This is a genomic window from Stenotrophomonas sp. 220_Sma, assembly GCF_056487375.1.
On record NZ_CM151348.1, the window covers coordinates 169416 to 278892 of the forward strand.

A 109477-nucleotide genomic window follows, 5' to 3' on the forward strand; every position below is an offset into this window, starting at 1 on the left:
GCCGGCGGGGCCGGCGCCGACGATCACCACGTCGAACTCCATTACTTCACGCGGGGGCAGGGCGTTGGCTTCAGCGCTCATCGATTGCATGACTCGTGGGTAGGGCCGGCATCGGGGCCACCGGCGGTGCCTGGGAATCGCGCGTGCAGCCACGAGCGAAACGGTTGTTTGAATGTGTCAGGGTACCGGGCCGCGCGTGATCGAGCTAGATCGCCGATGTTCACATCATGATTGCTGCGGTGCAGCGTAATGCGCGTGGCCAGGTAGGTGCCAACCTTGGTTGGCACATTGTTTCACCGCCCGGACCCGCTTCCGTGTGGACCAAGGTCCACACCTACCAGACGCGATGCTTGCGGATGACCGACAATGGCCCGGTCCTGACTGCGCGTGAGTGCCATGGCTTTGCATCCGTACGATCTGTTCGATGTCCGTTCCCTGCTCAACGAGGAAGAGCGCGCGGTGCAGGAGAGCGTCGCCCGTTTCACCAACGAGCGCGTGCTGCCGATCATCGGCGATGCCTTCGACCAGGCCCGCTTCCCCGATGAACTGGTGCCGGAGATCGCGTCACTGGGCCTGCTCGGTGCGACCCTGCCGACCGAGTACGGCGGTGGTGGCCTCGGCGCGGTCAGCTACGGCCTGATCTGCCAGGAGCTGGAGCGCGGCGATTCGGGCCTGCGCAGCTTCGTCTCGGTGCAGAGCTCGCTGTGCATGTACCCGATCTATGCCTACGGCAGCGAGGAGCAGCGCCAGCAGTGGCTGCCGGCGATGGCGCGCGGTGAGCTGATCGGCTGCTTCGGCCTGACCGAGGCACACGGCGGTTCCGATCCGGCCAGCATGAAGACCCGCGCGGTGCGCGACGGCAGCGACTGGCGCATCAGCGGCAGCAAGATGTGGATCACCAGCGGCCCGGTGGCCGATCTGGCCATCGTCTGGGCGCAGACCGAAGACGGCATCCAGGGCTTCGTGCTGGAAAAGGGCATGGCCGGCTTCACCACGCAGGAGATCAAGCACAAGATGAGCCTGCGCGCGTCGCTGACCGGCGCGTTGTTCTTCGACGACGTGCGCGTGCCCGACAGCCACCGCCTGCCGAACGTGAAGGGCCTGAAGGGCCCGCTGGGTTGCCTGACCCAGGCCCGCTACGGCATCAGCTGGGGCCCGATCGGCGCTGCCATTGCCTGCCTGGATGAAGCGCTGGGCTATGCCAAGGAACGCGTGCTGTTCGGTCGCCCGCTGGCGGCCACGCAGAGCGCGCAGATCAAGCTGGCCGAAATGGCCCGCCGCATCACCACCGCGCAGCTGCTGGCGCTGCAGCTGGGCCGCCTGAAGGAAGCTGGCCAGCTGCAGCCGCAGCAGGTCAGCCTGGCCAAGTGGAACAACTGCCGCATGGCCATCGACATCGCCCGCGAGTGTCGAGACCTGCTGGGCGGGGCCGGTATCACCACCGAGCATGTGGCGATCCGGCACGCGCTGAACCTGGAATCGGTGATCACCTATGAAGGCACCGAGACCGTGCACCAGCTGGTGATCGGCCGCGAACTGACCGGCATCAACGCGTTCTAGGCGGTGCGGGGAACACCATCCACGCATGGCGTGGATCTACTGCACATGGCACCTGCCACTACGACCTGGGATGTGCTTTGGTAGGTGCCAACCTTGGTTGGCACATTCCTTCAGCGCGCGATCGGGCATCGGTGCGGACCAAGGTCCGCACCCACCAGAAGCGATCCACAGCCATGAGAGGTTCTCGGTGCCTGCCTGGACCTGCCTTTGGTAGGTGCCAACCTTGGTTGGCACATTCCTTCAGCGCGCGACCGGGCATCGGTGCGGACCAAGGTCCGCACCCACCAGAAGCGATCCAAAGCCATCAGAGGTTCTCGGTGCCTGCCTGGACCTGCCTTTGGTAGGTGCCAACCTTGGTTGGCACATTCCTTCAGCGCGCGACCAGGCATCGGTGCGGACCAAGGTCCGCACCCACCAGAAGCGATCCACAGCCATGAGAGGTTCTCGGTGCCTGCCTGGACCTGCCTTTGGTAGGTGCCAACCTTGGTTGGCACATTCCTTCAGCGCGCGACCGGGCATCGGTGCGGACCAAGGTCCGCACCCACCAGAAGCGGCTCCCCACCCACCTGAGGCGGTTTACGCGCCGCCCGCAAACCCGTGCTGCCGCCACGCTTCGTACATCACCACCGCAACGGTGTTGGAAAGATTGAGGCTGCGGTTGTCCGGCCGCATCGGCAGGCGCAGGCGGCGGCCATCGGGCAAGGCATCGAGCACGTCCTGCGGCAGGCCGCGGCTTTCCGGGCCGAACAGGAACGCATCACCATCTTCAAAGGCCACGCTGTCGTAGCGCACGCTGGCACGCGTACTCAGGGCAAACAAGCGCTTCGGTGCGATCCGCGCCAGCGCGGTGTCCAGGTCGGGGTGCACCTGCAGGCGCGAGTATTCGTGGTAGTCCAGGCCGGCGCGCTTGAGCTGCTTGTCTTCCAGTGCGAAGCCGAGCGGCTCGACCAGGTGCAGCTGCGCGCCGGTGTTGGCGCAGAGCCGGATCACATTGCCCGTGTTGGGCGGGATTTCCGGTTGGAACAGGATCACGTGGAACTGGGGCGCGGCATTCATCGGCGCAGTGTACCTGCGACGACCGCCGCCTTTACGGCGCACGCCCTGCGCTGGGCAGGGCGGCACCGCTTACGGGCGCAGCAGGACCTGGGCGGTTTCGGTGGCCAGGGCCTGCAGGTCGGCGGCGCTCGGGCGCACCTGCAGGGCCGGCAGGTTGACGATGACCGAGTTGGCGACGTTGGTGGCGGCAGCAGCCAGGGTGGCGGCGTAGCGCTGGGCTTCCATTTCGGCGGCCAGGGCGACGCGCTGTTCCAGGCTCGGGCGCACTTCCACCGAGGCCAGGGTGGTGATCGGCATCGCGGCAGCAACCGGGGCGGCAACGTAGCCGTTGCGCTCGGCCAGCTGGTCGGCGCTCGGGCGCACTTCCACGGTGGCCAGGGTCGGGATGCCGCTGGCCTGTTCCCAGGCCTGCTGGGCCAGCTGGTCGGCGGCCGGGCGGACCTGCACGGTGGCCAGGGTCTGGATGGATTCGGAGGCCTGCACCGACGAAACAACCGCGGTGCCGGCGATCAGGGCGATGGCGATGGCAATGGTCTTGGCGTTCATGACGGGGCCTGTTTAGTGTTGGTGATCAGTGGTGTGGTAGTAAGGTAGTACACCGATTCTGGGCTTGCAAGGAAAATTTTCGGTTTCCTGCATTTGTTCAGTCTTCAGTCAGCTTTCATCTGAAGCCCTTCCTGGCGCAGGAAGTACCAAGCAATCCCCGTGCCAACTTTTAGTTGTTGATTTACAAGAGTTTTTGATTGGTCGAGAAGTGTCCGGTAGGCGGACACCTGTCCATTCGATGTGCTGCGGACACTGTCCGGACGGTCCTGGCGGGCGCTTGTGACCGGTCAGGCAGCGCAGATCGGCGCTGCGGATGGGGCACAGGGGCAAACACCCCCAGTGACTGCTGGCCGATTCCTGCCGCTGCGTGCGCAGGCTAGGATCGGGGTTCACCTATGTGACCAAGGATCCGGATATGTCTCTCGCCCTTCGCCCGCGCGCTGCACTGCTGGCCGTCGCCCTCAGCACCGCCCTGGGCACGCTTGTGCCTTCCCATGCGCTGGCGGCCAAGCCGGCCGCACCGGCCAAGGTCGATATCCCGTATGAGCAGTTCACCCTGCCCAACGGCCTGCGCGTGATCGTGCATACCGATCGCAAGGCGCCGATCGTCGCCGTCAACGTCTGGTACCACGTGGGCAGCAAGGACGAACCGGCCGGCCGTACCGGCTTCGCGCACCTGTTCGAACACCTGATGTTCCAGGGCAGCGAAAACCACGACGGCGAATTCTTCGAACCGTTCAAGCAGGTCGGTGCCACCAACCAGAACGGCACCACCAATACCGACCGCACCAACTACTTCGAGAACGTGCCCACCACCGCGCTGGACATGGCGCTGTGGATGGAGTCGGACCGCATGGGCCATCTGGTCGGTGCGATCGACCAGGCGGCGCTGGACGAGCAGCGTGGCGTGGTGCAGAACGAGAAGCGCCAGGGCGAGAACCAGCCCTACGGTCAGGCCTGGGACCAGCTCAACAAGGCGCTGTACCCGGTAGGCCACCCGTATCATCACGGCGTGATCGGTTCGATGAACGATCTGAACGCGGCGTCGCTGGATGACGTGAAGACCTGGTTCCGCACCTGGTACGGCCCGAACAACGCGGTGCTGGTGCTGGCCGGCGACATCGACCTGGCCACTGCCAAGGAAAAGGTCGGCAAGTACTTCGGCAGCATCCCGGCCGGCCCGACCATGGCGCAGCCGGCAGTGAACGTGGCCAAGCGCAACGCCGACACGCGCGAGACGATGACCGACAAGGTGCCGCAGGCGCGCATCTACCGCGCCTGGAACGTGCCGCAGGTCGGCACCACCGATGTCGATCAGCTGCAGCTGTTCGCGCAGGTTCTGGGCGGTGCCAAGTCCTCGCGCCTGAGCCAGCGCCTGCAGCACCAGGACAAGCTGGTGGACAGCATCGCCTCGGGCCTTTCGACCTCGCAGCTGGGTTCGAACTTCGTGATCATGGCGACGGTCAAGCAGGGCCAGGACCCGGCCAAGGTCGAGAAGATCATCGACGAGGAACTGGACCGCCTGATCAAGCAGGGTCCCACCGCGGCCGAGCTGGAGCGCGCCAAGACCGGTGCCCGCGCCGGCTTCATCCGCGGCATCGAGCGCATCGGCGGCTTCGGTGGCAAGGCCGACGCACTGGCCGAGTGCGCGGTGTTCACCGGCGACCCGGGCTGCTTCCGCACCTCGCTGGCCAACATCGAGAAGGCCAGTGCTGCTGATCTGAGCCGGCTGGGCGCGCAGTGGCTGGACAAGGGCAGCCACACCCTGGTGATCGCACCGGGTGAGCGTGTGGCGCTGAAGGAAGACCCGAGCCAGGCGCCGAAGCCGTTCAACGTTCCTGCGGTGGACCCCAAGTACAGCACCCTGCCGGAGCAGGTCGACCGCAAGGCCGGCGTGCCGCAGACCCGCGAGTTCCCCCAGTTGAAGTTCCCGGCGCTGCAGCGCGCCACGCTGAAGAACGGCACCCAGGTGATCCTGGCCGAACGCCACGAGATTCCGGTGGTGCAGTTCAGCTACCAGTTCCCGGGCGGCTTCAGCGCCGACCAGGGCCGCAAGCCGGGCACCGCCAACTTCACCATGAGCCTGATGACCGAAGGCGCCGGCAAGCTCGGCTCGCTGGCCTTCGCCGATGCTGCCGATGCGCTGGGCGCCAGCCTGGATGCCTCGGCCGGCCTGGACTCGATGAGCGTGGACCTGTCGGCACTGAAGGAAAACCTGGCACCGTCGCTGGCGCTGTACCGCGACCTGCTGCGCGAGCCGCGCTTCGAGCAGGGTGAGATCGACCGGGTCAAGGCGACCTGGATCGCCGGCATCCAGCAGGAGAAGGTCAACCCGGGTGCGGTGGCGATGCGCGTGCTGCCGCCACTGCTGTATGGCAAGGGCCACCCGTATGCCATTCCGTTCACCGGCAGTGGCGATGAGGCGGCGATCAGCGGCCTGACCCGCGAAGATCTGGTTGATTTCCACCACGACTGGCTGCGCCCGCAGAACGGCACCCTGATCGTGGTCGGTGATACCACGCTGGCGGAAATCGTGCCGCTGCTGGACAAGCAGCTGGGCGACTGGAAGGCTGCCGGCGATGCTCCGCAGGTGAAGGCGGCGACCGACGTCGGATTGCCGAAGGGCCCGCGTGTGTTCCTGATCGACCAGCCGGGCGCGGTGCAGGCCAACCTGTTCGCCGGCCAGGTGGTCGCGCCGTCCAGCGCCACCAGCTCGACCCGCTTCGATATCGCCAACGGCGTGATCGGTGGCGACTTCACCTCGCGCCTGAACATGAACCTGCGTGAGGACAAGCGCTGGTCGTACGGTGCGCGCAGCAGCGCGATCAATTCGGTGGGCCAGCGCCCGTGGATGGCCAGCGCGCCGGTGCAGATCGACAAGACCGGCCCGGCGATGGCGGAAATGCGCAAGGAAATCGCCGCGTTCGCCGACGGCAGCAAGCCGGCCACCGCCGCCGAGGTCAACCGCATCCGCAACATCCAGACCCTGAGCCTGCCCGGTGCCTACGAGACCGCCAGCGCGGTGGCGTCCACCATCGGTTCGATCGTGCAGTTCAAGCGCCCGGATGACTACGTGCTGCGCCGCAAGGCCGAGATCGAGGCGATGACCCCGGCACAGGTGCAGCAGGCCGCCGCCGAGATCAAGCCGCAGGCGCTGACCTGGGTGGTGGTGGGTGACCTCAAGCAGACCGAAGCGGCCGTGCGCGCGCTGAACCTGGGCGAGGTGACGGTGATCGATGCCGAAGGCAATCCGGTCAAGAAGTAAGGCACTACCCGGCCCGCCATGGGGCGGGCCGGCTCCTCCGGTAGTGCCGGCCGCTGGCCGGCAACCTTGCCGTGGTAGTGCCGGCCGCTGGCCGGCAACTCCGTGACCCGAAGGCGGGGTCAGGCTCCCCTGCGGGGGATCTGACCCCACCCACCCACCGGCTACCCCCGATTCAGGCTGTTCAGGCAGAATCCCCCCATACCCTTCCAGGATCTGCCCATGCGCGTTCTGCTGCTTTCCTCCCTGCTGCTCACCGTCACCGCCTGTACCTGGGTGCCGATCGAACCGGCCGGCAAGGCGACCCGCGTGCTGCCGGCAGGCCCGGTTCCCGCTGGCTGCATCGCCAAGGGCGAGGTGGTGGTCACCGTGAAGAGCAAGGTCGGCTTCTACAACCGCAACCCGCTACGTGTGCAGGAAGAGCTGGAAACCCTGGCCCGCAACGAGGCCCCGAGCGCCGGTGCCAATGCCGTGCAGGCCGCCGCCGCTCCGGCCGATGGCAGTCAGCGCTTCGCCGCTTTCCAGTGCCCGCCGCGCTGAACGCTTCACCATACGGCCAAGCCTGAATTCGTAAAGATGCGGTGAAGGCCCCGGGGGTTATAGAATAGCGCCCCCTTTTGCCTGAGCCTTGGCGCTAACCTCGATGCTCTTCAAGAATGTCTCGATCGCCGGCCTGGCACACGTTGATGCGCCGCATACGCTGACGACCAAGGAAATCAACGAGCGGCTGCAGCCGACGTTGGATCGCCTCGGTATCCGCACCGACGTGCTCGGCGATATCGCCGGCATCCATGCCCGCCGCCTGTGGGACAACGGCGTGCTGGCGTCCGATGCCGCCACCATGGCCGGCCGCAAGGCGCTGGAAGACGCAGGCATCGATGCGACGCAGGTCGGCCTGCTGGTCAACACCTCGGTCAGCCGTGACTACCTGGAGCCGTCCACGGCTTCGATCGTGTCGGGCAACCTCGGCGTCAGCGACGAGTGCATGACCTTCGACGTCGCCAATGCCTGCCTGGCCTTCATCAACGGCATGGACATCGCGGCGCGCATGATCGAGCGCGGCGACATCGACTACGCGCTGGTGGTGGATGGCGAGACCGCCAACCTGGTGTACGAGAAGACCCTGGAGCGGATGACCGCTCCGGACGTCACCGCCGACGACTTCCGCAACGAGCTGGCCGCCCTGACCACGGGTTCGGGCGCCGCCGCGATGGTGATGGCGCGCTCGGAACTGGTGCCGGATGCGCCGCGCTACAAGGGTGGCGTGACCCGCTCGGCCACCGAGTGGAACCAGCTGTGCCTGGGCAACCTGGACCGCATGGTCACCGATACCCGACTGCTGCTGATCGAAGGCATCAAGCTGGCGCAGAAGACCTTCACCGCCGCCAAGATCGCCTTGGGCTGGGCCGTGGAAGAGCTGGACCAGTTCGTCATCCACCAGGTCAGCCAGCCGCACACCGCTGCGTTCATCAAGAACTTCGGCATCGACCCGAAGAAGGTCATGACCATCTTCGGCGAGCACGGCAACATCGGCCCGGCCTCGGTGCCGATCGTGCTGAGCAAGCTCAAGCAGCTGGGCAAGCTGAAGAAGGGCGATCGCATCGCGCTTCTGGGCATTGGCTCGGGCCTGAACTGTTCGATGGCTGAAGTGGTCTGGTAAAAAAGTCACCGCTGACCTGCTGCACGATGGGCAGCGATGATTTTTCCAAGTGTCCAGGGGCCGGTTCTACCGGCCCTTTCTACAGGTGCGATTCGATGTCCCAGCTTCCCGGTTACCCCGCCCACCCGCAGCGCTTCGAGGTCCGCCCCGGCCTGTCGATGAACTATCTCGACGAAGGCCCGCGCGATGGCGAGGTGGTGGTGATGGTGCACGGCAACCCGTCGTGGAGCTATTACTGGCGCACGCTGGTGGCCGGCCTGTCGGACACGTACCGCTGCATCGTGCCGGACCACATCGGCATGGGCCTGTCGGACAAGCCCGATGACAGCCGCTACGAGTACACCCTGCAGTCGCGCGTGGACGATCTCGACGCGCTGCTGAAGCACCTGGGCATCACCGGTCCGGTGACCCTGGCCGTGCACGACTGGGGCGGCATGATCGGCTTCGGCTGGGCGCTGTCGCACCACGACCAGGTGAAGCGCCTGGTGGTGCTCAACACCGCCGCGTTCCCGATGCCGGCGGCGAAGACGATGCCGTGGCAGATCGCGCTGGGCCGGCACTGGAAGATCGGCGAGTGGATCATCCGCACCTTCAACGCGTTCTCGTCCGGTGCCTCGTGGCTGGGTGTGGAGCGGAAGATGCCGGCCGATGTGCGCCGCGCCTACGTGTCGCCGTACAACAACTACGCCAACCGCATCAGCACCATCCGTTTCATGCAGGACATCCCGCTGTCGCCGGCCGACAAGGCCTGGTCGCTGCTGGAGCGTGCCGGCAAAGCGCTGCCGTCGTTCGCGGACCGCCCGGCCTTCCTCGGCTGGGGCCTGCGCGACTTCGTGTTCGACCACCACTTCCTGAAGGGCTTCCAGGCCGCGCTGCCGCAGGCCCAGGTGCATGCCTTCGAGGATGCCGGGCATTACGTGCTGGAAGACAAGCACGAAGTGCTGGTGCCGGAAATCCGCGCGTTCCTGGACAATAACCCGATCTGAAGTGTGCCGACCAACGGTCGGCACCCACCGGAAGAGGAAATGGGTAGGTGCCGACCGTTGGTCGGCACACCCGAAGGGTTCATGAGGTTGCCGGCCAGCGGCCGGCACTACCACTACGCCGCGATCGGCGCCTGCGGTGACGGGCTGTTGCCGTTGTCGTCCGGGTGGTCGTCGTCGTTGCCCGCTTCGTCGCGCCAGCGCCAGTCGGCCAGGGTCAACGGATCCAGGCCATAGGCAATGCGCGCCTTGTCGCACTGCGGGCTGGCCTTGCCGTACTCCCACGATGCATCCACCTCACGGCACACGCTGGGCCGGTTGGGGTGGATGGTGCAGCGTGAATACACGCCGATCTGCGCATCCAGCGCCACGCAGCGCACCGGCTTGGAGTGGGTGCCGCGCATGCACAGGCGATGCGGGTCCAGCACCTCGGTCAGCTGGTGCGGTACGCCGCCGGGGGTGACCTCGTCTGATTCCATCCAGTGGAAGGCCACGCGGTATTGGGTGCAGCAGGCGCCGCAGGTCATGCAGGGATGTTGCATGGGCAAGCCGCCTCGGGCGGCAGTCGGAATCAGGAACGAGGGTGCGGATTTTCCACGAAGTTGGCCGCCGCGCAAGAAATTCCGTAAGCGGCGACAATGAACGGATGAACCGACCCTGCAATATTGCCGCCCGTTTGCCTGAACTGGCGCGTGAACGGCCCGACCAGATCGCCATCCGCTGCCCGGGCCGCCGGGGCGCTGGCAACGGCATGGCCGCCTACGACGTCACCCTGGACTACCGCCAGCTGGACGCCCGCAGTGATGCCATGGCCGCCGGCCTGGCCGGCTATGGGATCGGTCGCGGGGTGCGCACGGTGGTGATGGTGCGGCCGTCGCCGGAGTTCTTCCTGCTGATGTTCGCCCTGTTCAAGCTGGGCGCGGTGCCGGTGCTGGTCGATCCGGGCATCGACAAGCGCGCGCTGAAACAGTGCCTGGACGAGGCGCAGCCGCAGGCCTTCATCGGCATTCCGCTGGCGCACGTGGCACGGCTGGTGCTGCGCTGGGCGCCGTCGGCGACCCGCCTGGTCACCGTTGGCCGCCGACTCGGCTGGGGTGGTGCCAGCCTGGCCGCGCTGGAGCGCGCCGGCGCCAAGGCGGGGCCGATGCTGGCCGACACCGATGGCGAGGACATGGCCGCGATCCTGTTCACCAGCGGCTCCACCGGCGTGCCCAAGGGCGTGGTCTACCGCCACCGCCACTTCGTCGGCCAGATCCAGCTGCTGGGCAGCGCGTTCGGCATGGAAGCGGGCGGCGTGGACCTGCCGACCTTCCCGCCGTTTGCCTTGTTCGACCCGGCGCTGGGCCTGACCTCGGTGATCCCGGACATGGACCCGACGCGGCCGGCACAGGCCGACCCGGCACGCCTGCATGACGCCATCCAGCGCTTCGGCGTGACCCAGCTGTTTGGCTCGCCTGCGCTGATGCGGGTGCTGGCCCGTCACGGCCGGCCGTTGCCGACGGTGACCCGGGTGACCTCGGCCGGTGCGCCGGTGCCGCCGGATGTGGTCGCCACCATCCGCAGCCTGTTGCCGGCCGATGCGCAGTTCTGGACCCCGTACGGCGCCACCGAGTGCCTGCCGGTGGCGGTGGTGGAAGGCCGCGAGCTGGAGCGCACCCGTGCCGCCACCGAGGCCGGTGCCGGTACCTGCGTGGGCAGCGTGGTTGAACCGAATGAGGTGCGCATCATCGCCATCGATGACGCACCGTTGGCCGACTGGTCGCAGGCGCGCGTGCTGGCCACCGGCGAGGTGGGCGAGATCACCGTGGCCGGACCGACCGCTACCGACAGTTACTTCAACCGCCCGCAGGCCACCGCGGCGGCGAAGATCCGCGAGACGCTGGCCGATGGCAGCACGCGCGTGGTGCATCGCATGGGTGACGTGGGCTACTTCGATGCGCAGGGCCGCCTGTGGTTCTGCGGCCGCAAGACCCATCGCGTGGAAACCGCACAGGGGCCGCTGTACACCGAACAGGTGGAGCCGGTGTTCAACACCGTGCCGGGTGTGGCGCGCACGGCACTGGTTGGCGTTGGCCCGGCGGGTGCGCAGGTGCCGGTGCTGTGCGTGGAACTGCAGCGTGGCCAGAGCGACAGCCCGGCCTTGCGCGAGGCGCTGCGCGCCCAGGCCACCCTGCGATTGCCCGAGGCGAACCTGCAGCACGTACTGATGCACCCCGCGTTCCCCGTCGATATCCGTCACAACGCCAAGATCGGCCGCGAGAAGCTCGCCGTCTGGGCCAGCGCCGAACTGGAGAAGCGCGCATGAAGATCCTGGTCACCGGTGGTGGTGGTTTCCTTGGCCAGGCGCTGTGCCGTGGGCTGGTCGAACGTGGCCACCAGGTGCTGGCGTTCAACCGCAGCCACTACCCGGAACTGCAGGCCATGGGCGTGGGCCAGATCCGTGGCGATCTGGCCGATGCGCAGGCCGTGCTGCATGCAGTGGCCGGCGTCGATGCGGTGTTCCATAACGGCGCCAAGGCCGGCGCCTGGGGCAGCTATGACAGCTACCACCAGGCCAACGTGGTCGGCACCGACAACGTGATCGCCGCCTGCCGCGTGCACGGCATCAGCCGGCTGGTCTACACCTCCACGCCCAGCGTGACCCACCGCGCGACCCACCCGGTGGAAGGCCTGGGGGCTGATGAGGTGCCGTACGGCGAGGATTTCCAGGCGCCGTATGCGGCCACCAAGGCAATCGCCGAACAGCGCGTGCTGGCCGCCAACGATGCCTCGCTGGCGACGGTGGCACTGCGCCCGCGCCTGATCTGGGGCCCGGGCGATCAGCAACTGGTGCCACGCCTGGCAGAACGTGCGCGGCAGGGCCGCCTGCGTCTGGTGGGCGATGGCAACAACAAGGTGGATACCACTTACATCGACAACGCCGCGCTCGCGCATTTCCTCGCCTTCGAAGCGTTGGCACCGGGTGCCGCGTGTGCGGGCAAGGCCTACTTCATTTCCAACGGCGAACCGCTGCCCATGCGCGAGCTGGTCAACAAGCTGCTGTCCGCGGTGGGGGCACCAACGGTGGACAAGGCGATCAGCTTCAAGACCGCCTATCGCATCGGTGCGGTCTGCGAGCGGCTGTGGCCGCTGCTGAGCCTGCGTGGCGAGCCGCCGCTGACCCGCTTCCTGGCCGAGCAGCTGTGCACGCCGCACTGGTACAGCATGGAGCCGGCGCGCCGCGACTTCGGCTACGTGCCGCAGGTCAGCATCGAGGAAGGGCTGCGCAGGCTGAAGGCTTCATCTGCCGCATAGATAGCCATCACTGGTTGCACACCGCCAGATCGGGAGGATGGACCCACGCCATCCAACGGCCCGGACATCTGCGAGGAGCACCATGCTGCATTACGCCGTTATTTTCTTCGTCATCGCCATCATTGCCGCCGTGCTCGGCTTCTCCGGCATCGCCGGTGCCGCCAGCAACATCGCCTGGATCCTGTTCGTTGTGTTCCTGGTGCTGGCGGTGATCTCGATGTTCCGCAAGCGCGGCTAGACGACCGCAGGGTAGTGCCGGCCGTTGGTCGGCACGCCCCTTTGTAGAGTCGAGCCATGCTCGACTGCTTTTAATGAGTCGAGCATGGCTCGACTCTACAGAGGGCCATCGAGCATGGCTCGACGCTACAGGGACAGCGAGCGCTCCTGCACGGCGCTGTGCAATCCACGATCGGCTGCATGGCGTTCCTGCGCCAGCTCGATCAGGCGCGTGATCAGCGTGGTGTAGTCCACACCGCTGGCGCCCCACAGCTTCGGGTACATGCTGATGCGGGTGAAGCCCGGCAGCGTGTTGACCTCGTTGATGACGATCTCGCCGTCTGCGGTGAGGAACACATCCACGCGCGCCATGCCCGCACACTCCAGCGCCTGGTAGGCCCGCAGCGCGATCTGCTGGATACGCGCCTGGGTTGCAGCATCGATATCCGCCGGCACGACCACCTCGGCGCCATCCTCGTTGATGTACTTGGTGTCGTAGGCGTAGAACTCGTCGTGCACCACCACCTCGCCGCACAGGCTGGCCTGCGGCAGTTCGTTGCCCAGCACCGCGCACTCGATCTCACGGCCGGCCACCGCCGATTCCACCAGCACCTTGTGGTCGTAGCGCAGCGCCAATGCCAGCGCCTCGGCGAAGCCCGCCGCATCCTTGACCTTGCTCACACCCACCGACGAACCCTGGTTGGCCGGCTTCACGAACAACGGCAGGCCGAGCTGCGCGATCACCGCATCGACATCGACGTCAGCGGCCTGGTGACGCCGGATGCACAGCCACGGCGCCACCTGCAGGCCAGCGTCGCGCAACAGGCGCTTGGTCACGTCCTTGTCCATCGCCACCGCCGAGCCCAGCACCGGCGAACCGACGAAGGGCAGGTTGGCCATGCGCAGCAGCCCCTGCAGCGCACCGTCCTCGCCCAGCGGCCCGTGCACGATCGGCAGCACCACATCGATCTGTCCCAGCGCGCTGGCCGCATCGGACGGCTGCAGCTGTGCCTGTTCCACACCCGGGCGCACCGCCAGCGACGTACCGGACCGATGCAGCGCGATGCGCGACGGATCATCGGCATTGATCAGGAAGGTATCCGGCTGGCTCAGATGCCACTGGCCCTGCTTGTCGATACCGACCAGCACCGGCTCGAAGCGCTCGCGATCAAGCGCATCGAGGATGTTCTTCGCCGACTGCAGCGAAACTTCGTGCTCGGAGGACTTGCCCCCGAAGATGATGCCGACCCGGGTCCGTGCCATGGTGTTGCGATGTCCTGTGCGTTGCGTGGCCGTACAGCATGAACCTTCCATTGCCGCTCAGGTGAGGCACAGATGAACCGCCTGGCGGCCGGCTCGAGTAGCGGCCAACCCTGGTTGGCACCCAGGAAATCCAGCGCCGACCAAGGTCGGCATCTACCAGAGCACGTTCCGGCAGATCGCAGGAACCTGTCGAAGGCGGGGTGGGGCCGGTTGCGGGGGCGTGAGCCGCATGGGCCCGAGGCATGCCTCGGGCGGGTTGGGCAGGACGCCCAACCCCGGTCTTGCCGTGTGCGCAGGACAGCGCACACGAGCATGCGGCGACCGAGCTTACAGGGACGTACTTGCAGCGGCCCCCGCAACCGGACCCACCCCGCCTCCCCACAGGAAGCCAGCCTTTGATGTTGCTCTGGCAGTGGCCTCTGCGGGTGCCGGGCGGCAGCCCGGCCCAAGCCCCCCACCCACGCAGGTAGAATGCGCACATGGCTCTCTCCCTGCTCAAGTCCCTCAAGCCGGTCGCTGGCCGCGCCCTGCAGATCGCCCTGAACCGCGCGCTGGCGCTGGATCCGGATACCCGCCATGCACTGGCCAGCCTCGATGGCCGGCACATCGACCTGACCCTGGAAGCGCCGTCGCTGGCGATGCGCATCAGTGTCGACGGTGACCAGCTGCGGGTCGGCCCGGTGGATGCGCAGGAAGCCGACCTGGCCGTGCGCAGCAGCCTGGCTGGGGTGCTGGCGCAGCTGCCGCTGCTGGCCAACGCTCGGCGCGGCGACAACAACGGCAAGGGCCGCGTACGCGTGGCCGGCGACGCCGAACTGGCGCGCCGCCTGCAGCAGCTGGCCAAGGGCTTCGACCCGGACTGGCAGCAGCCGTTCGTCAGCGTGTTCGGCGACGTGCTGGGCGTACAGGTGGCCAACACCCTGCGCAGCGCCCTGCAGCACGCGCGCCAGGGCGCGATCGACCTCGCCCACAGCGCCGCCGAATTCATCACCGAGGAATCGCGCGACGTGGTGCCGCGCGCCGAACTGGATGCCTTCCACGATGACGTGGACGTGCTGCGCGATGACGTCGAGCGTCTCGGCGCGCGCGTGCAGCGCCTGCGGGGTGCCGCATGAAGGCCGTGCTGCGGGCAAGCCGCATCGGCCGGGTGATCCTGCGTTACCGCCTTGACGACCTGCTGCAGGGCACGCCGGCCGAGCGCTGGCTGCGGCTGGCCAAACCGTTCGTGCCGCGTGCTTCGGCCGACATCGCCGCACAGTCGCGCGGTGCGCGCCTGCGCCTGGCGCTGCAGGATCTCGGCCCGATCTTCGTCAAGTTCGGCCAGATCCTGTCCACCCGCCGCGACCTGGTGCCGCCGGACGTGGCCAACGAACTGACCCTGCTGCAGGACCGGGTCAAGCCGTTCGATGGTGATACCGCGCGCCGCATCGTCGAGGAAGCGCTCGGCCTGCCGGTCAGCGAGGCGTTCGCCAGCTTCGATACCGAACCGCTGGCCTCGGCCTCGATCGCGCAGGTGCATGCGGCCACGCTGGCCGATGGCCGCCAGGTGGTGGTCAAGGTGCTGCGCCCGGGCATCGAGAAGCAGATCGACGCCGACATCGCGTTGCTCAACTCGCTGGCCGCCCTGGTCGAGCGCACCCACCCGCGTGCCGACAAGATCCGCCCGCGCGAAGTGGTGGCCGAAGTCGAGAACACCCTGGCCGCCGAGCTGGACCTGCAGCGCGAAGGCGCCAATGCCAGCGTGCTGCGCCGCTTCTGGGAAAACAGCGACGACCTGTACGTGCCGGAAGTGATCTGGAGCCACACCGCCGAGCGCGCGCTGACCCTGGAGCGCGTGTGGGGCATCCCGTCCGACGACATCGCCGCGCTGGACAAGGCCGGCATCGACCGCAAGGCGCTGGCCGCCAAGGGTGTGCGGGTGTTCTACACCCAGGTGTTCCGCGACAACTTCTTCCACGCCGATGCGCACGCCGGCAACATCTGGGTCGACACCGATCCGTCGCGCCGTGCCAATCCGCGTTTCATCGCGCTGGATTTCGGCATCATGGGCCAGCTCTCGCAGGAAGATCAGTACTACCTGGCCGAGAACTTCATGGCCATCTTCAACCGCGATTACCGCCGCATCGCCGAACTGCACGTGCAGGCGCGCTGGATGCCGGACAACGTGCGCATCGATGACCTCGAGGCCGCCGTGCGTTCGGTGTGCGAGCCGTACTTCACCCGGCCGCTGTCGCAGATCTCGCTGGCCGAAGTGCTGATGAAGCTGTTCCGCGTGGCCCAGCGTTACCAGCTGACCTTGCAGCCGCAGCTGATCCTGCTGCAGAAGACCCTGCTGAACATCGAAGGCGTCGGCCGCCAGCTCGACCCGCAGATCGACATCTGGGCGGTGGCCAAGCCGGTGCTGGCGAAGATCCTGCGCGAGCGTTACAGCCCGCGCCGGGTGGTACGCGAGATCGGCAAGCGCCTGCCGGAAATCATGACCCATGCGCCGGACATGCCGCGCCTGGTGCACGCCTGGCTGACCCAGCAGGTGGAAGGCCGACACGAACTGTCGATGCGTTCGCGCGACCTGGCCGCACTGGATGCCAGCGTGCAGCGCCTGCAGAAGCATGCGGTCGGCGCGATCACCGGTGTCGGCCTGCTGGCCATCGCTGCGCTGATGTATGTGCTGCAGCCGCCGGGCTGGTACTGGGGCGACGTGCCGGCGTGGAGCTGGCTGTCCGGTGCGCTCGGCGCAGTGGCGCTGCTGCGCGCGTGGTGGAAGTAGGCCCCATGCTGCAGGCACTCAAGGACGAACTGATCCGCTTCGGCGCCGACAACGACGCACGCGAAAGCGAGCGCGGCCGACGCATGCTCAACATCACGCCCGACACCGGTGAATTCCTGTCGGTGCTGGTGCGCTTCGGCAACGCTCGCCGGGTGCTGGAAATCGGTACGTCCAACGGCTATTCCACGCTGTGGCTGGCCGAGGCAACCGCCGCCATCGACGGCCACGTGACCACGCTGGAATACGCCGAGGGCAAGGTGGCGATGGCGCGTGATACCTTCGCGCGCAGTGGTCTGGCCGATCGCATCACGCTGGTCCACGACGATGCCGGGCTCTGGCTGGCGCAGGCCGCCGATGCCTGCATCGACCTGCTGTTCCTCGATTCGGACCGCGGGCAGTACGCCGGCTGGTGGCCGCAGCTGCGTCGCGTGCTGCGCCCGGGTGGCCTGCTGGTGGTGGACAACGCCACCTCGCATGCGGAAGAGATGCAACCGCTGCGCGTGCTGCTGGACGCTGATCCGGACTTCAGCACCAGCCTGGTACCGGTGGGCAACGGCGAGCTGTTGGCCGTGCGCAGCGCCTGACCGCTCTACAGGTAGGTGCCAACCTTGGTTGGCACGCGGTTGCCGGCCGCTGGCCGGCAACCGCAGCCATCCGATTGCCCGGAGGCAGCCGGCCAGCGGCCGGCTCTACCCCATTCAGTGCCCAGCCCCGATAATCCTGCCGTGAGCACCGAACCCGATACCCTCGCCGCGGTCGAGACCGACACCGCGCCCCTGCAGCTGCTGCACCTGGATGAGCGCCTGGCCGTGGTCAACAAGCCTGCCGGGCTGATGGTCCACGACAGCAAGCTGGCCCGTGGCGAAGACGACTTCCTGGCCGACCGCCTGCGCGAGCAGCTGGGCCGCCCGATCTTCCTCGTGCATCGCCTGGACCGGGCCACCAGTGGCTGCCTGCTGCTGGCCTTCGACCGCGATACCGCCAGTGCGCTGGGCAAGGCCCTGATGGGCGGCGAAGTGCTGAAGGACTACCTGACGGTCTGCCGGGGCTGGCCGGCCGAGCTCACCTGGCAGGTCGATCATGATCTGGACGGCGGCCCGGGCAAGCCGGTGAAAAAGCCGGCGATCACCGACTTCCAGCGCCTGGCCACCGGCGAGCTGTCGGTGCCGGTCGGTGAATTCACCAGCTCGCGCTACGCACTGCTGCGCTGCCAGCCGCAGACCGGACGCTTCCGGCAGATCCGCCGGCACCTCAAGCACCTCTCGCATCACATGATCGGCGACACCAGCCACGGCGATGGCCGCCACAACCGCATCTTCCGCATGCAGGGCGTGCACCGCATGCTGCTGCACGCCGAGCGCCTGCGCTTCCCGCATCCGGACGGTGGCACGGTGGACGTGCGTGCGCCGTTGGACGGCGGGTTCCAGAAGGCGCTGGACCTGTTTGGTTGGCAGGTGGATACCGATTGATGGTAGTGCCGGCCGCTGGCCGGCATCTGCGCGATTCCAGATGTAATGGGGAGCCGGCCAGCGGCCGGCACTACCTCATTTCTTTTCCGGCTCGTTGACGATCGCTTCCAGATCCTTCTGCAGGTCCGCGAACAGCGGCTGCATGCGCGCCTGGATTGCCACCATCACGTTCTGCATCAGCGCCGGGGTCTTGTCCAGCAGGCTCTGGCCGGCCGCGCTCTCGTAGAACTCGGCCATCGCCAGCACGTCTTCCTTGCTGAAGGTCTTTTTGTACAGGTCCACGTACATCGGCCGCAGCTGCTGCCAGGACAGGGCCTGGCGCAGGGTCTGGCTGGTCCGCGCCTGGATCCGCTTCAGCTGTTCCTGCTGCTGGGCATTGAGCTGGCGCTGTGCGGCTACCTGCTGGAACTGCTGCTGCTGCATCGCCTCGATCTGCGGCAGCATGGTGTCGATCATGCTCTGCGCGCGTGACGCCGACAGCAGGCGGTTGATGTCGCCATCGGTCGGCGGCGCGGCCAGGGCCGGAACGCTGGCCACGGCCAGCGCCAGCAGCAGGGCGGCGCGGCGCAGCAGGGACGGCAGGGCGGGTGCGGTGCGGGTCATGCGGGCTTCCTGCAGTACATGGGACGGCCAGCATACCCGCAGCCAAGGCGAAGGCGGCGTGTTCGGTACCTGATCGGCGGCATACGGGGCGCGATGCCGCACTCCGGTGCGTGGCTGCCGCTACAATGCGCGGATGGGCAGTGGACCGGTCACCATCAGCGCGCAGCTTGAAATCCCCGACGGCGAGATCGTCGAGCGGTTCGTGCGTGCCAGTGGCGCCGGTGGCCAGAACGTCAACAAGGTCTCCACCGCGGTGGAACTACGTTTCGATGTGGCCAACTCGCCCTCGTTGCCCGAACCGTTGCGCGCGCGCCTGCTGGCGCGGCGTGACCGGCGCATGACCGGCGAAGGCGTGCTGGTCATCGACGCGCAACGTTTCCGGACCCAGGATCGCAATCGCGAGGATGCGCGCGATCGGCTGGCGGCCTTCATCCAGGCCGGGCTGAGCGTGCCCAAGCCGCGCAAGGCCACCAAGCCGACCCTCGGGTCGAAACTGCGTCGTCTGGACGCCAAACGCGGGCGCGCGCAGATCAAGCGCGGGCGCTCATCACGTGACTGGGAGTGATTGCTTGAACAACCCGACTTCGTTGCTGCCGGCCGTGCCGCCGCAGATGCCGCAGGTCAAACCCAACGCCTTCCTGCGCTGGCTGGCGCGCTGCACCCTGCGCATGGGCGGCTGGAAGGTGACCGGTACCCTGCCTGACATCCCCAGGCTGGTCTTCATCATCGCCCCGCATTCGTCCAACTGGGATGGCCTGTGGGGCATGGCCGCGAAGATCGCGCTGGGCATGAAGGTGAAGGTGCTGGGCAAGGCATCGCTGTTCTGGTGGCCGCTCGGCCCGCTGCTGCACAAGCTGGGCGTGATCCCGCTGGACCGCAGCTCGCCGCAGGGCACCGTCGGCCAGGCCGTGGACCTGCTGCGCAACAACGAGAAGATGTGGTTCGCCATCACGCCCGAGGGCACCCGCAAGGCCGTGAAGGACTGGAAGGCCGGCTTCCTGAAGATCGCGCGGATGGCCGACGTGCCGATCCTGGCCGCGTATTTCCACTACCCGGAGAAGACCATCGGCATCGGCCCGCTGTTCACGCCGACCGGCGATGACGCCGCCGACATGGCCGCCATCCGCGAGTTCTACCGGCCCTGGATCGGCAAGACCCGCGGTACGGTCTGAGCCGGCCGCAGGCCGCCGCATAGACGCCACGTCCGGCACATGCCGGGCGAGCGCGACAGGAGTAGGGTGGAGGGCTGGTATCCCGTACCGTCTGCCCAAGGAGTGTTTTACATGTCGCGTACCGTAGTCCTGGCCGCCGCCATCAGCCTGGCGCTGGCGGCCTGTTCCGGCAAGGAGTCCACCCCCGTGTCCGATGCCCAGAAAGCCCCGGCCCAGCAGCCGGCCGAAGCCTCCACCAATCCGCTGCTGAGCGCCAGCACGCTGCCGTTCCAGGCGCCGCAGTTCGACAAGATCAAGGACAGCGACTACCTGCCGGCCTTCGAAGAAGGCATGCGCCAGCACCTGGCCGACGTGCGCAAGATCGCTGACAGCAGCGAGCCGGCCACCTTCGACAACACCATCGTGGCGATGGAGCGCAGCGGCGAGACGCTGAATCGCGTGTCGCGCATCTTCTTCGGCCTGGTCCAGGCCGATACCAACGATGCGCGCCAGAAGATCCAGGAAGAAGTGGCGCCGAAGCTCGCCGCGCACCAGGACGAGATCAACCTCGATCCGAAGCTGTTCGCGCGCGTGAAGTCGCTGTACGACCAGCGTGACACGCTGGAGCTGGACCCGGTGCAGAAGCGCCTGGTCGAGCACTACTACGACGGCCTGGTGCGCGCCGGCGCGCAGCTGTCCGATGCCGACAAGGCGAGCCTGCGCAAGCTCAACGTGGAAGAGACCACCCTTTCCACCCAGTTCCATACCCGCCTGGTGGCCGCCACCGCCGCTGCGGCCGTCGTTGTCGACGACAAGGCCAAGCTGGCCGGCCTGGACGAGGACGCGATCAACAACGCCGCCAACGCCGCCAAGGACCGCAAGCTGGATGGCAAGTTCCTGCTGCCGCTGCAGAACACCACCCAGCAGCCGGTGCTCGGCTCGCTGAGCGACCGCGACCAGCGTGCCGCCGTGCTGAAGGCTTCGGAAACCCGCGCCGAGCGTGGCGATGCCAACGACACCCGGCAGACCGTGCAGCGCCTGGCCCAGCTGCGTGCGCAGAAGGCCAAGCTGCTCGGCTTTGACACCTTCGCCGACTACCAGCTGGGCGACCAGATGGCCAAGACCCCGGCCGCCGCGCTCAAGCTGCTGACCGACACCGTGCCGGCCGCCACCGCCAAGGCGCGCGCCGAGGCCGGCGAGATCCAGAAGGTGATCGACGCGCAGAAGGGTGGTTTCCAGGTCGCTGCCTCGGACTGGGACTTCTACGCCGAGCAGGTGCGCAAGGCCAAGTACGATCTGGACGAGTCGCAGATCAAGCCGTACTTCGAACTGGACAACGTGCTGCAGAACGGCGTCTTCTACGCCGCCACCCAGCTGTACGGCATCACCTTCAAGCCGCGTACCGACATTCCGACCTACAACCCGGACATGAAGGTGTATGAAGTGTTCGACAAGGACGGCACCTCGCTGGCCCTGTTCTACACCGACTACTTCAAGCGTGACAGCAAGTCCGGCGGTGCCTGGATGGACGTGTTCGTCGAACAGGACGGCCTGACCGGTGCCAAGCCGGTGGTCTACAACGTCTGCAACTTCACCAAGCCGGCCGCCGGCCAGCCTGCGCTGATCAGCTTCGACGACGTCACCACCATGTTCCATGAGTTCGGCCATGCGCTGCACGGCATGTTCTCGAACGTGAAGTACCCGTCGATCGCGGGCACCGCCACCTCGCGCGACTTCGTCGAGTTCCCGTCGCAGTTCAACGAGCACTGGGCACTGGATCCGAAGGTGTTCGCCAACTACGCCAAGCACTACAAGACCGGCGAGGCGATGCCGCAGGAACTGGTCGACAAGATCCTCAAGGCACGCAGCTTCAACCAGGGTTATGCGACCACCGAGTACCTGTCGGCCGCGCTGCTGGACCTGGCCTGGCATACGCAGAAGGCCGATGCGCCGCTGCAGGATGTCGGCGCCTTTGAAGCCAGCGCGCTGAAGAAGTTCAAGGTCGACCTGCCGCAGGTGCCGCCGCGCTACCGCACCACCTACTTCGATCACATCTGGGGTGGCGGTTACTCGGCCGGTTACTACGCCTACTTCTGGGCCGAAGTGCTGGACCATGACGCCTACCAGTGGTTCACCGAACACGGTGGCCTGACTGCGGCCAACGGCCAGGAGTTCCGCGACAAGATCCTCTCGCGCGGCAACAGCGTGGAGCTGTCGACCCTGTACCGCGATTTCCGCGGCAAGGACCCGTCGGTGGAACCGCTGCTGAAGTTCCGCGGGCTGAAATAAGAAAGCTAAAACGGCGGGGGCAACCCCGCCGTTTTTCTTTGTGTAGCGTCGAGCTTGCTCGACGGTCTTTCCACGAAAAGCCAGTCGAGCAAGCTCGACTCTACACAAGCGGCTTACGTCCCCACGTGCACCCGGTTCGCCTGCTCGGCCAACCCCAGGTGATCCAGCGCGATATCCAGCGCCAGCACATAACTCTGCGCGCCATACCCAGCAGCGATGCCCAGCCGCTGACCGACACCCGCCGGCAGGCACGGCTCGGCCACCGCGCCGTCGTCATGCACTTCCACGTAGGCGTTGTGCAGGTACGGCAGCAGCCGCTGCAGGCGCAGGCTGTTGGCACACGCACCCGGATCCAGCAGGGTCACCTCACCGCGACTGTGATCGGCCACGCGCAGCGCGTCCAGTAGTTCCTGTTCCGAACCGCAGGCACGGATCGCCACACTGGTACCGGCGTCGATCGCGCGGTGCACCAGCGATTTCAGTACCGGCGCCGGCAGCGGCATCGCCGTGCGGATCAATGCACCGGCCGCTTCCGGGCCGCGGATGATGAAGATCGACATGGCTCAGCCCTCCTGTGCCAGGCGGCGGCCGACGATGGCCAGCGACAGCGGATAGCCGGCCTGCTGGCTGCGCTGGTCGACCACTACCGCGGCAGGACCATGCTGCAGGCGCAGGCGCGCATCCAGGCCGGGTTCGCTGGGTGACTGCAGTTCGATGTACTGCGCCGGCAGCCGTTCCAGCGCCGCCTGCAGCGCGCCACCTTCGGCCTGCCATTGCGCCTCGTCGGCGGCGCCGACATCCAGCAGTACCCAGTCGGCCGAGCGCGCCTGCGGCTGGTACAGGCACTGGCGTACCTCGGACAGGCTGGCGCAGTCGCTGCACAGCACGCGATGGCCGGCCAGCTGCGCCGGCAGCTGCGGGCGCGGCGCCGACGAAGACGCGTGGCGGATCACCAGGAGGGTCATACAACACCTTGCGGAATGCGCCCTGTGGCGCGGTGGGCACACGATGCGCGTGGTGGCCGTAAAGGTGCGATGCCCGCGGCCGGGCCGGGGCGTAAAACCTGCGTAACCCGTTTTGTAGAGCCGAGCCCATGCTCGGCTGCCGTTACGTAGAGTCGAGCTTGCTCGACTGCTCTGCGCCTCAGTCGAGCAAGCTCGACGCTACAAGAGCAAGCCGAGCATGGGCTCGGCTCTACAGGTTCCAGGCGCGGGAACCTCCTGCGCCCGCATGTGGTCTGATACCGCTACCAACCACCCGGAGCCTGTCATGGATGCTGTTGCCCGCCCCCCGTTTTCCGAACGCGCGCTGGCCTGGCTGAAGAAGGAAGCATTGCCGCTGCTGGTGATGCTCGGCCTGCTCGCCGCCGCCCGCGATACCCTCGCCAACCACTACGTGGTGCCCAGCGGCTCGATGCAGCCGACCCTGCAGCCCGGCGATCGGGTGGTGGTGGACATGCGCGCCTATGGCCTGCGCCTGCCGTTCACCGGCAAGGAACTGATGTCGACCGGCGTTCCGCAGCGCGGTGAAGTGGCGGTATTCGACTCGCCGGCCGACGGCACCCGCCTGATCAAGCGCGTGGCTGCAGTGGCCGGTGATCATGTGCAGCTGCGCGAAGGCCATCTGAGCATCAACGGCCAGCCGCTGCAGATCGCCGACCTGCAGGACGTGGAAGCCTTCGGCGACCGCCATGCCAGCCTCGACCTGGACATGGGCGGCGGCCCGGACATCGCTGACCTGGTGGTGCCGGACGGCAAGGTGCTGGTGCTGGGTGACCACCGTTGCAACAGCTTCGATGGCCGCTTCTTCGGCTTCGTCGACGCCGACAAGGTCTATGGGCGCGCCGTGGCGGTGTACTACCGCCGGGGTGCCGGCTTCGAATGGCAGCGCCTGTAAGCTGAATTGATACTTCTGATGTATCAATCATGACCTATCAGGTTATGGATCGACTGGATCGACGGGCCTAGCCTTAAGCCCGTTCCCTCCCACGCCCGGCCGCCCCCACCGGCCCATCGATCCCATGACTGGCGAAACCGCGGCGGCCCTCGAACGCCGCCCCCCCACTGTCGATCCCATCGCCGAGACCCGCATCCAGCAGGGCACGCCGGCCTTCCGCCGCACCGCGCTGGCGCTGTTCCTGGCCGGCTTCTCCACCTTCGGCCTGCTGTACACCGTGCAGCCGCTGCTGCCGGAGTTCAGCCGTCACTTCGGCGTGTCCGCCGCCGGCAGCGCGATGTCGCTGTCGTTGACCACCGGCACGCTGGCGGTGGCGATGCTGCTGGCCGGCCTGATCTCCGACGCGGTTGGCCGTCGCCCGATGATGATCGCCGCGCTGCTGGCCTCGGCCACGCTGTCGCTATGCACGGCGCTGGTGGATGACTGGACCACGCTGCTGGTGCTGCGCACGCTGCTCGGCCTGGCGCTGAGCGGCGTGCCTGCGGTGGCGATGACCTACCTTGTCGAGGAAATGGACAGCCGCGCGCTGGGCCTGGCGATGGGCCTGTACATCGGCGGCAACGCCATCGGTGGCATGAGCGGGCGCCTGCTGGCCGGCATCATCGCCGACCACTGGGGCTGGCGCTGGGGCATCGGCGTCGTCTCGATCATCGCCATCGCCAGTACCGTGCTGTTGTGGCTGCAGCTGCCGCCGTCGCGCCACTTCCACCCGCGCCGCGATGGCCTGCGCCAATTGCCGTCGCGCTGGCGCACGCTGTTCGCCGACCCGGGCCTGCCGTGGCTGTTCGCCACCTCGTTCGTGCTGATGGGTGTGTTCGTCACCCTCTACAACTACCTCGGGTATCACCTGCTGGCGCCGCCGTACCACCTCAGCCAGACCGTGGTCGGACTGATCTTCAGCGTGTACCTGGTGGGTACCTTCAGTTCGGCGTGGATGGGCCAGCAGGCGACGCGTTACGGGCGCGGGCGCATCCTGTCGATCTCGTTCGCACTGATTGGTGCCGGCATCGTGCTGTTGGCGATGCCGTGGCTGAGCACGATGGCACTCGGTATCGCGCTGGTGACGTTCGGCTTCTTCGGCGGTCACTCGGTGGCCAGCAGCTGGGTCGGTAGCCGCGCCGGTGCGATGCGCGCCGAAGCGTCGGCGCTGTACCTGTTCGCCTACTACCTGGGTTCGAGCGTGCTCGGTGGTGTGGGCGGCCTGGCCTATGCAGCGTGGGACTGGCTGGGTGTGTGCCTGTTCGCCGCCGTGCTGACCCTGATCGGCGGTGGCATCGTCTGGGCGCTGCAGCAGCGCGCCCCTCAGCCGGTGACGGCGTGAACCTGCTCTGGTAGATGCCGACCTTGGTCGGCGCCGTGGCCGTGGGCCAACCAAGGTTGGCCGCTACCGGGTGGGTTGCACCTCACCCTTCGGCGAACGCTTCACGCAGCAGCCCGGCGAAATTGCGGATCAACGGCGTCACACCCTCGCGGCGCCAGGCCAGCTGCACTTCCGAATGCGCCCCGGCATCGGCCAGCGCCACGAAGCGCGCGCCTTCCACCCGGATGTGATCACAGGACGACGGCAGGATCGCCGCACCCAGGCCAGCAGCGGCCAGACTGATCAGCGTCGATGCCTCACCGGCTTCCTGCACGATGCGCGGAGTGAACCCGGCAGCCGCACACAGCGCGATCATGTGGTCGTGGATGCCGGCACCGGCACTGCGGCGGAACGCTACGAACGGCTCCTGCGCGAAGTCGCGCAGCGACAACGTGCCCTGCTTCGACAGTCTGCGCAGGGCAGGATGGTCGGCATGCACGATCAACGCCAGCGGATCGACGAACAGGCTGTGCGCCACCAGTTCCGGGTCTGGGCGCTGCAGCAGCGCGCCCAGCAGCCGGTGACGGCGTGAACCTGCTCTGGTAGATGCCGACCTTGGTCGGCGCCGTGGCCGTGGGCCAACCAAGGTTGGCCGCTACCGGGTGGGTTGCACCTCACCCTTCCGCGAACGCCTCACGCAACAGCCCGGCGAAGTTGCGGATAAGCGGCGTCACACCCTCGCGGCGCCAGGCCAGCTGCACTTCCGAATGCGCCCCGGCATCGGCCAGCGCCACGAAGCGCGCGCCTTCCACCCGGATGTGGTCGCACGACGACGGCAGGATCGCTGCGCCCAGGCCTGCGGCGGCCAGACTGATCAGCGTCGATGCCTCGCCCGCCTCCTGCGCGATGCGCGGGGTGAATCCCGCCGCCGCACACAGCGCGATCATGTGGTCGTGGATACCCGCACCGGCACTGCGGCGGAACGCCACGAACGGCTCCTGCGCGAAGTCGCGCAGCGACAACGTGCCCTGCTTCGACAGTCTGCGCAGGGCAGGATGGTCGGCATGCACGATCAACGCCAGCGGATCGACGAACAGGCTGTGCGCCACCAGCTCCGGCGGCAACGCGCGCTTGCGGATGATGCCCACGTCCAGGCTGCCATCGAGCAGTGCATCGATCTGCTGTAGGGTGTTCATCTCGCTCAGCTGCAGCCGCACCTGCGGATAGCGTTGGCGGTACTGCAGGATTGAACGCGGAATCTGCGGTGACAGCGGCGTGGCGCGGGTCAATCCGATGCGCAGCTCACCCTGCTCACCGCGCTGCGCGCGCTGCACCTCGTCCACCGCAGTCTCCACCTGCTGCACGATGGCGCGTGCACGTTCCTGCAGCAGCTCGCCCGCAGGCGTCAGCTGCACACGGCGATGGCTGCGCACGAACAGGCGCGCCCCGATCAGGTCTTCCAGCTGGCGGATCTGCTGGCTGAGCGGCGGCTGCGACATGCCCAGCCGCTCCGCCGCCTGTCCGAAGTGCAGCGTATCGGCGACGGCAAGGAAGTAACGCAGATGGCGGAGTTCGATGGACATGGCGCCAGTTTATTCATCGTCAGCCGGAAATGGGGTCAGAGCCCGTTGCACAGCAACGGGATCCGACCCCGACAGATCGCGGGAATCTGTCAGAGGCGGGGCGGTGTGGGTGGGCAGGACCGTTGGCGCCATGGATGGCGCCATCGAGCCCCCATGGACGGGTTTACGGCGTGTCCTGCCCACCCACGCCGCCCCGCCATCCCACGGATAGCCCGCTGTTGCCGTTGCTTCGGCTTCGGCAGGTGCAGGGCGCAGCCCTGCCGAACACCCCTCACCGCTCGGAATGCCCGCTCTGGTCGTAATCGCGCGGGCTGAACAACTCCGGCTGGATCAGCTCGATGAACGCCCGCGCCTGCGCCGACAACGCCTTGCCACGCCGCACGATCACCCCGTAACTGCGTTCCGGGAACCAGCGCTTCATCGACCGCGCCGCCAGCCGCTCGCGGTCGGCCTCGTTCAGGCACAGCGCCGGCACGATGGAAATGCCCATGCCCATCGCCACGTACTGCTTGATCACCTCCCAGCCACCCACTTCCAATGCCACGGTGTAGGCGATGCGGTGGCGCTGGAATACCTGGTCGACCAGGCGGTAGGTGATCTGCCGCTTCGGTGGCAGCACCAGCGGAAAACGCGCGATGTCGGCCAGTTCCAGCTCGCCACCGCTGGCCAGCGGATGGTCGTGCGGCGCGATCAGCACCTGCTCGAAACGGTAGGCCGGTGCGTAGCTGAGATCGGCCGGCACATCAGTCATCGAGCCGATCGCCAGGTCGGCGGCATCCTCGCGCAGCAGGTCGGTGCCATCGGCACTGATCGCGTTGTGCAGGGTCAGGCGCACGTCGGGATGGTGCAGGCGGAAGCGTTCGACGATCTTCGGCAGCAAGTACAGGATGGTCGAGCTGTTGGCGGCGATGTTCAGCTCGCCCGCGTCCAGGCCGCGCACCTTGTCGCGGAAGCGCGCCTCCAGCCCGTCCAGGTTCTCCACCAGCGGCTGTGCCATTTCGTACAGCAGCTGGCCCTCGCGGCTGGGCACCAGGCGGCGCCCGCTGCGCTCGAACAACGGCACCCCCAGTTCACGCTCCAGCGCCTGCAGCTGCAGGCTGATGGCCGGCTGGCTGACGAAAAGCGCCTCAGCCGCCCGTGAGACCGAGCCCAGGCGCACGGTCTGGCAGAACGCGCGCAGCGGCTTCAACCGGTCGGATTTGTAAGAAAAACGCGGACTTGGCGGGGGGCGTGTGCTCATCGTGTCACAAGTATTAGCACAACTTATGTAGAGCATTGCAAAAACTGTTTTGCCAAATACTCGGCGCCGACGGCACCGTGGAGGCGTTCCCCCACCGCTGGAGTCGCCCCATGTCCGCCGTCGCTTCCGCTGTTCCCACCCCCGCCAGCAAGGCCACCCCCGGCATCGCCCTGGCGACCCGCGTGGCCGGCCAGGACACCCTGCTGCCGGCGCCGCTGCTGGCCCTGCTGGTGTCGCTGCACCGCGCGGTGGAGCCGGGCCGGCAGGCACGGCTGCAGGCCCGTCGGGAGCGTCAGGCGTACTTCGACCAGGGCGGCCTGCCGGACTTCCGCGAAGACACCACCGCGATCCGCAGCGGCGACTGGCGTGTTGCCCCGCTGCCGGCGGCGCTGCAGGACCGCCGCGTCGAGATCACCGGCCCGACCGACCCGAAGATGGTCATCAACGCGCTGAACTCCGGCGCCAAGGTGTTCATGGCCGACTTTGAGGATTCGACCTCGCCGACCTGGCGCAACCTGCTGGCCGGCCAGCAGTCGCTGGCTGCCGCGGTGCGTGGCGATCTCGAATACACCGCACCCAATGGAAAGCACTACGCCCTGCGCCCATACGACGAACAGGCGGTGCTGATCGTGCGCCCGCGCGGCTGGCACCTGGACGAGAAGCACGTGCGCATCGATGGCCAGTTCATCGCCGGCGGCCTGTTCGATGCGGCGGTGTTCGCCTTCCACAACGCCCGCACCCTGCAGGCGAAGGACCGCGGCCCGTACTTCTACCTGCCCAAGCTGCAGAGCATGGAAGAGGCGGCGCTGTGGGAGACCGCGCTGTCGCACGTCGAAGGCATGCTCGGCCTGCCGCACGGCCAGATCAAGGTGACCGTGCTGATCGAAACGCTGCCGGCGGTGTTCGAGATGGACGAGATCCTGCACGCGCTGCGTGACCGCATCGTCGGCCTGAACTGCGGGCGCTGGGATTACATCTTTTCGTACCTGAAGACCTTCCGCCGCCATGCCGACCGCGTGCTGCCCGAACGCGGCCAGGTGACCATGACCCAGCCGTTCCTGAAGGCGTATTCGGAGCTGCTGATCCAGACCTGCCATCGCCGTGGTGCGCATGCGATGGGCGGCATGGCCGCGCAGATTCCGATCAACAACGATGCCGCTGCCAACGAGCAGGCGATGGCCCGTGTGCGCGCCGACAAGCTGCGCGAGGTCTCTGCCGGCCACGACGGTACCTGGGTGGCACACCCGGCGCTGATTCCGGTGGCGATGGCGATCTTCGACGAACACATGCCAGGTGCAAACCAGCACAGCGTGCTGCGCCAGGATGTGCGTGTTGGCCGCGACGAACTGATCGCGCGGCCGCCGGGCACCATCACCCGTGCCGGCTTTGAGGGCAACGTGGAAGTCTGCGTGCGCTACCTGGCGGCGTGGCTGGATGGCAACGGCTGCGTGCCGATCCACCACCTGATGGAGGACGCGGCCACCGCCGAGATCAGCCGCAGCCAGCTGTGGCAGTGGCTGCACACGCCGGGCCAGCAGCTGGACGATGGCACTGCGATCGACCTGGCGCTGCTGGATTCCACCCTGTCGCAGCTGCCGGCACGGCTGGGCGATACCGCCGCGCTGCCCGGTGGCGCACGCATCGGCGAGGCCATCGCCCTGCTCGGCGAACTGAGCCGCAGCGACGAACTGACCGATTTCCTGACCCTGCCGGCCTACGCGCGCATCGACTGACCGCCGCCCGCGTTTCCCGCCGTTTCCCTCCCCGCTGCACGCACGAACCGAACTGGAGAAAGACATGAGCAAGCTGCCCACTGCCGAACAGATCCAGCACGACTGGGATACCAACCCGCGTTGGGAAGGCATCCAGCGCAATTACAGCGCCGCCGACGTGGTGCGCCTGCGCGGCACCGTCCACATCGAGCATTCGCTGGCCCGCCTGGGTGCAGAGAAGCTATGGGCATCGCTGCATGAGCGCGAGTTCGTCAACGCGCTGGGTGCGCTGACCGGCAACCAGGCCATGCAGCAGGTCAAGGCCGGGCTGAAGGCGATCTACCTGTCTGGCTGGCAGGTGGCGGCCGACGCCAACCTGGCCGGGCAGATGTACCCGGACCAGTCGCTGTACCCGGCCGATTCGGTGCCGGCGGTGGTCAAGCGCATCAACAACACGCTGCTGCGCGCCGACCAGCTGCACCACGCCGAAGGCAAGGACGACATCGACTTCCTGCAGCCGATCGTGGCCGATGCGGAAGCCGGTTTCGGCGGCGTGCTCAATGCGTTCGAACTGATGAAGGCGATGATCGAGGCCGGTGCCGCTGGCGTGCATTTCGAAGACCAGCTGGCCTCGGTGAAGAAATGTGGCCACATGGGCGGCAAGGTGCTGGTGCCGACCCGCGAGGCGATCGAGAAGCTCAACGCTGCGCGCCTGGCCGCCGACGTGCTGGGCGTGCCGACCCTGCTGGTGGCACGTACCGATGCCGAAGCCGCGGATCTGCTGACCAGCGACATCGATGGCAACGACAAGCCGTTCGCCACCGGCGAGCGCACCGTGGAAGGCTTCTACAAGACCCGCAACGGCCTGGACCAGGCGATCAGCCGTGGCCTGGCCTATGCGCCCTACGCCGACCTGGTGTGGTGCGAGACCGGCAAGCCGGACCTGGAGTTCGCACGCAAGTTCGCCGAGGCGATCCATGCCAAGTTCCCCGGCAAGCTGCTGGCCTACAACTGCTCGCCCAGCTTCAACTGGAAGAAGAACCTGGACGACGCCACCATTGCCAAGTTCCAGCGCGAGCTGGGCAGCTACGGCTACAAGTTCCAGTTCATCACCCTGGCCGGCTTCCATGCATTGAACTACGGCATGTTCAATCTGGCCCACGGCTATGCACGTCGACAGATGAGCGCGTTCGTGGAACTGCAGGAAGCCGAGTTTGAAGCGGCCGAGCGCGGCTTCACTGCGGTCAAGCATCAGCGTGAGGTTGGCACCGGCTACTTCGATGCGGTGACCCAGGCGATCCAGCAGGGCCAGTCGTCGACCACCGCATTGACCGGTTCGACCGAGGAAGAGCAGTTCCACGGCGGGCGCAGCGAACGCGCGGCGTGATGCGGTAGTGCCGGCCGCTGGCCGGCAACCACGTGATCCTCCGGGCACCACAGGGAAGCCGGCCAGCGGCCGGCGCTACCGAAGCTTCGGAATCCGATCAGGGTGGCCAGGGAAGGGCCAGACAACGCCGGCCGGTCGGGGGACCTGCCGGCGTTGTTGTATCGATGCAAGGGAGCAGCGCGCAGCCAGCGTCAATCAGGCGCACCCCCGCGTGCCGGCAACTTGGCCGAAAGCCTGTGAAACCCGGCATCGGATTGATCCAGCAGGGGTTTTGCCCGGACACCCGTGACCAGAACGGGCCACCACCGATCTTCACATCAATCAAGATCGGCAGACGGGTCAAAATGAGATAGGGCGCACACTTTAAAGCGGTGCTATGCTCCGCGGCTCACCAGGGGACGCTGGCGGCGGGTGCAGGGAATGACCGGCAGGGGTGCGGCCGAGAACAGTGATGTGACGTCAGGTATCGCCCGGGTGGCGATGGCCGAGATCGTGCACGCGCTGCTGTCCGCTGCCGAGGTCGCATTGTTCGCCAGATATGCCCGTCCATGCAAGCTTCATGCCGGACAGTGGTTGTTCCAGCGTGGCCATCGCGGCGAACGGATGTATGTGATCCTCCAAGGCCAGATAGAACTGGACTTCGGCGAGGACCTGGTGATCAAGACGCTCGGCCAGCATGAGTTCTTCGGTGAGCTTGGCCTGCTGGTCGGCGATCACCTGCGCAGCGCCAGTGCACGCGCGCTGGCCGACTGTGAAGTACTGGAGCTGGGCCCGGCCGACTTCCATCGCCTGGTGGAATCCGATCCCGGCCTGGTCGCCTACTTCCTGCGCCGTACGATCATGCGCGTGCTGACCAACGAGCAGGCGCTGATCAGCCAGCTGCGTCGGCGCAACCACGATCTGGAAACCGCGCTGGACAACCTGTACATCACCACCCACCAGTTGACCCACACCCGTGAACTGGTACGTACCGATGAACTGACCGGGCTGCACAACCGTCGTGGCCTCACCCTGTACCTGCAGGAATGCCGCGCCGATGGCGAAGGGTTGCCGCAGGCACTGCTGCTGATCGACTGCGACCGCTTCAAGCAGATCAATGATCGCCACGGCCACCAGGCCGGCGACCGTGTACTGCAGAGCATGGGCAACATCCTGCGCTCGATGGCCGGCGAACAGGACCTGGCCTGCCGCCTCGGCGGCGATGAGTTCTGCCTGATCCTGCGCCGTGGCAACCATGAGATCGTGCAGCACGCGGCCGAGTTCATCCTCAGCGCGGTGCATGGCCTGCTCGAACGCAGTCATGGCACGCCGCACGTCAGCCTGGTCAGCATCGGTGCCAGCCTGCTGGCGCCGGAGGCGGGCTGGAGCGAGTGGTACGCCAACGCGGACCGCGCGCTGTACCAGGCCAAGCGCGATGGTGGCAACTGCCTGCGCTGGGGCGGCGACTCCGAAAGCGGACAATGAGCAGCAGAGGTGGCAATGGACGGCATTCCGGATTTTCTCCCGATGCAGAGTTCGCAGGTGCGGACTCTGCTGTTCACCGATCTGTGCGATTCGCTGCAGCTGGTCGAGCGGATCGGTGACATTGCCGCCGCTGAGCTGTTCCAGCAGCATGACCGCCTGGTGCTTGGCCTGCAGCAGCGTTGGAACGGCCAGCTGATCGATCGGTCTGACGGATTGTTCATCCTGTTCGAACGTCCCATCGATGGCATCGGCTTTGCTCTGTCCTACCAGAACGCCGTTGATGCACTGGGGCGCGAACGTGGCGTTGTTCTGCGTGCACGCGCCGGCCTGCACGTGGGTGACGTGCTGCTGTGGAACAACAGTGCCGAGGCCATTGCCCACGGCGCAAAACCGGTGGAGGTGGAAGGCCTGGCCAAGCCCATGGCTGCGCGCCTGATGCAGCTGGCGTGGCCTGGACAGGTCCTGCTGTCCGCGGCCGCCGAACAGATGACGCGTCGGGCAGCCAGCGAACTGCCCTGGGCGGCTGACGAGCTGCGCTGGAAGGATCACGGCTGCTGGCGCTTCAAGGGCATCGGCGAACGCCAGGAAGTATTCGAAGTGGGGTTGCGTGGCAGCGCCCCGCTACGTCGCCCGCGCTCGGGTGAAAAAGCGTGGCGGGATCTGCCGCTGTGGCGTCGCCCAGCGGCGCTGGTGACCGAGGCGGCACTCATGCTGGCGCTATGCGGAGTGCTGTGGACGCTGTTTCGGCCGGCACCGGCCATCGCCTTCGCCGAACGCGACTGGGTGATCGTGGCGGCGGTGCACAACGCCACGGCATATCCCCAGTTGGACAGCAGCCTGGAGCAGGCGCTGTACATCAGCCTGGGGCAGTCGCGTTTCGTCAACATCCTCAGCGAGCTGAAGGTGCGTGACACCCTGCAACTGATGCAGCGGCCTCCGCAGGCGCGGCTGGACCGCAGGCTGGCCATCGAGGTCGCGCTGCGTGACGGAGTTCGTGCGGTACTGATCCCCAGTGTGCTGGAGCTCAATGGCAAAGTACGGGTCAGTGTCGAAGTCGTGGATCCGCGTAGCGGACAGACCGTTTACACACGCTTTGCCGACGGTCGCGGGCTGGATTCGATCCTCGCCTCGACGGATCACGTGGTTGCGGCGCTGCGTACCGACCTTGGCGAAGCGCTTCGTGACGTCGGCGCAGACCAGCGGCCGCTGCCAACCGTGGCTACCGCCAATCTGGACGCACTGCATGCCTATGCCAAGGGCGTCGATGCAACGGCTGCCGCGCGCTATGACGATGCGTTGATGTTCTTCGAGCAGGCGACCCGGCTGGATCCTGCCTTTGCCTTCGCCTACGTCGGGCAGATGAACATCCAGCACGCAAAGGGCAATCTGGAGCAGGCCGCGGCGCTGTACCGCAAGGCGGTCAGCCAACGTACGCACCTGACCGCGCGCGACCAGCTCTATCTCGATGCCTGGGCGGCCGATTTCGAAGGGGCACCGCCTGCACGCATCGCTGACAAATGGCGCATGCTGACCGAGTTGTACCCGGACGACCCGGCCGGCTGGATGAACTACTCGATGGTGCAGTTCGCGCAGGGTGACTACGATGGCGCACTGGCCGCGACGCAGCCGCTGCTGGGACGCCAGCATTCGCGCCGTGCATTGGTGCTGGCGTTTGTTGCACGCATCCAATTGGCCCGTGGCGAAGCCTCCGCAGCGGAAGCAGCCCTGCGCGGTGCGCGGCTGCACCCGGGTTGGAACGGCGATGGCATGGAGCCGGTGATTGCCGCATTGGCTGGCGATTTCGACGCGGCCAACGCCGGGTTCACCGCGATGGGGCCATTGGGCCCCGGGACACGCATGGAGCGGGCTGCCGTGCTGACCATGCAGGGTCGCAGCGCTGAAGCTGCGGGCGACATGCAGCAGGCTGCGTCGCAGTGCCCCAGCGCAGGTGGGATGTGTGACATCCTCGCTTTGCAGGCGCTGGCCTGGCGTGCACGGCAAGGCGTTTCCGTGCCGGGGCAGGAGTACCAGCAGGTGCTCGATCGCGCGCTCGCGGCGATCGATCGTGACCAGCCTGCACCGGCACGGCGCAACGCATTCATCGCTCTTGCCGCTGCCTACCATGCGCTGCGCGCCGGCCAGGCAACGGTGGTCATGCAGCGAAGGGACGCGCTGCAGGCGCTGCCCGAACGCGACGACGATCCGCGCCTGCGCGAACTGTGGAACCTGCTGCAGGCACGCATGGCCCTGGACGCTGGAGAAACGCTGCGTGCACAGCAGTTGTTGGCGCAGCAGCGCCAGGCAAGTTTGTTCCAGTGGCGCGTGCTGCAGTTGGATCTGCTGCGATCCCAGGGTCAGCACGATGCAGCGCAGCGTCAGCTGCGCTGGCTTCAACACCATGCCGGCCTGGCCTTTGCAGAGAACATCGGCGACTACGCACTGCTGCCGTTGAACGTGAACGACGTGCAGCGGCTGGCATTGATGGAGAGTCCCGTGGCCTCTCACAGCAGCCCGGACGCAGCGGCACCCTGATCTTTACTCCTGCTGGAGACCAGGCAAGCCATCCTCGAACAGGAACGGCACATTGAAGGCGGCGCGTGTCCCAAGCAGGGTCCGCATGCGTGATGCGGCCTGGGCGAACTCCATCTTGCTGCCCAGGGACGCCAGTGATGCACGGCAGGCACGCACGGTGTCTTCGTCCGCACCCAGTGCGAGCAGGGCCAGGCCGGGATCCTTGGCAAACTCGGACCGGAAGGCATCATCGCTGGCCAGGCGCTCCAGCAGCTGCTGGACAACGTCGGCGGAAAGGGGGGAGGCAGACATGGGATCAGCACCGGCAGAATAGGAAAATGGAATTATCGGCGGTGGCGCCGCGAAGTTGATGGGTAAGTGCACCCGCCACGCTATGATCGGCGCCCCGAACAGCCCTCGGATGCCATTGCGATGAGATTCCGTCGTTGCCGGACCTTGTTCGTCGAGCCGGTCGAACGCCCGTCCTTCAACCTGCAGGAACTACTGGCTGGTGGTACCGGCGTGCAGCTGCAGCCGGTCCTGCAGGTGCGTGCGGCGCACCTGCCGTCGGTGCAGGTGATCGACGCGGAAAGCTGTGCCTGGTTGCTGGCCTGCAGTGCCGAACAGTGGCAGCCGTTGCCGGAAGCAGCGGACGCGCGCGGTCGGGTGCTGTCATTGCTGCAGCAGGGCCTGCTGGTCAGCGATGATCCGGCCCACGCCAAGGCCTGCGCTGCCGAGCAGCGCCTGCGCGATAGTCACTGGTGGCCGCTGTCGGCGGTGCACTACCAGCAGTCGTGCTGGGACGAGGTGGACAGCGTGCAGGACATGGAGCAGCACCAGCTGGTGACCGCACGCGATCTGGTGCGCAGCTACGGCAGTCCGCCACCCGAGGCACCTCCGCGTATACATGGCGCGCAGGCACTGCCGTGCTACGAGGATGATCCGATGCAGTCGCAGCTGCAGGCACGGGCTACCTGCCGCAACTTCGATAGCGCGCGTGCGCTGCCGTTGCCACTGCTGGCGCGCGTGCTGCAGCAGGTGCTGATGGCACAGGCCGAGGTGGAAACCGATCCAGGTGTGCGGTTCCTGAAGAAGAACGTGCCTTCAGCCGGCAGCCTGCATCCGCTGGAGGCCTACTTGCTGGTACGCAACGTGGAGGGAATGGCCCCGGGGCTGTATCACTACCATGCGGTGGCGCACGAGCTGGGCCGGCTGCCGGCACAGCCACAGGACCTGGAGTCGCTGTGCCAGCGCTTGCTGGCCGGGCAGCATTGGTTCGCCGATGCACACGTGCTGCTGGTGCTGGTGTGCCGCTTCGAGCGCAACTTCTGGAAGTATCGGAACCATGCCAAGGCCTACCGCGCTGTCACGCTGGATGCAGGCCATGTTTCACAGGCACTGTATGCGTCGGCCACCGCACTGGGCCTGGGCGCTTTTGTTACAGCGGCCATCAATGAATCCGAGGCCGGGCGTGCGCTTGGCCTGCAGCCGATGGCCGAAGGTGCGTTGGCGATCTGCGGGCTGGGCTGGCGCAGTGGCACAAAGATCACCGCGGAGCTGGACCCGGATGGCCACGTGTGGCCGCGGGCGGACCCACGCGCAGGGAATGCCGATGCAGCCGGGCCCTAGGGCCCGGCGCGTCATCGTTCACGCCGCTTCGAAGTCCACCAGCACCGCACCATCACCCACCTGGTCGCCGGCCTTGGCGCGGTAACCCTTCACCGTGCCGTCTGCCGGTGCCTGCAGGGTGTGCTCCATCTTCATCGCTTCCAGCACCACCAGCGGCGTGCCGCGCTTGACCTCGGTGCCGGCCGCGACCAGTGTCGCGACGATCCTGCCCGGCATCGGCGCCAGCAGGCTGCCGGCATCGGCCACGGCGTGGTCCGATTCGCCCACCGGATCGTGCAGGGTGAAGCGGTGCTGGCCATCGGCGCCGAACAGATACAGCTGGTCGCCTTCGCGCAGCAGCTGCTGTGACCAGCGGCGCTCGCCCAGCTGCACGGTCAGATGCTGCACATCGGCCGTGCCAAGCACCTGCACCGGCGCGGCGTCATCGCACTGCACGCGCCAGCCATCGGCCTGCGTCCACACCTTCAGCGTGTGCTTGCGTTCGCCCTGCTGCAGCGGCAGCACGCGCGGTGCCGATGCGCCAAGGCGCCAGCCGTCCTGGGCCTGCCACGGCGAATGCGGATCGCGCGCGTCGGTGCTGGCGCCGCCCGTGCTTGCAACCGCAGCCACAGCGGCCAGCAGCCACAGGGCATCATCCGTGTCGCCCACTGCACTCAATGCCGCCTGCTCGCGCTCGATCAGCGCGGTGTCCAGCTTGGCGTGCGCGAACGAATCGGTGTTGACCAGGCGACGCAGGAAACCGGCATTGGTGGTCACGCCCACCACCTGGCAGTCCGCCAGCGCCTGGCTCATGCGGCGCAGGGCGGCATCGCGATCCACGTCCCAGACGATCAGCTTGGCAATCATCGGATCGTAGTACGGGGTGATGCTGTCGCCTTCCTCCACGCCGGTATCCACGCGCACATGGGCCGACGGGGTCGGAAGGCGCAGGCGGCGCAGGGTGCCGGTGGAGGGCAGGAAGCCCCGGTCGGCATCTTCGGCATACAGGCGCGCTTCGATGGCGTGGCCGTGGATCGCCAGCTGTTCCTGGCGCAGCGGCAGCGGCTGGCCCGAGGCCACGCGCAGCTGCCACTCCACCAGGTCGGTACCGGTGATGTACTCGGTCACCGGGTGCTCGACCTGCAGGCGGGTGTTCATTTCCATGAAGTAGAAATCGCCGTCCGGGCCGGCAATGAACTCCACCGTGCCGGCACCGACGTAGCCCACCGCGCGCGCGGCATCGACTGCCGCCTTGCCCATTGCAGCACGACGTTCTGCGCTCATGCCCGGCGCCGGCGCCTCTTCCAGCACCTTCTGGTGGCGGCGCTGCACCGAGCAGTCGCGCTCGAACAGATAGACCGCTTCACCGTGGCTGTCGCCGAACACCTGGATCTCGATATGGCGCGGGCGCTCGACATACTTCTCGACCAGCACGTGGTCGTTGCCGAACGCCGAGGCCGCCTCGCGCTGGCAGCTGGCCAGCGCATCGACGAAGTCCTCGCTGCGCTCGACCTTGCGCATGCCCTTGCCACCGCCGCCGGCGCTGGCCTTGATCAGCACCGGGTAGCCGATGCCGTCGGCCTGTGCGCGCAGGAACGCGGGGTCCTGCTGGTCGCCGTGGTAGCCCGGGGTCAGCGGCACGCCGGCCTTGGCCATCAGCGCCTTGGCCGCGCTCTTGTCGCCCATCGCGCGGATGGCGCTGGCCGGCGGGCCGATGAAGGTGATGCCGGCCGCCGCGCAGGCATCGGCGAAGTCGGCGTTCTCGGACAGGAAGCCATAACCGGGGTGGATCGCCTGCGCGCCGGTCAGGCGTGCGGCGTCGAGCAGGGCATCGCTACGCAGGTAGCTCTCACGTGCGGCGGCCGGACCAATGTGGATGGCTTCGTCGGCCAGGCGCACATGGCGTGCGTTGCGGTCCGCATCGGAATACACCGCCACGGTGGCGATGCCGAGGCGGCGGCAGGTGGCGATGACGCGACAGGCGATTTCGCCACGGTTGGCGATGAGGACTTTGGTGAACATGGCAACAGGCTCGGTCATGGCACGGGTTACATGCGGAACACGCCGAAGCGCGTCTGCTGCGGGGCGGCGTTGAGGCTGGCCGACAGCGCCAGGGCCAGCACCCGGCGGGTGTCGGCCGGATCGATCACGCCGTCATCCCACAGGCGCGCGCTGGCGTAGTACGGATGGCCCTGCTGCTCGAACTGGTCGCGGATAGGTGCCTTGAATGCATCTTCCTCCACTGCCGGCCACTGGCCGCCCTTGGCTTCGATGCCATCGCGCTTGACCGTGGCCAGCACGCTGGCGGCCTGTTCGCCGCCCATCACGCCGATGCGCGCGTTCGGCCACATCCACAGGAAGTTCGGCGAGTACGCGCGGCCGCACATGCCGTAGTTGCCGGCACCGAACGAACCACCGATCACCACGGTGAACTTGGGCACCTTGGCGCAGGCCACGGCCATCACCAGCTTGGCGCCGTCCTTGGCGATGCCGCCCTGTTCGTACTTGCGGCCGACCATGAAGCCGGTAATGTTCTGCAGGAACACCAGCGGGATGTTGCGCTGGGTGCACAGCTCGATGAAGTGTGCGCCCTTCAGTGCCGACTCGGAGAACAGGATGCCGTTGTTGGCGATGATGCCGATCGGGTAGCCGTTCAGATGCGCAAAGCCGGTCACCAGCGTTGCGCCGTAGCGCGGCTTGAACTCATCGAAGCGCGAGCCATCGACCAGGCGCGCGATGACCTCGCGCACGTCGTAGGGCTTGCGCGTGTCGGCCGGGATCACCCCGTACAGTTCGTGTGCCGGCAGCAGTGGTTCTTCGCTGGCCTGCACCGCCATCGCCGGTTCCGGCTTGCGCCAGTTCAACTGCGCGATGATCGCGCGCACCCGCGCCAGCGCCTGCAGGTCGTTGTCGGCCATGTGGTCGGCAACGCCGGAAATGCGCGTGTGCACGTCGGCACCGCCCAGTTCCTCGGCCGTCACCACTTCACCGGTGGCGGCCTTCACCAGCGGCGGGCCGCCGAGGAAGATGGTGCCCTGTTCGCGCACGATCACCGTCTCATCGCTCATCGCCGGCACATAGGCGCCGCCGGCGGTGCAGCTACCCATCACGCAGGCAATCTGCGGGATGCCCTGCGCGGACAGGTTGGCCTGGTTGTAGAAGATGCGGCCGAAATGATCGCGGTCGGGGAACACCTCGTCCTGCAGCGGCAGGAAGGCGCCACCGGAATCGACCAGGTAGATGCAGGGCAGGTGGTTCTGCTCGGCGATCTCCTGCGCGCGCAGGTGCTTCTTCACCGTCATCGGGTAGTAGGTGCCGCCCTTCACCGTGGCGTCGTTGGCCACGATCACGCATTCCACGCCGCTGACGCGGCCGATGCCGGCCACCACGCCCGCGGCGGGCACGGCGTCTTCGTACATGCCGTGCGCGGCCAGCGGCGCGATTTCCAGGAAGGCGCTGCCGGGGTCGAGCAGGGCGTCGATGCGGTCGCGCACCAGCAGCTTGCCGCGAGCGGTGTGCTTGGCGCGCGCCGCCTCGCTGCCACCCAGTGCGGTGCGGGCGAGGGTGGCGTGCAGGTCGTCGACCACGGCCTGCATGGCGGCGCGGTTGCTTTCAAACGTTTCGCTGCCCGGTTGCAGCTGGCTGTTCAGGACGGTCATCGCGTTGGCCTTACAGGGTGCGCTGGAACAGTTCGCGGCCGATCAGCATGCGGCGGATCTCCGACGTGCCGGCGCCGATTTCATACAGCTTGGCGTCGCGCCACAAGCGGCCGGTCGGGTATTCGTTGATGTAGCCGTTGCCACCGAGGATCTGGATCGCCTGGCCGGTCAGCCAGGTGGCCTTCTCGGCGGCGTACAGAATGGCACCGGCGGCATCCTGGCGGGTGGTTCGGCCCTGGTCGCAGGCGCGCGCGACGGCATAGACGTAGGCACGGCACGCGCCCAGGCCCACGTACATGTCGGCAATCTTGGCCTGGATCAGCTGGAAGCTGCCGATCGGTTCGCCGAACTGGTGGCGCTCATGCACGTACGGCATCACCACGTCCATGGCCGCGGCCATCAGGCCCAGCGGGCCACCAGAAAGGACCACGCGCTCGTAATCCAGGCCGGACATCAACACGCGCACGCCACCACCGACCTGGCCCAACACGTTTTCTTCGGGAATCTCGCATTCCTGGAACACCAGCTCGCAGGTGGGCGAGGAGCGCATGCCCAGCTTGTCCAGCTTCTGCGCGGTGGAGAAGCCCTTCATGCCCTTCTCGACCAGGAACGCGGTGATGCCCTTGGCGCCGGCCTCCATGTCGGTCTTGGCATAGACCACCAGCACGTCGGCGTCAGGGCCGTTGGTGATCCACATCTTGTTGCCGTTGAGCACGTAGCGGTCACCGCGCTTGTCGGCGCGCAGCTTCATCGACACCACGTCCGAACCGGCACCCGGCTCGCTCATCGCCAGCGCGCCGACCAGGCTGCCGTTGCACAGGCCGGGCAGGAAGCGCTGCTTCTGTTCTTCGTTGCCGTTCTTGCGCAGCTGGTTCACGCACAGGTTGGAGTGCGCGCCATAGGACAGGCCGATGCCGCCGGAGGCACGCGAGATTTCTTCCATCGCCACCACATGGGCCAGGTAACCCATGCCGGTGCCGCCGTATTCTTCTTCCACGGTGAGGCCGAGCAGGCCCTGTTCGCCCAGCTTCGGCCACAGGGCCAGCGGGAACTGGTTGCTGGCATCGGCCTCGGCGGCCAGCGGTGCGACCTCGGCGGCGGCAAAATGGGCCACGCTCTGGCGCAGCAGGTCGATGTCTTCGCCAAGGTCGAAGTTCAGGGATGGCACGTGCATTGTGGTGGCTCCACGGCGGGATGGCAGGAAATGGACGCACCCGGCGGGGGAGCGGGCGGCGGTCTGCAGGACCGCTGCCCGCACGGGCGATTGGACCCCAGCGTAGCGGGGTTCGGGTAAGAAGTGAATACAAATTCAAAAATTGAAACTAGAATCAAAACATGGCCTACAAACGCTCTGCACTGATGGAAGAACGCCTGGCCGGGGCCCGTGAACGGATCCTGCTGGCCACCCGTGAGCTGGTCGCCACCGGGGGCTGGCGCAATGCCCCGGTGACCGCCGTGGCGACCCAGGCGGGGGTGTCCACCGGCCTGATCTACCGGCACTTCCCGTCCAAGGCCGAGCTGTTCGTGGAGGTTCTCAACGCCGCGGTGGCCCACGAGGTCGCGATCATGGAGCGCATCGCCAGCGGCCCGGAGGTGGCCAGCGAGCGCCTGCGGTTGGCGATCACCGCCTTCGTCCGCCGCGCCCTGGCCGGGCCGGGGCTGGCGCATGCCTTCATCGTCGAACCGGTCGACCCGGACGTGGAAGCCGAGCGCATGCGCGGTCGTCGCGCCTTCGGCGACGTGTTCCTGCGGCTGGTGGAGGAGGGTGTAGCGGCCGGCGAGCTGCCGGTGCAGGACGCGCATGTGGCCGCCGCCTGCCTGGTCGGTGCCTTCACCGAGGCGATGGTTGGCCCGACCGCGCCCAGCCGCGAAGCGCACCGCGACGAAGACGCGCTGGTGGATGCGATCTGCAGCTTCTGCCTGCGCGCGATCGGCGCTCGGGTTTTGTAGAGTCGAGCCATGCTCGACTGCTTTTGCCGGCCGCTGGCCGGCTTCTGCACGATGTCTCCGGAGAGATGGAGATGCCGGCCAGCGGCCGGCACTACCGGGGTCGAATGCTGCGCCGCACCAGCAGTGACGCCTGTTGTCGCACGCAAAGCGCGTTCTATACTCGGTCCATCACGCAGTCGCTCAGCCGTGGTCCAACGACTATCAGCCAGGGGTAACGAAGAGTGCGGAATTACGATCTGGAGTTCCTGAAACGCTTCTCCATGGTGATCGCGCTGCTGGCGACCATCACCCTCGGCCTCATCCTCCTTGCCGCTTACATCCACACCCGGATTCCGCCCGAGGTGTCGCCGACCGCGGCCAAGCGCACCGAACAGCGCATCTCGCCCACCGGCGCGGTCTATGCCGGCAGCACCGGCGCCGCCGCGCAGGCTGCGGCCAAGGCCGCCGCGCTGGCCAAGGCCGCCTCGCAGGTGGCCTACGGCGGCACCAAGGACGGCAAGGTCATCTTCGACAACCTGTGCACCGCCTGCCACACCACCGGCGTGGGCATGGCGCCGACGCTGGACCATTCGCACTGGGACAAGCGCATCGCACAGGGCAAGGACACTCTCTACAAGCACGCCATCGAGGGCTATACCGGTCCGGATGGCGGCATCATGCCGCCCAAGGGCGGCAACCCGGCGCTGACCGAGGAACAGATCCACGCCACCGTGGACTGGATGCTGGGCAACCTGAAGTAACCGGTAGTGCCGGCCGCTGGCCGGCAACCACGCATGGCTTGAAGGTCATGAGGTTGCCGGCCAGCGGCCGGCACTCCCCAGGCTTTGCCCACCAAGGTCAAAACCCTGCCCGCAGGCGGGGTTTCGCATTTCAGGGTTAGTCTGTGCGCCTCTTCCATGGAGTCGCCCGTCGATGCGCCGCCGTTCCCTCGCCCTTGCCCTGTCCCTGCTGCTGCCGGCCGGCGCCTTTGCCCAGGCCCAGCCGCAGGCCGCACCGGTCGCGTCGCCGTCCGCCGCGCGCAGCAGCGCCACCGTGGTGCTGACCACCGCGCCGGCCGACTGGCGTGCGCTGGATGGCCAGCGCGTGCGCATCGCCGCACCGCTCACACTGGCCGGCACCGATGGCCTGGAGCGCTTTGGGCAGCTCACCGTGGCCTTCGATGGCCGCCTCTGGCAGCCGACCGAAGTGGCCGCGCCGGGTACTGCCGGCTATGAGCAGGTGATGGCCGACAACCAGCGCCGCCGCCTGCTGCTGGACGACGGCAGCGAAGCCCGCGACCCGGCCAGCGTGGCCTACCTGCCAGCCAACCCGGTGCTGCGCACCGGCATGCAGCTGCGCAATGTGGAAGGTGTCGTGCACGTGGATGCACAGGGCCGTCCGCGCCTGCAGGTCGAGGGTGCACTCACGTTGCCCGAGCTGAAGCGTCCGGCGGTGCCGACGGTGCCGGGCAGCCTGCATATCGCTGCATTCAACCTGGAGAACTTCTTCAATGGCGATGGCCAGGGCGGTGGCTTCCCGACCCTGCGCGGCGCGCGCACGCTGGAAGAGCACAAGGCGCAGGTCGGCAAGCTGGTGGCCACGGTCAACGCGCTCGGTGCCGACATCGCCGCGTTGATGGAGCTGGAAAACGATGGCTATGGCCCGCAGTCGGCCATCGCCGAACTGGTCAGCGCCCTCAACGCCGGTCTTGCCGCCGACAAGCAGTGGGCCTTCGTCGATGCCGGCGAGGGGCCGGGCAGCAACCCGATCCGGGTTGGCATCATCTATCGCAGGAGCGCGTTCAAGCCGCTGGGCAAGCCGTTGACCAGAACCGACGGTCCTTTCGCCGAACACAGCCGCGCACCGCTGGCGCAGGCCTTCCAGGGCAAGGGCGCACCGTTCATGGTGGTCGCCAACCATTTCAAGTCCAAGGGCTGCCGTGATGCCAGCGGCGGCGATGCCGACCGCAACGATGGCCAGGGTTGCTGGAATGCCACCCGGGTGGAATCGGCAAAGCAGTTGAACCAGTGGGTGCAGGCCGAAGCTGGCCGCCTGAAGGTGAAGGACGTGGTGCTGCTGGGCGATTTCAACGCCTACGCGATGGAAGACCCGATCCGCACCCTGCATGACCTGGGCTGGCAGGACGCATTCAAGGTCGCCCAGGTCGAGCATCCTTACAGCTACGTCTACAACGGCTATACCGGCCGCCTCGACCATGCGCTGCTGAGCCAGGGCATGGCCCAGCGCCTGCGCGGTGCCGCCGAGTGGCACAGCAATGCCGACGAACAGGACGCCAGCGGCTACCAGGGCCGCAACGTGCAGGGCCCGTGGCGCAGTTCCGACCACGATCCGCTGCTGCTGGGCTTCGATAAATAACGCCCAGCGCCGGGTCGGATCCCATTCCAACGAAATGGGCTCTGACCCCGAGGCCGGGCTCAGCCCCAGGCGATCAATCCAATCGCCAGCACCGCCAGCGCCAGCCCGGCGCGGTTCCACTTCGTGGTGGCCTCGCCGAAGGCGAACACGCCCACCAGCGCGCCCAGCACCACCACGCCGATGTTCATGCCGGCGAACACGGTGGCCGGGCTCTCCGGCATGGACTGATGCGCGTGCACATAGAAAAGAATGTTGCCGCCGTTGAGCAGGCCCAGCAGCGCGCCCGCACCGAGGTTGCGCCAGGCCAACCGGCTGCGGCCACTGGCGTGCCGCCACAGCTGAAGTGCCAGCATCAGCACGAAGGCCACGCTGAAGCTGGCCAGCACCGCCGCCATCGACGGCGTGCCGGACAGCGCCACCTGCTTGAGCAGCACGTCGACCACCGCGAACCCGGCCCAGACGCCCAGCAGCCAGCCCCAGCCGCCGGGTGAGGACGCCACCGCCGGGCCGCGCGGGCGCAGGCTGATCGCCACCATCGCCAGCAGGCCCAGGCCGAGACCGGCGAGCTTCCACGGCGTCGCAGTCTGGCCGAAGAACAGGAAGGCGGCGGCCAAAGACAGCAGCAACGACAAGCGCTGCGCCACGTCGCTGCGGACGATGCCGGCCACCGCCACCGCGCGGCCCAGCACCAGGAAGATCGATGGCAGCACCACCGCCAGTGCCAGCAGCGACAGCCACGGGGCATGTGGCGCGCGCAGTGCGTCCAGCGGCGGCTGCAGCACCACGGCGGTGAGCGTTGCCGCCACCAGATAGTTCCAGGTGACCATCTGCGAAACATCCAGCTGGCGGCGTCCGGCCACCTTCAACAACACCGAAACCAGCACGCTGCAGATCACGGCCAAGGACAGGTAGAGCATGGGGCGGGCACAGGGCAGGGGCAGGGGACGGTATCATGGTGCCATGCACAAGCCTTCGTTCCCCGTCGCCCCCGGCGAAACCGCCTGCCTCGAACTGGCCGGCCCGGCCGGCCCGCTGGAGGTGGTCGTCGACCTGCCCAAGGCCGATGTGCCGGTGCAGCCGATCGTGGCCATCATCTGCCATCCGCTGTCCACCGAAGGCGGCACCCTGCACAACAAGGTGGTCACCATGACCGCCACCACCCTGCGCGAGCTGGGCATCGCCACGGTACGCTTCAACTTCCGCAGCGTCGGCGCGTCGGCCGGTGAGTTCGACCATGGCGTGGGCGAGCAGGATGACCTGAAAGCCGTCGCCGCCTGGGTGCGCAGCCAGCGGCCCGACGACCGCCTGTGGCTGGCCGGTTTCAGCTTCGGCGCGTTCGTGTCGCTGAAGGCTGCTGCCGCGCTGCAGCCGGAAGCGCTGATCTCGATCGCACCGCCGGCCGGCCGCTGGGATTTCGATGGCATCGCGCCGCCGGCCCGCTGGCTGGTGATCCAGGGCGAGCAGGACGAGATCGTCGACCCGCAGGCCGTCTACCAGTGGCTGGACACGCTGGACGTCCCGCATGAGCTGGTGCGCATGCCCGAGACCAGCCATTTCTTCCACCGCAAGCTGATCGACCTGCGCGGCGCGCTGACCCACGGCGTCAAGCACTGGCTGGGCGCAGCGGCATGAGTGCAACCGAGCTGACCCCGTCGCAGCGGTACGCGGAAGGGGTTGCCCGTGGCGACTGGCAGAACGACCCGGCCCAGCACGCAGCGCTGGCCGAACTGGACCGCATCCACCTGGGCCTGGTCGACAGCGCCGAAGACGGCTGGCTGGACCGCCTGTCCTCGTTCTGGAAGAAGCCCGAGCCGGTGAAGGGTCTGTACTTCTGGGGCGGCGTCGGCCGTGGCAAGACCTTCCTGGTCGACCTGTTCTACGACGGCCTGCCGATCAAACAGAAGTACCGCACGCATTTCCACCGCTTCATGCGCAGCGTCCACGAGCGCCTGCGCGAGCACCAGGGGCAGAGCGACCCGCTGGCGAAGATCGCCCAGGAATGGCGCAGCAACCTGCGGGTGCTGGTGCTGGACGAATTCTTCGTCACCGACATCGGCGATGCGATGCTGCTGGCACGGCTGCTGGAGCGCCTGTTCGCCGAAGGCGTGACCCTGGTCACCACCTCCAACACGGCGGTGGAGAACCTGTACCTCAACGGCCTGCAGCGCGAGAGCTTCCTGCCGGCCATCGGCCTGCTGCAGCGCTTCTGCGTGGAGCTGTACGCCGAGGGCACCGAGGATTACCGGATGCGTGCGCTGACCCGCTCGCCGGTGTACCGCGCACCGCTGGCCGCCGACAGTGATGAGTGGCTGGCCACGCGCTGGAACGAACTGAGTGGCGGCCAGCCGGCCAAGCCCGGCAACATCGAGATCGAGGGCCGCAAGATTGCGGTGCGTGGGCGCGGCAAGAGCATTGCCTGGTTCGATTTCGCCGCGTTGTGCGAAGGCCCGCGTGGCCCGTCGGATTACATCGAGATCGCGCACGAGTTCAACACCGTGCTGCTGGGCGGCATCCCCGCCTTCGACCGTTTGAACGAAGATGCCGCGCGCCGCTTCGTCAACCTGATCGACGAACTGTACGACCGCCACGTCAACCTGGTCTGCACCGCCAGCACCTCGCCGATCGAGCTGTACACCGGCCAGCGCCTGCAGGGCGCGTTCGAGCGCACCGCCTCGCGCCTGATCGAGATGCAGAGCGCCGAGTACCTGGGTACCCCGCACCGGGCGTGAGGGCGCCACCCAGGTAAATGCGTTGCCGGCCAGGGTTCCGGTAGTGCCGGCCGCTGGCCGGCATCCGCCGCGCGGTTACCGGGTCGGCGCCACGGCGTTCCCACGCGGCCGCTCATCCGGCCCGGCCGACACATGCAGGCCCGAGCCATCGCCGTGCTCTACCCGTACGCTCTCGCCGCGCTCCAGCAGCCGCAGTGGCTGGCCTTGGTAGCGCACTTCCAGCGCGTCGTGGGCGTCTGCCAGCGACTGCACCAGCGGGCACAGCGCCTGCGCGCGGGCCTCGATGCGCTCGGCGCGGCCTTCCAGCTGCTGTTCCATCTGCGCGTCCAGGCGGTCGGCGCGTTCCTCCATCGCATCGCTGCGACCGGTGAACACCTGCCACAGCACGCTGCGGGCGATGGACGCGGACAGCGACTCGGCCATGTCCTGCACCTTGGCCTCGAATCCCGGCCCGAACACTGCCTGTTCCCAGTAACCCTTGCCCAGCGTGCCGCCGATCCAGTCATCGGCCTGCCGGCGCAGGCGCCGGACCTTGCGGCTGTTGGCGGTGCCGGTGAGGCTCTCATAGACCCCGTCGAGCACGTCGAAGCTCAGCCCACTCACTTCATGGGCCAGCGCGGTGGCCGCCGGCATCAGCTGCCGCGCCCCGGCCTCCATCTGCCGCAGGCGGGCGGCGTCGGCCTCGCTGACCGGCACGATCGTGTCGTCCAGGCTCAGCACGCCATCGTGGAACACCACCTCGTGCGGCGCCTGCGGGCCATGCCGCAGCCAGATGCCGCCGCTGTCCACCAGCACGTCGTAGTCGGTATGGATGCCGCACTGGTCCGAACGCAGGTCCGGCCCTTCGGCGGCCAGCGCCGGGGCAATGAACAGGGCAGGCAGCAGGGCCAGCGCGGGCAACCGCAGGTGCATCGGAGCATCCTTTTCCGGGAGCGAGCGGCCAGCATCCGCTGCCAGCGCGCGGGCGTCACCGGCCGGAAGTCACCCGTCCACCGGATTCCCACCGGCTGCCCACCAGCTATCCACAGGGTTGTCCCTAGCCAGTTTCATCACTGTCATGTGAAGCTGTCATTGTTCCGTTTTCGCGGTGCGTTGTACCACCGCGATGACGCCTTTCGGGCTTGACTGCGCAGCCCGTTCCGGCAGGTCTGAAGCGTCTGATCCGGGCGCCGATGGCACGATCCTTGCGGCGCAAGGGATTGCCGAATTTCACTACATTTGGCGTTGACGGACCCCATTACCCCCACTATCTTGTGGCCGTCGGTCGCAGCAACCCCAATTCCAGGGGGTGCCCGGGGTACCCATCCGCGATCGTCAACGGCAGTGGCAGGCGCAGGGTCTCATCCCCTGCGACGCCGTCCTGCCATCCTGGGCTGTCATGTCCCGGGCTGCGTCACCCGATGCATCGAGCACCCACCAATCACGCCAAGAGGACACACGCCGTGACCACCGAATCCAGCGCCACCATCGAGAAGGAAAGCGAATTCCTGTTGACGTCGCCGCCGACGGCCAACGCGATGAGTGTGACCAAGCGCAATGGCACGACCGAACTGGTGGACCTGAACAAGATCGTGCGCGCGGTGCAGCGTTCCTCCGAAGGCCTGCACGCCGTCGATCCGATGCGCGTGGCCACCCGCACCATTTCCGGCCTGTACAACGGCGCCACCACCCGCGAGCTGGACGAACTGTCCATCCGCACCGCCGCCCTGCTGATCGGTGAAGAGCCCGAGTACGGCCGCCTGGCTGCGCGCCTGCTGGCCAACTACATCGCCAAGGAAGTCTCGGGCCAGGAAATCTATGCCTTCTCGCAGTCGGTCAGCCGTGGCCATGAAGTCGGCCTGATCAACGATCGCCTGCTGAACTTCGTGCAGACCAACGCGCGCAAGCTCAACGATGCCATCGACATCTCGCTGGACCTGAACTTCGATTACTTCGGCCTGCGTACCCTGTACGACCGTTACCTGCTGCGCCATCCGCACACCCGCAAGGTGATCGAGACCCCGCAGCAGTTCTTCCTGCGCATTGCCAGCGCGCTGAGCGAGGATGTGTCCGAGACCCTGGCGCTGTACAAGCGCATGGGCAACCTGGACTACCTGCCGTCCAGCCCGACCCTGTTCAATTCCGGCACCACCCACGAGCAGCTGTCCTCGTGCTTCCTGCTGGATTCGCCGCAGGACTCGCTGGAGTCGATCTATTCCAAGTACGGCGACATCGCCCAGCTGTCGAAGTTCTCCGGCGGCATCGGCGTCAGCTACACCCGCGTGCGTTCGCGTGGTTCGCTGATCAAGTCGACCAACGGCCACTCCAACGGCATCGTGCCGTGGCTGAAGACCATGGATTCGTCCGTGGCCGCGGTGAACCAGGGCGGCAAGCGCAAGGGCGCAGCCTGCGTCTACCTGGAAACCTGGCACGCCGACGTCGAGGACTTCCTCGAGCTGCGTGACAACACCGGTGACGAAGCCCGCCGTGCGCACAACCTGAACCTGGCCAACTGGGTGCCGGACCTGTTCATGAAGCGCGTCGAGGCCGACCAGGAATGGTCGCTGTTCGATCCGCGCGTCGTGCCGGAGTTCACCGACCTGTTCGGCGAAGCCTTCGAGCAGGCCTACCTGCAGGCCGAAGCCCAGGGCAAGGCCAACCGCACCATCTCCGCGCGCAAGCTGTACGCCCGCATGATGCGTACGCTGGCCGAGACCGGCAACGGCTGGATGACCTTCAAGGACAAGTGCAACCGCGCCAGCAACCAGACCCTGCGTCCGGGCAACGTGATCCACCTGTCGAACCTGTGCACCGAAATCCTGGAAGTCACCTCCAACGATGAAACCGCGGTGTGCAACCTGGGTTCGATCAACCTGGGCAACCACTTCGACGAGCACAACGAGTTCGACTTCGAGAAGCTGGCCGAGACCGTGCGCCTGGCCGTGCGCCAACTCGACCGCGTCATCGACCTGAACTTCTACCCGATCGAAACCGCCCGCCGCGCCAACCTGCGCTGGCGTCCGGTCGGCCTGGGCTGCATGGGCCTGCAGGACGTGTTCTTCCGCAAGCGCCTGCCGTTCGACAGCGCCGAAGCCCGCGCCCTGTCGAAGAAGATCGCCGAAGCGATCTACTTCCACGCGCTGGAAACCTCCTGCGAGCTGGCCCAGGAACGCGGCAAGCACCCGTCGTTCAACGACACCCGCGCCGCCGGTGGCGAACTGCAGTTCGACGCCTGGAACGTGGTGCCGGAAGACACCGCGCGCTGGGATGCCCTGCGTGCCCGCATCAAAGAGCATGGCCTGCGCAACTCGCTGATGATCGCGATTGCACCGACCGCCACCATCGCCTCGATCGCCGGCTGCTACGAGTGCGTCGAGCCGCAGGTGTCCAACCTGTTCAAGCGCGAGACCCTGTCCGGTGACTTCCTGCAGGTCAACCGCTACCTGGTGAATGAGCTGAAGAAGCTGGGCCTGTGGACCGCCGACATGCGCGATGCCATCAAGCTGGCCGAAGGCTCCATCGCCGGCGTGGCACAGATTCCGGAAACGCTGCGCGAGGTCTACCGCACCGCGTGGGAACTGCCGATGCGTTCGCTGATCGACATGGCCGCCGAGCGTGGTGCCTTCATCGACCAGTCGGCCTCGCTCAACCTGTTCATGGAAAGCCCGAACATCGGCGCGATGTCCTCCATGTACATGTACGCCTGGAAGCAGGGCATCAAGACCACCTACTACCTGCGTTCGCGCCCGGCCACCAAGATCGCCAAGACCACGGTGAGCAGCGCAGCCCCGGCCAAGGTGTTCAGCCCGGACGAAGCCATCGCCTGCTCGCTGGAAAACCCGGAAGCCTGCGAGGCCTGCCAGTAAGCAAAAAAGAAGGGCCCCGAGCTGTAACTCGGGGCCCTTCTGATGCTTCACAAAACGTCCATAACCACTTGGGCGGGACGTCTTTGATCGGCTACTTCGACTAAGAAGCGGGGTCACTATACCGCTATCTGTGGTCCGATCAAAGTTCGAAGCTCAGGTACTTCGTGTACAGGAGTAATCGTTATGAGCAAGAAGCAAGACCGAATGGTTTATCGTCGTGAAGACGGTCAGTGGGCGAACAAGCGCAATGATTCTGACCGTGCGTCCAGTTTGCACGGGACGCAGGCTCAGGCTGAAGAGAGCGCTCGTAGAATGCTGTTCAACCAGGGCGGCGGCGAGCTGACCACTAAAGGCCGTGATGGGTTGATCCGTAGCAAGGACACCATCGCGCCCGGACGTGATCCGTTCCCGCCTCGAGATACTGAACACTAAGCTGAACCTGAAGGTATTACTTTCAGTAGAAGTATGATGGGCACAAGGAAGTGCCCGATTCACAATCATTTGATTCAACTTGCAGTGTTGAGAAATCGCACTGCCGAACATGCGAGACACCCATGGCCGACAAGCCCAAGCAGATGCTGCTCGATCCCGGTTTTGAACTGACCCTGCGCCCGATGCGCTACCCGCAGTTCTATGACATGTACCGGAATGCGATCAAGAACACCTGGACGGTGGAAGAGATCAACTTCCAGATCGACATCACCGACCTGCACAGCAAGATGTCGCCGGGTGAGCGCCATCTGATCCACCGCCTGGTCGCGTTCTTCGCCACCGGCGACTCGATCGTGTCCAACAACCTGGTGCTGAACCTGTACCAGCACTTGAACGCGCCGGAAGCGCGCATGTACCTGTCGCGCCAGCTGTATGAAGAAGCGCTGCACGTGCAGTTCTACCTGACCCTGCTCGACAACTACCTGCCGGATCCGGAAGAGCGCGTCAAAGCCTTCGCCGCGGTGGAGAACATCGACTCGATCAAGAAGAAGGCCGATTTCTGCTTCAAGTGGATCGACTCGATCCAGGACCTGAAGCGCATCGAGACCCGTGCCGAGCGCCGCCAGTTCCTGCTCAACCAGATCTGCTTCGCCGCCTGCATCGAAGGCCTGTTCTTCTTCGCCGCCTTCGCCTACGTGTACTACTTCCGTTCGCGCGGCCTGCTGCCGGGCCTGGCCTCGGGCACCAACTGGGTGTTCCGCGACGAGAGCGCGCACATGGAGTTCGCGTTCGAGTCGGTGCGCGTGGTGCGTGAGGAAGAACCGGACCTGTTTGACGAAGAGATGAAGCAGCAGGTCTACGACATGCTGGCCGAAGCCATCGAATGCGAAGTGCAGTTCGCCGAGGACGTGCTGTCCGGTGGCGTGGCCGGCATCTCGACCCGTGACATGCGCCAGTACCTGCAGCACTGCGCCGACCAGCACTTCGCCAAGCTGGGCATGGAAAAGAAGTACAACGTGCGCAACCCGCTGCCGTTCATGGAACTGCAGGACGTGCAGGAGCTGACCAACTTCTTCGAACGCCGCGTCTCGGCCTACCAGGTCGGCGTGCAGGGCGAAGTCGCCTTCGACATGAACTTCTGATCGAACCGGTCAGATCTGTCGCAACGAAAAACCCCGGCCAACGCCGGGGTTTTTTGTTGGTAGCGCCGGGCCATGCCCGGCGGAGCCTGCCTGGTGCTACCGGGCCGTCATGCTGCACGCGGGCCTTTGTAGAGTCGAGCTTGCTCGACTGCCGTTCGCGCAAAGCGGTCGAGCAAGCTCGACTCTACAATCAGCGTCGCCCTTCCACCGCCATGCGTACCGCCAGCCCGGCCAGCACCGTGCCCATCAGCCAGCGCTGCACCACCTGCCAGGTCGGGCGCGCGGCCAGGAAACCGGCGATGCTGCCAGCGGTCAGCGCAATCATGCCGTTCACGGTCACACTCACCGCGATCTGGGTGGAGCCCAGCACGATCGACTGCATCAGCACACTGCCCTCGCCGTCCGGATGCAGGAACTGCGGCAGCAGCGACAGGTACATCACCGCCACTTTCGGGTTCAGCAGGTTGGTCAGGAAGCCCATCGTGAACAGCTTGCGCGGGCTGTCCTGCGGCAGTTCGCGCACCGCGAACGGCGAGCGGCCACCGGGCTTGAGCGCCTGCCAGGCCAGGTACAGCAGGTACAGCGCGCCGCCGATGCGCAGCGCGTCGTAGGCGAACGGCACGGTCATCAGCAGGGCGGTGATGCCCAGTGCCGCACACAGCATGTAGAACACGAAGCCCAGCGCCACCCCGCCCAGCGAGATCAGGCCTGCCATCGGCCCCTGGCAGATCGAGCGTGAGATCAGGTAGATCATGTTCGGCCCGGGCGTGAGCACCATGGCCAGTGAAACCAGCGCGAAGGCCAGCAGGTCGGAAGTGGCGGGCATGGGCGGTCCTGGCAGTGGGCGTGGCGCAGTGTAACGCCTGCCGCAGGCGCGGCCTGCGCAGGCACCGCTGCCGGGTGACCGTTGCACGTGCATTCCGATGGCCATCACGCCGGTCGCTTAGAATCCGCAGCACCCCACACCGAAGCCCCCCCATGACCCCCATCCCCGAGACCGTGCCGCCCACCGAAGTGCGCATGGCCGAAATCGTCTTTCCCAACCACACCAACCACCTTGGCACCCTGTTCGGTGGCCAGGCGCTGGCGTGGATGGACAAGGCTGCCTTCCTGGCCGCCGCCCGTTACTCGCGCCGCACCGTGGTGACCGCGCGCAGCGACCAGGTCGACTTCAAGCTGCCGATCCGCATCGGCCAGATGGTGGAAACCATCGGCCGCATCGTCGAAGTCGGCCGCAGCTCGATGAAGGTGGAGGTGGAACTGGTCGCCGAAGACCTGCACAGCGGCGAGCGCAAGCTGTGCACCCGCGGCCACTTCGTGATGATCGCGCTGGACGAGGAAGGCCACCCGATCGCGGTACCGCCGCTGCCGGCGGCCTGACCCGGCCAACGGACCGGCGCTTGCGGGGGCGCCACCGCGCCCCCATCTGGCAGCCATGACCCTGCCACTGACCGACTTCATCGACCGTGCCCAGCGCCTGTTCGTGCTGACCGGCGCCGGCTGCAGCACCGCCTCGGGCATTCCCGATTACCGGGATGCCGACGGCCAGTGGAAACGCACGCCGCCGGTGACCTACCAGGCCTTCATGGGCGAGGCGGCCACCCGCCAGCGCTACTGGGCGCGCAGCCTGCTCGGCTGGCCGCGCTTCGGCCTGGCTCGGCCCAACGGCACCCACCAGGCCTTGGCCGCGCTGGAACGCCGCGGCACGCTGCAGGTGCTGCTGACCCAGAACGTGGACGGCCTGCACCAGCGCGCCGGCAGCCACAACGTGATCGACCTGCATGGCCGCTTGGATCTGGTGCGCTGCATGGGTTGCGAGCGTCGCAGCGGCCGCGAGGATTTCCAGCAGCGCCTGCTGGACGCCAATCCCGGCTGGGACGGGCTGGAGGCAGGCATCGCGCCCGATGGTGATGCCGATCTGGAGACCGATTTCTCCGCGTTCGTGGTGCCCGAGTGCCCGTATTGCGGCGGCCTGTTGAAGCCGGATGTGGTGTTCTTCGGCGAAAACGTGCCGCGGGAGCGCGTGCAGGCGGTGCAGGAGCACCTGCAGCAGGCCGACGCCGTGCTGGTGGTGGGTTCATCGCTGATGGTCTATTCCGGCTTCCGCTTCGTGCAGGCGGCGGCCAGGGCAGGGCTGCCGGTGGCGGCGTTGAACCGTGGCCGCACCCGCGCCGACGACCTGCTGCAGTTCAAGGATGAACGGGACTGCGCCGAGGCGCTGGCCGCGTGGGCTTCGTCCTGAGCCGAGCACACGCTCGGCTGCACGCCCACCGCGAAACAGCGATCCATCCAGACGGTTGATTCGCAGGCCGTGCGGCGGTGCAATACGCACCCCCTACGTCGTTCATCACCGTCTTGAGCCAGCTGTTTTCGCCGATCTCGTTCGGCCCCCTGACCCTGTCCAACCGCATCGTCATCGCGCCGATGTGCCAGTACTCCGCCGAAGACGGCCGCGCCAGCGACTGGCATGCCATGCACCTGGGCAACCTGGCGCAGTCCGGTGCCGGCCTGCTGATCCTGGAAGCCACCGCGGTCGAACCGCGCGGCCGCATCAGCTGGGCCGACCTGGGCCTGTGGGATGACGGCACCGAGGCCGCACTGGCGCAGGTGCTGGCCAGCGTCCGCCGCTGGTCGCCGATGCCGCTGGGCGTCCAGCTGGGCCATGCCGGCCGCAAGGCCTCGGTGAGGCGTCCGTGGGACGGTGGTGGCCAGTTGCCGGCCGACGATGCGCGTGGCTGGGCCACCGTGGCGCCGTCGCCGCTGCCGTTCCATGCCGCCGATCCGGCACCGCAGGAACTGGACGAGGCCGGCATCGCCGAGGTCATCGCCGCCTTCGCCGCCAGTGCGGTGCGCGCCGAGCGCCTGGGCTTCGAGCTGATCGAATTGCATGCCGCGCACGGTTACCTGCTGCACCAGTTCCTGTCGCCGCTGAGCAACCGCCGCACCGATGGCTACGGCGGCTCGCTGCCGAACCGCCTGCGCCTGCTGGTGGAGGTGTTCGATGCGGTGCGTGCGGCAGTGTCCGACAAGGTCGCGGTGGGCGTGCGCATCTCCGCCAGCGACTGGGTCGATGGCGGCTGGGATCTGGTGCAGAGCGAAGCGCTGGCGCAGGTGATGGACGCGCGCGGCTGCAACTTCCTGCATGTCTCCAGCGGTGGCCTGGACGAGCGCCAGAAGATCACCGTCGGCCCGGGCTATCAGGTGCCGTTCGCGGCGGCGATCAAGGCCAAGGTGCGCATGCCGGTCATCGCCGTGGGCATGATCACCGAACCGGAGCAGGCCGAATCGATCCTGCGCCATCGCCACGCCGATGCGGTAGCCCTGGCGCGCGGCATCCTCTACGACCCGCGCTGGCCGTGGCATGCTGCCGCCGCATTGCGCGACAGCGTGGAACCGGCGCCGCAGTACCTGCGCTGCGAGCCGCGCGATGCGCGCGGCGTGTTCAAGACGCGCTGACGTAATCTGCGAGTGCACGGCGTCGTTCTCGATGGCCGGTGACCTGTGCGATTGCAGGTTGCGGCATGAAATGTCACGACGAACCAGAAATGGCCATGGATATCCGCTTATGTGAATGATCTCTCATTGCGATGTGTGTCGGCGTCGCATCGTTGAGCTGCACACATGAGTGTGCAGCCAATGGAGAAACGCGATGAATTCCACGATGCTCGTCGTTCTGATCTCGGCGATTTGTCTGTCCACATCCATGCCTGCCGCCGCAGGCGGTAGAGGGACCGATGCCTTCTCTGCAGAGAATGTCTCGCTCATGCATGCCCCTGTGAATTCGCTGGGGCGGCTTGATCTTCACCTGATCGAGCTCTCTCCCGAATCCCCACTGATGCTGCTTTCGCCGCTTGCGCGCAAGCAGTTCGTTGATTCGCTCGTGTTTGGAGATCGGGGACTGGCCAGCTTCAACTACGATCCCATTGTCGCTGAATTGAGCGCGAGTGAAGCTTACCGGCTGCTGGCTCTGTTCGGCGCGCAGCGCGCAATCACGTACATTCCGGGGTTGCAGCGCGCTTCGAAAGCGGATGACGTGGTCGTGCAATCTGTCAATCCGAACCCAGTTTTTGAAGACTATCCGGGCTATGCCTGTTCAGATCGCGCGACCTGTTCGAGCTCCATGAGCAGTATCTGTATGTCGAGTTGCTGACCGCATGATTGGTCGCATGTTGCTTTGGCTTTTGTTGCTGCCCACAAGTACCTGGGCAGCAACTTTAATAGATGCCCAACTGCGAGAGATGGATCGGGAGATGTTGGTCGCTGGCGCATCAGGCCGCATCGAGACGTTGGCGGATGCCTACTCGTCATGGGAGTCTTCCAGACCATCTGGGAACAGTTGCGGCAGTCTGAGCGATCTGGATCTTGAGGCCGCGTTCCGCGCCAGCTTCTACATCTCAAGGTACGTTGGAGATGAGGAATGGCTTGGCAAGGTCCGATGTATTCATGAGGAGTTGAGGCGGAGAGGTGCTGCTACAGAGACAATACATAGGAACATGCACTCGCTTCTTGTTCAGGTTCGACGGTTTGCCGAGGCCAATGAGCTGCGTGAAATGGAGGCGCTACGCGTAGATGAGCTTCCCGAGATAGAGCGGAATGCACCTGACAAGCAGGGAACACTCCACCATCTGGCGAGTGGACAGCTCGAGTGGCGACGTTGGGCGTACAAGGATGGACTGGAAGTGATCGCCTACGTCAGTCCGGCTTGCGCTCCTTCCCGTCGGGCCATGCACGTCATCTTGAGCGAGCCCGAATGGGAATGGATCCGGTCCCATATAAGATTTGTTGTTCGCCGGTCCCCTGCGTGGCCCCAGTTTGGTGTCAGCGAGTGGAACAAACGCAACCCATCTCATCCCATGTTGCTTCAAGCGGGGCCAGAAGGCTGGAAAGAGCTGGATGTGTATGAAACTCCAGTGTTTCATGTTTTCAGGAATGGGCTACGCCTGCGCACCCTGACAGGATGGGCAGACGCCAGTGATCACCTGATGAGCCTGAAAGAGAGCTTCTGAGCGAGAAGATGCTCCGCTCTTTTCAGAGCGCGCCCGAGAAGTGACTGGAACTCATCTTTTACACCCGCCAGGCCGGCGCCATGCCGGCCTGCAGGTGCTCGAACAGTGCGCGGATCTTGGCAGTGAAATCGCGGCGGTCGCTGACGCAGAAATAGACTTCCATCGGTTCGGGGCGCCATGCAGTGTCGGCGCCGAACACCGCCTGCAGGCGGCCATCGCGCAGGTACGGCTCGGCCACGAATGCGGCCAGCCGGGTGATGCCGGCACCGGCTGCGGCCAGCGTCGCCAGCGCATCGATGTCATCGCAGACCATGCTCGGCGGCAGTGCGGCGTCCACGCGCTGGCCATCCTTCAACAGGCCCCATCGCAGCGGCCGGCCATCGGTGGGGAAGCGGTGCAGCAGCCCGCGATGGCCGCTCAGCTCGGAGGGTTGCTGCGGGGTGCCGTGTGCCTTCAGGTAGGCCGGCGAGGCGCAGAACACGAACGGCACGCGCGCCAGCTGCCGTGCGACGACACCGTCCTCCAGCTGTGCACCGATGCGGATGCTGGCATCCACCGCTTCCGGGCCGTGTTGCACGGCGCGATCGGTCAGGCGCAGCTCCAGCTGCAGTTGCGGGTAGCGCTGCTGCAGCGACGGCAGCAAGGGGGCAAGCACATGGCGACCAAAGGCGCTGCTGCTGGCGATGCGCAGTGGCCCGGCCGGTTCGATGTCACCAGAGGTGACCATCGCCTGTGCACGCGCCAGGTCGGCTTCGATGTGGCGCACCTGCGCCAGGTACAGCGCGCCGGCCTCGCTGAGCGCCAGCTGCCGCGTACTTCGGTTCAGCAACCGTACGCCCAGATGCGCCTCCAGCCGGTTGATGTTCTGGCCGACTGCGGTGGCGCTGATGCCAAGGATGCGGGCCGCGGCGGCAATGCTGCCGGTCTCTGCGGTGCGGGTGAAGCTGCGGATCAGTTGCAACAGGTTCATGACCGACCAGCTTGCCATGGAGAAACCCAAGTATCGCTTGGGACTGAACCAAGCAGGTCGGTTGCATCGGTGACCATCGATCCCGAGGACAGGCTGCTGCCCTACACTCGGGCGATGCGCCCCGATTCCATCCTCACCCTGTCCTGTCCCGACCGTACCGGCATCGTCTACCGCGTTTCCGGCCTGCTGTTCGACCACGGCTGCAACATTCTCGACGCCCAGCAGTTCGGCGACGAGGAGAGCGGCCGCTTCTTCCTGCGCGTGCATTTCGATCGCGATGCTGGCCTGCCGCTGGAGACCGTGCACGCCGCCATGGCCACGCTCGCCGCCGGCTTCGGCATGGACTGGCAGCTGCATGATGGCCGCCGCCGCGCACGCCTGCTGGTGCTGGTCAGCAAGCAGGGGCACTGCCTCAACGACCTGCTGTTCCGTGCCCACAGCGGCCAGCTGAAGGTGGACATTGCCGCAGTAGCGTCCAACCACGCCGACTTCGCGCCGCTGGCGGCGTCCTACCAGGTGCCGTTCCACCACCTGCCGGTGACCGCTGATACGCGCGCGGTGCAGGAACAGCAGATCATCGACCTGGTCGAGCGCGAACGCATCGATCTGGTGGTGCTGGCGCGCTACATGCAGATCCTGTCACCCACGCTGTGCCGCGCGCTGGCCGGCCGTGCGATCAACATCCACCACAGCTTCCTGCCCAGCTTCAAGGGCGCGCAGCCGTACCACCAGGCACACGCGCGCGGGGTCAAGATCATCGGCGCCACCGCGCACTACGTCACCGAGGATCTGGACGAAGGCCCGATCATCGAACAGGACGTGGCCCGCGTGGACCACGCCATGGCGCCGCGCGAGCTGGTGCGGCTGGGCAGCGATACCGAATCGCTGGTGCTGGCGCGCGCCGTGCGCCGCCATGTGGAGCACCGCATCCTGCTCAACGGGCACCGAACGGTGGTGTTCCGGTAATCGCCCATCCCGCGTCCGCCGGGCATGGCCCGGCGCTACCACGGGTGCTATCCGGTAGTGCCGGCCGCTGGCCGGCAACTGCAGAGATCCCGAGGTTGCCGGCCAGCGGCCGGCACTACCGAATCCTGATTTCATCCAATGAAAAGCCCCCGGTTCGGCCGTCCCGCGATCTGTAGGGGGGCGTAGTTAGGGGGCTGGATGAATCGATTGTGTTGTCGTGGGCAGGAGCGCGCAAGCGGCATAAGCGACGTGCGCGGTAGCGCCGGGCCATGCCCGGCGGTCACGCCTCAGGCGATCGAAATCCCCGCCTTGCCCAGCGCTTCACGCACCATCGCGTCGTTGGCGTCGGTCACCGGCTTGGTCAGCTCCCACAGGAATTTCACCCGGAAGCCGGACTTCACCGCGTCCTGCGCGCTCCACAGCACGCAGTAGTCACGGGCCAGGCCGCATACGTGCACTTCGCGGATGCGGCGTTCGTGCAGCCAGCCGGCCAGGCCGGTGGCCGGGCGCTCGCCCTCGGGGCCGTGGTTCTCGCGGAAGGCGCTGTATGAATCCACCTGTTGGCGCGTGCCCTTGCGCAGAATCAGGTCGGCCACGGTCCAGTCCACGCCCGGATGCAGCGCGGCACCGGCGCTGCCCTGCACGCAGTGGTCCGGCCACAGGGTCTGCGGCTGCGCGTGCAGCAGGATGGTCTCGAAGGGGCGTTGGCCGGGGTGCTGGCTGGCGAACGAGGCATGGTCGGCCGGGTGCCAGTCCTGTGTTGCCACCACGGTGCGGTAGCGGCGCTGTGCCAGCAGATCGGCGATCGGTGCCACCAGCGCATCGCCCTGGTCGCAGGCCAGCGCGCCACCGGGCATGAAGTCCGGCTGCAGGTCGATCACCAGCAGGGCGACATCGGCGGGCAGGGCGGTCATGGCAGTTCCGGTACAGCAGAAGGGGCGACCAGCGTGGTCGCCCCATGCCCACACGTCAATCGCCCTGCGGCGTCTCAGCGTCCTGCCCGTAGTACAGCAGGCCGATCTTGATCCGTTCGCGGCCATTCTCGCGGCGGTGACGGTTGGCATCGCGCAGCGAGTACACGCAGCCGCAGTATTCCTGCTGGTAGAACTGCTCGCGCTTGCTGATCTCGATCATGCGGCTGGCACCGCCGCCCTTGCGCCAGTTGTAGTCCCAGTACTGCAGGCCTTCATAGCGCGACGCGGCACGGATGCCGCAGTCGTTGATCTGCGCCATGTTCTTCCAGCGCGAGATGCCCAGCGACGAACTGATGGTGTCGTAGCCGTGCTCGTGCGCGTACAGCGCAGTGCGCTCGAAGCGCATGTCGAAGCACATCGTGCAGCGGATGCCGCGCTCGGGCTCGTTTTCCATGCCGCGTGCACGGCTGAACCAGTTGTCGGTGTCGTAGTCGCAGTCGATGAACGGGATGTCGTGCTGTTCGGCGAAGCGGATGTTCTCCTGCTTGCGCAGCTCGTATTCCTTCACCGGGTGGATGTTGGGGTTGTAGAAGAAGATCGCGTAGTCGATCCCGGAGGCGGTGATCGCCTCCATCACTTCGCCGGAGCAGGGGGCGCAGCACGAGTGCAGCAGCAGGCGCTGGCCGTTTTCGGGCAGGGACAGGGTGGGGCGTTGGAGCTCGGTCATCGTCAGGTACCGCATGGACCGCCGGCAACGGCGGTGGCCCATGCATCAGCGCGTGGGTGAACAGTCTGGCCGGAAACCGTGAACAGGACGCACGCGGCCGCACCGCCTGCAGGCGCAGGACAACGACGGCCCCGGCAACCTCCCCGCGGAGATTCCAGGTCGAGTCAGGGGACGGTCGTGTCCCCCGGCCGGGGCCGGTATTCGGGCTGATGGACACGGGCCGCAGCCCACCTACTACCTGCCGCTTCCCAGGCGTGAGCCCAGTGCTGTTGGCAGGATTCGTTTCCATTCACCGCTGCGGGGCAGCTCCGGAATGGGCGCGCGAGGCGCCTTCACCGGATTCCCGTTTAAATCCCTGCCGCGATGACAACTACGGCAGGGATACCTACGGCGTGCCCACGGTGGACGCGTCGAGGGCAATGGTCAAGGGCCAATGAAAGCGCAGGGCTGTGGCTCGCTTCTCAGGCTGTGAGAGCGCCTCTTGCCATACTGGGCACCGACAGACGGGAGGTGGCTCGTGGCGGCGAAGTACTGCGATCTGGTCATGAAAGGCGGCATCACCAGCGGCATCGTGTACCCCAATGCGGTACTGGCGCTGGCCCGCGAATATCGCTTCAAGAGCATCGGCGGCACCTCGGCCGGCGCCATCGCCGCGGCGGTGGCGGCCGCGGCGGCGTGCGGTGATCGCCGCCAGCAGGCGGGTGAACACCTGCCCGGCGATGCAGGCTATGGCGGGCTGTCGGCGGTGTCGGCGCAGCTGTCGCGGCGCGGCTTCATCTACAGCCTGTTCCAGCCGGCGCGTGGCGCGCGCGCGGCGTATCGCCTGCTGGTGGTGCTGACCGGCAATGCCCGCCTGCCGCACAAGCTGCTGTGCCTGGCCATCGCGGTGTTCGAGATTGCGCCACTGGAGGTGCTGGTGTCGCTGGCGCTGCTGCTCGGCCTGGGCTGGTGGGGCGGCGGTTGGAGCGGCGTGGCCGCCACGCTGCTGCCATCACTGCTGTGCGCGTACGGTGCCGGCGTGGCCGGTGCCGCGCTGCGGGTAGCGCGGGTGGCGCGCCGTAACCTGCTGGGCCTGTGCAGCGGCCTCGGCCGCGACGCACGCACGCCGGCATTGACCGAATGGTTGCACGAGTGCCTGCAGCAGCTGTCCGGCAAGCCGCTGGATGCACCGCTCACGTTCGCCGATCTGCACGATGCGCCGCGCTATGCCGGCGAGCCGGACAGCCCGCATGCGATCAGCCTGCAGATGATCACCACCTGCGTGTCGCACAATGAGCCACGCACACTGCCGCTGGGCGGTGCGCAGTTCTGGTTCCTGCGCGATGAGTTCGAGCAGCTGTTCCCGGTCAGCGTGGTGCAGTGGCTGGTGACGCAGGCCGGCCCGCCACTGGAGGTGGAAGGGCGCCGGTACTACCACCTGCCGCAGGGCCCGAAGCTGCCGGTGCTGGTGGCCACGCGCATGAGCCTGAGCTTCCCGCTGCTGATCAGCGCGGTGCCGTTGCATGAGCCCTCGCGCCGCGAGCGTCGCTGCGAACCGACCGCACCTGCGGCCGACCAGGAGCACAACGTGGCCGACAGCATGGAAGGGCTGACCAGTGCCGGGCAGACCTGCGGACCGGTGATCACCGCGTTCCGCATCTGCTGGTTCTCCGATGGTGGCATCAGCAGCAACTTCCCGATCCACCTGTTCGATGCCGCGTTGCCGCGCTGGCCAACCTTCGCCATCAATCTGGTCTACCCGCAGCACGCCGAAGACGTGAGCCACGGCAGCAGTGGCCGTCAGGCGCTGGAACACGCCGTGTTCCTGCCCACCGAAAACCGTCATGGCTGGCAGCGTACCTATCAGTCGATCGCCACTCCGCTGGCCGCTGCGGAGCTGGGCCGTTTCCTGTTCGCGGTGGTGGCGACCATGCAGAACTGGCGCGACCTGCTGCAGGCGCGTGCACCGGGCTACCGCGACCGCATCGTGCACGTCAGCCTGCAGGGCGACGAGGGCGGCATGAACCTGGACATGCCGCAGGACGTGCTGACCCGCATCGCCGACAAGGGCAGCCTGGCCGGTGCGCGCTTCTGTTCGTTTTCGTTCGAGAACCACTATTGGATCCGCTGGCGCAACCTGGCCTCGGCCTACCAGCGCTACACGCTGGAAGTGGCGCGTACCGATGACCCGGCACAGCAGGTACTGGCCTACCGTGCGGCGTACGCGATGGTTGCCGGTGGCCAGCCGACGCCACCGTCGTACAAGCTGGGCTCGGAAGACAAGCGGCTGGCCTCGCAGCAGCTGTGGGGCTTGATGGTCGAGCAGGGACGTACCTGGGAAGACCTCGGCCCGGACCTTACTGACGGCGCACCGCGTCCGCTGCCGCAGATGAAGGTCACGCCGATCTACTGACCCGGTAGTAGATCCACGCCATGCGTGGATGGAACCCCATCGAAATCGAATATTTCGAACATTCATCGAAGAGCATCCACGCACGACGTGGATCCACCGTGTCGACCAAGGTCGACACCTACCCACAGCAGCAAAGGATGCCGTTTCGACAGCTCGCGGAGACCTGTCGAAGGCGGGGTGGGTCCGGTTGCGGGGGCGTGAGCCGCATGGGCCCGAGGCATGCCTCGGGCGGGTTGGGCAGGACGCCCAACCCCGGTCTTGCCGTGTGCGCAGGACTGCGCACACGAGCAAGCGGCGACCGAGCTTACATGGGTGAGGGCGCTTTGCTTGCGAAGCATTGCTTCGCAAGCGCCCGAACGTGTTCAGGGGTGAGATATATCAGGGGGGGCTGCGAGATATCTAGCCGGAAGACCCCGGAAGAAAGCTGGCAATGGCGGATCAAGATGGAAAGCCATTGCGCCTGGTGCAATCAGGGTGCTGTACGGAACAGACTCATCTGATTGAGGTTACGATCCCGGAAGTTCGCCCTGGCGAGCAGCTTGCGGATCCCTTGCTCAGACATTCTGTATCGCTTCGCCAAGCCCGGAACTGTAGCCCCATTGCGGTGGGCGTTCAGTATCTCACGCTCGCGTGGGCTGAGCTTGAATGAGGCGTCCTGGGGAAAGTAGATGGTCTGGCCGCCCCAGTCTTCGGCCAAGGTGTCCGCCACCGCCGCGCCGATCTGCTCTGCGAAGTCGTCGCCGAGGCCGAGCGCACGCGCAGCCGTAGCCGCCGCCGAAGCGGCATTGGCCAAGAGCTCGTTGCGGCGGGCCTCCATCGACTTCATGCCGAAGGGGCCTCCCGCCGGGCGCGGCGATTGGCATCGATCTGAAGAGCGGCAATCACTTTGAACAACTGATCCGGGTTGCACCATTCCAGGCGTCCTACCTTGAACATGTGGCGGGCCACCGAATGGGCATATTCCCACTCACGCCCCGAATCAGCCAGCAGGGCTTCGATCTTGGACAGCTGGGGGGATAGGTCGCCCTTGGGGCGGCCTGCCCAACGTTTGGCTGCGTACGCCGCCTTGGCGGGAATTCCACCCAGGCGACGCAGCTCGTTGGCGATCGCATCGAGCTGCCGGCGATCGCACTTGCCGGCGCTGCGCTGGGCAACGCCGTGCTCTCTGGATACACGCTCGACCAGGTCACGGTAGACGTCGTCGGAGAGGCTGAGCTTCTTGGCGCCGGCGTGGATCGCGGCCAGCACCCGGTTACGGCCGTCGCCGGCCTTGCGAACGCGCGTCATGCCTTGCTCCTTGCGCCCTGAGCGGCCCGGAGGGCGGTCTGCCATGCCGGCACTTCCTGGCCCGCATGGTCCAGCAACTGCAGCAGCCCTTCGCGCACGCCAGGCACGATACGGCCACCGTCCTTCAGGACGGTGGCCACCTGGGACTTCTTTGTCAGCGGATCACGGCGCATCAACAGCCCCTTCCTCGCGGCCAGCTTCGGTCAGTTCCTGCTCGATCAGCAGTAGCGAACGCCTACGGCATTCGTTGAACCCGTCGCGCCATGCCTGACCGGGAGTCAGGTCATCAAACGGACCTCCAACCTGTTCGCTCAACCACATCGGCGGCACACAGTGAAGCCGCTTCAGGACGTCGGTCTGCAAAGGGCCTGGCGGGACCTGGAAAAGCGGGACGGTGTAGGTTGCCCGCATGGCCGGCCAGCCGCCGCGCTGGCTCTCACTGCCCATCTCCATGAGGTCCGCCGCCACTGCCCGCCGCAGTTCGCGGTCGGCGAAGAACGCTGGCGTCGAACCAGGCGGCATCAGGTAGCCAAGCACCGCATCCACCGCCGCTCGAACGGCTGAGCGTGACGGGCCGTTGGCCACGGCGCGAGGCGCGGCTTTGTAGGCCCGCCATGCGGCGTCGTACACGGTCTCATCCATGTGGCACCTCAATTTCCTCGACCTGCATCAGGGAGGAATCGAGGTCAGGACGGTCATCCCAGCCAACCAGGCGGATACCGTGTGGCGATGGCCACCCTTCCAGCTGGTCAAACTCACGCTGCATGCTTTCGGTCGAGTAGCTTGAGTTCGCATCGAGCACCCAACCCATGAACTCGGCACCGGCGATCTTGATGACGGCCAGCACGGGGTTGTCGTCGGCGGCGTCAAGCCGCTCATCGGCCCCTGTCCAGAACTCGTTGATTTCCGCCGCCAGCTCCGGCGTCAGGATGTTGTGGTCGATCTCAAGCTGTACCTGGCCTTCGCCCCAATTACGTTCGATGTTGTAGCGCTTGATGGTCATGCCGGGCCTCACGGGTTCGTTGAAAGGTGGAAGGCCTGTTCCAGCACCAGGAACAGGCGGCGGATCTCGCCGCTCTGCAGGGCAAAGCGGGCATCGAACTCGGCGCGGCGGCCGTCATCGTCGGCCTGCTCCAGCTGGGAGAGCGCGCCGTCCAGGAACTTCAGCTTGCGCAACACCAGGTCATCGCCCAGCTCGAAGGACAGCGCGTCCTCCAGCACCAGGGCCAGCTTGGTGACCTGCTTGCCGGCATCCAGGTGCTTGTCGATCTCGTCACTGCGAAGTTCCTGGTCGCTGCAGCGCACCTTGGCGCCACCCTCGACCGGATCACGCAGCTCGGCGGACTCTCCAAGGGACAAGCCATCCGGCAGGGACTCACCTGCGATCCAGCCAGTCAGGATCGAGCGCGGTGCAACCTGGGCATTCAGCGGAACCGCCGGGAAGCCGCCCAACAGGCCACGGATATCGGACACGAAGGCCTCGCCCACCTTGCGGCTGGAGGTATCCACGGCCACATAGCCGTGGGTCAGGTCCAGGATCGCGTCGTGGCGAGTGTTCTTGACGAAGGCCTTGGGCAGCAGCTCGTGCAAGATGTCGTCCTTCATGCGCTTGCGCTCACGGCCACCCGGTCGACGCCCCTGTTCCTGTTCCATGACCTGAAGACGACTCTCCAGCGCACGGTTGACCACCGCGCTGGGCAGAATCTTGTCCTCGCCACCCACCGTCAGCCAGAGGAAGTCGCCCTGTCGGCACGACAGGCGCTCCTGCTCCTCGCGGCCGAAGGGGGAAATGAAGCCGCGCGAGTTCATTTCGAGCGGTCCAACCGGCTTCAGAACGCCATACGGCAGCACGGATTCGACTTCGGAGAAGTCGGTGCTGGTTGGAAAGCGGAACAGCACCAGGTTACGCATGAACATGGCGGTTCTCCTTTGAGTCGGTGTTGCGGTTGCTGGCACGCAGTGCGCCCCAGCGCAGCCGACGCGGATGCTGGGAACACCACGCAAGCCAATCCCCAAGCGCGTCACCCTTTGCCCGCTGCGTCTGCGCCTCTGGCACACCCGGGACAACCAGCATCCCCTGCATCAGTCCCTTTCCGTGCCTGGCTACGACGCTGATCACCTTGCGCAGCTGCCCGTTGCTCCCTTCGGCGATGAAGATCGCACCTTCCGGCACGTTGTTGCCGAACCCAATCTGGCCATTGGCCCAGCAGTACGCGATCACGAGTGCACCCCCAGGAGGTTGATTGGGCCACTGCGCTGCAAGACCAGCACCGGCGGGTGGAGCAGCAGCTCGAGAATGGCGTTGAGGGCCGCTTCGGCTTGGGCTTCGCACTTCTCGGCCATGCCATGCCCAACCTGGCGAGCAATGGCCGTGGCCACGTTCCGCTTCGTCTGCGGGTCGCGCAGGCCACACACGAAGTCGAGCCCGTCCATGCGCCGGATCGCGTCAGCCGTGGTAGACGCCATCGCACCTACCGCCTGCTGGGCGCACGGACCGCACATCGGCGATTCCGCCAAGCCGGTGGGCATGTCGCAGTTGACGCACGCGTGGCGCGGCCCGGAGGTGGCCACCTCAACGTCCGTACGCTCTTCGAAGTGCAGCAGGCCCGGCTGGGAGATATGACGCTTCAGGCGCCAAGGGAGTGCGTCCCCGCGCGCTTCGATGTACCGCACCGCCTGGCGAATGGCATAGCGAGCAGCGGTCGCGTCTTCGCCCTGGATGTTGCCGCAAGTGGCGTCGAAGAAGCGCAGCCCATCCAGCTCCACGGCCGGCGCGTGGATCTCCACGTCGGCCCGTGCAGCCTGGTCGGCGATCTCCACCGCCAGCGCCAGGGTGTTGGCATTCAGGGCACCGCGAACACCGTCGAAGCGGAAGGTGCAGGTGTCTCGGATCTTCGGCATGTCAGACCCCCGCCACGTCGAGAGAAATGGGCTGATACTGGCCACGTGCGTCGCGCTCGTAGAACCGCACATAGGTCTTGCTGCCCACCACCGTCACCGCATCGCTGATGGCCTTCATCGCCTGCTGCCAGCGGGGGTCATCGAACTTGAGGCGATGCAGCGAGAGCACCTCGCCTGTCTTGATGCTGCCGTCCTGCCCCACCTTGAAGGCGCTGTTGACCAGGGTACGCAGCTCGGCACGGGAGCCTTCGGTCCAGTCGTTCAGGCACTCATCGATGAGGGCCTTGGCCGCCTGCAGCCGCTCATCGAACTGGATGCTGTCCTGGCAGGCGCGCAGGATCTTGTAGCGGCCGTCGTAGGTGTACAGGCTCACGTTGCCCTTGTCGCCGCCGATCTTGGCGCCGTACTGCTCGCCACTGAGCTGCACGAAGGCCGCAATGTCAGCGAACGTGTCCGCCTTGAAGGTGCGCAGTTCTTCGCGCAGCTGCAGGGCGCGCTGGATCTTCTCCTGAACCAGCTGGTCGCGGGCCAGATCGATCGGCTTGATCTGTGCCTCTGGCACCAGCCGACCATTGCGGTCCTCGCGGTAGCCTTCGGGAATGGATGGGGTCATTGGGCGCCTCCTTGGGCGGCGGGGGGGACAAACGGTTGAGTGGGCCGAAGGACGTCGGGGACGCCTTCGACATGGATAGGGCTGTTGGCGGTGAACCAGTCGGCTCGCCAGCGGCGGGCGGCATCCAGCGAGATCCCGAGCAGGCCGGAAATGCGCTGCGGGGTGAGCTGGCGCGGGTTCTGCATACGAGCCCACAGCGCAAAGCGCATCGCGCACAGGTGGTCGTAGCGCCGGCGGCCGGTGCGAGCCATCACTCCACCCCGCCGAAGATGCGATCGAAGTGGTTGTGCAACGAATCGACCAGGCGACCACCGAGGTAAGGCGGTAACTCACCTTCCAGATCCTCCTGGGACTGGCACACGGTGCCGATGGAGGGCGTCAGCGGGCCTTTGTCGAAGGCGGGACCTTCGTAGCCCCCAGCAGCAGATCGAGCCTTCTGCGCCCCTGTCATACCCGGCCGGGTACCACGCACACGCTGCGCCTGCGCGGCAGCCAACGCCGCTTGGTCGATCTTCCAGTCGGGGTTGAGGCGGTAGTTGCGGGCCAGCCCTTCGCCGACGCGCAGGATCATTCCGCACCGCACCGCCTTGGCGACCGCGTTGGACACATAGCCGCGGTAATGGAAGCCGTGCTCCATCACCCGATCGATCAGATCCGCAGAACGGACCACGCTGGCGCCCAGTGACAGGGCGATAGCGTGCTGCATTGCGACGCTGGGGACGGCGCTCATGGCTGAACAACCTGCGGCTGCGTGATGCCGGCTTCCGTACGCGTCAGCACGATGACCGGTGCAGGGCTGGGCGTAGTGCGAGCGACCACGCAAACCACCGCGCGGTGCTTGCCGTCGACCTTGCTGCGGGCCTGGGCGTCTTCGATCGCCTTGTCCGAGTCGGTGAAGGTGTCGCCACCCACCCACTCAGCAGGGACCACCAGGAACTGGCCGCGCTCAGCCATGAGCCACCTCCCGCAGCATCGGAGGACGCTGGGTCCACTCCAGCTGCACGCCCTGGTACTCAGCGGCCATCACGCGGTCCTGCCCGCCGCTGCCGTTGGGCTGGCGGCGCTTGAGGTGGCCACCCACCATCGTGGGAGGGCGGTCCAGAATCAGCACCGCGCGACGGCCATTGCTGTGCAGGCCCAGGATCTCGATGCCGCTGTTCTCCAGCTCGCGTGCCGTGTTGGCGGCGGCATACAGCACGTCGGAATTGCGTTCATGGTTCATGGTTGGATTCCTCGTCGGTAGCGGGCTTGTCCAGCCCGAGTTGTCCGTACAGATCCGGGAGCGCAACGCGCTTCATCGCGCTGACCTGCTCCAGGGAGGTCATGGCGCGCCCGACCAGGAAGGTGCAGGCGCGGTCCAGTTCGGCCGCACTGGCGGCCAGGTGGTAGCCGTGAGCCGGGTGGGCGCAGATCGGGTGCCCCTCGCGCCGCAGCTGCTCGATGATCTGGCGCAGGCGGCGCTCGTCGGCGGTGCTGGTACGTGAAGTGATCTGCTGCACCAGGTCGCGGGCAGTGATGCCGTTGACGGCGCCGCGACGGCCCTGCAGCTGCAAAAGCACCGTCTGTGGGGACAGCTCTTGCGGTAGCAGGGCCAGCTGCATGTCAGATGGCCCCCCGATCAATGCCGGCGGCGATGGCCAGGTCGAGAATCTCGTCCAGTTCCAGCAGCCAGCGCTTGCTGGTGCTGTGCGCGATCACCACCACGCCGCTGTGGATCCAGACCTCGACCGAGTACTCGCGCCTGGTTTCAGGGTCGTGCACCTGGACTTCTCCCACACGCGACGCTGTCGGGAACGTGTGGCAGTCCTGCACCAGCGTCCCGATGGACTTCTTCCGCTGGGGGTGCTGGGCACTGTGGCGCTGGCGGTTACGCACCTGGCCGAGGCAGCGCTGGAGGGTCGGAACGGCCATCATTCCTCCTCGTCGTCATCGCCGTCGCGCAGCTGGCTGATCAGGCCGCTCAGCTGCTGCAGGTCCAGTGATGCCAAGAGTTCCACCAGATCCTGTCCGTCGCGCCATTGGATTCCGGCACGGCGGAAGAGGTCTCGGTGCATCACCGTCACCTGACGATCCGGAAGCTCGGCATCGCGCATCAGGCTTTCGGCGAACCAGCGCAGATGCTGTAGTCCGTTATTGCTGTGGGGCGTATCAGCCATGAGCCACCCCCTCACGCTGCAGCACATCGGCCGGAACATGCGCGGTGATGCGCTCCCAGTTGGCGCGCGGCACGATCACCACCTGCAGGATGTCCACATTCACCGGCGCCGGACGGTCCTGCATTTCAAAGGGAACCGCCACAACACGCGTTGCAAGCGGCCACTGCGCCGTCATTGGCTCAACCACCATGCCTTCTACCGCCGGCCAGCCTTCGGTTCGGATCGCCATCTCACACCCCCCGCACGACGTCAGCGGTGACGGTTGGCACGCCCAGGTCAGCGGCGCGGTTCATCGCAGCGGTCAGGGCGTTCTGAACCGCCAGCGGGTACAGCAACGAGCCAGCGCCGCGCGAAGGAACCAGCTTGGCGCGCAGCGCGTCGATGGCACTCTGTTCCACCACCTTGTCCAGCGGCACCTGGGCGCGCTTGAAGCGGTGCGCCAGGTAGGCACCCAGCTCGTTGTCCAGCGGCGGCAGCGTGATGATCTCGATGCGCTGTACTACTTCGCGTACCTCCGGGTTGTGCTCAGAGAGCTTCACGCCCAGCTCGGGTTGCCCGATGAGGATCACCGACAGCAGCGGGCGCAGGCCGTCCTTCAGCTCGCGGAAGCGCTTGAGGTGCTTCAGGGTCGGCAGCGGCAGGCTGTGGGCCTCTTCAATCACCAGGACGTGGCTGTGACCGGCGCGGGCGCTGTCACGCAGCGATTCGTGCAGCTGGCGGAAGCGGGCCTCGGGGCTGCTCTTCGGCTTGGCCAGCGGGGCGACAGCGGCCATGATCGCCTCGGCGATATGGTGGCTGCGCAGGGTCTTGCCCACGGCATCACTGCCTTCGCTGGCCAGCACGTAGGGCTGGATAACAATGACGGCCTGCTCTTCACGCTGGATGCGATCAACCAGGTCTTCGCGCAGCGTGCTCTTGCCAGCACCACTTTCGCCGATCACCGCAGCAAAGCCGCCGTGGCGGGCCACCTGGTACATGCTCTCGCGGACATAGCGGATATCCGGCGACAGGAACACCTCTTCGGCACTAGCCGGATCGGCGAAGGGATTGCTGGTGAGGCCGAAGTGACGCTTGGCCTGTGGAGTCAAAGCCTGAAAACGCAGTAGCATGGGATCTTCCTCGTCGTGAATGTCGTTGTCGTTATCGGTGTCTTGCGGTGGGGAAACCGGGGCTGGCGTGACCCCGCACGTCGGCCCCTCCTTTTCATGCCAGTGGGCGTCGGTTACGCCGTGCTGGGTCAGGCAGGAACTGATGGCAGCGCGCACCACTGCCGGATCGCAGCTGGTGGGCAACTGGCCGTGGTTGATCAAGGCATTGAGGGCCGGACGGCTCAGACCTGCAGCACTGGCCAGGTCTCCCTGCTTGATGCCGGCCTCGGTGAGCAGGCGCTTCAGACGCAACGTCATGGGCGAGCCCTCCGCCCCTGCAAGGCAGCCTTCGCAGCTGCATAGGTGTTGAAGCCAGCCTTTCGCGCAGCGATCTCCAGCGCCTGGCAGTAGCCGAATCCGTCGCGTTCCTGGATGAGGCGTGCGTCTTTCTTGATGCTGTCGAGCGAAGCCATCACGCGGCACCTCCTTCCACCAGCCGGAGACCACCGCGCTCAGGCGTTGCCAGGGCGTGCGCCCAGGACTCGACCTGATCCACCGGCAGGCCTTCCGGCCAGCGCTGGGCGGTGCGTGCGTAGTGGTCCGGCGACCAAGCCGAACCGGCGGCCTCCAGTAGCGGCTTCAAGCGCATGGCCGCTTCCACATGGTTCAGTGGCGGCAATTCCGCGCGGATGGGCGTGACCGAATCGACCGTGAAGCGAGGGGCCTCGACCACATCGGGGACCGCGACGTCGACGCGATGACCCCGGCGCGGCAGGTGCTGGATCTCCGGCGCCTGCTGCACCGACTTGTAGGGGTCGATACGGCCACCGAACGGCATTGCCTTGGCCTTGCGCTGCGCCTTGGCTTGCTCGTCGGTCTCGGCATCCATCGCCAGGCGCTCGACCCGCTTGCGGTTTGTGTCCGCCGGGGTGTCGGCGTGCGCGTGGTATGTGCCGACCGCCACCGCACCGGTGAACCCGTATGCGTCTGCTTCCAGCGGCTCCATCGTGTACCAGGTGTCGCGGCCAGCATCGTCTGTGAACAGCGCCTGCGCACCGAACTCGCTACCGAAGGCATTACGGGCGACCGTGAGCTTCTGGCCCACGATCACGCCCGGCACGCCCGACACGTCGTAGGTCTTGCCCAGGAAGCTGATCCGCAGCAGCGGGTTGACCTTGCGCAGTTCCGGAGCGCGGGTGGCCAGCTTCATGCAGTCCTCGGTCGCCGGTACCAGGCGCAGCTGATCGGGCTTGATCGTCATCCACGCCTGGTAGCGCGAGGACTTGTGCCGGGTGTGTTGAGCGGTGGCATTGAAGTTGCGCATCCAACGCCACGCCGATGCGTTGAGCTGCTCCAAGCTCTGCACGTTGTCGAAGCGAAGGCGGTGCTCGAACTTGCGTTCGATCAGGTCGTTGGTCTTTTCGACTTGGCCCTTTGCCCACGGCTGGCCCGGCTGATTGATCCAGATGCGAATACCCAGGGCCGCGCACAGGTTCTTGAACATCGCACCCGTATTGGCGCTGCCCGGGTCCACCATCACCATCGTCGGTGCGCCACAGAACGGATCAGCCGCACCGCGGTACTGCATGGCGTTGATGAAGGTGCGGCACAGGTTCTCGCCGCTCTCGGCGCCCAGCACGTATTCCACGTAGAAGGCGCCGCTGGTGTGGTCGGTGAACACGTAGCGCCAGACGCGCTCGTTCTCGACGCGCGCCAGGTTCTTGGGCTTGTTCTTGTAGAACTCGCTTGCCGGCATCGCATGCAGGCCGTCCTGGCGCTTGAGGTAATACAGCACGCACAGGCTGGGATCGGCCTGCCACACCTGGTTGGGATGTTCGCTGGCCAGCTGAACCTTCGGTGCAGGTGCCGACAGCTGATCAGGGTGCAAGCGGTTGGTGCGCAAGGCTTTGGCTGCGGAGCTCTCGCTCAGCAGTCGGATCTCGCCGGTACCGGCATCCACAGTCTCGCCGCGCACCATGCCATTGGCGCGTAGCATGTCGATGGCCTCGCCGATGCTGGCCAGGCGCTTGCCAGTGCCGCGACGCGACTCCAGCAATACAGCGGAAATCATTTCCAGTTCCTGCTGGGTCCAGTCGGAGTTGCCCCGATCGCTGCGGCGCTTGCGAGGCTTCAGCGAACAGGTCAGCTTCGAGACCTGCCGATACAACGTCTGTACGCTGCAGCCCCATTCGGCGGCGTATCGCTCGGCAATGGCGCGCTTCTGGCCGTGCCCGGCGCAGAGCAGGTCAGCAGCGGCCTGCTCGATCAAGCTGGCGCTGAGGGCCATGTCAGCCCTCCCGCTTCCAGTCGGCCAGGCGACGGTCATGGATCACCGTGACGCCCACCTCCTGGTGGTCGCGGACAAGGCGCAGGTCGTTGATCAGGCTGGCGATGATCCCGGCCACCTGCTCATCAACGTTGAGGTCGTGTTGCTCGGCGTGCTGCATCAGCGTGATCACCGCGCCGCTGAAGCCGGCTTCTTCACTGCCGCTGGCGATGGCAAGGCGCACCTGGGAGGCGGCCAGCTCCAGCTGGGTCAGCAGTTCCTGGGACTGCTCGTCGGGGGTGGCCTTCTTCCACTTCCGCTGCGCTTTTGCTGTCTTCTCCTCCGCCTTGTTGAGATCGTCGCTCAACTTGTTGATGCGCTGATCCTTTGCGTCGGCATCGGCACGGGCTTCGCGGATGGCTGCCCGGAGTTCGCGTACCGTCATGGATTCGACATCGTCCAGCGAGAGGCCATCCGTCGCACCCTTCTCTGCCAGTTCCGCGAACTGCTCCTCGGGAAGAGAGAGCAGTTCGATGATCTTGCTTCCGGACTTGGCGGCTGCAATCAAATCGTGCGACGTCGCACGATTTGGCAGCGCGGCTACGCGCTTGGACGCCTCCATCATCCGGCGTGCTTGAGATCCTTCAATGCCCAGACGTTCCAGCATGCCGTCCCATTCGCCATGCGCGGCGCATTCGCGCGCCACGATCAAGTAGCGGCCGGCGCGAAGGAAGGCTTCGCAGCCGCGGCGAAGCTCGCTGCGGATGGCGTTCTCGTAGTGGTCCGGGTGCCACGGCAGGCCGTCACCGAACTGATCCACCACCTCGCTCTGGTGCTCACCGAGGGTAACCAGCTCCTGGCTGCGCTCGGCCAGCTTTTCCGCGTCCAGATCCTGGACAACTGGCTCGGCCTGGGCGAGCGGCTTGGCGCCGCGCTTGTTGGGTTGCTTCTCTGCCATTTCGGTCCTCGTCATCAGTTGGGGCTACGGCTGTAGCGGTTCTTGAAGTCGTCCAGCTGGCGCTCTTCACGGGCCACCTCTGCTTGATGAGCCAAGGCGATCTGGACGATTCGGGGGGATAGGCGCCAGTTGTCCTGGTCGAAGGGAGAGCGTTCGACCAGGCCGTCTTCGGCCAGGCGCTGCAGGTTGCGCAGCGTGGTGCTGGGGGATTCGCCGATGCCGTCGGCGATCGGTTTCAGGCGCAGGCCGGTGCGGCTGTGCCCGGCCAGGGCGAACAGTAGGCGGGCGAAGATGCTTTGCTCACTCATGCCGCAGCGTCCTGCTGGCGGCGCGCCAGTTCCTTCAGTATCCGGACGGCGCGGCGGTCGGCTGCGTCGACGGCGCCGGCCAGCGGCAGGGTGTTGGCCAGAGGCGCGTCTGACTCGACGGCGCGCTGCCAGTTGTTCACGGCGGTGGCGTACTGGTCGCGGGCTGAGGCGAGCAGTAGCTCCAGTTCGCGGGTGGGCACCTCGTCCAGGGGGCGGCCGGGGGCGTTCATGCGACGTCCTTCACGCCTGCTGCCCTGAGCAGAGTGGCGCGCAGAGCCTTGCCCTTCGGCCCAGCCCAAGTGCCGTAGATGGCTTGGCGGGCCGCGCTGGGATTGATGCCGTTCTTGCGGCACCAAGCGCTGACAGTGGTGTTCTGGAGGGTCATGCCGGCGCGAACCTTGTTCATCAAGTCGCGGCCGGGCGGCAGGTGCTGAGCCATGTCGTATCCTTGCGGTGTTGTTTAAACCGGACGGGATAAGACTGGTGCAGAAATCTGCACATGTCAACACTTATGGGTGAATTAATTCGCACTCTTGGCTTTCGGCTCCGTGAGGAGCGAATTCGCCTCGGTCTGAGTCAGACCGCCTTTGGGGAAGTAGTTGGGGCGTCGAAGCGCACCGTCATCGATTGGGAAAAGGGAGCAACATCGCCAACGGCAGCCCAGCTTGCTGGCTGGTCCGAGAACGGTTTGGATCCCCTTTACGTGCTGACCGGGCAAAGGAGCGTTGCTAGGCCTGGAATGGAGGAGGAGCAGATTGCGCAGTTCAACGAAGTGATTGACACGTTTTGGGCACTTTCCGATGCCGGTCGAGCGGCGGCGTCACGTCTGTTGATGGCTCTGCTGACTCAAGACGTTGAGGACGGCGTGGCCCGGGGGATACGAAAGCGACCAATCACATAGGCATTAAGTGCTACGAAGAGCGCGCTAATGACAGGTCTCAAGCAAGGGGGAGTAATGAAGCGAGTAGAGTTCGTCATCGCCAGCGTGCTGATGGCAGCGGCCTTGAGTGGGTGTGCCACCAAGCGTTATGGGCGTCTGCAGCCGGTAACGAGCTACGAGACGCTGAACTATTCTTGTGAGCAGATCCGAATTGAACTATCCAAGGTGGATGCCTTTGATAGGCAGGTCGAGCAGCAAGCAAAGTTCAGCGGCATGTCCATTGCCAGCTTTTTGGGTGACTTTGGGATCGGAAATGTGATCGAACGGAATGAAGCAAAGAGGACGTCAGTGGAAAGGCGAGCTCAGCTTCAGGGGGCTTTTGCCGCCAAGCGATGTGGAGACGTTGAAATTCCCAGGGTAGAAGCCCCGGGTCCTGCGGCGATCGCACCTTCCGCTGTAAATCCTGGTTATCAACCTTCCAAACCGGAAACACCGCCCGCTGCCTCTGTCAACAGTTGGTGGGAAGCGCATAAGCCCAAGGGCGAATAGTCTTCTGCAGCTACGCACGTCGCGAAGGGATCTGCACAGTCCCACGCGCGCGCGTGAGATTCCTCGAAACCAGTTTCAAAGACGACGATCAGTCAAAGACTGAAACTCTGCCCATCGGTTTGGTGTGCGCATGGCGCACCTGGCCGGCGGGCATCCTCGTCTGCCCGTCGGCCATCTTTCCCTGGAGATGGCGCATGGCAGCAGAGCAACCCGGTAACAAGGCACTGCCCATCGCGGGCGGAATGCTGGCAACCATGCTGGCGTTGCTGCTCGGGTTGGTGCAGCCCTTCGAGGGCTACTCGGCCCAGCCCTATCGTGATGTCGTCGGGAAGCTGACGGTCTGCTACGGCCATACGGCCAAGGTAGAACAGCGCACCTACGCCCGCGCCGAATGCGAGCGTCTGCTCCAGTCGGACCTCGGCGTCGCCTGGAACACCGTGCAGAGTTGCATCAAGGTGCCGATGACGGACTACCAGGCGGCCGCGCTGACGTCGTTCGCCTTCAACGTCGGTCCGGGTGGTGCTGGCGTCAAGGACGGCCTGTGCACGCTGCGCAACGGTCAGCAGCCGCGGATCCGTGTCTACGCCAATCAAGGCCGCTGGGACCTCGCATGTGCCCAGCTGAGCAACTGGGCCAATGCCGGCGGCAAGTCCTATAAGGGATTGGAGCGCCGCCGCACCGCTGAGCGCGCGATGTGCGAGGGCCGGTACTGATGGTCCGCACCCTGACCGCAACGGTCGCCCTGCTGCTGGTGCTCCTGCTGGTCGCCATTGCCGCAGCACTTCTCTATCGCGGCAATGCGCTGGACGCCCAAGCCCGTGATGCCAGGGGCGCAGCAGCGCGTGACCACGCTTCAATCGCAACTGGAAAGCGAGCGCAATGCTCGCGACACCGAGCATACCCAGGCCAGGGAAATGGCCCAGATCGGAGACCAACATGAAGATGATCGGGAGGCGTCCGCGTCCATCCCTGCTGCTGTTGTGGCTGACCTGCGCGCTGGCAATCTCCAGCTGCGCGACGACCTCGCCACCTGTCACACCGCCCGCCTGTCCCAAGCCGTCTCTGGCGCCGTCGAACGTGATGCGAGCGCCCAACTACGTCCAGAGGTTGCAGGCACTGCTCTTCAAATCGTCACCGAAGCTGAAGACCACGTCCGCTCCTGCCAGCGCGTCATCGGCGTCCTCACCGGACAGCGCCTACCCGTCGAGACCAACCCATGATCGTTGAAGTGCAACCGCTCTACCTGGTGTGGTTCGCAGGCATCGGCATCACGCTGCTTGGCGGCCTGATCGCCGGCGGCCGCTGGCTGGTCAACCAGCTGCAACAACGCACTGATCAGCAGCTGGCGATTCTGATCAACGACAGCAAGCGCTGGCGCGAGGTTGAGAGTCACCTCACCGACTTCCGCCTGGAAGTTGCGAAGGATTACGTCCGCCGCGAGGACTATGCCCGCGGACAGAGCGTTATCGAGGCAAAGCTTGATGCAGTGGCTTCGAAGATCACGAACATGCAAAGCAAGGGGAACACGCCGTGAGTCACGGAAATCAAGGCCCGGATTTGGGCAAGCTGCGCAGGGAGCAGCTGCGCTGGCTGATGTTGCTGGTGCTGGATCGCTCACGCCCCTATCCGATCGGTGAAGCCGTCCTGGCCGGCGCGGCCCAGGACATGTACCCGGATGCCACCGCGCTGGAGGTTCGCCGGGAACTGGACTACCTGGACACCCGTCGCCTGATCGACATCACCAAATCCCCGTCGGGGCCGTGGTCGGCGGAGCTGACCCGCCACGGTGTGGACATCGTCGAGTACAGCATCGACTGCGGTCCGGGGATCGCCCGCCCGCCGAAGTACTGGTGACCCCATGCCTCCCGTGAGCAAGATCGACTTGTTGCCGGCCGATGTGCGTGACGAGCTGGATCGGCGCCTGGTTGCCAACGCCTTCGGTGGCAGCATCTCGCTGTCCGAATGGCTGGGCGAACAGGGCTACGAGATCAGCAAGACCACCGTCAACGAACGCGCCAAGCGGCTCAAGCGCCGCTTGGCTTCGATCAGTGCCAGCACCGAAGCCATGAAGCTGGTTGCTGAGCAGGCGCCCGACAATGCCGCCGAGCGCGGCAGCGCGCTGTTGGGCCTGCTGCAGACCGATCTGTTCGAGGCGCTGCTGCAGTTCCAGGAGGCCGCCGACCAGGACGATGAAAGCATCTCCCCCGCCGACCGTATTGCTCTGTACAGCAAGGCGGCCAAGGCCATTGCCGAGCTGACCCGCTCTTCCATCGTGCGCGAGAAGTGGGCCGGCGAGATCCGTCAGAAGGCGCTCGTCGACGCGGCCAGCCGGGTCGAGGAGGCTGCGCGAGCCAAGGGCCTGGACGCCGAGGGCGTGGAGTTCTGGCGCAACAAGGTGCTGCATGGAGTCGGCTAAGTGAGTGCACTGGGTCCCCTGCCGGATACCGAGCGCGTCCTGGACTGGGATGAGCTGCCTGAGAGCGTGCGCTCGATCTCGACCAACTTCGATCCGAGCAAGGCCGGTGTGCTGATGGCTCATCAGTCCGAATGGATCCGGATGCAGGAAGGGCTGGATATCGCGGTCTGCGAGAAGGGGCGCCGCACTGGCATCACCTTCGCCCAGGCGCTGAGCGACACCATCACCGCCGCTTCTGCCAAGGACGCCGGCGGCGACAACGTGTGGTACATGGCCGACACCAAGGAAAAGGGTCTGGAGTTCATTGGCTATGTGGCCAAGTTCGCGCCGATCATTGCCCAAGGCCAAGCCTCGCGTATCGAGCAGCACATCTTCCAGGACCAGCAGCCTGACGGCACCAGCCGGCAGATCCAGGCCTTCCGGGTTCGCTTCGCCAGTGGTTTCCGTATCACGGCACTGTCCTCGCGCCCGGAGAACATCCACGGCCTGCAGGGCGTGGTCGACCTGGACGAAGCGGCGCTGCACAAGGACGTGGCCAAGGTGCTCGAATCAGCCACCGCGCTGCTGATCTGGGGTGGCCGGATCCGCGTGTGGTCCACACACCGCGGCAAGAAGAATCCGTTCAACCAGCTGGTGCAGGACGTCCAGGCCGGTCGCTACGGCAAGAAGGCCGGGGTGATCCGCATCAGCTTCGATGATGCCGTGTCCAACGGCCTGTACGAGCGGGTCTGCGCCATGCGTGGCAAGGTGGCCACCGCCGAGGGCAAGAAGGAGTGGTACACCGCCATCCGCTCGGCCTATGGCCCGCGCAAGGCCGCCATGCGCGAGGAGCTGGATGTCATCCCGCGCGACGGAGATGGCTCGGCCATCCCCTCAGTCTGGATCGATCGGGCCATGTCCGAGGTCCGCCCTGTGCTGCGCTTGGTCTTCGATGACGACTTCCCCAAGCGCTCGGAGAAGGAACGCGAGATCTGGTGCTCGGTCTGGATCGCCACCACGCTGCTGCCGGTGCTGCGTGCTGCGGTGGCCGGGTTCACTGGGCGCTGGGCGGTCGGCATGGACTTTGCGCGCCACCGCCACTTCTCGGTCATCAAGCCGGCCAAGGTCAGTCAGGATCTGCGCCGGGATGTGCCGTTCCTGATCGAGATGGCCAACGCGCCCACCCGCCAGCAGGAGCAGATCCTGTGGGCGTTTCTGGACGCGCTGAATGAGGGCTTCCGCGGCCGCTGGTCGTTCGCTGGCGACGCCACCGGGCCGGGCCAGACTCTGATGGAGTACACAGGCGACCGTTACGGCCGTGCCGAGCTCGATGCCGAGACGGGCCGCTACAGCGGTGGCCCAATCCACGAGGTCACCCTGTCGCGCCCCTGGTACAGCGAATGGATGCCCAAGTACATCGCGTTGTTCGAGGACGGATTCATCACCGTGCCCAGGGACGCATCGCTGGAGGATGACCATCGGGCCGTGGAGTACGTTGATGGCATTCCGATGGTGCCGCGCCTGGAGCGCAAGGACCTGCAGGATCCGGAACTGGTGCGCCACGGCGACGGCGCGATCGCAGGCGCCCTGATGCAGTTTGCCGCGCTCAACCACGTCACCTCGGTACCCATCGAGTTCCAGGCGGCCGGCGCTCGCGCCTACATCGGCGACGGCCGAGCCGACGGCGTGGCCACCGTCGTGACCGATGATGCCTTCGGCACGGTCAGCGGCGGCAATGATTTTGGAGGATTCGCATGACCATCGCCCGCCCAGAGATCGGCCGCGAGATTGCCACCACCGCCGATGGCATCGACATCACCCGTGGCTACACCGGGCCGCTGCTGCTGCCCTTTGATAGCGTGCTGCGCAATCGGGGCGGCTATGACCTGCAGATCTACGAGCAGGTGCTGTCCGATCCGGAGGTGAAAACCACCTTCGGATCGCGCCAGGACTCGGTGGTGGCCTGCGAATGGCAGGTGGAGCCCGGTGGCGAGAAGCGCATCGACCGCCAGGCGGCAGAGTATCTGCAGGAGCAGCTGCACGGGATCGGGTGGGACAACGTCACCCGCAAGATGCTGTTTGGCGTGTTCTACGGCTACGGCGTGGCCGAGATCCTGTACAAGGTCGACGGCACCCGCATCGGCCTGGAGGCGATCAAGGTCCGCAATCGCCGACGCTTCCGCTACGGCAAGGAAGGCGACCTGCGCCTGCTCACCCAGACCCAGATGACGGAGGGCGTCCCGGCACTCGCGCCGTACTTCTGGAACTTCTGCTCCGGTGCCGATCACGACGATGAGCCCTACGGCCTGGGGCTGGCGCACTGGCTGTACTGGCCGGTGCTGTTCAAGCGCAACGGGCTCAAGTTCTGGCTGATCTTCCTGGAGAAGTTCGGCATGCCCACCGCAGTGGGCAAGTACGACAGTGAGGCGACCGATCCGGAGAAGTCCAAGCTGCTGCAGGCCACCCGCGCGATCCAGACCGACAGCGGCATCATCATGCCCAAGGGCATGGAGCTGGCGCTGCTGGAGGCCGGGCGCAGTGGCACGGCCGACTACAAGGCCCTGCAGGACTATATGGATGCCACCATCCAGAAGGTGGTGCTGGGCCAGACCGCCAGCACCCAGGGCACACCCGGCAAGCTGGGCAACGACCAGCTGCAGCGGGAAGTGCGCCGCGACATCATCACCTCCGATGCAGACCTGGTGTGTGAGTCCTTCAACAAGGGGCCGGCGCGCTGGCTCACCGAATGGAACTTCCCCGGCGCAGCCATCCCACGGGTCTACCGCGTCACGGAAGAGCCGGAGGATCTGGACGCCACTGCCAGTCGCGACAAGAAGATCCTCGACCTGGGCTACAAGCCCAAGCAGGTCTACATGGACCAGACCTATGGGGACAACTACGAGCCTGTCCAGGCGCTGCCGGAGCCACCTGCGGTACCGACAGCGATCGATGGGCCGCAGTTCGCTGATGCCGGCGGTACGGTGGGTAGCCTGCTGCGCCGGCACTATCCGGCGGCCTTTGCCGACAGCACCCCGAAGGCACCTGATCCTGCCATCGGCCTGGGCCAGCAGCTTGATCGGCGACTGTCGCCCCTCGGTGCTGGTTGGGTGGAGCAGATCCGCCAGCTGGTCGATGAGGTCGATTCGCTGGAGGAACTGCGCGACCGGCTGTTCGAGCTACATCCGAACATGACCCTGGACGACTACGCCTCGGTGATGGCCGATGCGATGACGGCAGCGACGCTGGCCGGCCGCAGCGACGTCCAGGGCGCAGGAGGCTGATCAATGGCTGGGGTTGCCTACGCTCAACTGCCGTTCCAGGAGCAAATCGAGTTCTTCCGTCGCAAGAAGAACGTGCTCACCGAGAGCTACCTGGACGTGTGGGACGCCCAGCACGACACCAGCTTCATGGTGGCCGGTGCCAACCGTGACGCACTGCTGGCCGACTTCCGGCAGTCCATCGACCGTGTCATCGCCGAAGGCCGCACGCTGGAGCAGTTCCGCGAAGACTTCGACCGCATCGTGGCCACGCATGGCTGGGATTACAACGGCGGCCGGAACTGGCGCTCGCGGGTGATCTACGAAACCAACCTGCGTCAGAGCTACAACGCCGGGCGCTGGGCCCAGCTGCAGCAGCTGATCAAGGTACGGCCGTTCTGGCGCTACAACCACAACGATGCCGTCGAACACCCCCGGCCACTGCACGTGTCCTGGAATGGCATGGTGCTGCGCCATGATGATCCCTGGTGGCGCTATCACTATCCGGCCAACGGCTGGGGCTGCCAGTGCTACGTCGATGCGCTCAACGAACGCGATCTGCGCCGCTTGGGCAAGGACGGCCCCGACACGGCCCCTGAGGTTGTGATGCAGTCGGTGACGGTCGGGCAGCGCAGTCCCGGTGGACCGCGCACGGTGCTGACGCCGGCAGGCGTCGATCCTGGCTTCGGCTACGCGCCTGGAGCAACGGCGGACCACTGGCCCGGCGGGCGTGGTGGTCCGGTCACACCGCCCTCGCTGACAGGCCAACTGACCTCCGCTCTGCAGAGTGCACTGGAGACGGGCGCGCGGCTGCCAGCGGCGCCCGCTGCCGCCAGTGCCGCCCGGGCCTTGGCGCGGCCGCGTGCCAGGGACGCCCTGCAGGCCGGCTACGCCAGCTGGCTGGCCAGCATTGACGCTGATGCCGCGCACGCTGCTCGCTACCTGGCCGGCGCACTGTCTCCCGGTCTGGTGTCGCAGCTGCAGCGCGCTGCCGTTCGACCAGCGACGGCGGCCTTTGCAGTGTTGGCTGAGCAGCTCCCCATCACTCGGCCTGGCGCGGTCGCCATCGCCGCAGCCGAGCTGCCTATCCGCCTGCTCGATGCGGTGGCCATCCTATTGGACGTGGCCGCAGGCCACCTGCGGTATGTCCTTGCGGTGGGGCGCCCGGCCTTCATGGTGGTCGACGTGGCCATCTCGGAAACGGGCGTCAGCACCATCCAGCCCCAGCTGCAGATGCTGATGCCTTCTGATCTCAAGCGCAGCGTCGCCGATGGCACGCTGCAGCTGCTGGAGGGAGCACTCTGATGGCGCAGCTCGAAGTCACCCTGGATTCGGCAACACCTGCGCTGGCTGATGCGCTGCGCCAGCTGGAGGGCGAAGCACGGCAACTGATCCTGAGAGACTGGGGCGAGTACCTGCTGAGGTCGACACGCGAGCGAGCCAAGAAGGAGCGTGATCCGACCGGACAGCGATGGCGTGCACTGGAGCCAAGCTACAAACGCTGGAAACAGAAGAAGCGCCCCGGCGTGCCGATTCTGAAGTTCGATTTCCACATGCTCGGTGATATGGCCTCATGGCAAACGGATGGGAACGACGCCGTCCTGGTCGGTACCAATGCACCCTATGGCGCCATCCACCAATTCGGCGGCACCATCCAACACGCCGCGCGTCCGGCCAATATCCACCTGAAGACGGGTAAGGGCGGCAGCCGGTTCGTCAAAGCCAGTCGTAGGAACGCGCGCTTCAAGCGCTCGGTCACAATGCCTGCGTACACGAACACCATCGCCGCTCGCCCGTGGCTGGGTGTAAGTCGCGAAGATGAGAAGGAGCTGCTGGATATCGCCCAGGATCACGTGAGCGGCGCCTTCGAGTAGCTCACGCATAAGCGGCGCTCTGCGCGCCGCTACAGGCGCGCCGCCACACTCGGGCGTCACCCACACCGGCTTGGTGTCTGACACACCTGTGCGGCCGATACTGGCACTTGTTTCCACGCAGGACGATCACCGCACGCGCATCGTGCATCTGCGGTTGAAATTCTCTGCAATGCACCGTCCCAAGACGTGAGACGGTACTGCGGGAAAAAGGAGGGCATGAGCCAGTCCGCTGCCGCCCTCGAAAGTTGGAAACCAGTTTCAAAGACAGCGACCTCTGGCGCGGGAAAACTGGCGGCATGAACCAGCCCGCCGCCACCCTGCAGATCTTCAAAGCCGGCACGCACGTTGCCGAAGACGGCCGCACGCTGACCTTCAGCGAGGCGGATGTGCAGCAGATCGCCGACAGCTACGATCCGGCGCTGCACGAAGCGCCCATTGTGGTGGGCCATCCCAAAACCGACGACCCGGCCTATGGCTGGAGCAAAGTGCTTCAGGCCAAGGACGGCCTCCTGATGGCCGAACCGCACGAGGTAGATCCTGCCTTCGCGGAGCTGGTCAACAACGGCCGCTTCAAGAAGATCAGCGCCTCCATCTTCATGCCCGATTCGCCGGGGAACCCGACGCCGGGCAAGTACTACCTGCGCCACATCGGCTTCCTGGGTGCGCAGCCGCCGGCAGTAAAGGGGCTCAAGTCGGCCTCCTTCGCCGAAGGCGATGACGCTGCGTGCTTTGCCATGTCGCTGGCCCCGCTGGGCTGGACGCTGACGGATCTGTTCCGCCGCTTCCGCGACTGGCTGATCGATACCCAGGGTCTGGAGACAGCCGACCAGGTCATTCCGGACTGGCAGATCCGCGGCATCGAGAGCAGCACACGCGATGACGACAACTCGCGCGCGTCGGCCCTCTTCGCATCGCCATTGCTCACCCAGTTCCCGCGCAGCGCCCTCGGTGCGCCTGCGCCCGTCCAGGCAACGCCTCCCACTCGTGAACAGGTCAAATCGGAGATCGACCCCATGTCCCAGCAGAACAACGCCGAGCACGCACAGCGCCAGCAGCAGCTCGACCAGCAGGCTTCCACCCTGGACGCTCGCGAGAAGGCCCTCGCCGCCCGTGAGCAGGCCGCGCGACGCGAAGATGCAGTGGCGTTCGCCGAAGGCCTGGTGAAGGAAGGCAAGCTGCTGCCCCGTCAGCAGCCGGCGGTGGTGGAGCTGCTGCTGGCCCAGCCCAATGGCAAGGAACCGCTCAACTTTGCCGAGGGCGAAACGACGGTGACCAAACCGGCGGAGTCGGTGCTGCGCGAGCTGCTGACCAGCCTGCCCAAGGCGGTGGACTTCAGCGAGAAGTCCGCTGGCGACGCGCCGAACGCAGCCGCGAACTTCGCAGCGCCTGCGGGAGTGCATGTGGATGCAGGCCGCGCGGATCTCTTCAACAAGGCCAAGGCCTATCAGCAGCAGCACCCTGGCACGTCTTGGGCAGCTGCAGTCGCCGCGGTCGGCGGCTGACTCATCTATCCAGGAGCCCACCATGTCCCAGAACATCGCTCTGCTTACGCTGTCCGTGCTGGCCACGGCAGCCCTTACCAACAACCGTTTCGTCTCCCCGGCGGGCGGCGTAGCAGCTGCCGGCGGCAACGCCTACGGCGTCACGCGCTCCGATGCGGCGATCGGACAACTGGCTCCGGTTGACGTCTTGGGCACGACCCAGGTGACCGCAGGTGCCGCCATTGCTGCGGGCGCTGCCCTTGAGGTCGGCGTCGACGGCAAAGCCGTCACGGCTGACGCGGGCAAGGTCGTCGCCCGCGCGGCACCTGGCGCCAAGGCCGCCGCCGACGGCGACGTGCTCGAAGTGATCCTCATCCCGAACTGACCGGCAAGCGCCGCAGGAGATTTACATGTCCGCACAGATGACCCCCGGCCAGGTTCGCGTCGTTGACCCGATCCTTTCCGAGCACGCCCGTGGCTATCGCCAGGCGCAGCTCGTGGCCACCGCGCTGTTCCCCTTCGCCGATGTCGCCGCCTATGGCGGCCAGGTGATCGAGTTCGGCAAGGAATCCTTCAAGATCTACAACTCCAAGCGTGCCCCTGGCTCGAACACCAAGCGGATCCGCTTTGGCTACCAGGGCAAGCCCTACTCGATCATCCCGAGTGCACTGGAAGCCCTTGTGCCACGCGAGCACATGAAGGACGCCAGCCAGGTGCCTGGCATCAACTTGGGCACGCGAGCTGTCAACACCGCGCTGCGCTCGCTGCTGCTGGAGTACGAGGTGGACAGCGCCAAGATCGCCACCTCCGCCAGCAACTACGACAACGATCACAAGGTGACACTGGCTGGCAACAACGTGTGGTCCAACGCCGCCTCAAACCCGGCGCAGGATGTCGAAACCGGCAAGGAAGCGGTGCGTGACAGCATCGGCTTGTATCCCAACACCATGCTGCTGTCTGCCAAGTCGTTCAAGCAGCTCAAGCAGCATCCGAAGCTGATCGATCGCTCGGCTAACACAGGCGTGCGCAAGGTCACCCTGGACCTGCTCAAGCAGATCTTCGAGATCGACAACATCGTGGTCGGTGGTGGTGTGGTGGCCGACGACAACGGTGCCTTCGGTGACGTCTGGGGTACTTCGGCTGTCTTGGCTTACGTCAGCCCTGGTGCGGACGTGAACGCCAACGTGGAGGAGCCCAGCTATGGCTATGGCTATCGCATCGAAGGCATGCCGCTGGTCGAGCTTCCGTACTGGGATGCGAATGCCAAGAGCTGGATCTACGGCGTCAGCAACGACGCCACCCCGGTTCTGGCCGGTATGGCTGCCGGCTACCTGATTCAGGGCGCCGGCCTGTAATACGCAGCCGGCGACAGGACGTCGCCGGATTGGCTGCCGCTCATCCGTACAACCCAGCGAGCGGCAGCACCAGGCGAACGCGGGCCTGGCTGTGCGGAGCACGGAGAACCATGCGTGACAGCCGGAGAGCACGGCACCACACCTATTCGGAGATCCCGTCGTGGCCAAGCCCCGCACCGCACTGCCCAGCGCACCCAAGACCGTCCAGGACGACAAGCCGGCCGATGCGCCGGAGGTCGCGGAAGAGAAGGCGGCCGATGCGTCGCCGGCAAAGGACGGTTCGGTGCCGGAGGAAGGCCGCGGCGAACCAGAGTCCGCCTCGTCGGCCGTCTCCGCAGCCAATGGAGCCGCAGTGGACCAGCCACAGGGCGATCAGGCAGCGGCTGATCAGGACGACGGCAACGGAGCGGAAGCGTCTGCGCCTGATGCTGCGTCTCTCGATGCTGCTGCGCCTGCTACCGCCACAGCTGGTGACGATGATGCGCCGAGCACCTGGTGCTTCGAAGTACTCAGTCCGTTCAAGCACAACGGCGTGGTCATCAAGCCGCCGGCATGGATCGAGATGACCTGGGACGAGGCCGAGGACTACCAGGATGCTGGCGTCCTCGGTGACGAACCGGCCACTCCGGAAGAGCTGGAGTAACTGGCCGTCATGTCCTACTGCACGCTCGCACTGCTGTCGGCGGCCAAGCTCGCCCAGGAACTGGCGCAGGTGGCCACACCGGAGCGCTATCCGGTCGTGGACGATGCGCTGATGGATGCCACGCTGCTCGGCAGCGATCGCAGTGCCTTCGACCCGGCCGACGTGGCGGTCGCCGATGAGGCGGCCGCGCACGTGCAGCGCGCCTTGGACGACGCCGACGGCGTGATCAACGGCTACCTGGTCATGCGCAAACCCAAACCCTATCCGGTGCCACTGCCGGCGCCGGTACCGGGCATCGTGTCCACCTGGGCGCGATGGATTGCGCGCTACCTGCTGCATAAGGACCGGGTCAACACCGAGGAGCGGACCGATCCGGTGGTGCGCGACTACAAGGAAGCACTGCGCTTTCTGGAGCTGGTGCGCGATGGCAAGTTCAGCCTCGGTGCCGATGACCCGCTGCCTGCGCCCAGTGGCGGCGCCCCCGAGGTCTGCGCACCGCCGCGGGAGTTCAGCCACGGCACCCTGCAGGACTACGGCCGGTGAGCACGCAGCCCTTCGACATTGGCTTGGTGCGCGATCGCATCCGCCAGGGCGTCAGCGACAAGGAACTGCGTCAGGTGCAGGGCAGCGCCGACTATGCCGCAGTCCAGGCGCTGCGCGACTTCCCTGCACCGTGCTGCTACGTGCTGCTGGCCCGCGAGATGCCGCTGGAGACCAAGACCGGCGCTTCGTTTCCCGGGCAGCAGACGCGCCTGGCGCAGTTGGTCGAAGTGAACTTCGCGGTGGTGACCGTGTGCCGCAATTACCGCGAACAGCGCGGCGCCCAGGTGATCGATGAGCTCCGGATCCTGCTGGGCAAGGTTCGCCAACCACTGCTGGGCTGGACGCCGCCCATTGCCGGTGGCCGTGCCTGCCAGCTCATCGAGGGCAACCTCGAGGACTACGACGCCGCTACCGCCCTGTGGGTCGACGTATGGAAGACCCAGGCCCTTCTTCAACCTGAGATCCCCCGATGACCACCCAGAAATACACGATCAAGAAGCCGGGCCTGACGCTGTCGCGCAAGCCCATTGCCGTCGGCGAAACAGTCGAGGTTCCCGCCGACCTGGTGCCTTGGGCAGTCGAACGCGGCTTCATCGACGCCCCCGAGGCTGATTTTTTCCCCAACACGTCGCGCAAGGCCAGTGGCCAGCCGACCACTGCCAGCGCCCAGGAGGCGAAGTAAGCCATGTCCGAGACCGAATATTTCTCCCTGCAGGGGCGCGTGTACCTGGGCCTGCGCAATGCCGACGGCAGCCGCGCGCCGGCGCGCTGGGCGTACGATGCCAGCGTCCTGGAGCTGACCATGTCCAGCTCCCGTGAAACCAAGAAGGAAAGCTGGTCGGGTGTGCGCGGCGTCGGCGCTACCATGACCACCGAGCGCAACCTCGGCGTCAATCTGACCCTGGGCCAGCTCAACACCGATCACCTGGCGCTGGCCACGGACGGCACCCGCATGGAGCTGGCTGCCGGCTCAGCGGCAAACGAGGCCATTGGTACGGTCAAGCCGGGTGACGTGGTCGCATTGGAGTATGCGGCGATCAGCGCGCTGGCACTGGAAGGGGGCACCCCGGCCGCACCGCTGGTGCTGGACACCGACTACACCGTCAACCTGACCACCGGCATCATCACCTTCCTCACCGCTAAGACGGCGGTGGTGGCCAAGACGTACGAGTACGCTGCGCACAGCCTGGTGAAGGTCTTCGAAAGCACCAAGTCCGAGTACTACGTGCTCTTCGACGGCGTCAACAGCGTTGACGGCACCACGATGCGCTTCCGCGGCGAGGTGCACCGCGTCACCTTCCCGGCCTCGGAGACGCTGTCGCTGATCAACGACACCTTCGGTGAGATTGCGCTCACCGGCGAGGCCAAGATCGACCCGGTCCGCCAGGCAGATCCGCGCTTCGGCCTGTACGCCCGTGCCCTGCTGGTGGATGCAGCCTGATGGCCAAGGTGATCGGCAATGTCGGTCAACAGCCCTCCGGATCCGGCTCTAAGGATCCGGGGGCCGTAGCCGGTGAGCTGGACGTGCTGGCCGGCCAGCAGCAGGGGCAGCTCGGCGGAAAGACCATCACAGTGCGCGAATACGGCTTCTTTGAGGCCGCTCGCATCCTGCAGACCGCCGCACCACTGGTTGGGGATCTGCAGCCGATGTTCGAAGGCACCGATCCGCCTTCCATGCTGCAGGTGATGGATGCACTTATGTCCCACCCGGACCTGATCCGGCATCTACTGGCATGTTCGATCGCAGCGCCGCCGGCTGATGCCAAGGATCACGCAGCCGAGGTGCGGGAGCAGGAAGCGTGGCTGGAGACGCTCAACGAATCCGACGGTGAACAGATGCTGCTGTTGTGGTGGCAGGCCAATAGCAGTTTTTTTCTCCGCCGCCTGCTCCGAAACGCCGTCAGTCAAAAGGCAGTCCCGTCGGCTACGGACGCGTCTTCACCGACCTGATCAACGCTGGTTACGGCCACAGCTTTGGCGATATCGGTCGCATGACCAAGCGCCAGATATCCCTCGCCTGGGAGCACGTCCAGGCTCAGCAGCGGCGGGCACGGCGGGAACGCATTACCGACGTCAACGCTGCGTATGCCGGCGGTAATTCGATGACCACCTTGCTGAAGGATCTGAAATAACAATGGCTTCCTCGCGCAACCTCGAACTGGCGATGCGTATCGCCCTGGACATCGAGCAGGTGCGCCAGGCGCTGCCAGTGGTCCAGAAGGGGCTCGCCTCGGTCAAGGGCGCCGGCCAGGATGCCGGCGTCGGCCTGGGCGACGTCACGAAAGAGGCGAAGAAGGCCGCTGATGCCTTGGATCGGGCCGCCCGCAGCAGTGCCGCCTCGGGCAGCCAAATGGAGGATGCTGGCCGGAAGGCGGCCGCCGGCGCGGCGGGCATGGCCACGGCAGGAGAATCAGCCAAGGCCATGTCGGCGGATGTGGCCACCGCCGCAGATCGCGTCCGAACGTCCGGCGCGGCGGTGCAGAAAACAGTGGCCGATGAGATCCGCCTCATCTCCGAGCTCGATGCACGTCTGGAGCGCGGCGCGGCGAGCATGTCCGATCTGGCCGACACCGAGGCGATGCTTGATCGGGTGATGGCGCGCGGCCTGATTACCACCGAGGACTACAACAGCGCGCTCAAGGCGCTGGATAAGCAGGAAGCAGGCCTGGCTCGGTCGGAGCAACAGCGCCAGCGTGCTGTTGAGGGCGCCCTGGGGCGCTATGACAGTGCATCGGTAAAGCTGCAGAAGCTGGAGCGGGACGAGCAGGAGCTCAAGGTGGCGGTGGATGCCGGCCGCATCAGCCGCGAGCAGTACAACCGTGCCCTCGCGGGCATCAATGTCCAACGCAACGCCGTCAAGGTTGCCGAAGCGACCAGCCGCAGCCTGGGCGCCGGGGCGATCTCGGCCGGCCAGTACCAGATGGCCATGCGCCAACTGCCGGCGCAGATCACCGATATCACCACCAGCATCGTCAGCGGCATGCCGATCTGGATGGTGGCCATCCAGCAGGGTGGCCAGCTGAAGGATTCCTTCGGCGGTGTGGTCCCCGCCGCGCGCGCGCTCACCAGTGCGCTCAATCCCGCGGTGGTCGTCCTGGGCGGTGTGGCCGCCGGACTGGGTGTTGTTGGCTTTGCCGCGCTGCAGGGCTACAAGCAGCTGCGAGCCTTCGACGCCGCTGTGATCTCGACAGGCCATTCACTTGGCGTGTCCAGTGGTCAGCTCTATGCCCAGGCGAATGCTGTCGGTGCGGTCACTGGCGAATACTCCGATGCAACGGCAGCTGCGCAGCAACTTGCGGCCAGCGGGAAGCTGACCGCCAACACCCTGTCTACAGCGATCAGCGTCGCAGTCAACCTGGCCAAATTGACGGGCGAGTCGATTGAGGGCACCACCGCCAAGGTGGTCGAGGTCTCCAAGGCGCCTTCGGCCACGCTGGCCAAGCTCAACGAGCAGTACCACTTCCTCACCGCAGCGGTGTACGAACAGGTTCGGGCACTGGAGGACCAGGGCAAGGCGACCGACGCCGCCAAGACAGCGCTGGAGGCCATCGCCAATGTCAGCGACCAGCGTGTCAGAGAAATGGAGTCGCGGGCCGGATATCTGGAGCAGGCGTGGGATGCCGTTGCTCGTACGCTTAAGCGCGTCTGGCAAGGACTGAAGGACATCGGTCGCACCGACTCCGAAGCGATGCTCCGGGCAGAAACTGCGGCGATGCGTGGTACGACCGAGCAACTGCAGCAGGCGTTGAAGAACGGTAATGCCCCAGCCATCGGCTACTACTACGACCAGCAGATCAAGCAGATCGACCGGCTCCGCAAGGCGCGGGCCGCCTACGATCGTGACGTCAATGCCGCCGAGAGCACCGGCCAGGCCCAGCGGGTCCAAGATGCCGGCGTCGAAGCCGCCAAGGCGATCGCTTCAGGTCTCGAAGAGGGTGCCAGCAAGGCCGAGAAGCTGAAGAAGGCAACCGAAGAGGTTGCCAAGCAGTTCCGCGAGTTGCGCAAGGCCAATCCAGGAAGCGACCTCCTCAAGGGTGTCAGCTTCGGCGACGATGGCAGCGTCAGCGGCGGCGCCTATGACAAGCGGGTCGCCCAGCTGCAGGAGAAGTTCAAAGAGCGCACTCGAAAGACGCCCAAGACCGAGAGCCAGAAAGATGAGGCCGCCGCACAGCGGGAGCTGGAGCGGCTCAAGCAGCAGATCGATCTGGTCGGAACGCTGGATGAGACCCGCAAGAAGGCGACCGAAACGTCCCGCATCCAGGCGGCCATTGCCGAGGGGAATTTCCAGAACGCTTCGGCGAAGACCAAGCAGGACCTGCTGGACGAAGCCAAGAAGCTGGATCTGGCCAACCTCCGGGTCGAAGCCGACCGCAAGATGCTGGACATCCGTGATCGCATTGCAGCCTTGCAAGGACGTGGTCCCGACGCAGAGCTGGCCAAGACCACGCGCGAGCTGACGAAGCTGAAGGAAGAGCTGGAGGCTGCGGGCCGAGCAGCGGATGCCGCCGACATTTCCAAACTGATGGATCTGAGCAAGGCCAGTACTGACCTCAAGAATCTGCAGGAGGCCTACGACAGGGTAATTGGCGGGATTGCACTGGAGCAGCAGCGGATTCAGCTGGAGCTGCAGGCTGGCCTGATCACTCAGGCGGGCGCGCAGCAGCGCGTGGTCGATCTCTACCGTCAGCAGTCAGGTGCCCTCCGTGAGCTGGTTCCCCAAATGGAGGCCGCAGCTCAGGCGCTGGGTGATCCTGCTGCCGTGGCAAACGTAGAGCAGATCAAACTCAAGCTGCAGGAGATGGAGGCGACCACAAACCTGCTCCAACAGTCCATCCGTAACACGCTTGAAGGATCGTTCTCGAACCTGTTCACCTCGCTGATCATGCAAACCGATTCGCTATCCGAGTCGGTGCGGAACTTCTTCCTCAGCATCGCCCAAGGCATTGCCGAATTCGCGGCCGCGCAGTTGGCGCAGGCCGCGACCATGAAGTTGATGGGGCTCTTCGCCGGCGACAAAGGGAATGGCGGTGGTGACGGCGCGCAGGACATGGCCAAGGCTGCGGCAGCTACTGCGGCCGCGGGCGCGATCGTCAGTGTGGGTGCCTCCAAACTGGAGACCTCGGCCACCACCCTTGGTTCGTCCAGCGTGGGACTCATTGTCGGCGCGCAGGCGATTTCCCAGGCGGCCCGTCAGATGCAGGCTGCTGCTGCGGCAATGGCCGTTTCCAGCGCGGCCGGCTACTCCAGCGGCGGCTTCACCGGACCGGGTGGCAAGTACCAACTGGCGGGCTTTGTTCACGCCGGTGAGTTCGTCCACCGACAGGAGGTGGTGCGCCAGCCCGGTGCGCTGGCATTCCTGTCGGCCTTCAACCAGGTCGGTATGGCGGCAATCGATCGTTGGCGCGGCTATGCCGACGGAGGGCATGTGGCATCGATGCCCATGCTGCAACGGTCCCCCGTGTTCACCAGCGCAGCTTCGGCGCCGCCGAGCACTGCCGCGCAGTTGGGCTTGCGAGTGATCAACCAGGTGTCGCCGGACCTGCTCGACCAGTACCTGGACGATCCGGGCAGCGACACCACCGTCATCAACAAGATCAACCGCAACTCTGCGGCGATCCGCCAAGTATTGGGACTCTGAACATGGCCTGGGCAACCGACACCGCAGCCAATATCACCGACCTCATGGCCCGCCTTCGGGATTTCCTGACCACCAACGCGGCCCTGGTGGCAGCGAACCAGCAGTGGCAGGTGGTGGGCGGCGTGGCCAGCGGCCCGATCGCGGCCGGCGATTTCGTGTCGCTCAAGGGTCGAGGGTTGGCTGGCGAGGATGAAATCTATGTGTCTTTGCTGGCCCAGGTCGTGCCGGCAAGCAACTACTACAACCTGACCTTGCGCGGGCACATTGCCTATAACCCGGCAGCGCCCAGCATCGATCCGCCCGGCGCCAATTCAAACTACATCTCGATCCTGGGGGTGAACTCCCCGATCAAGTACTGGTTCATCGCCAGCGGGCGTTGCTTCAAGGTCATCACCCGCATCAATGGCCGCTATGACGCCATGTATGCCGGCTTCATCCTTCCCGAGCATCTGCCCGGGGATTGGAGCTACCCGCTGTTCATTGGCGCGTCCTACCTCGGAAGGAACGCCCAGGCATCGCTGGATGACTACTCCCATTCGAACTTCTGGAATCCCAGTGCCGACGGGCGTTCCAACACGAGCCTGAGCCAATCCTATCTATTCACGCCGATGCAATCGTGGTTGCCGATACGTAATGCCTATGGGACCTCGGCCATTGTCACGGGACGGATCGCTTCACCGTGGTGCCGCAGCTTGCGCAACCAGAACGTGCGTGGCTGCCTGGATGGGCAGCGTTGGTTGCAGCGCGGGCAACTGATCGGCATCGGCTGGAGCTCGGGAAGTGTCGATCGCGGCAATCGGGTTGATGAGATGCCCGAAGGCGGCCAGTTCTACGGCAGCTTCGATGGCGTCTTCTACACGCCGTCCTTTGGCGCCACCGCCGAACAGATTGCAACGGTCGGCAGTGTCGATCACCTGCTGGTTCCCAATGTGTTCCGCACTGGTGATGGCGAGTTCGCCGCCTTCGCCCTGGAGTGAAAGATGGCCTACGCCGAGTTCAATAACGTTCCCAACGTCCAGACAGTCATCGACCTGGTGGTTCAGTTTGCCCAGGCCAACGGGTGGACCGTCGAGCGCAACAACCTTGTCGGAACCAATCGCACCGCAACGGTTCGCATTCCCGGGGTCTCCGACTACGTTCACCTGTTCAATGGTGACCAGACATCCTTGGGCTCACGGATTTCCATCGGGTACAACGGCGACGCAGCGGTCACCGCCCAGCCGCTGGCCTCGCCGCGCAATGCGTTTTCCTGGGTGCTCACTGGACCCTTCCCGCGGCTGAAACTGTTCGCCAACGGCACGGCCATCCACGTCGCCCTCGCCCAGGCCGTGGCGGGCGAATACCGTCATCATGCCTTCGGTGTGCTTGAGAAGGCGGGCAGCTACGCTGGTGGGACCTATGCCGATGGCACCTACTGGAACAAGACCGGCAGCTACAGCGGCATGGTCACAACGTCCGGCAGCAACGTCGTCCTATTTGGTCACAATACCAGCGAGACCGGCTGTGGACACGTGCGCGCCGATTCGGTGGAGGATGGACGTGTCAACAGCTACCACCGGCTGTGCAACTACTACGGCGGTGCGCTCGAGACCGAAGGGCAGGCTGGAAGTGGTGTCGGCTCGATCTATCAAACCACGACGTCTTCCAACTACGACAGTCTGTGGCTGGGGTACGCCCTTGCAGGGGCCGACGAGAACACCTTCTCCGGCCGCAGCATCCTGCAGCCCATCGAGCTGAGCATTCGCCGCCCAGGCAGCAGTGCCTATCTGTCGCCCATCGGTAGGGTGCCTGGCTTGCGTGCCTGCTACCTGGAAAAGCTCGAGCCCGAGCAGGAGATCACCATCGGCGAAGACACGTGGATGGTATTTCCTTGGCTGCGCAAGCTGGCCATGAGCAGCGCGACCAACGCGCCTCCGGCCAGCGGCAACTATGGCTGGGCCGTGAAGAAGTCCTGATGGCCATCATTCTCGCCAACCAGAGCAGCACCGGGCCGTACTGGCGTAGTGCCAATCTGGCAGTCCCGCGTACCCGCATCCCGGTACCGTTCACCGCCAGGCTGGCCAGTTCCGTGTTCCGCCTGGGGAGCACCCGTGAGGCCACCATCGTCGAGCCCGAGCAGCGCTCAGCTGGCCCGGCACAGCGCACCTCGTTTGACGACTGGTACTACCGGATCCACGTCCTGCCACTGCGCATTGACTTGGGCAATCTGGTCACCAACCAGGTGCGCTACGTCCAGGTTTGGAACTCCTACCTCCAGCAGCAGACCCTGACCTCGGCAACCCTTGAGAACGGCGAGGGCGTTCAGATGGTGGGTCCCGGCGCACCGCCGCTGCCGTTTGCGCCGCTCCAGCTGCGACGTTGGCAGCTGTCGGTCACGACCGAAGGCCCGCCGGTGATCGCGGCGTCGCTGTCCTACGACTTCGTGGCCCTGGGGCGCCGCACCGTCACGATTACCGGCAATCGCATGTCGGCGTGGATGCTGCCGCCGGATTGGGAGCGGCCTGTCACCGAAACGCTGGCCTGGGCGACCGACGTGCAGCAGTCGATCGGCGGCGGCGAAGCCCGATTCCCATTGCGTGGTTCGCCGAGGCGCTCTTGGGAGTTCAGCGTGCTGGCCGACCGGCGCGAGCGGCAGGTGCTTGAACACGCGCTGTTCGACTGGTCGGCGCGTACCTGGGCGCTGCCGGTCTGGAACGACGTGTCGTGGCTGAGTGCGCGCCTGGCGCTGGGCGTGCAGTCCATCCCGGTACAGGCCGCCACGCAGCGCGACTACCGCCCCGGCGGCCTGGCCATGCTCTGGAAGGACGTCACCACCTACGAGCTGGTCGAGGTGTCGGATATCAACGCCGATGGCCTGCAGCTGGCGCGCCCCACGGCCAATGCCTGGGCACCTGGCACCCGTGTGCTGCCTTGCCGGACGGCTCGTATTGCCGAGACCCCCAGCTTGGAACGCGTGACCGACCAGGTCATGCGGTCGACCGTGCGCCTGGCTGCGGTGGAGACCTGCGACTGGCCGGCAGCTGCGCCGGCGGCTGTCTATCGCGGTCGACCTGTGCTGGAGCAGCGTCCCGACCTCGACCAGGCGCAGACGGCCGAGTTCGGCCGGCAGCTGGTGGTGATCGATGGCGATATCGGCCCTGTTGCCGTCGATGACATCACCGGCAAGGCATGGCCACTGCAGTCACACGCCTGGCAAACCTGGGGACGCACCGAGCAGGCCAATCTGCGCAGCCTGCTGTACTGGCTGCAGGGTCGCGCGGCTGCGCTGTGGGTGCCGTCTTGGGCCGACGATCTGGAGTTGGTCGAGCCAGCCCTGACCACCTCCAGCGGCATCGTGGTCGCCTGGGCGGGCGTAGCCCGCTTCGGGCGTGCTCAGTCCGGCCGGCGCCACCTGCGCATCGAGCTGTTCAGTGGCCAGGTGCTGTACCGGCAGCTGATAGAGGCCACAGAGCTGGATCCACAGCGGGAGTTCCTGCAGCTGGACGCGCCGCACGGCATCGCCCTGCAGCCGAGTGCCATCCGCTTGATCAGCTGGATGGTGCTGGCCCGCCTCAGTTCCGACACCGTGGAGCTGTCCCATGAAACCGATGGTGAGGGCGTCGCGCGTTGCCGCGTGTCCTTCGCCGGCATTGGCGCTGAGGAGAGCGAACCGTGAGCCTGTTCTCCCGCCATGTCGAGCTGTATGAATTTGGGCGCGGTTCCCAGCGTTGGCGCTACACGTCCAGCGATCGGGTCGAGATCTACGATGCGCAGCCGTTCAGCCCCGAGGCGATCAAACGCGGTCGCCTTGGCCAGTCGGCACAGGAGGCCAGGTCCAATCTGGAGGTGACCGTACCGCTGTCCATCTCTTTGGCGTCAGTCCTGCGGCCATTTCCGCCGACCGATCGCATCGTCGTTCGCTGGCGGCGGATCCGGAAGAGCGACGGCGCGATCCGCGGCACCTGGAACGGGGTGCTGAGCGACTTCAGCGAGCGGCAGAATGATCTGCTCCTGACCTGTCAGAGCAATGCCGGCGCCGCTGCGACGAACGGCCTCCGCCGGTGCTGGCAGGCGCAGTGTCCGTTCGCGCTGTTCGACGCCGACTGCGGTCTGAATCCGGAGCTGTTCCGGGTCGATGGCGTGTTGTCAGCCGCATCCGCTCAGACGATCACGTCCACTGCCTTCGCGGCGAAGCCGGACGGTTGGTTCGTCGGTGGATTCATCAAGTGGGTCCAGGGCACGGCCGTCGAGTACCGCTTCGTGGTGGGCCATGTTGGGCCGACCCTCACCTTGCTTACCGCAGCGCCGCTCGCAGCGGGCGCACTGGTATCCGCCTACCCCGGCTGTGGCCACGCCCTGCAGATCTGCCACGAGAAGTTCAACAACGCACCGAACTACGGCGGCCAGCACACCATACCGCCGAAGAACCCCTTCGGACCCGATCCCATCTTCTAAAGGAGCCTCCTATGTGGGTTCAAATCGTCGTAATGATCGTGGCGCTGATCGTCAGTTACGTGATGCGCCCGAAGCCTACGGTTCCGAAGCCGGCCGCCCTGGAGGACTTCAATGTCCCCACCGCCGAGGACGGTCGCGAGTGCAGCATGGTCTTCGGTACGAACTGGATCGATGATCCCAACGTGCTGTTCTACGGCGATCTGCGCACCACACCGATCAAGGTCAAGGGTGGCAAGAAGTGATGGATCGTCCTGTCCTGGTTACCGTCGAGCACGCCCGCGCGGCCAAGCTGGGCGAACACAGCGGCGTGCTGTGCGCCGCCGGCATCCGCAGCTGGATGGATCGTCACGGTCTGGATCTGCGTCGCTTCCTGGATGAAGGCCTGCCGGTAGAGCAGTTCGAAGCGCTGGACGACGCCTTCGCACGGCGCCTGGCGGCGATCGCCCGCGAGGAGGCTGGCCGTGGGTAGTGGCAAGAAACAGACCGTAGGCTATCGCTACTACATGGCCCTCTATATGGGCGAATGCCTCGGCCCGGTGGACGCACTGCGGGAGATCCGCGTAGGCGACCGCAAGGTCTGGGACGGTAGCGCGCAAACGGCATGGACCAAGGTGCTCGGGATGAACATCCCCAGGACGGTGCCTGCCACCGGCCCGATTACGGCGTCTCGCTCGATCACCATCCTGGCGCCGGAGATCTTCGGCGGCGACAAGGGCGAAGGCGGCATCGTCGGCACGCTGGAGGTGCGCATGGGCGAGCCCGCCCAGATGCCAAGCACCTATCTGCAGTCGCTGGTGCCCGGCCCGTGGCCAGCCGCCCGTGGCCTGTTCACGACGGTTTTCAATGGCCAGGTGTCGGCCATGAACCCGTACATCAAGAATTGGACGAAGAAGGTCTCGCGCTGGCGCCAAGGCTGGAAGAAGGGGCTTTGGCAGGGCGACCTGGTGCAGATCGATGAAGGGATGAACCCGGCGCACATCATCTATCAGGTGCGCACAGAGGGCATGGGCCACCCGATCGACGTGATCAACGACGAAAGCTTCCGCAAGGCGGCACAGACGTTGAAGAACGAAGGGTTCGGCCTGTGCCTGAAGTGGTCCCGATCAGTTCCTGCAGGCGAGTTCATGGACATGGTGTGCGACCACATTGGTGGCATGCGCATCGAGGATCCGGTGACGGGGCTGACCGAGCTGGTGCTGGTGCGGCCGGACTATGACCCAGCCACCCTGGAGGAGATCGGCCCGGCGAACATCATCGAGCTGCTGGAGTGGCAACAGCCGATGCTGGAAGGCAGCGTCAATGAGATCACGATCGTCTACCGGGATATCGCCACCAACAAGGACGCAGCTGTCACCTACCAGAACCTGGCCAGCGTTCAGGCGCAGGGCCGGGTCGTCAGCAGTCGCAAGAACTATCCCGGCCTGTGGAACGCAGCACTCGCGGGGCGGGTTGCAGCGCGCGAAGTAGCTGCAGTGAGCAGTTTGCCCTGCAGGGTGAAGATCCGGGTGCGTCAGGACGCCGGCCCCTTCAAGCGCGGGCAGGTGCGTGCCCTGTCGTGGCCACGGCGCGGCGTTGCCCGCATGCCAGTGCGCATCTTGGACGTCGACGACGGCACACAGACCGAGACAGCCGTGGTGCTGACCGTCGTCCAGGACGTCGCCGGCATGGCCGCTGCCAGCTACATCCAGCCTTCTGAGAATGCCTGGGTGGAGCCGGACACCAAGCCCAAGCCGGTCACCGTGCAGCGCCTGCAGGAGGCCAGCTACCGCGACCTGGCCACGACGCTTGGGGCGTCGGAGCTGGCTGCTGTGTCGCCTGACGTGGGCTACCTGACTTCGATCGGTGTGCGGCCGACCTCGGTGGCGTTCGGCTACACGCTGCAGACCCGGCTGGGAAGCGCGCCGTTCGCCGAGGCGGGCGCGGCCGACTTCGCCCCCACTGGCCTGCTGATCACCGCAATGACGGCCACCACAACGGCGATCGCGCTGTCCGCCGGCGTCAGCCTGGACATGATCGAGGTCGGCACCGAGGCGCTGATCGATGACGAGCTGGTCCGCGTGGTCTCGATCGACCCGGTGGCCGCGACGCTGACCGTGGCCCGTGGATGCGTGGACACGGTGCCGATGCCGCATGCCGTGGGCACGCGGGTGTGGTTCACCGACGAATACGTCGGCTTCGACGGGCGCGAGTACCTGGCCAACGAATCGCCCCAGGCGAAGCTGATCACCCGCACCAGCCAGGGTGAGCTGAATCCGGATCTGGCTACGACGATCGGACTGACGCTGCAGCGTCGCCAGATCCGGCCCTATCCGCCCGGCCGCTTGCGCGTGCAGGGTGAGGCCTACCCGCCGGAGCTGTGGACCTTCGGCACCGAACTGACGGTGCAGTGGGCACACCGCGATCGCATCCTGCAGGCCGACCAGCTGGTCGACACCACGCAGGGCAACATTGGGCCGGAGCCTGGCACCACCTACACCGTTCGCTGGTACCTCGCCGGGGCATTGGTGCGGACGCAGGCCGCCATCAGCGGCACGACCGACACCTACACGCCGCCCGCCGGCAGCGGTGGAAAGCAGATCCGTGTCGAAGTCGAAGCCATCCGTGATGGCTACCGCAGCTGGCAGATCCAGCAGCACACCTTCCTGTACCGCGCGCAGCTGGTGACCGAGGCAGGCGATCGCCTGGTCACCGAAGCGGGCGACCCCCTGATTCTGGAGTAACGAAAATGGTCGACGTAAAGATCTCTGGCCTCCCCAACGCCGCTGCGCTCACCGGTAATGAGGCGATTCCTGCTGTCCAAGGGGGCAGCAACGTGAAGGTGCTGGTCAGTGCGATTCGGGCGGGCTTGGCAACCAGCGAGCAGGGGCTTCCCTCGGGCGGCACGGCTGGGCAGTTCGTACAGAGGTCTGCTACTGGCACGCAATGGGCCGGTGCCATACCCGCCGAACCGCTGGGGATCAACAACACCGTTGTGCAGTGGATCCGCCTGGCAACCCTTCCCTGGCAACCTGCTGCAGGCAGCATGCTGATGTTCGACGCTGGAAGCGGCAACATCAACACGACGAAATTCGCCCGTGATCTTGTCACCGCTTCGGTCAAGGGCTACAGCTCTGCAATCTCTGCGCTCACTCAGAGCATTGTTGACGACATGGTCAGCCACCTGCGTCTGCAGGACGGTGCACCATCTATCCCGATTCAGGTTGGTTTGACGCTGGCTGGCTCTCCAGGCTCATTCACAGGTGTAGATCTATGGATCCGGCTTCCTGCGTACACTCGCGGCTTCACGCTTGCCAAGCGTGGTGAGGTGGGAGTCGCTTACCTCGCGCCTCCGCTTGGTGGAGCTGGGAATCTTGTGACTGCAGAGCCGGCCGGGATCGTCTACGCAACGGCGAAGCTACTCGCTCTTGAGCCCAACGTTGTCCACAACGTCGGTGATGAGAACATCGCCGGCGCAAAGACCTACACTTCGAACAACGCTATCCGAAGCCTCGCAGCCGGCGCCGGGTTTTGGCTCGAGTCCTTGTCGGCGACCTACGGGTTCATGGTCAACACGGATGGCACTCGGCTGAACGTCAACCTGAGATCCCCGAATTTCGGTGCTCAGGTGTCGACTCTGTTCCAGTTCACTGATTCGGGGGCTCGTACTGGCACGTCCCTCACGCCATTCACAGCCAATACGCAGACTGTTGGTACAGCAGCGCTTCCGTTCAACCAGTTCTTCGCGCAGAACACGGCGATCAGCGCATCCGACGCTCGGTTGAAAACCCCGCTGGAGACCATGACGGATGCTGAGGAAGCGGCATTCCTGGAGATCAACGAGCTGGCGATGAAGTGGAAGTGGTTGGAGCGCGTTTCCGAGGAGGGTGACGATGCTCGCTGGCATGCCGGTCCGGCCGTTCAAGCCGCTGCTGCAGTGATGGAGCAGCACGATCTGGACCCGTTCGCTTACAGCGCATTCTGCTACGACTCTTGGTCAGCCACGGAGGAGGTATGGCATGAGATTCCAGCGCAGGAAGGGGAGTGGCTTGAAATCCCCGCGCAGGATGCGGTCTATGAGGTGGTACCAGCTACTTACGCAATCATTCCGGCCAAGTACGACGAAGCTACTGGCGAAGAATTGGAGCCGGCACGGCAGGGGGAGATGCTCACGCCAGAGCGACAAGGCGGCCTGCTGGCCCCAGCTGTCGAGGCGCGCCGCATCTGCGTGCTAGAGGGGAAGCCAGCTGAGCGAATCCTCGTCGAGCCAGCAAGGGAAGCCGGTGACCGTTACAGCTTCCGCACCTCCGAGCTGCATGCTTGGATTCTGGCAGCTATGGCTCGCCGCGACCGCCGCGAGCGAGAGGCGGTCGAGCTGCGTCTGGCCAACATCGAGCAGCGCCTGGCTGTCCTTGAGTCCGGCAAGTAGTGCAAGAACTGGGCGCCGGCCGATCAGCGGGAACTGATCGGCCGGCGCCGCAACACACGCGACAGCCCGCGTGCAATTGGCCAAGGCCCAGCCCCCTCGCGCGGGGAGGCTCAGTCTGGCCGAGATCCATCGCAGAGGCTGAGAATGAAGACCACAACGCTGTTTCCCTGGCCGGGCGGGAAGACCCGCCTACTGCCGCACCTGCTGCCCCTGGTGGCCGAGAACCCCCACCGCACCTATGTCGAGGCATTCGCTGGTGGCGCTGCTCTGCTGTTCGCCAGGGAGCCGGCCAGGGCTGAAGTCCTAAACGACTGCCACGGCGAGCTGGTGCGCTTGTATCGGGTAGTGGCCAACCACCTGGAAGAGTTCGTCCGCCAGTTCAAATGGGCGCTGACGAGCCGCGAGATGTTCCGATGGTGCCAGCTCCAGCACCCGGACACCCTGACCGACATCCAACGTGCCGCACGCTTCTATTACCTGCAGCGACTGGCATGGGGTGGCAAGGCGACTGGCCAGACCCCCGGTTTCGGCCGGGGCGGCAAGGGCCTCAACCTGCTGCGGATTGAGGAGGATTTGAGTGCTGCGCACCTCCGGCTTCATAAGGTCACCGTCGAGCACCTGTCCTGGCAGCAGTGCGTGGCCAAATACGATGCCGCCGACAGCCTGTTCTTCCTCGATCCGCCGTACTGGGAGACCGAGGGGTACGGCGCTCCCTTTGGCATGGACCAGTACCAGGAGCTGGCCCGTCAGATGGCAGGGCTGCGCGGCTCAGCCATCCTGACGATCAACGACCACCCGGCCATGCGGGAAGTCTTCAGTCAGTTCAAGGACCGGGTAGTGCCAATCCGCTACACCATCGGCCGCCAGGCTGTTCAGCGGCGGGAGCTGATCTACACGACCTGGTAGGGAAGCCAGGGCACGGGGCGGTTCCGCCCCGTGCAATTTCATTCCGCTGGGCGCAACATTGGTGGCCCATCGTTTATCTCACCAGCGGCGGGCGATTTATCGCGCGCCGTTACACGAACGCACAGCCGCCAGCGGCTGGGCCGGGCCCCGGAGGGGGACTTGCAGCGTCCCCCGCAACCGGACCCACCCCGCCATCCCACGGAAGGCCCGCTGTTGCTTTTGCTGTTGCCTTGAATTGAAGCAGGTGCAGGGCGCAGCCCTGCAAAACTCCCCTACCTCCCCGGCAACTGCGCGAACGCGCGCTGCATGCAGTCCTCGCGCGGGCACACCCGGCACCCCGGCCCGATCGACACCGAATTGCCCGGGCTCTGCACATCCAGTCCCAGTGAATACACCAGCCGCTCGGCATGTTGCAGATCGCACCCCAGCGCCACCGCGAACGTCTTGCGCGGTTGGCCATGGCCCACCGGGCCACTGCTGACCTGCCGCGCCAGCCAGAAGTGGCGCCGCCCATCGGGCATGCGCGCGGTCTGCGTCAGGATCCGCCCGGGCTGGTTGAACGCCTCGTAGACGATCCACAGCGGGCACGACCCACCTACCTGAGAGAAGTGGAAATCGGTGGCCGAATGACGCTTGGACACGTTGCCGGCGCGATCCACGCGGATGAAGAAAAACGGCAGGCCAGGCGCACTGCGTCGCGCCAGCGTGCTCAGCCGGTGGCAGACCGCTTCGAAGCCGACGCCGAACTGATGCGCCAGCAGTTCGATGTCGTAGCTGCTGGTTTCCGCCGCACGCAGGAAGCGCATGTACGGCATCACCAGCGCGCCGGCGAAATAGTTGGAAAGACCGATCCGTGCCTGCGCGATGCGCGCGTCATCGGTGAAGCCGGCACGCGCCACCACCGCATCGATCTGCGGCAGGTAGCCGTGCAGTGCCAGCTCGGCCGCCATCTGGAACGCCTGCTGGCCGGGCTCCAGGTAATCGGGCAGCCACAGCCGCCGCGCACCGGCATCGTATTGCCGCTTCTCACGCCCGGCCTGAAGGGCGGCCACTTCCACCAGCACGCCGTGGCGGTCGGCCAGCAGCTGGCGCAGCCGCGGCGCCACGTGCCCGGGCGAGAGCCCCCATTCGGCGAACAGCTGCTCGGCCAGCTCGTCCAGCTCGGGAATGTGGTTGTGCATGCGGTTGAAGAACTCACGCACCTGGTCGCCGGCCGGCAGGGTGCTGCCAGCACCGGGCTCGCCCAGCTGGAATTCCAGTGCGGCGGCATGCTCGCGCAGCGCCAGGTGGCGGCGGTGCAGGTCCAGCAGCGCGCGGCTGACCTGCGGCAGGTTGCCGGCCAGCGCGCGCAGTTCGGTGGCGCTGACCTCGGCCAGGCCCAGGTCGCGCAGGGTCTCGCCCAGCGCTTCCTGCAGGGCGGCGGGCTCATCCTCGTCGAACAGTGCGGAAACGTCGCCCAATACCTCGCCCAGCTTCTTCTGCACAGCCGGGGTCAGTGGGCGCTTGTTGCGCTCGATCTGGTTCAGGTAGCTGGCCGACAGCCCCAGCGCCCGTGCCAGATCCGCCTGGCTGTAGCCGCGCTGCTCGCGCAGCCGCAGCAGGCGCAGGCCAAGTTGTCGCTGGGGGGCTGAATAATTCACAGAATTAACATGAATCGTCTGGCGTGTTGGCCAGATTAAGCGGATTCAGCCCGGAAATCGAGGTGGGTGCTGTGAATAATGCCAAGCATCTTTCGCACCCTGTGGGATTGTCGTCATGACTGTTGCAGCGCCCCGTATCCGCATGCTGATCGATGGCCAGTTCGTTGAATCGGCCACCTCCCACTGGCAGGACGTGATCAATCCGGCCACCCAGGACGTGCTGGCCAAGGTGCCGTTCGCCACCACCGGCGAAGTGGACGCCGCCGTCGCCGCTGCCAAGGAAGCCTTCAAGACCTGGCGCAAGACCCCGATCGGCACCCGTGCGCGCATCTTCCTGAAGTACCAGCAGCTGATCCGCGAGAACATGAGCGAGCTGGCCCACATCCTCACCGCCGAACAGGGCAAGACCCTGCCGGACGCCGAAGGCGATGTGTTCCGCGGCCTGGAAGTGGTCGAGCACGCCGCCGCCATCGGCAACCTGCAGCTGGGCGAGCTGGCCAACAACGTGGCCAATGGCGTGGACACCTACACGATCATGCAGCCGCTGGGCGTGTGCGCCGGCATCACCCCGTTCAACTTCCCGGCGATGATCCCGCTGTGGATGTTCCCGATGGCGATTGCAACGGGCAACACCTTCATCCTCAAGCCGTCCGAGCAGGACCCGATGGTGACCATGCGCCTGGTCGAGCTTGCGCTGGAAGCCGGCATTCCGAAGGGCGTGCTGAACGTCGTCCACGGTGGCGAGGAAGTGGTCAACGCGATCTGCGACCACCCGGACATCAAGGCCGTGTCGTTCGTCGGTTCCACCCGCGTCGGCACCCACGTCTACAACCGTGCCTCGCTGGCCGGCAAGCGCGTGCAGTGCATGATGGGCGCCAAGAACCACGCCGTGGTGCTGCCGGACGCCAACAAGGAACAGACCCTCAACGCGATGGTCGGCGCCGCCTTCGGTGCCGCGGGCCAGCGCTGCATGGCCGCCTCCACCCTGGTGCTGGTCGGTGAAGCACGCAACTGGGTGCAGGACCTGGTCACCAAGGCCAAGACCCTGAAGGTCAGCGGCGGCACCGTCGCCGGCACCGACGTCGGTCCGGTCATTTCCTGCAGCGCCCGCGAGCGCGTGGAAGGCCTGATCGCGTCGGGTGTGGAGCAGGGCGCCAAGCTGGTGCTCGATGGCCGCAAGCCGCAGGTCGATGGTTTCGAAAAGGGCAACTTTGTCGGCCCGACCATCTTTGCCGGTGTCACCACCGACATGCGCATCTACCAGGAAGAAATCTTCGGGCCGGTGCTGGTCATCCTCGAAGCAGAGACGCTGGAAGAAGCCATCGCGATGGTCAACAGCAACCCGAACGGCAACGGCACCGCACTGTTCACCCAGTCCGGCGCCGCCGCGCGCAAGTTCCAGGAAGACATCGACGTCGGCCAGGTCGGCATCAACGTGCCGATCCCGGTGCCGGTGCCGCTGTTCTCGTTCACCGGTTCGCGCGCCTCCAAGCTGGGCGATCTGGGCCCGTACGGCAAGCAGGTGGTGCTGTTCTACACCCAGACCAAGACGGTCACCGCGCGCTGGTTCGATGACGAGACGCTGAGCCACGGCGTCAACACCACGATCAGCCTGAAGTAACGGCAGGAGCAGCCATGAGCCACTCGATGACGACGGAACTGGAAGAAGCGCAGCAGGCGTACCGCGAGGCGGCGCGCGACTTCGCACAGGCCGAACTGGCGCCGCACGCCGCGCGATGGGATGCGGAGGGCATCTTTCCGCGCGAGGCGATCGCCAAGGCCGGTGAACTGGGCTTCTGCGGCCTGTACATGGACCCGGAAGTGGGCGGCAGCGGCCTGAGCCGACTGGACGCCGCCGTCGTCATCGAGGAGCTCGCCAACGTCGATCCGTCGACCGCGGCGTACATCAGCATCCACAACATGGCCTCGTGGATGGTGTCCAGGTGGGGCCAGCCGGCCCTGCGCGATGCGTGGGGCACCGATCTGTCCTCGGGCCTCAAGCTGGCCTCGTACTGCCTGACCGAACCGGGTGCGGGTTCCGATGCGGCGTCGCTGAAGACCACCGCCGTGCGCGATGGCGACTTCTATGTGCTGAATGGCTCCAAGGCCTTCATTTCCGGCGCCGGTGCCACCGAGCTGCTGGTGGTGATGGCGCGCACCGGTGGTGCCGGTGCCGGCGGTGTCAGCGCCATTGCGGTGCCGTCGGACCTGCCGGGCATCAGCTTCGGCCGCAAGGAAGAGAAGATGGGCTGGAACAGCCAGCCCACCCGCGGCATCACCTTCGAAAACGTCCGCGTGCCGGTCAGCCACCTTCTGGGAGAGGAAGGCGGCGGCTTCAAGCTGGCGATGAAGGGCCTGGACGGCGGCCGCATCAACATCGCCGCCTGCTCGCTGGGTGCCGCGCAGGGTGCGCTGGATGCCGCGCGCCGCTACATGGGCGAGCGCCGCCAGTTCGGCAAGGCGCTGGCCGAGTTCCAGGCCCTGCAGTTCAAGCTGGCCGACATGGTCACCCAGCTGGTGGCCGCACGGCAGATGGTGCACACCGCCGCACGCAAGCTCGATGCCGGTGCCAGCGATGCCAACGTGTGGTGCGCGATGGCCAAGCGCTTCGCCACCGATGCCGGTTTCAACGTCTGCAACGAAGCACTGCAGATCCATGGTGGCTACGGCTACATCCGCGAATACCCGATCGAGCGCCTGCTGCGTGACTGCCGCGTGCACCAGATCCTGGAAGGCACCAACGAGATCATGCGGGTGATCGTTGCCCGTCACCTGCTCAACACCGAAGAGGAACTGCGATGAAGGATTGGCGTACCCAGGAGCACGTGGGGCTGAAGGTGGAGGTGGATGGCCACACCGCCGTGGTCACCCTGAACAACCCGCCGGCGCATACCTGGACCGTGCACAGCCTGTCGGCGCTGCGTGATCTGGTCGGCGCGCTCAACGCAGACCGCGAGATCTACGCGCTGGTGATCACCGGTGACGGCGAGAAGTTCTTCTCCGCCGGTGCCGATCTCAACCAGTTCGCCTCCGGCGACAAGGCCGCTGCACGTGAAGCCGCGCGCCGCTTCGGTGAAGCCTTCGAAGCGCTGTCCGGTTTCCGTGGCGTGTCGATCGCCGCGATCAACGGCTACGCCATGGGCGGTGGCCTGGAATGCGCGCTGGCCTGTGACCTGCGCATCATCGAAGACCACGCCCAGGTCGCGCTGCCGGAGGCCACCGTCGGCCTGCTGCCGTGCGCCGGTGGCACCCAGAACCTGCCGCGCCTGGTCGGCGAGGGCTGGGCCAAGCGCATGATCCTGCTGGGCGAGCGCATCAACGCCGACACCGCACTGCGCATTGGCCTGGCCGAAGAAAAGGTCGGCAAGGGCGAAGCCAAGGCGCTGGCGCTGGAATGGGCGAAGAAGGCCGGCAAGCAGAGCCCGACCAGCATCGCCGCCTGCAAGACCCTGGTGCAGGCCACCCGCACCGGTACCCACGCTTCGGCGCTGGTGGCCGAACGCGAAGCCTTCGTCGACCTGTTCGACACCGCCGACCAGGTCGAGGGCGTGACCGCCTTCCTGGAAAAGCGCGCTGCGCAGTGGAAGAACGCATGAGCACCGACACCGCTGCCGACGACGCACCGGTGCTGTTCGAAGAGCGCGCAGCCGGCAATGGCACGCGCATCGGCATCGCCACGCTCAATGCGCCACGTACGCTCAACGGTTTCTCGCTGCCGATGGCACACCTGCTGCTGAAGCAGTTGAATGCCTGGGCCGACGACGACGGCATCGCCATGGTGGTGCTGCAGGGCGCAGGCGAAAAGGCGTTCTGCGCCGGCGGTGACCTGCACAGCCTGTACAAGAGCATGGTCGCCTTCCGCGAGGCCGGCCGCAGCGACATCCGCGAGAACGACTACGCCGCTGAGTTCTTCGACGTTGAGTACCGCGTCGA

117 protein-coding genes, 1 pseudogene and 1 riboswitch (2 of these 119 only partly in view) are annotated in these 109477 nt (G+C 66.1%); of the genes and pseudogenes, 72 read left to right on the forward strand and 46 right to left on the reverse strand.

What is annotated here, in order from left to right; genetic code table 11:
• Positions 1 to 81 carry the 5' portion of an electron transfer flavoprotein-ubiquinone oxidoreductase gene (locus ACZLIB_RS00745; RefSeq protein WP_032130141.1) on the reverse strand. 1596 nt of this gene lie to the left of the window's left edge, so the window shows 81 of its 1677 coding nt (coding positions 1-81); the start codon lies at positions 79 to 81; the stop codon falls past the left edge of the window.
• A gap of 315 nt (positions 82 to 396) precedes the next feature.
• Between ACZLIB_RS00745 and ACZLIB_RS00750 the strand changes: the two genes are divergently transcribed.
• On the forward strand, positions 397 to 1560 hold the full coding sequence (locus ACZLIB_RS00750; RefSeq protein WP_024956299.1) for an acyl-CoA dehydrogenase family protein: 1164 nt from the start codon (positions 397 to 399) through the stop codon (positions 1558 to 1560).
• A 576-nt stretch (positions 1561 to 2136) separates the two neighbouring features.
• Here ACZLIB_RS00750 and ACZLIB_RS00755 read toward each other — a convergent pair.
• Entirely contained in the window at positions 2137 to 2616 is a 480-nt protein-coding gene (locus ACZLIB_RS00755; protein WP_005407625.1) for a tRNA (cytidine(34)-2'-O)-methyltransferase, read from the reverse strand.
• A 69-nt stretch (positions 2617 to 2685) separates the two neighbouring features.
• A complete protein-coding gene (locus ACZLIB_RS00760) occupies positions 2686 to 3162 on the reverse strand; it encodes an XAC0231 family protein (protein ID WP_032130143.1) in 477 nt (158 codons plus the stop codon).
• Between the two features lie 415 nt (positions 3163 to 3577).
• On the opposite strand from ACZLIB_RS00760, the gene ACZLIB_RS00765 reads away from it, so the two are divergent.
• The 4 genes from ACZLIB_RS00765 to ACZLIB_RS00780 all read left to right on the forward strand — a co-directional run bounded on the left by ACZLIB_RS00765 (position 3578) and on the right by ACZLIB_RS00780 (position 9070).
• A complete protein-coding gene (locus ACZLIB_RS00765) occupies positions 3578 to 6427 on the forward strand; it encodes a M16 family metallopeptidase (protein ID WP_478468919.1) in 2850 nt (949 codons plus the stop codon).
• A gap of 219 nt (positions 6428 to 6646) precedes the next feature.
• Positions 6647 to 6964: a DUF4156 domain-containing protein gene (locus ACZLIB_RS00770; RefSeq protein WP_005407628.1), complete on the forward strand. Its 318-nt coding sequence runs from the start codon at positions 6647 to 6649 to the stop codon at positions 6962 to 6964.
• Between the two features lie 103 nt (positions 6965 to 7067).
• A complete protein-coding gene (locus ACZLIB_RS00775) occupies positions 7068 to 8084 on the forward strand; it encodes a 3-oxoacyl-ACP synthase III (protein ID WP_014035559.1) in 1017 nt (338 codons plus the stop codon).
• 95 nt (positions 8085 to 8179) lie between these two features.
• Positions 8180 to 9070, forward strand: a complete 891-nt coding sequence (locus tag ACZLIB_RS00780; protein WP_478468920.1) for an alpha/beta fold hydrolase — start codon at positions 8180 to 8182, stop codon at positions 9068 to 9070.
• 113 nt (positions 9071 to 9183) lie between these two features.
• Here the strand turns inward: ACZLIB_RS00780 and ACZLIB_RS00785 are convergent, their stop codons facing one another.
• The gene (locus ACZLIB_RS00785; protein ID WP_004135417.1) at positions 9184 to 9609 is read right to left on the reverse strand and encodes a YkgJ family cysteine cluster protein; all 426 of its coding nucleotides are present in this window, start codon (positions 9607 to 9609) and stop codon (positions 9184 to 9186) included.
• Between the two features lie 104 nt (positions 9610 to 9713).
• Between ACZLIB_RS00785 and oleC the strand changes: the two genes are divergently transcribed.
• The 3 genes from oleC to ACZLIB_RS00800 all read left to right on the forward strand — a co-directional run bounded on the left by oleC (position 9714) and on the right by ACZLIB_RS00800 (position 12599).
• Entirely contained in the window at positions 9714 to 11372 is a 1659-nt protein-coding gene (oleC, locus tag ACZLIB_RS00790; RefSeq protein ID WP_478468922.1) for an olefin beta-lactone synthetase, read from the forward strand.
• Positions 11369 to 12361: a 2-alkyl-3-oxoalkanoate reductase gene (oleD, locus tag ACZLIB_RS00795; RefSeq protein WP_478468923.1), complete on the forward strand. Its 993-nt coding sequence runs from the start codon at positions 11369 to 11371 to the stop codon at positions 12359 to 12361. Before oleC ends, oleD begins: the two co-directional genes overlap by 4 nt.
• An 82-nt stretch (positions 12362 to 12443) precedes the next feature.
• On the forward strand, positions 12444 to 12599 hold the full coding sequence (locus ACZLIB_RS00800; RefSeq protein WP_004153593.1) for a DUF1328 domain-containing protein: 156 nt from the start codon (positions 12444 to 12446) through the stop codon (positions 12597 to 12599).
• Positions 12600 to 12724: 125 nt separating this feature from the next.
• Here the strand turns inward: ACZLIB_RS00800 and ddlA are convergent, their stop codons facing one another.
• On the reverse strand, positions 12725 to 13840 hold the full coding sequence (gene ddlA / locus ACZLIB_RS00805) for a D-alanine--D-alanine ligase (RefSeq protein WP_478468924.1): 1116 nt from the start codon (positions 13838 to 13840) through the stop codon (positions 12725 to 12727).
• A 479-nt stretch (positions 13841 to 14319) separates the two neighbouring features.
• Between ddlA and ACZLIB_RS00810 the strand changes: the two genes are divergently transcribed.
• From ACZLIB_RS00810 to ACZLIB_RS00825, 4 genes are all read left to right on the forward strand, one after another.
• A complete protein-coding gene (locus ACZLIB_RS00810; protein ID WP_014035565.1) occupies positions 14320 to 14955 on the forward strand; it encodes a ubiquinone biosynthesis accessory factor UbiJ in 636 nt (211 codons plus the stop codon).
• A complete protein-coding gene (gene ubiB / locus ACZLIB_RS00815; RefSeq protein ID WP_478468926.1) occupies positions 14952 to 16607 on the forward strand; it encodes a ubiquinone biosynthesis regulatory protein kinase UbiB in 1656 nt (551 codons plus the stop codon). The genes ACZLIB_RS00810 and ubiB overlap by 4 nt, the downstream gene beginning before the upstream one ends.
• A 5-nt stretch (positions 16608 to 16612) precedes the next feature.
• Positions 16613 to 17191 (forward strand): O-methyltransferase, encoded by a 579-nt coding sequence (locus ACZLIB_RS00820; protein WP_164080341.1) that lies wholly within the window; start codon positions 16613 to 16615, stop codon positions 17189 to 17191.
• 117 nt (positions 17192 to 17308) lie between these two features.
• Entirely contained in the window at positions 17309 to 18076 is a 768-nt protein-coding gene (locus ACZLIB_RS00825) for a pseudouridine synthase (protein ID WP_430544502.1), read from the forward strand.
• Between the two features lie 75 nt (positions 18077 to 18151).
• Here ACZLIB_RS00825 and ACZLIB_RS00830 read toward each other — a convergent pair whose 3' ends face one another.
• On the reverse strand, positions 18152 to 18679 hold the full coding sequence (locus ACZLIB_RS00830) for a DUF2059 domain-containing protein (RefSeq protein ID WP_010487093.1): 528 nt from the start codon (positions 18677 to 18679) through the stop codon (positions 18152 to 18154).
• 133 nt (positions 18680 to 18812) lie between these two features.
• On the opposite strand from ACZLIB_RS00830, the gene arfB reads away from it, so the two are divergent.
• From arfB to dcp, 3 genes are all read left to right on the forward strand, one after another.
• Positions 18813 to 19244: an alternative ribosome rescue aminoacyl-tRNA hydrolase ArfB gene (gene arfB / locus ACZLIB_RS00835; RefSeq protein ID WP_032130467.1), complete on the forward strand. Its 432-nt coding sequence runs from the start codon at positions 18813 to 18815 to the stop codon at positions 19242 to 19244.
• A 46-nt stretch (positions 19245 to 19290) separates the two neighbouring features.
• Positions 19291 to 19851 carry a lysophospholipid acyltransferase family protein gene (locus ACZLIB_RS00840; protein ID WP_223276957.1) on the forward strand — a complete coding sequence of 187 codons (561 nt, stop codon included), beginning with the start codon at positions 19291 to 19293 and terminating at the stop codon, positions 19849 to 19851.
• A gap of 111 nt (positions 19852 to 19962) precedes the next feature.
• On the forward strand, positions 19963 to 22119 hold the full coding sequence (gene dcp / locus ACZLIB_RS00845; protein WP_478468928.1) for a peptidyl-dipeptidase Dcp: 2157 nt from the start codon (positions 19963 to 19965) through the stop codon (positions 22117 to 22119).
• A gap of 113 nt (positions 22120 to 22232) precedes the next feature.
• Here dcp and ACZLIB_RS00850 read toward each other — a convergent pair whose 3' ends face one another.
• Together ACZLIB_RS00850 and ACZLIB_RS00855 are read right to left on the reverse strand one after the other, a co-directional pair.
• Positions 22233 to 22679: a 3-dehydroquinate dehydratase gene (locus tag ACZLIB_RS00850; protein WP_004153636.1), complete on the reverse strand. Its 447-nt coding sequence runs from the start codon at positions 22677 to 22679 to the stop codon at positions 22233 to 22235.
• Positions 22680 to 22682: 3 nt separating this feature from the next.
• Positions 22683 to 23084 carry a hypothetical protein gene (locus ACZLIB_RS00855; RefSeq protein ID WP_478468929.1) on the reverse strand — a complete coding sequence of 134 codons (402 nt, stop codon included), beginning with the start codon at positions 23082 to 23084 and terminating at the stop codon, positions 22683 to 22685.
• Positions 23085 to 23388: 304 nt separating this feature from the next.
• Between ACZLIB_RS00855 and lepB the strand changes: the two genes are divergently transcribed.
• Together lepB and ACZLIB_RS00865 are read left to right on the forward strand one after the other, a co-directional pair.
• A complete protein-coding gene (gene lepB / locus ACZLIB_RS00860) occupies positions 23389 to 24015 on the forward strand; it encodes a signal peptidase I (protein WP_478468931.1) in 627 nt (208 codons plus the stop codon).
• A 124-nt stretch (positions 24016 to 24139) separates the two neighbouring features.
• Positions 24140 to 25396: an MFS transporter gene (locus ACZLIB_RS00865; RefSeq protein WP_478468933.1), complete on the forward strand. Its 1257-nt coding sequence runs from the start codon at positions 24140 to 24142 to the stop codon at positions 25394 to 25396.
• Positions 25397 to 25478: 82 nt separating this feature from the next.
• Here ACZLIB_RS00865 and ACZLIB_RS00870 read toward each other — a convergent pair.
• The 3 genes and pseudogenes from ACZLIB_RS00870 to ACZLIB_RS00880 form a co-directional block, all read right to left on the reverse strand.
• Positions 25479 to 25922 (reverse strand): annotated as a pseudogene (locus ACZLIB_RS00870) (LysR family substrate-binding domain-containing protein); the annotation flags it as partial.
• 127 nt (positions 25923 to 26049) lie between these two features.
• Positions 26050 to 26958, reverse strand: a complete 909-nt coding sequence (locus ACZLIB_RS00875) for a LysR family transcriptional regulator (protein WP_478468934.1) — start codon at positions 26956 to 26958, stop codon at positions 26050 to 26052.
• Between the two features lie 271 nt (positions 26959 to 27229).
• Positions 27230 to 28198: a LysR family transcriptional regulator gene (locus ACZLIB_RS00880; protein ID WP_049421009.1), complete on the reverse strand. Its 969-nt coding sequence runs from the start codon at positions 28196 to 28198 to the stop codon at positions 27230 to 27232.
• Positions 28199 to 28308: 110 nt separating this feature from the next.
• Here ACZLIB_RS00880 and aceB point away from each other — a divergent pair, with 110 nt between their 5' ends.
• The 4 genes from aceB to ACZLIB_RS00900 all read left to right on the forward strand — a co-directional run bounded on the left by aceB (position 28309) and on the right by ACZLIB_RS00900 (position 35293).
• A complete protein-coding gene (gene aceB / locus ACZLIB_RS00885; RefSeq protein ID WP_478468936.1) occupies positions 28309 to 29931 on the forward strand; it encodes a malate synthase A in 1623 nt (540 codons plus the stop codon).
• A gap of 64 nt (positions 29932 to 29995) precedes the next feature.
• The gene (gene aceA, locus ACZLIB_RS00890) at positions 29996 to 31297 is read left to right on the forward strand and encodes an isocitrate lyase (protein WP_004153647.1); all 1302 of its coding nucleotides are present in this window, start codon (positions 29996 to 29998) and stop codon (positions 31295 to 31297) included.
• 420 nt (positions 31298 to 31717) lie between these two features.
• Positions 31718 to 32761 (forward strand): diguanylate cyclase domain-containing protein, encoded by a 1044-nt coding sequence (locus tag ACZLIB_RS00895; RefSeq protein ID WP_121503029.1) that lies wholly within the window; start codon positions 31718 to 31720, stop codon positions 32759 to 32761.
• Between the two features lie 42 nt (positions 32762 to 32803).
• Positions 32804 to 35293: a putative peptide modification system cyclase gene (locus ACZLIB_RS00900; protein ID WP_478468938.1), complete on the forward strand. Its 2490-nt coding sequence runs from the start codon at positions 32804 to 32806 to the stop codon at positions 35291 to 35293.
• Positions 35294 to 35296: 3 nt separating this feature from the next.
• Here the strand turns inward: ACZLIB_RS00900 and ACZLIB_RS00905 are convergent, their stop codons facing one another.
• Positions 35297 to 35584: an NHLP-related RiPP peptide gene (locus ACZLIB_RS00905; RefSeq protein ID WP_049462810.1), complete on the reverse strand. Its 288-nt coding sequence runs from the start codon at positions 35582 to 35584 to the stop codon at positions 35297 to 35299.
• Positions 35585 to 35704: 120 nt separating this feature from the next.
• Between ACZLIB_RS00905 and ACZLIB_RS00910 the strand changes: the two genes are divergently transcribed.
• Positions 35705 to 36901, forward strand: a complete 1197-nt coding sequence (locus tag ACZLIB_RS00910) for a putative peptide maturation dehydrogenase (RefSeq protein ID WP_182267048.1) — start codon at positions 35705 to 35707, stop codon at positions 36899 to 36901.
• Positions 36902 to 36919: 18 nt separating this feature from the next.
• Here ACZLIB_RS00910 and ACZLIB_RS00915 read toward each other — a convergent pair whose 3' ends face one another.
• Genes ACZLIB_RS00915 through ACZLIB_RS00925 form a run of 3 tightly spaced genes read right to left on the reverse strand, consistent with a single transcriptional unit; the run spans position 36920 to position 41713 of the window.
• On the reverse strand, positions 36920 to 38920 hold the full coding sequence (locus ACZLIB_RS00915; protein WP_478468939.1) for an acetyl/propionyl/methylcrotonyl-CoA carboxylase subunit alpha: 2001 nt from the start codon (positions 38918 to 38920) through the stop codon (positions 36920 to 36922).
• Positions 38921 to 38928: 8 nt separating this feature from the next.
• Positions 38929 to 40539: a carboxyl transferase domain-containing protein gene (locus tag ACZLIB_RS00920; RefSeq protein ID WP_423173927.1), complete on the reverse strand. Its 1611-nt coding sequence runs from the start codon at positions 40537 to 40539 to the stop codon at positions 38929 to 38931.
• Positions 40540 to 40549: 10 nt separating this feature from the next.
• Positions 40550 to 41713, reverse strand: coding sequence for an isovaleryl-CoA dehydrogenase (locus ACZLIB_RS00925; protein WP_478468941.1), 1164 nt, complete (start codon positions 41711 to 41713; stop codon positions 40550 to 40552).
• A 161-nt stretch (positions 41714 to 41874) separates the two neighbouring features.
• Between ACZLIB_RS00925 and ACZLIB_RS00930 the strand changes: the two genes are divergently transcribed.
• From ACZLIB_RS00930 to ACZLIB_RS00940, 3 genes are all read left to right on the forward strand, one after another.
• Positions 41875 to 42489, forward strand: a complete 615-nt coding sequence (locus ACZLIB_RS00930) for a TetR/AcrR family transcriptional regulator (RefSeq protein WP_075675641.1) — start codon at positions 41875 to 41877, stop codon at positions 42487 to 42489.
• A gap of 221 nt (positions 42490 to 42710) precedes the next feature.
• Positions 42711 to 43229 (forward strand): c-type cytochrome, encoded by a 519-nt coding sequence (locus tag ACZLIB_RS00935; RefSeq protein ID WP_005407662.1) that lies wholly within the window; start codon positions 42711 to 42713, stop codon positions 43227 to 43229.
• Positions 43230 to 43401: 172 nt separating this feature from the next.
• Complete coding sequence (locus ACZLIB_RS00940) at positions 43402 to 44844, forward strand: ExeM/NucH family extracellular endonuclease (RefSeq protein WP_478468942.1); 1443 nt, start codon at positions 43402 to 43404, stop codon at positions 44842 to 44844.
• Between the two features lie 59 nt (positions 44845 to 44903).
• Here the strand turns inward: ACZLIB_RS00940 and ACZLIB_RS00945 are convergent, their stop codons facing one another.
• The gene (locus ACZLIB_RS00945; protein ID WP_032128214.1) at positions 44904 to 45761 is read right to left on the reverse strand and encodes an EamA family transporter; all 858 of its coding nucleotides are present in this window, start codon (positions 45759 to 45761) and stop codon (positions 44904 to 44906) included.
• Positions 45762 to 45804: 43 nt separating this feature from the next.
• Here ACZLIB_RS00945 and ACZLIB_RS00950 point away from each other — a divergent pair, with 43 nt between their 5' ends.
• Together ACZLIB_RS00950 and zapE are read left to right on the forward strand one after the other, a co-directional pair.
• Positions 45805 to 46476, forward strand: coding sequence for an alpha/beta hydrolase (locus ACZLIB_RS00950; RefSeq protein WP_478468943.1), 672 nt, complete (start codon positions 45805 to 45807; stop codon positions 46474 to 46476).
• The gene (gene zapE, locus ACZLIB_RS00955) at positions 46473 to 47573 is read left to right on the forward strand and encodes a cell division protein ZapE (RefSeq protein WP_094001642.1); all 1101 of its coding nucleotides are present in this window, start codon (positions 46473 to 46475) and stop codon (positions 47571 to 47573) included. Before ACZLIB_RS00950 ends, zapE begins: the two co-directional genes overlap by 4 nt.
• A 75-nt stretch (positions 47574 to 47648) precedes the next feature.
• Here zapE and ACZLIB_RS00960 read toward each other — a convergent pair whose 3' ends face one another.
• Positions 47649 to 48485, reverse strand: a complete 837-nt coding sequence (locus tag ACZLIB_RS00960) for a DUF2884 family protein (protein ID WP_329914686.1) — start codon at positions 48483 to 48485, stop codon at positions 47649 to 47651.
• Between the two features lie 530 nt (positions 48486 to 49015).
• Here ACZLIB_RS00960 and ACZLIB_RS00965 point away from each other — a divergent pair.
• The 3 genes from ACZLIB_RS00965 to ACZLIB_RS00975 all read left to right on the forward strand — a co-directional run bounded on the left by ACZLIB_RS00965 (position 49016) and on the right by ACZLIB_RS00975 (position 52992).
• The gene (locus ACZLIB_RS00965) at positions 49016 to 51418 is read left to right on the forward strand and encodes a ribonucleoside-diphosphate reductase subunit alpha (protein WP_032128210.1); all 2403 of its coding nucleotides are present in this window, start codon (positions 49016 to 49018) and stop codon (positions 51416 to 51418) included.
• Positions 51419 to 51601: 183 nt separating this feature from the next.
• Positions 51602 to 51850: a DUF2188 domain-containing protein gene (locus tag ACZLIB_RS00970; protein ID WP_108751840.1), complete on the forward strand. Its 249-nt coding sequence runs from the start codon at positions 51602 to 51604 to the stop codon at positions 51848 to 51850.
• Between the two features lie 122 nt (positions 51851 to 51972).
• Positions 51973 to 52992, forward strand: coding sequence for a ribonucleotide-diphosphate reductase subunit beta (locus tag ACZLIB_RS00975; protein WP_004153683.1), 1020 nt, complete (start codon positions 51973 to 51975; stop codon positions 52990 to 52992).
• Between the two features lie 190 nt (positions 52993 to 53182).
• Here ACZLIB_RS00975 and ACZLIB_RS00980 read toward each other — a convergent pair whose 3' ends face one another.
• Entirely contained in the window at positions 53183 to 53818 is a 636-nt protein-coding gene (locus ACZLIB_RS00980) for a LysE family translocator (RefSeq protein ID WP_032128209.1), read from the reverse strand.
• A 152-nt stretch (positions 53819 to 53970) separates the two neighbouring features.
• On the opposite strand from ACZLIB_RS00980, the gene ACZLIB_RS00985 reads away from it, so the two are divergent.
• The 5 genes from ACZLIB_RS00985 to ACZLIB_RS01005 all read left to right on the forward strand — a co-directional run bounded on the left by ACZLIB_RS00985 (position 53971) and on the right by ACZLIB_RS01005 (position 57998).
• Positions 53971 to 54372 (forward strand): acyl-CoA thioesterase, encoded by a 402-nt coding sequence (locus ACZLIB_RS00985; RefSeq protein ID WP_004153688.1) that lies wholly within the window; start codon positions 53971 to 53973, stop codon positions 54370 to 54372.
• Between the two features lie 55 nt (positions 54373 to 54427).
• Positions 54428 to 55234: an NAD-dependent protein deacetylase gene (locus tag ACZLIB_RS00990; protein WP_478468945.1), complete on the forward strand. Its 807-nt coding sequence runs from the start codon at positions 54428 to 54430 to the stop codon at positions 55232 to 55234.
• Positions 55235 to 55347: 113 nt separating this feature from the next.
• Positions 55348 to 56448, forward strand: coding sequence for an NADH:flavin oxidoreductase/NADH oxidase (locus ACZLIB_RS00995; RefSeq protein WP_032128207.1), 1101 nt, complete (start codon positions 55348 to 55350; stop codon positions 56446 to 56448).
• 193 nt (positions 56449 to 56641) lie between these two features.
• Complete coding sequence (locus ACZLIB_RS01000) at positions 56642 to 57142, forward strand: hypothetical protein (protein ID WP_049399770.1); 501 nt, start codon at positions 56642 to 56644, stop codon at positions 57140 to 57142.
• Positions 57143 to 57242: 100 nt separating this feature from the next.
• Positions 57243 to 57998 carry a hypothetical protein gene (locus ACZLIB_RS01005; RefSeq protein WP_478468947.1) on the forward strand — a complete coding sequence of 252 codons (756 nt, stop codon included), beginning with the start codon at positions 57243 to 57245 and terminating at the stop codon, positions 57996 to 57998.
• A gap of 58 nt (positions 57999 to 58056) precedes the next feature.
• Here ACZLIB_RS01005 and ACZLIB_RS01010 read toward each other — a convergent pair whose 3' ends face one another.
• On the reverse strand, positions 58057 to 58968 hold the full coding sequence (locus ACZLIB_RS01010; RefSeq protein WP_049399772.1) for a LysR family transcriptional regulator: 912 nt from the start codon (positions 58966 to 58968) through the stop codon (positions 58057 to 58059).
• A 114-nt stretch (positions 58969 to 59082) separates the two neighbouring features.
• Between ACZLIB_RS01010 and purU the strand changes: the two genes are divergently transcribed.
• Entirely contained in the window at positions 59083 to 59934 is an 852-nt protein-coding gene (purU, locus tag ACZLIB_RS01015; RefSeq protein ID WP_032128205.1) for a formyltetrahydrofolate deformylase, read from the forward strand.
• Between the two features lie 287 nt (positions 59935 to 60221).
• Here the strand turns inward: purU and pncA are convergent, their stop codons facing one another.
• Complete coding sequence (gene pncA / locus ACZLIB_RS01020; RefSeq protein ID WP_478468949.1) at positions 60222 to 60848, reverse strand: bifunctional nicotinamidase/pyrazinamidase; 627 nt, start codon at positions 60846 to 60848, stop codon at positions 60222 to 60224.
• Positions 60849 to 60903: 55 nt separating this feature from the next.
• The gene (locus ACZLIB_RS01025; protein WP_080291760.1) at positions 60904 to 61590 is read right to left on the reverse strand and encodes an epoxyqueuosine reductase QueH; all 687 of its coding nucleotides are present in this window, start codon (positions 61588 to 61590) and stop codon (positions 60904 to 60906) included.
• A 160-nt stretch (positions 61591 to 61750) separates the two neighbouring features.
• Positions 61751 to 61965: riboswitch (cobalamin riboswitch) on the reverse strand.
• A gap of 154 nt (positions 61966 to 62119) precedes the next feature.
• Here ACZLIB_RS01025 and ACZLIB_RS01030 point away from each other — a divergent pair.
• Entirely contained in the window at positions 62120 to 63967 is a 1848-nt protein-coding gene (locus ACZLIB_RS01030) for an RpoH suppressor (protein WP_478468950.1), read from the forward strand.
• 469 nt (positions 63968 to 64436) lie between these two features.
• Here ACZLIB_RS01030 and ACZLIB_RS01035 read toward each other — a convergent pair whose 3' ends face one another.
• From ACZLIB_RS01035 to ACZLIB_RS01150, 24 genes are read right to left on the reverse strand one after another with little or no spacing between them, the layout of a single operon-like run.
• Positions 64437 to 64793 (reverse strand): Mor transcription activator family protein, encoded by a 357-nt coding sequence (locus ACZLIB_RS01035; protein ID WP_008266767.1) that lies wholly within the window; start codon positions 64791 to 64793, stop codon positions 64437 to 64439.
• On the reverse strand, positions 64790 to 65254 hold the full coding sequence (locus ACZLIB_RS01040) for a regulatory protein GemA (RefSeq protein WP_040006666.1): 465 nt from the start codon (positions 65252 to 65254) through the stop codon (positions 64790 to 64792). The genes ACZLIB_RS01035 and ACZLIB_RS01040 overlap by 4 nt, the downstream gene beginning before the upstream one ends.
• The gene (locus ACZLIB_RS01045; protein ID WP_157635897.1) at positions 65251 to 65427 is read right to left on the reverse strand and encodes a hypothetical protein; all 177 of its coding nucleotides are present in this window, start codon (positions 65425 to 65427) and stop codon (positions 65251 to 65253) included. Before ACZLIB_RS01045 ends, ACZLIB_RS01040 begins: the two co-directional genes overlap by 4 nt.
• Complete coding sequence (locus ACZLIB_RS01050; protein WP_040006669.1) at positions 65417 to 65896, reverse strand: hypothetical protein; 480 nt, start codon at positions 65894 to 65896, stop codon at positions 65417 to 65419. Before ACZLIB_RS01050 ends, ACZLIB_RS01045 begins: the two co-directional genes overlap by 11 nt.
• A complete protein-coding gene (locus ACZLIB_RS01055) occupies positions 65889 to 66257 on the reverse strand; it encodes a DUF2528 family protein (protein WP_049399130.1) in 369 nt (122 codons plus the stop codon). The genes ACZLIB_RS01050 and ACZLIB_RS01055 overlap by 8 nt, the downstream gene beginning before the upstream one ends.
• Before the next feature lie 8 nt (positions 66258 to 66265).
• Positions 66266 to 67171 (reverse strand): recombination-associated protein RdgC, encoded by a 906-nt coding sequence (locus ACZLIB_RS01060; RefSeq protein ID WP_049399129.1) that lies wholly within the window; start codon positions 67169 to 67171, stop codon positions 66266 to 66268.
• Positions 67158 to 67475 (reverse strand): hypothetical protein, encoded by a 318-nt coding sequence (locus ACZLIB_RS01065; RefSeq protein WP_065427827.1) that lies wholly within the window; start codon positions 67473 to 67475, stop codon positions 67158 to 67160. The genes ACZLIB_RS01060 and ACZLIB_RS01065 overlap by 14 nt, the downstream gene beginning before the upstream one ends.
• Positions 67472 to 68155, reverse strand: coding sequence for a hypothetical protein (locus tag ACZLIB_RS01070; RefSeq protein ID WP_040006671.1), 684 nt, complete (start codon positions 68153 to 68155; stop codon positions 67472 to 67474). Before ACZLIB_RS01070 ends, ACZLIB_RS01065 begins: the two co-directional genes overlap by 4 nt.
• A 1-nt stretch (position 68156) precedes the next feature.
• Entirely contained in the window at positions 68157 to 68768 is a 612-nt protein-coding gene (locus tag ACZLIB_RS01075; protein WP_008267057.1) for a DUF3164 family protein, read from the reverse strand.
• Complete coding sequence (locus ACZLIB_RS01080; RefSeq protein ID WP_040006673.1) at positions 68765 to 69019, reverse strand: hypothetical protein; 255 nt, start codon at positions 69017 to 69019, stop codon at positions 68765 to 68767. The genes ACZLIB_RS01075 and ACZLIB_RS01080 overlap by 4 nt, the downstream gene beginning before the upstream one ends.
• The gene (locus ACZLIB_RS01085; RefSeq protein WP_141097897.1) at positions 69019 to 69498 is read right to left on the reverse strand and encodes a hypothetical protein; all 480 of its coding nucleotides are present in this window, start codon (positions 69496 to 69498) and stop codon (positions 69019 to 69021) included. The genes ACZLIB_RS01080 and ACZLIB_RS01085 overlap by 1 nt, the downstream gene beginning before the upstream one ends.
• Entirely contained in the window at positions 69495 to 69722 is a 228-nt protein-coding gene (locus ACZLIB_RS01090; protein ID WP_008265784.1) for a hypothetical protein, read from the reverse strand. Before ACZLIB_RS01090 ends, ACZLIB_RS01085 begins: the two co-directional genes overlap by 4 nt.
• A complete protein-coding gene (locus tag ACZLIB_RS01095; protein WP_040006676.1) occupies positions 69715 to 69990 on the reverse strand; it encodes a hypothetical protein in 276 nt (91 codons plus the stop codon). Before ACZLIB_RS01095 ends, ACZLIB_RS01090 begins: the two co-directional genes overlap by 8 nt.
• On the reverse strand, positions 69980 to 70369 hold the full coding sequence (locus tag ACZLIB_RS01100; protein ID WP_024957596.1) for a hypothetical protein: 390 nt from the start codon (positions 70367 to 70369) through the stop codon (positions 69980 to 69982). Before ACZLIB_RS01100 ends, ACZLIB_RS01095 begins: the two co-directional genes overlap by 11 nt.
• Before the next feature lies 1 nt (position 70370).
• Positions 70371 to 70679: a hypothetical protein gene (locus ACZLIB_RS01105; RefSeq protein WP_040006678.1), complete on the reverse strand. Its 309-nt coding sequence runs from the start codon at positions 70677 to 70679 to the stop codon at positions 70371 to 70373.
• Entirely contained in the window at positions 70679 to 70924 is a 246-nt protein-coding gene (locus tag ACZLIB_RS01110) for a hypothetical protein (protein ID WP_040006680.1), read from the reverse strand. The genes ACZLIB_RS01105 and ACZLIB_RS01110 overlap by 1 nt, the downstream gene beginning before the upstream one ends.
• The gene (locus ACZLIB_RS01115) at positions 70917 to 71153 is read right to left on the reverse strand and encodes a hypothetical protein (RefSeq protein ID WP_008265702.1); all 237 of its coding nucleotides are present in this window, start codon (positions 71151 to 71153) and stop codon (positions 70917 to 70919) included. Before ACZLIB_RS01115 ends, ACZLIB_RS01110 begins: the two co-directional genes overlap by 8 nt.
• A gap of 1 nt (position 71154) precedes the next feature.
• Entirely contained in the window at positions 71155 to 72330 is a 1176-nt protein-coding gene (locus tag ACZLIB_RS01120; RefSeq protein ID WP_008268737.1) for an AAA family ATPase, read from the reverse strand.
• Positions 72327 to 72485 (reverse strand): hypothetical protein, encoded by a 159-nt coding sequence (locus tag ACZLIB_RS01125; RefSeq protein WP_008268046.1) that lies wholly within the window; start codon positions 72483 to 72485, stop codon positions 72327 to 72329. Before ACZLIB_RS01125 ends, ACZLIB_RS01120 begins: the two co-directional genes overlap by 4 nt.
• Positions 72485 to 74299: a DDE-type integrase/transposase/recombinase gene (locus ACZLIB_RS01130; RefSeq protein ID WP_008266617.1), complete on the reverse strand. Its 1815-nt coding sequence runs from the start codon at positions 74297 to 74299 to the stop codon at positions 72485 to 72487. The genes ACZLIB_RS01125 and ACZLIB_RS01130 overlap by 1 nt, the downstream gene beginning before the upstream one ends.
• Before the next feature lies 1 nt (position 74300).
• Positions 74301 to 75236 (reverse strand): hypothetical protein, encoded by a 936-nt coding sequence (locus ACZLIB_RS01135; RefSeq protein ID WP_008266072.1) that lies wholly within the window; start codon positions 75234 to 75236, stop codon positions 74301 to 74303.
• Between the two features lie 14 nt (positions 75237 to 75250).
• Positions 75251 to 75544 carry a helix-turn-helix domain-containing protein gene (locus ACZLIB_RS01140; protein WP_008267142.1) on the reverse strand — a complete coding sequence of 98 codons (294 nt, stop codon included), beginning with the start codon at positions 75542 to 75544 and terminating at the stop codon, positions 75251 to 75253.
• On the reverse strand, positions 75541 to 75774 hold the full coding sequence (locus tag ACZLIB_RS01145; RefSeq protein WP_040006683.1) for a hypothetical protein: 234 nt from the start codon (positions 75772 to 75774) through the stop codon (positions 75541 to 75543). Before ACZLIB_RS01145 ends, ACZLIB_RS01140 begins: the two co-directional genes overlap by 4 nt.
• On the reverse strand, positions 75771 to 75983 hold the full coding sequence (locus ACZLIB_RS01150; RefSeq protein WP_008265835.1) for a helix-turn-helix domain-containing protein: 213 nt from the start codon (positions 75981 to 75983) through the stop codon (positions 75771 to 75773). Before ACZLIB_RS01150 ends, ACZLIB_RS01145 begins: the two co-directional genes overlap by 4 nt.
• Before the next feature lie 60 nt (positions 75984 to 76043).
• Here ACZLIB_RS01150 and ACZLIB_RS01155 point away from each other — a divergent pair, with 60 nt between their 5' ends.
• The 31 genes from ACZLIB_RS01155 (at position 76044) to ACZLIB_RS01305 (ending at position 103904) form a co-directional block, all read left to right on the forward strand.
• Positions 76044 to 76445, forward strand: coding sequence for a helix-turn-helix domain-containing protein (locus ACZLIB_RS01155; protein WP_080355185.1), 402 nt, complete (start codon positions 76044 to 76046; stop codon positions 76443 to 76445).
• A gap of 54 nt (positions 76446 to 76499) precedes the next feature.
• A complete protein-coding gene (locus tag ACZLIB_RS01160) occupies positions 76500 to 76973 on the forward strand; it encodes a hypothetical protein (RefSeq protein ID WP_232281353.1) in 474 nt (157 codons plus the stop codon).
• A 53-nt stretch (positions 76974 to 77026) separates the two neighbouring features.
• Positions 77027 to 77686, forward strand: a complete 660-nt coding sequence (locus ACZLIB_RS01165; protein WP_152907180.1) for a lysozyme — start codon at positions 77027 to 77029, stop codon at positions 77684 to 77686.
• 129 nt (positions 77687 to 77815) lie between these two features.
• Positions 77816 to 78193: a lysis system i-spanin subunit Rz gene (locus ACZLIB_RS01170; protein WP_478468952.1), complete on the forward strand. Its 378-nt coding sequence runs from the start codon at positions 77816 to 77818 to the stop codon at positions 78191 to 78193.
• Positions 78190 to 78507: a hypothetical protein gene (locus ACZLIB_RS01175; RefSeq protein ID WP_008265891.1), complete on the forward strand. Its 318-nt coding sequence runs from the start codon at positions 78190 to 78192 to the stop codon at positions 78505 to 78507. Before ACZLIB_RS01170 ends, ACZLIB_RS01175 begins: the two co-directional genes overlap by 4 nt.
• Entirely contained in the window at positions 78504 to 78827 is a 324-nt protein-coding gene (locus ACZLIB_RS01180; protein ID WP_024957611.1) for a hypothetical protein, read from the forward strand. Before ACZLIB_RS01175 ends, ACZLIB_RS01180 begins: the two co-directional genes overlap by 4 nt.
• 13 nt (positions 78828 to 78840) lie before the next feature.
• The gene (locus ACZLIB_RS01185; RefSeq protein ID WP_050413323.1) at positions 78841 to 79389 is read left to right on the forward strand and encodes a DUF3486 family protein; all 549 of its coding nucleotides are present in this window, start codon (positions 78841 to 78843) and stop codon (positions 79387 to 79389) included.
• Entirely contained in the window at positions 79390 to 81126 is a 1737-nt protein-coding gene (locus ACZLIB_RS01190) for a hypothetical protein (RefSeq protein WP_008267234.1), read from the forward strand. It abuts the gene before it with no gap.
• A complete protein-coding gene (locus ACZLIB_RS01195) occupies positions 81123 to 82649 on the forward strand; it encodes a DUF935 domain-containing protein (protein WP_008267274.1) in 1527 nt (508 codons plus the stop codon). The genes ACZLIB_RS01190 and ACZLIB_RS01195 overlap by 4 nt, the downstream gene beginning before the upstream one ends.
• Before the next feature lie 3 nt (positions 82650 to 82652).
• Positions 82653 to 83930 carry a phage head morphogenesis protein gene (locus tag ACZLIB_RS01200; RefSeq protein ID WP_478468953.1) on the forward strand — a complete coding sequence of 426 codons (1278 nt, stop codon included), beginning with the start codon at positions 82653 to 82655 and terminating at the stop codon, positions 83928 to 83930.
• A complete protein-coding gene (locus tag ACZLIB_RS01205; protein ID WP_008268056.1) occupies positions 83930 to 84499 on the forward strand; it encodes a phage virion morphogenesis protein in 570 nt (189 codons plus the stop codon). Before ACZLIB_RS01200 ends, ACZLIB_RS01205 begins: the two co-directional genes overlap by 1 nt.
• Positions 84500 to 84795: 296 nt before the next feature.
• Positions 84796 to 86001, forward strand: a complete 1206-nt coding sequence (locus ACZLIB_RS01210) for a hypothetical protein (RefSeq protein ID WP_040009211.1) — start codon at positions 84796 to 84798, stop codon at positions 85999 to 86001.
• 22 nt (positions 86002 to 86023) lie between these two features.
• On the forward strand, positions 86024 to 86365 hold the full coding sequence (locus ACZLIB_RS01215) for a capsid cement protein (RefSeq protein ID WP_049399127.1): 342 nt from the start codon (positions 86024 to 86026) through the stop codon (positions 86363 to 86365).
• Between the two features lie 25 nt (positions 86366 to 86390).
• Positions 86391 to 87335, forward strand: coding sequence for a major capsid protein (locus tag ACZLIB_RS01220; protein ID WP_008266322.1), 945 nt, complete (start codon positions 86391 to 86393; stop codon positions 87333 to 87335).
• 160 nt (positions 87336 to 87495) lie between these two features.
• Complete coding sequence (locus ACZLIB_RS01225) at positions 87496 to 87978, forward strand: hypothetical protein (protein ID WP_008268824.1); 483 nt, start codon at positions 87496 to 87498, stop codon at positions 87976 to 87978.
• 9 nt (positions 87979 to 87987) lie between these two features.
• Positions 87988 to 88521 carry a gp436 family protein gene (locus ACZLIB_RS01230; protein WP_008268301.1) on the forward strand — a complete coding sequence of 178 codons (534 nt, stop codon included), beginning with the start codon at positions 87988 to 87990 and terminating at the stop codon, positions 88519 to 88521.
• Positions 88518 to 88994, forward strand: a complete 477-nt coding sequence (locus ACZLIB_RS01235) for a phage tail terminator protein (RefSeq protein ID WP_040006690.1) — start codon at positions 88518 to 88520, stop codon at positions 88992 to 88994. Before ACZLIB_RS01230 ends, ACZLIB_RS01235 begins: the two co-directional genes overlap by 4 nt.
• Positions 88991 to 89203 carry a hypothetical protein gene (locus ACZLIB_RS01240; protein WP_008265068.1) on the forward strand — a complete coding sequence of 71 codons (213 nt, stop codon included), beginning with the start codon at positions 88991 to 88993 and terminating at the stop codon, positions 89201 to 89203. Before ACZLIB_RS01235 ends, ACZLIB_RS01240 begins: the two co-directional genes overlap by 4 nt.
• 3 nt (positions 89204 to 89206) lie before the next feature.
• Complete coding sequence (locus ACZLIB_RS01245) at positions 89207 to 89962, forward strand: phage tail tube protein (protein WP_008268825.1); 756 nt, start codon at positions 89207 to 89209, stop codon at positions 89960 to 89962.
• Positions 89962 to 90471, forward strand: a complete 510-nt coding sequence (locus tag ACZLIB_RS01250; RefSeq protein ID WP_040006693.1) for a DUF6631 family protein — start codon at positions 89962 to 89964, stop codon at positions 90469 to 90471. Before ACZLIB_RS01245 ends, ACZLIB_RS01250 begins: the two co-directional genes overlap by 1 nt.
• 41 nt (positions 90472 to 90512) lie before the next feature.
• Complete coding sequence (locus ACZLIB_RS01255; RefSeq protein WP_008266411.1) at positions 90513 to 90653, forward strand: hypothetical protein; 141 nt, start codon at positions 90513 to 90515, stop codon at positions 90651 to 90653.
• A gap of 2 nt (positions 90654 to 90655) precedes the next feature.
• Positions 90656 to 94159, forward strand: a complete 3504-nt coding sequence (locus ACZLIB_RS01260) for a phage tail length tape measure family protein (protein ID WP_049399126.1) — start codon at positions 90656 to 90658, stop codon at positions 94157 to 94159.
• Between the two features lie 2 nt (positions 94160 to 94161).
• A complete protein-coding gene (locus ACZLIB_RS01265; RefSeq protein WP_049399125.1) occupies positions 94162 to 95136 on the forward strand; it encodes a hypothetical protein in 975 nt (324 codons plus the stop codon).
• Positions 95137 to 95139: 3 nt separating this feature from the next.
• The gene (locus tag ACZLIB_RS01270; protein ID WP_049399124.1) at positions 95140 to 96114 is read left to right on the forward strand and encodes a hypothetical protein; all 975 of its coding nucleotides are present in this window, start codon (positions 95140 to 95142) and stop codon (positions 96112 to 96114) included.
• Complete coding sequence (locus ACZLIB_RS01275) at positions 96114 to 97814, forward strand: hypothetical protein (protein ID WP_049399123.1); 1701 nt, start codon at positions 96114 to 96116, stop codon at positions 97812 to 97814. The genes ACZLIB_RS01270 and ACZLIB_RS01275 overlap by 1 nt, the downstream gene beginning before the upstream one ends.
• On the forward strand, positions 97811 to 98593 hold the full coding sequence (locus ACZLIB_RS01280) for a phage BR0599 family protein (RefSeq protein WP_049399122.1): 783 nt from the start codon (positions 97811 to 97813) through the stop codon (positions 98591 to 98593). The genes ACZLIB_RS01275 and ACZLIB_RS01280 overlap by 4 nt, the downstream gene beginning before the upstream one ends.
• A gap of 11 nt (positions 98594 to 98604) precedes the next feature.
• Complete coding sequence (locus ACZLIB_RS01285; protein WP_040006695.1) at positions 98605 to 98835, forward strand: hypothetical protein; 231 nt, start codon at positions 98605 to 98607, stop codon at positions 98833 to 98835.
• A complete protein-coding gene (locus ACZLIB_RS01290; protein WP_049399121.1) occupies positions 98835 to 99062 on the forward strand; it encodes a hypothetical protein in 228 nt (75 codons plus the stop codon). Before ACZLIB_RS01285 ends, ACZLIB_RS01290 begins: the two co-directional genes overlap by 1 nt.
• Positions 99055 to 101313: a hypothetical protein gene (locus tag ACZLIB_RS01295; protein ID WP_180845002.1), complete on the forward strand. Its 2259-nt coding sequence runs from the start codon at positions 99055 to 99057 to the stop codon at positions 101311 to 101313. Before ACZLIB_RS01290 ends, ACZLIB_RS01295 begins: the two co-directional genes overlap by 8 nt.
• Positions 101314 to 101318: 5 nt before the next feature.
• A complete protein-coding gene (locus ACZLIB_RS01300; protein WP_180845003.1) occupies positions 101319 to 102998 on the forward strand; it encodes a tail fiber domain-containing protein in 1680 nt (559 codons plus the stop codon).
• Positions 102999 to 103142: 144 nt separating this feature from the next.
• The gene (locus ACZLIB_RS01305; protein ID WP_126928740.1) at positions 103143 to 103904 is read left to right on the forward strand and encodes a DNA adenine methylase; all 762 of its coding nucleotides are present in this window, start codon (positions 103143 to 103145) and stop codon (positions 103902 to 103904) included.
• A 272-nt stretch (positions 103905 to 104176) separates the two neighbouring features.
• On the opposite strand, the gene ACZLIB_RS01310 is transcribed toward ACZLIB_RS01305, so the two are convergent.
• Complete coding sequence (locus ACZLIB_RS01310) at positions 104177 to 105544, reverse strand: helix-turn-helix domain-containing protein (protein ID WP_049421469.1); 1368 nt, start codon at positions 105542 to 105544, stop codon at positions 104177 to 104179.
• Positions 105545 to 105659: 115 nt separating this feature from the next.
• Between ACZLIB_RS01310 and ACZLIB_RS01315 the strand changes: the two genes are divergently transcribed.
• The 4 genes in view from ACZLIB_RS01315 to ACZLIB_RS01330 are tightly spaced (at most 14 nt apart) and all read left to right on the forward strand, a layout consistent with a single transcriptional unit that may run on beyond the window.
• Positions 105660 to 107165, forward strand: coding sequence for a CoA-acylating methylmalonate-semialdehyde dehydrogenase (locus ACZLIB_RS01315; protein WP_049399840.1), 1506 nt, complete (start codon positions 105660 to 105662; stop codon positions 107163 to 107165).
• A gap of 14 nt (positions 107166 to 107179) precedes the next feature.
• Positions 107180 to 108346, forward strand: a complete 1167-nt coding sequence (locus tag ACZLIB_RS01320) for an acyl-CoA dehydrogenase family protein (RefSeq protein ID WP_060380143.1) — start codon at positions 107180 to 107182, stop codon at positions 108344 to 108346.
• Positions 108343 to 109140: an enoyl-CoA hydratase gene (locus ACZLIB_RS01325; protein WP_049399842.1), complete on the forward strand. Its 798-nt coding sequence runs from the start codon at positions 108343 to 108345 to the stop codon at positions 109138 to 109140. Before ACZLIB_RS01320 ends, ACZLIB_RS01325 begins: the two co-directional genes overlap by 4 nt.
• A protein-coding gene (locus tag ACZLIB_RS01330) for an enoyl-CoA hydratase/isomerase family protein (protein WP_478468956.1) crosses the window boundary here: on the forward strand, positions 109137 to 109477 show its 5' end (the start). It continues 835 nt past the right edge of the window; only the first 341 of its 1176 coding nucleotides appear in the window; its start codon is at positions 109137 to 109139; the stop codon falls past the right edge of the window. The genes ACZLIB_RS01325 and ACZLIB_RS01330 overlap by 4 nt, the downstream gene beginning before the upstream one ends.

Excerpts from the sequence above, each read along its gene's own strand:
- ACZLIB_RS00920 (WP_423173927.1), bottom strand. The coding sequence starts at position 40,539 with ATGACCGTCCTGAACAGCCAGCTGCAACCGGGCAGCGAAACGTTTGAA.
- ACZLIB_RS01125 (WP_008268046.1), bottom strand. The coding sequence starts at position 72,485 with ATGGCTTCGCTCGACAGCATCAAGAAAGACGCACGCCTCATCCAGGAA.
- pncA (WP_478468949.1), bottom strand. The coding sequence starts at position 60,848 with ATGACCGCCCTGCCCGCCGATGTCGCCCTGCTGGTGATCGACCTGCAG.
- ACZLIB_RS01100 (WP_024957596.1), bottom strand. The coding sequence starts at position 70,369 with ATGCAGCTGGCCCTGCTACCGCAAGAGCTGTCCCCACAGACGGTGCTT.
- ACZLIB_RS01320 (WP_060380143.1), top strand. The coding sequence starts at position 107,180 with ATGAGCCACTCGATGACGACGGAACTGGAAGAAGCGCAGCAGGCGTAC.
- ACZLIB_RS01285 (WP_040006695.1), top strand. The coding sequence starts at position 98,605 with ATGTGGGTTCAAATCGTCGTAATGATCGTGGCGCTGATCGTCAGTTAC.
- ACZLIB_RS01090 (WP_008265784.1), bottom strand. The coding sequence starts at position 69,722 with ATGGCTGAGCGCGGCCAGTTCCTGGTGGTCCCTGCTGAGTGGGTGGGT.
- ACZLIB_RS01070 (WP_040006671.1), bottom strand. The coding sequence starts at position 68,155 with ATGCCGAAGATCCGAGACACCTGCACCTTCCGCTTCGACGGTGTTCGC.
- ACZLIB_RS00820 (WP_164080341.1), top strand. The coding sequence starts at position 16,613 with ATGCTGCAGGCACTCAAGGACGAACTGATCCGCTTCGGCGCCGACAAC.
- ACZLIB_RS00750 (WP_024956299.1), top strand. The coding sequence starts at position 397 with ATGGCTTTGCATCCGTACGATCTGTTCGATGTCCGTTCCCTGCTCAAC.
- ACZLIB_RS00785 (WP_004135417.1), bottom strand. The coding sequence starts at position 9,609 with ATGCAACATCCCTGCATGACCTGCGGCGCCTGCTGCACCCAATACCGC.
- ACZLIB_RS01040 (WP_040006666.1), bottom strand. The coding sequence starts at position 65,254 with ATGACGCGCGTTCGCAAGGCCGGCGACGGCCGTAACCGGGTGCTGGCC.
- ACZLIB_RS01325 (WP_049399842.1), top strand. The coding sequence starts at position 108,343 with ATGAAGGATTGGCGTACCCAGGAGCACGTGGGGCTGAAGGTGGAGGTG.
- zapE (WP_094001642.1), top strand. The coding sequence starts at position 46,473 with ATGAGTGCAACCGAGCTGACCCCGTCGCAGCGGTACGCGGAAGGGGTT.
- ACZLIB_RS01210 (WP_040009211.1), top strand. The coding sequence starts at position 84,796 with ATGAACCAGCCCGCCGCCACCCTGCAGATCTTCAAAGCCGGCACGCAC.
- ACZLIB_RS00770 (WP_005407628.1), top strand. The coding sequence starts at position 6,647 with ATGCGCGTTCTGCTGCTTTCCTCCCTGCTGCTCACCGTCACCGCCTGT.
- ACZLIB_RS00830 (WP_010487093.1), bottom strand. The coding sequence starts at position 18,679 with ATGACCCGCACCGCACCCGCCCTGCCGTCCCTGCTGCGCCGCGCCGCC.
- ACZLIB_RS01195 (WP_008267274.1), top strand. The coding sequence starts at position 81,123 with ATGACCATCGCCCGCCCAGAGATCGGCCGCGAGATTGCCACCACCGCC.
- ACZLIB_RS01270 (WP_049399124.1), top strand. The coding sequence starts at position 95,140 with ATGGCCTACGCCGAGTTCAATAACGTTCCCAACGTCCAGACAGTCATC.
- ACZLIB_RS01135 (WP_008266072.1), bottom strand. The coding sequence starts at position 75,236 with ATGGCAGAGAAGCAACCCAACAAGCGCGGCGCCAAGCCGCTCGCCCAG.
- ACZLIB_RS00755 (WP_005407625.1), bottom strand. The coding sequence starts at position 2,616 with ATGAATGCCGCGCCCCAGTTCCACGTGATCCTGTTCCAACCGGAAATC.
- ACZLIB_RS01080 (WP_040006673.1), bottom strand. The coding sequence starts at position 69,019 with ATGGCTCGCACCGGCCGCCGGCGCTACGACCACCTGTGCGCGATGCGC.
- ACZLIB_RS01035 (WP_008266767.1), bottom strand. The coding sequence starts at position 64,793 with ATGAAGTCGATGGAGGCCCGCCGCAACGAGCTCTTGGCCAATGCCGCT.
- ACZLIB_RS00875 (WP_478468934.1), bottom strand. The coding sequence starts at position 26,958 with ATGTCCATCGAACTCCGCCATCTGCGTTACTTCCTTGCCGTCGCCGAT.
- ACZLIB_RS01175 (WP_008265891.1), top strand. The coding sequence starts at position 78,190 with ATGATCGTTGAAGTGCAACCGCTCTACCTGGTGTGGTTCGCAGGCATC.
- ACZLIB_RS01060 (WP_049399129.1), bottom strand. The coding sequence starts at position 67,171 with ATGTTCATGCGTAACCTGGTGCTGTTCCGCTTTCCAACCAGCACCGAC.
- ACZLIB_RS00865 (WP_478468933.1), top strand. The coding sequence starts at position 24,140 with ATGACTGGCGAAACCGCGGCGGCCCTCGAACGCCGCCCCCCCACTGTC.
- ACZLIB_RS00760 (WP_032130143.1), bottom strand. The coding sequence starts at position 3,162 with ATGAACGCCAAGACCATTGCCATCGCCATCGCCCTGATCGCCGGCACC.
- ACZLIB_RS00950 (WP_478468943.1), top strand. The coding sequence starts at position 45,805 with ATGCACAAGCCTTCGTTCCCCGTCGCCCCCGGCGAAACCGCCTGCCTC.
- ACZLIB_RS01215 (WP_049399127.1), top strand. The coding sequence starts at position 86,024 with ATGTCCCAGAACATCGCTCTGCTTACGCTGTCCGTGCTGGCCACGGCA.
- ACZLIB_RS01200 (WP_478468953.1), top strand. The coding sequence starts at position 82,653 with ATGGCTGGGGTTGCCTACGCTCAACTGCCGTTCCAGGAGCAAATCGAG.
- ACZLIB_RS01300 (WP_180845003.1), top strand. The coding sequence starts at position 101,319 with ATGGTCGACGTAAAGATCTCTGGCCTCCCCAACGCCGCTGCGCTCACC.
- ACZLIB_RS01140 (WP_008267142.1), bottom strand. The coding sequence starts at position 75,544 with ATGAGTGAGCAAAGCATCTTCGCCCGCCTACTGTTCGCCCTGGCCGGG.
- lepB (WP_478468931.1), top strand. The coding sequence starts at position 23,389 with ATGGATGCTGTTGCCCGCCCCCCGTTTTCCGAACGCGCGCTGGCCTGG.
- ACZLIB_RS01150 (WP_008265835.1), bottom strand. The coding sequence starts at position 75,983 with ATGGCTCAGCACCTGCCGCCCGGCCGCGACTTGATGAACAAGGTTCGC.
- aceB (WP_478468936.1), top strand. The coding sequence starts at position 28,309 with ATGTCCGCCGTCGCTTCCGCTGTTCCCACCCCCGCCAGCAAGGCCACC.
- ACZLIB_RS01030 (WP_478468950.1), top strand. The coding sequence starts at position 62,120 with ATGAAAGGCGGCATCACCAGCGGCATCGTGTACCCCAATGCGGTACTG.
- ACZLIB_RS00940 (WP_478468942.1), top strand. The coding sequence starts at position 43,402 with ATGCGCCGCCGTTCCCTCGCCCTTGCCCTGTCCCTGCTGCTGCCGGCC.
- ACZLIB_RS01000 (WP_049399770.1), top strand. The coding sequence starts at position 56,642 with ATGAATTCCACGATGCTCGTCGTTCTGATCTCGGCGATTTGTCTGTCC.
- ACZLIB_RS00840 (WP_223276957.1), top strand. The coding sequence starts at position 19,291 with ATGCCGCAGGTCAAACCCAACGCCTTCCTGCGCTGGCTGGCGCGCTGC.
- ACZLIB_RS01155 (WP_080355185.1), top strand. The coding sequence starts at position 76,044 with ATGTCAACACTTATGGGTGAATTAATTCGCACTCTTGGCTTTCGGCTC.
- ACZLIB_RS01240 (WP_008265068.1), top strand. The coding sequence starts at position 88,991 with ATGACCACCCAGAAATACACGATCAAGAAGCCGGGCCTGACGCTGTCG.
- ACZLIB_RS01050 (WP_040006669.1), bottom strand. The coding sequence starts at position 65,896 with ATGGATGAGACCGTGTACGACGCCGCATGGCGGGCCTACAAAGCCGCG.
- ACZLIB_RS01245 (WP_008268825.1), top strand. The coding sequence starts at position 89,207 with ATGTCCGAGACCGAATATTTCTCCCTGCAGGGGCGCGTGTACCTGGGC.
- ACZLIB_RS01250 (WP_040006693.1), top strand. The coding sequence starts at position 89,962 with ATGGCCAAGGTGATCGGCAATGTCGGTCAACAGCCCTCCGGATCCGGC.
- ddlA (WP_478468924.1), bottom strand. The coding sequence starts at position 13,840 with ATGGCACGGACCCGGGTCGGCATCATCTTCGGGGGCAAGTCCTCCGAG.
- ACZLIB_RS00880 (WP_049421009.1), bottom strand. The coding sequence starts at position 28,198 with ATGAGCACACGCCCCCCGCCAAGTCCGCGTTTTTCTTACAAATCCGAC.
- purU (WP_032128205.1), top strand. The coding sequence starts at position 59,083 with ATGCGCCCCGATTCCATCCTCACCCTGTCCTGTCCCGACCGTACCGGC.
- ACZLIB_RS00900 (WP_478468938.1), top strand. The coding sequence starts at position 32,804 with ATGCAGAGTTCGCAGGTGCGGACTCTGCTGTTCACCGATCTGTGCGAT.
- ACZLIB_RS00945 (WP_032128214.1), bottom strand. The coding sequence starts at position 45,761 with ATGCTCTACCTGTCCTTGGCCGTGATCTGCAGCGTGCTGGTTTCGGTG.
- ACZLIB_RS00975 (WP_004153683.1), top strand. The coding sequence starts at position 51,973 with ATGGCCGACAAGCCCAAGCAGATGCTGCTCGATCCCGGTTTTGAACTG.
- ACZLIB_RS01045 (WP_157635897.1), bottom strand. The coding sequence starts at position 65,427 with ATGCGCCGTGATCCGCTGACAAAGAAGTCCCAGGTGGCCACCGTCCTG.
- ACZLIB_RS00925 (WP_478468941.1), bottom strand. The coding sequence starts at position 41,713 with ATGCACGTGCCATCCCTGAACTTCGACCTTGGCGAAGACATCGACCTG.
- ACZLIB_RS01305 (WP_126928740.1), top strand. The coding sequence starts at position 103,143 with ATGAAGACCACAACGCTGTTTCCCTGGCCGGGCGGGAAGACCCGCCTA.
- ACZLIB_RS01205 (WP_008268056.1), top strand. The coding sequence starts at position 83,930 with ATGGCGCAGCTCGAAGTCACCCTGGATTCGGCAACACCTGCGCTGGCT.
- ACZLIB_RS01230 (WP_008268301.1), top strand. The coding sequence starts at position 87,988 with ATGTCCTACTGCACGCTCGCACTGCTGTCGGCGGCCAAGCTCGCCCAG.
- ACZLIB_RS01085 (WP_141097897.1), bottom strand. The coding sequence starts at position 69,498 with ATGAGCGCCGTCCCCAGCGTCGCAATGCAGCACGCTATCGCCCTGTCA.
- aceA (WP_004153647.1), top strand. The coding sequence starts at position 29,996 with ATGAGCAAGCTGCCCACTGCCGAACAGATCCAGCACGACTGGGATACC.
- ACZLIB_RS01105 (WP_040006678.1), bottom strand. The coding sequence starts at position 70,679 with ATGGCCGTTCCGACCCTCCAGCGCTGCCTCGGCCAGGTGCGTAACCGC.
- ACZLIB_RS00905 (WP_049462810.1), bottom strand. The coding sequence starts at position 35,584 with ATGTCTGCCTCCCCCCTTTCCGCCGACGTTGTCCAGCAGCTGCTGGAG.
- ACZLIB_RS01315 (WP_049399840.1), top strand. The coding sequence starts at position 105,660 with ATGACTGTTGCAGCGCCCCGTATCCGCATGCTGATCGATGGCCAGTTC.
- ACZLIB_RS01025 (WP_080291760.1), bottom strand. The coding sequence starts at position 61,590 with ATGCGGTACCTGACGATGACCGAGCTCCAACGCCCCACCCTGTCCCTG.
- ACZLIB_RS01010 (WP_049399772.1), bottom strand. The coding sequence starts at position 58,968 with ATGAACCTGTTGCAACTGATCCGCAGCTTCACCCGCACCGCAGAGACC.
- ACZLIB_RS01260 (WP_049399126.1), top strand. The coding sequence starts at position 90,656 with ATGGCTTCCTCGCGCAACCTCGAACTGGCGATGCGTATCGCCCTGGAC.
- ACZLIB_RS00850 (WP_004153636.1), bottom strand. The coding sequence starts at position 22,679 with ATGTCGATCTTCATCATCCGCGGCCCGGAAGCGGCCGGTGCATTGATC.
- ACZLIB_RS00980 (WP_032128209.1), bottom strand. The coding sequence starts at position 53,818 with ATGCCCGCCACTTCCGACCTGCTGGCCTTCGCGCTGGTTTCACTGGCC.
- ACZLIB_RS01255 (WP_008266411.1), top strand. The coding sequence starts at position 90,513 with ATGACCAAGCGCCAGATATCCCTCGCCTGGGAGCACGTCCAGGCTCAG.
- ACZLIB_RS00910 (WP_182267048.1), top strand. The coding sequence starts at position 35,705 with ATGAGATTCCGTCGTTGCCGGACCTTGTTCGTCGAGCCGGTCGAACGC.
- ACZLIB_RS00985 (WP_004153688.1), top strand. The coding sequence starts at position 53,971 with ATGACCCCCATCCCCGAGACCGTGCCGCCCACCGAAGTGCGCATGGCC.
- ACZLIB_RS01220 (WP_008266322.1), top strand. The coding sequence starts at position 86,391 with ATGTCCGCACAGATGACCCCCGGCCAGGTTCGCGTCGTTGACCCGATC.
- oleC (WP_478468922.1), top strand. The coding sequence starts at position 9,714 with ATGAACCGACCCTGCAATATTGCCGCCCGTTTGCCTGAACTGGCGCGT.
- ACZLIB_RS00780 (WP_478468920.1), top strand. The coding sequence starts at position 8,180 with ATGTCCCAGCTTCCCGGTTACCCCGCCCACCCGCAGCGCTTCGAGGTC.
- ubiB (WP_478468926.1), top strand. The coding sequence starts at position 14,952 with ATGAAGGCCGTGCTGCGGGCAAGCCGCATCGGCCGGGTGATCCTGCGT.
- ACZLIB_RS01055 (WP_049399130.1), bottom strand. The coding sequence starts at position 66,257 with ATGACCATCAAGCGCTACAACATCGAACGTAATTGGGGCGAAGGCCAG.
- ACZLIB_RS01275 (WP_049399123.1), top strand. The coding sequence starts at position 96,114 with ATGGCCATCATTCTCGCCAACCAGAGCAGCACCGGGCCGTACTGGCGT.
- ACZLIB_RS01145 (WP_040006683.1), bottom strand. The coding sequence starts at position 75,774 with ATGAACGCCCCCGGCCGCCCCCTGGACGAGGTGCCCACCCGCGAACTG.
- ACZLIB_RS00855 (WP_478468929.1), bottom strand. The coding sequence starts at position 23,084 with ATGACCCTCCTGGTGATCCGCCACGCGTCTTCGTCGGCGCCGCGCCCG.
- ACZLIB_RS00930 (WP_075675641.1), top strand. The coding sequence starts at position 41,875 with ATGGCCTACAAACGCTCTGCACTGATGGAAGAACGCCTGGCCGGGGCC.
- ACZLIB_RS01095 (WP_040006676.1), bottom strand. The coding sequence starts at position 69,990 with ATGAACCATGAACGCAATTCCGACGTGCTGTATGCCGCCGCCAACACG.
- ACZLIB_RS00810 (WP_014035565.1), top strand. The coding sequence starts at position 14,320 with ATGGCTCTCTCCCTGCTCAAGTCCCTCAAGCCGGTCGCTGGCCGCGCC.
- ACZLIB_RS00895 (WP_121503029.1), top strand. The coding sequence starts at position 31,718 with ATGACCGGCAGGGGTGCGGCCGAGAACAGTGATGTGACGTCAGGTATC.
- ACZLIB_RS00775 (WP_014035559.1), top strand. The coding sequence starts at position 7,068 with ATGCTCTTCAAGAATGTCTCGATCGCCGGCCTGGCACACGTTGATGCG.
- arfB (WP_032130467.1), top strand. The coding sequence starts at position 18,813 with ATGGGCAGTGGACCGGTCACCATCAGCGCGCAGCTTGAAATCCCCGAC.
- ACZLIB_RS00990 (WP_478468945.1), top strand. The coding sequence starts at position 54,428 with ATGACCCTGCCACTGACCGACTTCATCGACCGTGCCCAGCGCCTGTTC.
- ACZLIB_RS00800 (WP_004153593.1), top strand. The coding sequence starts at position 12,444 with ATGCTGCATTACGCCGTTATTTTCTTCGTCATCGCCATCATTGCCGCC.
- ACZLIB_RS00765 (WP_478468919.1), top strand. The coding sequence starts at position 3,578 with ATGTCTCTCGCCCTTCGCCCGCGCGCTGCACTGCTGGCCGTCGCCCTC.
- ACZLIB_RS01115 (WP_008265702.1), bottom strand. The coding sequence starts at position 71,153 with ATGGCGATCCGAACCGAAGGCTGGCCGGCGGTAGAAGGCATGGTGGTT.
- dcp (WP_478468928.1), top strand. The coding sequence starts at position 19,963 with ATGTCGCGTACCGTAGTCCTGGCCGCCGCCATCAGCCTGGCGCTGGCG.
- ACZLIB_RS01120 (WP_008268737.1), bottom strand. The coding sequence starts at position 72,330 with ATGACGTTGCGTCTGAAGCGCCTGCTCACCGAGGCCGGCATCAAGCAG.
- ACZLIB_RS01290 (WP_049399121.1), top strand. The coding sequence starts at position 98,835 with ATGGATCGTCCTGTCCTGGTTACCGTCGAGCACGCCCGCGCGGCCAAG.
- oleD (WP_478468923.1), top strand. The coding sequence starts at position 11,369 with ATGAAGATCCTGGTCACCGGTGGTGGTGGTTTCCTTGGCCAGGCGCTG.
- ACZLIB_RS01075 (WP_008267057.1), bottom strand. The coding sequence starts at position 68,768 with ATGACCCCATCCATTCCCGAAGGCTACCGCGAGGACCGCAATGGTCGG.
- ACZLIB_RS01130 (WP_008266617.1), bottom strand. The coding sequence starts at position 74,299 with ATGGCCCTCAGCGCCAGCTTGATCGAGCAGGCCGCTGCTGACCTGCTC.
- ACZLIB_RS00960 (WP_329914686.1), bottom strand. The coding sequence starts at position 48,485 with ATGCACCTGCGGTTGCCCGCGCTGGCCCTGCTGCCTGCCCTGTTCATT.
- ACZLIB_RS01005 (WP_478468947.1), top strand. The coding sequence starts at position 57,243 with ATGTTGGTCGCTGGCGCATCAGGCCGCATCGAGACGTTGGCGGATGCC.
- ACZLIB_RS01265 (WP_049399125.1), top strand. The coding sequence starts at position 94,162 with ATGGCCTGGGCAACCGACACCGCAGCCAATATCACCGACCTCATGGCC.
- ACZLIB_RS00970 (WP_108751840.1), top strand. The coding sequence starts at position 51,602 with ATGAGCAAGAAGCAAGACCGAATGGTTTATCGTCGTGAAGACGGTCAG.
- ACZLIB_RS01160 (WP_232281353.1), top strand. The coding sequence starts at position 76,500 with ATGAAGCGAGTAGAGTTCGTCATCGCCAGCGTGCTGATGGCAGCGGCC.
- ACZLIB_RS00915 (WP_478468939.1), bottom strand. The coding sequence starts at position 38,920 with ATGACCGAGCCTGTTGCCATGTTCACCAAAGTCCTCATCGCCAACCGT.
- ACZLIB_RS01110 (WP_040006680.1), bottom strand. The coding sequence starts at position 70,924 with ATGGCTGATACGCCCCACAGCAATAACGGACTACAGCATCTGCGCTGG.